Below are 115,343 nucleotides of genomic sequence, written 5' to 3'. Positions count from 1 at the left end.
ATCATCGCGGACAAGTAAAATATTCTGCGCACCCGGCAATGCAGGCATAAGTAAAATTGCGGCATGCGTTGATATCGCTGCCGGCGATGTGGAAAGTCTACTTCAATTTGCGCTCACAGAGTCCATAGATCTTACAGTGGTAGGCCCTGAAGATCCTCTGACAAATGGAATAGTAGATATATTTGAAGAAAAAGGTCTCCGTATTTTTGGTCCATCAAAAGCTGCGGCTGAACTTGAAGCAAGCAAGGCTTTTACCAAGGATTTTCTCAAAAAATACAATATTCCCAGTGCGTCCTACAAAGTATTCAGCAAGCCGGGACAAGCCAAAAAATATATAGATAAAATCGGTGCCCCCTGTGTAGTCAAAGCAGATGGCCTAGCTGCCGGTAAAGGAGTCATCATTGCAGAGAGTAAGGATATAGCAAAACAAGCTGTTGACTCCATCATGAAAGAAAAACGTTTTGGAGTTGCCGGAGAAAAAGTTGTTGTCGAAAGTTTTTTGCGTGGTGAAGAGGCCTCATTTATTGCCTTTACTGATGGTAAAACCGTCTTGCCTTTACCCTCTTCACAGGATCACAAAGCCGCTTTTGAAGGAGATAGAGGGCCCAATACCGGGGGTATGGGCGCTTATTCACCCGCTCCCATCCTAACCGACCATCTGACCATGCGGGTAATGAATGAAGTTATGCTTCCCACGGTGAGGGGGCTTGCGGAAGAAGGACGTCCCTATAAAGGCATGCTCTATGCGGGCCTCATGATTGAGAACGATAAAATTAACGTTCTCGAATTTAACTGCCGCTTCGGTGACCCAGAGTGCCAACCATTATTAATGCGTTTAAAGAGTGATTTGGTTGACGTATTCGAACACTGTATAGACCAAACCCTTGACGAAATAGAGCTTGATATTGACCCACGTCCCACAGTCTGTGTTGTTATGGCATCCGGTGGCTACCCCGGAGAGTATACAAAGGGCAAGGCTATCACTGGCTTGATCAAGGCGAGCAGAGTCAAAAACGTTGAGGTTTTCCATGCCGGAACAACCATTGCCAATAGGCGAACAGTCACCAACGGTGGTAGAGTGCTTGGTGTTACAGCAATAGGTCAAGATATTGAAAAAGCGATTGAACTCGCTTACCAGGCAGTGGACGAGATTACCTGGTCAGAGTGCTATTACCGGCGGGATATTGGTCACCGTGCATTAAAGCGACTAAAACAGCAGGATGGACCATCGGTAGGAATTCTTATGGGGAGCGATTCCGATCTCCCTGTGATGCAAGGTGCTGTAGACGTTTTGAAAAGTTTTAATATATCATATGAAATTCGTATTGCTTCGGCACACCGGACGCCTTCTCAAGCTACAGAATATGCACAAACAGCGTTTGAACGAGGAATAAAATTGATTATTGCCGGTGCAGGAATGGCCGCTCACCTAGCTGGTGTTCTGGCTGCACATACAACGGTACCTGTCATTGGCGTTCCCATTGACGCATCATCGCTTAATGGGCTTGATGCATTACTTTCAACAGTCCAAATGCCTCCTGGAATACCCGTTGCGACCATGGGCATAGGAAAAGCAGGCGCTAAAAATGCTGCCGTATTGGCTGCGCGCATACTTGGAATTACCGACAAAGAGATGCAGGAAAAGCTGACACAGCATGCCCTGGATATGGAACAGCAAGTATTGGAAAAAAATAATGCTTTAAAAACATGATCATCGTACCTGCCGACGAGCAATCAATCCGCCAGGCCGCTGATATTATACGGTCCGGTGGTTTGATTGCTTATCCCACTGAGACGTACTACGGTTTAGGCGTAGACCCTTACAATCAGCAAGCTTTAAGAAAACTTTTCGCAATCAAAAAAAGAGCCGCGCATTTACCTATTCTTGTTTTAATTGCGGATATCAACCAAGCAGAAAGGTTAGCAGTTCTTCCATTGCCGAAGAGTTTTACTCGACTTGCCCTCCAATTTTGGCCAGGACCTCTTACTCTGGTATGCCCGGCTCGACCTGAACTAGCACCCGAGCTCACCGGTGGCACCGCAACCATTGGGATGCGCCAATCTTCTCATCACGTAGCTCAGCAACTTGTCCAAGTTTTTGGTAGACCGATAACCGCTACAAGTGCTAACCTGTCTGGTGGTGCGCCCGCAAACACTGCGGCACAGGTTGCGTCTTTCTTTGGACAAGGCATCGATATTATCCTGGATGGCGGAGAGACACCAGGTACAAAAGGATCAACTCTTGTCAAATGTGAACATGAATCCATTGAATGCATCCGCCAGGGAATGATTGACTTTCAGACCATAAAAGAGAACAACCTCAGTTGGTGATAAACAGAGGCTCAACGAATAGGAGGTAAGCATGGCATCTTTACAGTGGGACAAAAAATTTGCTCTGGAGCAGACAGCTGGTGACCAAGAACTTTTGGATGAACTGCTTATTCTTTTTAGAGATTCTGCTGCTGCAGATTATCAACAATTGGAAGAGGCAACAACAGCCCGCAACATTGAAGGTATTCTCACAGCCGCTCACAGCATTAAGGGGGCTGCTTCAAGCCTGGGTATTGAAGGCATCCGTATATTGGCGCTGGAGATAGAGGAATATGCCCGCGAGGCGCAGCCCATCGAAGAAAAAGTGGCTGGGTTGGGTGAATTACTCGTGCAGTTTAATCTACTTTTGTAAGAAAAAGCGGAGTGTTTTGTAGTGCAAATGGCAGGTGTGGCGATACCTCACCTGCCATTTGCAGGTAACTTGTGAAAAAAATTAAGGTCTTATAATTTCACAATCACATTCAGCGTCAGCAATGTTAAGTAGCAAAAATTTTGCATTGTAGCCACTTTTTATCAACTCTTTATAAGCCATATCCGCCCTGGCTCCGGTTGAACAATGGACATAAATCTTTTTATCTTTGGGTAATTCGTTCATACGAGCAGGGATTTCGTCCAGCGGGATATTGATCGTGTTCTTGAATGTTCCTAATTCTGCAACTTCCTCCTTGGTTCGAGCATCAATGATAATAGCATCTTTGTCTTCGCCTGAAGCCGCTTTCCTGAAATCATCTAAAGACACTTCACCTTTGCCAAGTTTGCGCACCCAGCGTATTTCAGTGTTAAAAATCGGTCCTTTTTCAATCGCTTCCCCTGAAGCTATCCAACCTGCAAAGCCGCCCCGAACAAGAGAGACGAATTTGAATCCATCGTCTCGCATGTCTTCCATGGCATCAAGGACTTCCTGATCACCGTATAGTATGACAGGTGCGTTACGGGGGATATCATCAAGTCGATCATCTAATTGTTCGTACGGAATGGAGTATGCGCCTTTGATACGTCCCTTGACTGCCTCTTCACTGGGGCGAACATCTACGAGAACGACATTGCCGTTTTTGATAAAATCATGGGTGGCATATGTTGGTAAATAAGCCTTAGCCCAGGCTGGTTCACCATCTAAATAAACGCGAACATTTTTATAACCAAATTTCTTCGCCAGACCGGCGGAGGCAGTTGACATGCCTCATGTAGGCCCTCCACAGTAGAAAATCAATAGCTCATTCTTATCAGCAGGAAGTAAGGCTGATTGCTTTTCTTTCAGCATGGGGACAGGGATGGACACTGCTCCAGGGAGATGCGATTGACCATATCGACTGGCCGGCCTGGAGTCAACCAAGTACATCTTATGCGCATTGGTCACTAAGGCACTTAACTCCTCGGTCTTGATTTCTGTAACACCTTGAGGAAGTTTAGCTAATTTTTGTTTAATGACTTTTGCATAAACATCATTTCCGCGTTTTTCAAAAGTAATGATCGCAGCATGCCCTTTAACAGCGTGTTCAACCCCTTTGGTCTGGTCATCAAATTTGACCATCATGGTTTGGGCTTGCTTTCCTTTGCCGACTTCTATTGAAATAGTTTTGGCTTTATTGGATTTGCCGACGATTGTTCCCTTATAGACATTTTTTTCTGCCTGCTGTTGTGTCTGCGAGGCTTTTGGCGTCATTTCCTGCTTGACATCCGGTGATTGTGCACAGCCAAAACTCAAGAGGCCGATAATTAGCAAACCAGGTAACAATTTAATAAATTTTTTATACACCTTTTCCCTCCTTTTCATGGAATTACAAATGTAATGGTCTTCCTCTTTGCTGCCCCTCATACGATTTTTCAATATCCAAGGGGGATTACAATAACTAGTTTATTCTTATTTTTTACACTCGTTTTAATAATGATAATAGCACTTATTTTCACTCTATTTCAAGCGCTGTATAACTCATTGCTATCGATAATATTGACAGCTACCATCAAAGAAATGTTAACTTACGGACATCCTGCGCAAGCAAGTGTGTTTTCAATCAAACTTGAACGGAAAATTGGGTTAAAAAAGTTATTCTACTGTCCGGCAATTGTTTTCGACCTCTTGCCAGTAGGTTTGCAACCGCTTTTCAGACACAGGTGCGGCTGTCCCCAGTTCAGGGGCAAAAACAGAAACACGGAATTCCTCAACAAGCTCCTTGTATACAGCAAGGCATTCCAAACAGGTCTTGGAAGGAGCGGAAAACTCCTTATACTGGGCTAAACGGTTAAGAGCCTTGGTTAGCCTTTCTGCCTTTTTACGGTCTTTCTCAGGTGAATGCTCAGCGCGCTCAACGCGCACTATAAGGGCCTGTAGATACCTGATAGTGTGGAGCGAAAGAGAATATCCGGGTTGAAACAGAAAATCGTGGGGTAATATTTGTTCAAGGGTCAATAGGTATTGGTCATATAGCTTTTGATCAAAACTTCTACTTTTTCTCGCTCTCTGGGCCCAATCGTTAATTTTTTGTTTTGCCTGCTTGCGCTTTTGCAGACTCTCTAAAAACAATTTAGTAACAGGGGCAGCTGCTCTTAAGAGCCCTTTTTTTCGTATTTCATCGACTTTTTCTGTAAATATTGCAGCAGAGGGAAGCTCTCTTGCAGATATGTCAAAAATGCTACTCATAACATAGGAAAAAAGACGGTCTTTCAATTTAGCGGCCGACACTTTGCCGCCAAGAGACAACCAACTTGCCGAGTTGCTCGACACCAGTACTTTACACTCTTTTCTCAGCTGTTTTGCCTCTTGGGGAAATTGCTGACAATACAATGCTTCCACTCCGGCTCTATTGTTTGCCTGGCTATTTGCACTTTCTTTGCCATATTTAAGATGGACCTGGTCCTTTATAGGATCGACTTCCAGGTGTGGAGAAAAAACCCGAATGGCTGCTGAGGGGCCTGCATTTACACTTATTTGTGGGAGAATAGTATCCAAATCATTGGCTGTGATATTACTCATCTCAGGCAGATCAGTTGCAATTTTGTTTGTAGAAGAAGTGACTTCGGTTTTTAGATGGTGATGAATTTCTTTAAAAGACCTTGAAACCAGGCAGCTTTTTCCTTTTTCATCCAGGAAGTCAAACCGCATTTTTAAAAAAAGCGGCAAAGCATCAGGTTGCCAATCAGTCCGTTCCACTTTCAGCCGATAGGATTTGAGCAGTATTTTTTCAATATTTTGATAAAGGGATCCTTTGTACAGTTCCAGAGAATCCATAATTCGGTCGACAGCATCCGGCAGCGGTACCAGGGTTTTACGAATCCTCTTGGGCAGACGCTTAAGTAAAAAAAGAAGCTTTTCCGGCAACAGGCCGGGAACAAGCCATTCAAAAACAGCTGGATTAATGTGATCAATAACCTGGCAAGGGATAGACACCGTCACGCCGTCCTTTTCGTCACCCGGCACAAAGGTATATTGCAATGCAAATGTTAACTCCCCTACCTGTAACGTCGGTGGATATTGATAGAGTTCATCCTCAACAGGCGCGTCAATCACAATATCATCGCTTGTCATCCGCAGAAACGTATCGCTTTTTTTACGCCGCAATAACCTGTTCAGGGTGAATCTGTCATAGACATTTCCAAGCCGACCTTCATAAAATCGGAAAAAATGCTCTTCATCGGCCACAACATTGCGACGCCTAATCCGCTCTTCGATTTCCCGGTACCGACAAAGCAACTGCTGATTAGCTTCTAAAAAAGGATACCCTCTGCCTAGTCGATTATGCAAAAGTGCTTCCCTGATGAAGATATCTTTTGCCTCCTGCCTCGTTACACTGTTCATCCTGCCGTAGTTAACCTTGCGACCACTAATTACCGGTAGACCAAAGAGACTGATATGTTCATCGGCAACAACCCTGCCACTCTTTTTTTCCCAGCGGGGATTGGTCCATGAACGCTTGCACAGCTCACCACCAAGCTCTTCGAGCCATTCTGCTTTTATATTTGCAGCTGTACGAGCAAAGAGTTGGGTTGTCTCTATAAAATGTGCTGCAACGATGTATTCACCACCACTTTTGTAAAGTGCGGAGCCAGGAAATAGAGAAATTTCCTTGTTGCCACTGGAGATGTACAATTTCTTTTCTTTTTTTCGACAAATGTTACGTAAAAATCCACTGGTCAATGCCATGTGAATAGCTTCATAGCCGGCAGGCTCATCAAGTGTTTTGAAATCGGTTCTTTGTTTAAGAAGCCGTGATATCTGCTCAAAGACATCTATCCACTCGCGCATACGCTGCCAGGAAAGATAGCTGTTTTTGCAAAATTTTGACAATTTGGACCAACTGATCTTTTTTTCCTGTTGAAACAATTCGTTCCAGATATTGAGCAGGGTAAGAAAATCAGAGCGTTTATCAAGGAACTGCCGATGAGCTTCATCGGCTTTCTGTTCTTTGTCAAGGGGGCGAACCCGGGGATCTTGTACAGAGAGCGCGGCGGCAATGATAGTGGTCTCCTTGAGAGCGTTTCTTTTGCCGCCTTCTATAACAATTTTCGAGATACAGGGATCTAGCGGTAAAGTTGCCATTAACCTCCCATCTTGGGTGAGGGCATGGCTTTTCTTCAATGCTCCCAGTTCAATCAGGGTTTGAAACCCTTTTCGGATAGCACGTGGCAGCGGCGCGTCGACAAACGGAAATTGGTCTGGTTTGCCTAGCTTTAAGTTAACCATCTGCAAGATAACTTCAGCAAGATTTGATCGCTGAATTTCGGGCAATGTAAATTGGTCGCGACTTAAAAAATCTTGTTCCGGATACAGTCTGATACAGGTGCCGGGACCTGTCCTGCCACATCGCCCCTGACGCTGATTGCAGCTTGCCTGGGAGATTTTAGAAATCCGTAAACTGGTGGTTCCTGTTCGAACATTGTACTTTGAGATACGCGCTAGTCCGGTATCCACTACAAATCGGATACCAGGGACAGTGATAGAGGTTTCAGCGACATTGGTGGCAACAATAATTTTTCTTTTGGAAGATTGCTTAAATATCCTGCGCTGATCTGCAGCCTGTAACCTGCCGAAAAGGGGTAAGATGAGGTTACTTTCGCGTATATATTCATCCAGCCCATCAATGGTGTCAAAAATATCTCTTTCAGTGGGCATAAAAACAAGAATATCACCACCAAAAGGGTCGGTTGCTAAATCGTGAATGACCCGAATCGCCTGCTCAACATAGGTACCTTCCTGTAAGCTATCATCATTTTCATCTTCCTGGTACATGGTCGTAATGGGAAACAACCGTCCTGAAACGGAAACAACAGGAGCATTGGAAAAATGTTTACTGAACTTTTCGGTATCAATGGTGGCCGAAGAAATGATAACCTTGAGGTCCGGCCTTGTAGGAAGCAGTTGTTTAATATATCCAAGCAGAAAATCAATATTTAAGCTCCGCTCATGCGCTTCATCGATAATCAAGGCATCATACTGTTTCAGCAATCGGTCATTTCTGGTCTCTGCAAGTAAAACACCATCAGTCATAAATTTGACGATGGTATTTTCTGTAACACGGTCCTGGAATCTGATCTTATATCCGACCTCATCACCTGATCGTGTTTCTTCAGCTACCCTTTCCGCTACCGAAACAGCGGCGATACGCCTTGGCTGTGTACAACCTATTCTTCCCTTGGTTCCGCAGCCGGCCTCAATGCATATCTTTGGTAATTGCGTCGTCTTCCCCGAACCAGTATCACCTGCAATAACAATGACCTGGTTATTTTCCAGGGTTGAGCGGATTTCTTGTCTATGTTCTGAAATGGGAAGAGTGGGTGGATATGTAATGTGCATAAAAAATAGATTAATACTTGAGAGGAAAAGGGGAATACGAGTATAGTTTATTGCTGAGTATTTTAAAGCTTATCTTTGTAGGGTATTTTACAATTTCCATTATACATTCATTGAGGCGACAATGCAGGCAATAAGAAAAGCCGTTATTCCGGTTGCTGGACTTGGTACTCGTTTTTTACCGGCTACAAAAGCCATCCCCAAGGAAATGTTAACCATTGTAGACAGACCAACCATTCAATATATTGTGGAAGAAGTCGTCGCTTCAGGTATTGAAGAGGTAATTCTCATTACCAGTGAAGGCAAGTCAGCTATAGAAAACCATTTTGATTATGACTTCCAGCTTGATACCGTGCTGAAGGAAAAAAATAAAGTCGAGCTGAGCGAAGAACTGACAAATATTTCCAACCTGATTGATATCGTCTCTGTCCGCCAAAAAAAACCGCTCGGCCTGGGCCATGCCATATGGATGGCTCGTAATGTCATCGGCAATGAACCATTCCTGGTTCTATTGGGTGATGACCTTGTTATGAGCGATGTACCTTGCTGTAAGCAAATGATTGATTTGTACAAGGATGTTGGTGAGTCTATTGTTGCCGTCCAGCGTGTACCAATGAATGAGACCTACCAGTATGGAATCGTTGAGGGAGAGGCTATCGAAAAAGAGCGAACCTTTAAAGTAAACCGGATGGTTGAAAAACCTGCGCCTGGCACCTCCAATTCGGATATGGCTATTATTGGTCGCTATCTTTTAATGCCTGAAGTTTTTGATCTGTTGGGCAAAACCACGCCTGGTCATGGCGGAGAAATCCAGTTGACAGACGCCTTGTTAGCCCTTTCCAACTTAAGGGGCATGTATGCCTATGAGTTTGAGGGCAAACGCTATGATGCCGGTGACAAGCTCGGCTACCTGAAAGCCATTGTTGATTTTTCTCTGCAACACAGTACGTTGGGCGAGCCGTTCAGAAAACATCTTGAAAGCATCTGCAATGGATGTGGAATATGAGCGTATCTCATTAATGACCCTTTATGAGGTGGCCGTCGCCGCCCCTGTCGATCAGACATTGACCTACGGCCATCCTGCCGACCGAAAAGATGCTATTCCGGTCGGCAGTTGTGTGTTGGTGCCACTCGGAAGAAGGCGAGTGACCGGATATGTCCTGGAAGCATCCCCTCTAAAAAGGGTCCAAAAAACCGATTTTACTGTCAAGCCTATCCTTGATGTCTTTGCACCGGCTCCTTTTTTTCCACCCTTTCTTATCCCACTGTACCGTTGGATTTCGTCTTATTACCATCATCCCTTGGGTGAAGTTATAAAAACAGCTCTTCCTCTGGCACCTTCAGCGAAAAGCGGCTACAGGATAAATGTACTCGATATCGAAACCTTGAAACTTTATGAAGTTTCGCCCGAAAAATATTATTTTACCACCCTTCCTTGGTTTCAGCAGTTGCTGCAATTTCAAGAAGTTCCTCCAGCTCAGATTGCAAAAATCCGTCAGGATAAAGCTCAAAACAAACAATTACAAATATTAATCAAGAGCGGCGCTGTCGAGTTGGTGCCGGAGTTAATTGCATCGCAGGTAAAGGCGAAAAAAGAAACAGTCTATGTCTTGGCACCCACCTTTTTTAAAAACACGGGACTCGAAACAACCGATCCCCTTTCAATTTTACAACCAGAAGATGAGCATCGGTTAGCACAAATTTTAAAGCCCTCTGAAAAAAAAGCCCTTACTCTTTTTTTAGATAAGTATCTCAATACGGGATCCAAACCGGTAGCGAGAAAAGTTCTCCTCAGCTTGTACCCCAACTGCTCCAAAGCATTATCATCTCTTTGCGTGGAAGGTATTCTCAGCAAACATGATCAGCGGGTATATAGAGATCCGTTTGGCAACACCATTACCACTACCGCCCAACCTCTTGAGCTTACCGCAGAACAGAAAAAAGTCTTACAAGAAATTACACCAAGCATCGCAGCAGGGGAGTTCCAACCTTTTTTACTTTTTGGTGTAACCGGATGCGGGAAAACAGAGGTTTACCTGCGCGCAGCCGAGGCAGCCTTGCAACAGGGTAAAACAGCGTTGGTACTGGTGCCTGAAATTGCGCTTGCCTCACAACTGGAGGCCCAATTTTATACACGTTTCGGTGATCAACTAGCCCTGTTTCACAGTGGTCTTTCCCAAGGAGAAAGACTGGATCAATGGCAGCGAGTAAGGGATGGATCGGCAAAGGTGGTTCTTGGAGCCCGCTCAGCCGTATTTGCCCCCATGGACAAGCTGGGAGTAGTTATTGTAGACGAAGAACATGAACCTGCTTATAAGCAGGAAGACGGTCCCAGGTATCACGGAAGAGACGTCGCTGTCATGCGCGCTAAACTCACCTCATGCCCCGTTATACTTGGCTCAGCAACTCCATCGGTAACAAGCTACAGTAACACCATTAAGGAAAAGTATAAATTATTGACCATTACAAAGCGAGTGCAGGAAAAGCCATTGCCCACGGTGGCGGTGGTCGATCTTTCAACCAAAAAAAGAAGCCGGCGCGACCTTTTCTTTTCCGACACACTGATTCGAGAAATTGGTAACACGTTGGATAATAAACAACAGGCGCTGTTATTTGTTAATCGACGAGGTTTTTCCTCTACCATGCTTTGCCGAGATTGTGGGCATGTTCTCCAGTGTCGCCATTGCCAGGTTTCTCTTACCTATCACCGAAGTAAAGGGCGACTACTCTGTCATTACTGTGGATTTACCATGCCTTCGCAAATCATCTGCCCCGGTTGTCGTTCGCAAAATGTTGCAGGAGTAGGCATTGGGGCTGAACGTATTGAAGAAGAAGCAAAACAGCTTTTTCCTGCTGCACGAGTGGCAAGGCTAGACAGCGATGTTGCTGTAAAAAGAAAAAAATATCTCGAGATTCTCCAGTCAGTCAGGAACAAAGAAATAGACATCCTGGTCGGCACCCAAATGATAGCAAAGGGACTGCATTTTCCAAATATTACTCTGGTTGGTGTCATATGGGCAGACGCTGGTTTTACAATCCCCGATTATAAAGCCGGTGAACGAACCTTTTCCCTACTTTCTCAGGTCACAGGTAGAGCGGGTAGGGGGGATCAACCAGGAAAAGTTATTATACAAACAAATCAACCCAGCCATTATGCAATCAGGTTTGCGCAAGATCATAATTATGAAGCACTGTATGAACAGGAGATAACAACTCGTTCCCCCATGGGGTTTCCACCATTTTCTAGAATGATCAATATCAAATTTAACGGAACTGACGAAACCAAGGTAGAAAAAGCTGCCCGTAAAACAGCTGCATTCATACATGAAGATTGCAAACAGCATCATATCGATCTGTTAGGTCCATCTCCATCCCCGGTGGGAAAAATAAAAGATAAATTCAGGTGGCAGTTATTGCTTAAGAGTGCATCCGCGAGGACTCTCCATGCTGTTTGTACGCGTATATTAGACGAAAGACGTTCTCTATGCTTGTCGAATGTAAGAATGGTTGTAGATGTCGACCCTGAAAATATGATGTAGTCAAACAAAGGGTGTTGAAAAAAAAAACTCCCCCAGCAGGAAAAAAGGAGGGAAACCTGCCAGGGGAGAGGGGAAGAAAAAAGATAGAATTAATAGTTTTTGTACTTCATACCTCTGGAACCGCCCATGGACATACAGGTGCCGCGCGATCCGATTCCAGGTATTGCAAGCCCGTACTCATCTGCTTTAACACGCAGTTTCTCACGGAGATCAAAAAGCTCTCCTGCAATTTTTGAGGCTTGGTTTGCATCGGGTGTGCCCGCACCCATGATAGCGCGCATGGCAGCTCTTTTTTCCATCATTTGTTTGCGGAGTTCAACAGTTTCTTGTAAAAATTTTTGCTGTGCCTTTTGTGTTACACTGTCCAACTGTTGTACCTGGCAAGGTGCTAGGCTTTTTCCATGCCAATTTGGACTCGCTATTGCTGCTTGAGTAATCGCCAATGAAATACCACTGGTGAGAATTGCAGCAAGTACCATGCTTTTTGTGTTCATTTTTTTCATCATATAGCATTCTCCTAACTGTAAAGTTTATGGTGTTCGCCTGTTGCACTCTCAAATAAGCGAAGACCATGCCAAATTAGCGGTAAACAAATTAACATAATGAATTTATTGATTTTTTATTTACAAACAACAAGACAGCTGTTCTAAATATGTTTTTTCCGATATACGAGTGTTCACTTTTTACCCACCTTGCTTTAAAAGACTGGGTAAAAAATACCCGGAACAAATCCTGCCTAAGGTGTTCATCACTTGAGATGCTTCGTAAACAGCCGCCGGTATTCGAATGTTGCTCAACATGGCATGATGGCCCCTTTATTGCTTTCCCTGAAGTATGAATAAAATGATATCTCTTCTCCGCTCCAGGTTACTTTTTGCATCACCCTGGCTCCTGACTGCAGCAGCTGGGTTGCTCATCATCATTGTTGTGACCTTTGCCTTTCATAATCTTAGGCTGGAAAAACGTTTGATGACGAATGCCATGCTTCAAAAGGGAGCCACTTTGATAAAAGCTGTACAATCTGGAGCGAGAGCCTCATACATCTCTGATATAAGAAGAAATTTTTGGGAAAGTGATTCATGGTACAGTCATGTCCAAAAAATGATAGATCACCTCGTTGAAGACCCCGACATACGTGAAATAGCTCTCATTGACGATAAGGGTAGAATCATAGCCCACAATGATAAAAAACAGATTGGCAACACCCTGCCAACTTCCCCCATTATAAAAAACCAGCTTCAACGTGATGATGGATCAAGGTTGTATTACTCTATTGTTACAGATAAAGGGAAAAAACGCCTTTTTGAGACAACACGTCGTTTTAAACCGTTTGTACCCAGCCATTCGCGTATTTCAATGACCATGAAGCACTCAGGGCATCGAAATTTTTTCATGGGCAAAAACAGGTGGGATACAGGACCACCCATCATTGACAGGACACCTGGTGAGAGTGACCTCAACAAACCTTTTTTTATTGTTGTCGGGCTTGATATGACAGAATATGATCATACTCTTGGCCGCCTCAGGGCTCAAATTTTCATACTTTCGCTCGCCATGCTCCTGGTCGGCCTGGCCGGTTGGTTTTCTCTCTCAGTAGTACAGGGTTACAGGGTCTCACAAAAAACCCTCAATGAAATACAAGCCTTTACCACTTTGCTCATAACCTCACTCCCTGTCGGTATTATTGCTACAAACAAATCTGGTCGGATTGAAACATGGAACCAGGCTATTGAAAAAATAACCGGCATAAAAGAATCGAATGCCGTTGGCAAGACCCCTAAGGAAATACTTCATGAAGAACTCGCCGCCTTTTTTGATGAAAACAAGCCGAAGTCTCCCCTTGCACCAGATGAAAGAGAAATCCGGATTGCTTTTGCAGGCGACATGTATGTACTGCTTTGCCGTTTAATACAGATATTTGATAGAAACAAAACATATATGGGAGAGGTTTTGCTTTTATCCGACATTTCCAAGGTCAAAAAGCTTGAACAAAAAATGCGTGAAAGTGAAAAACTCGCTGCCATAGGAAAAATGGCAGGTGGGGTAGCGCATGAAGTCAGGAATCCTTTAAGTTCTATTAAAGGGCTGGCTCTGTTACTCAAAAACAAATTCGTAGCTGGAAGTAAGGAGCGTGACACGGCCCAGCTGTTGATCCAGGAAACAGAGCGAATGAACAGAACCATCACCGAGATGCTCAGCTTTTCTCGCCCAATCTCACTCAAACTTCAACCTGTGGATGTCACCACTCTTCTCGAGAAAGAAGTAGAGTTAATACAAGCGGAAACGCTTGAAAATAATATTGAAGTGTTACTCACTACAAGTGATGACCTTAAGCAAATTAAAGGTGACAAGGACAGGCTCACCCAGTTGCTCATGAACGTTTTACTCAACAGTATACAGGCTATGCCGGACGGGGGGCTAATAACAATTGAAGCTGAAAACAGTGCATCTGATGATTTTGTACAACTCACTATCTCAGACACAGGAACAGGGATGGACGAAAATGTTCTTTCGCAAGTTTTTTACCCTTATTTTACAACTAAACAGCAAGGTACAGGAATTGGACTAGCTATTTCACAAAAAATAATTTTAGACCATAACGGCTCTATTAGCATAGCTAGTCAGCAAGGCAAGGGAACGGTGGTTACTATCCAGTTACCCTCGGTGGACAATCGTGATCTTGTTATTTGAAAACTGCTCTTACGCAAAAGCATAACTACTCACAGCCACCTCACTGAGTCTCCCGTTGCTCGCTTACCTCTGTGGAAGATCACTATCCTCCGCATAGAGAAGCTAACGGAGTCTTCGTTTACCTGCGAAAAATCACGCCTGTTCAAATCTGAGGCACCTGTGAGCAGTTGCAGCTTTTAGGTATAATAAATCAAAGATTTACCGACCTGTTGAGTAGTTACACAAAATCAATATACAACTGTTTTGAATGGTTCGGGATTTATCAGGTATCACAGGACTCTGAGCTTGAAAAGTTTTTATCCAAAAAAGTACAATCGGCAGGAGAAAGGTCAAAACGGATTTCAGCCTCCTGCAGAAGCTTCTGCCTCTTGGCACCTGGTTTTTTTTCTTGAGTTTCACTTAACCAGAGCAAAGCCTTTTTAATTTTATCGGAACGAGAATATAAAGAGGTATTATCATTCATATTGGTTACCTTATTGTGTATAAAGACATTTTTTCTGCCTCTGACTCATAGCACAAAACAAAAGAGGGTAGCAACCATTGAAACGGTTCTTTTTTCTTACCCAATCATCATCCTTGACTGTTTGAACCGAAGGGTGATAGGATTTCCTTAAAAGAACCTTAAACGTAACTGCTTGCAGGCACCCCACGGAGTCTCCCGTTGGTCGCTTACCTCTTCGGGCGGTCACGATTACCCGCATAGATTGGTTATAGCAAAAAATCGGGACTGTCCAAATATGAGGCACCTGTAAGCAGTTACAGGTTTTAAAGATACTAAAATAAGTAGTTATCATCCCAGTGAGTAGTTACCCTTAAACAGAGATATCATGGAAAGTCTAGCTGGTCATTTTCTCATATCCACTCCGCAGATGCCTGACCCTCGTTTCAAAAAACAGGTCATATACATGTGCGCCCATAATGAAGAAGGGGCGATGGGACTCGTGATCAACAACCCCAACGATGAAATTAGCCTCCTGGAAGTGTTTCATGGAGCCAATCTACCTATCCCAGAAGGACCTTTACCGTCGGTGTACATCGGCGGACCGGTTGAGATGGATGCTGGATTTATTTTATATTGTTCCACCAAAGAAGACCCTTTTTCGCTGGCAGTTACTCCAGAGGTCTCTCTTTCCCGTGATACGCGCTTGCTGGAAGACATAAGCCTTGGCAAGGGTCCTCAGGAATATCTTTTTTTGCTGGGCTATGCCGGCTGGGGAGCAGGGCAACTGGAAACAGAACTGCTTGATAATAGCTGGTTAACCGTACCAGGCCATATTGACGTAATTTTTCACACACCTGATGAAAAAAAATGGAAAAAAGCTGCCGCGCGTTTAGGTATCGACATTTCCATGCTGGGTGATACCATAGGTTCTGCCTGAAACAACACATACACTTTCCTCCACGGCGCTGTGTTTTGCCACCAGTGCTCTTTTTTTACAATTATGCAAAAACACAATATAAATACCTCAGAAACTATTTTTCAGTGTACTAGATGCGGCTTTTGCTGCCATGGTGAAACAACAGTCTCTTTAACCCCATTTGACCAGCAGCGTATGGTTGCAGCACTTGATATGTCACTGGAGGAGGTTAAAGAGACATACTGGCGCATCACAGGCAATGTGGTGCAGATGAAGGTTGTTGACGGGCACTGCATTTTTTATGATTCCGAACTCATGGGTTGCTCTGTTCACGAGGGCAGACCGGAACGTTGTCGTGAATGGCCACTGCACCCCAGCATGCTTTTTGACAAAAATAACTACACAACTATCGTTGAGTCATGTCCAGGGCTTAACCGCGAGTTAAGCTATGAGGAATTTTGTATTCAATTGAAGGCTATTCTGGAGAACAAAAAACAAGATGATCAGCCATGAGATTTATGCTTCCCTTTTTGGGAAAAACAAAAAAGGGGTATCTCGATGAGGGGATCCGTGACTATGCTGATCGGCTCAGTCACTTTGCTCAGGTTGAGACCCCTGTCCTTAAAGAAAAGGCAGCCGGAAAAACACCTGATGATAAAATAAAGCTTCTTGAGGCAGAGCAGTTACTGGGCAAAATTGACCAATGTAAACAAGGAATAGTCATCGCTCTGGATCCTTATGGAAAGATGGTTGATTCAGAAGGGCTCGCAACCCTTCTTGGTCGCTGGCAGGATAGAGGTGTTGACACGGCAGCCTTTCTTATTGGTGGTCACCTAGGCTTACACCAATCCGTCCTTACCCGGGCCGACCATGTGCTTTCTCTCTCAAAGATGACTTTTACCCACGAAATGACCCGCATGCTGCTGCTCGAGCAACTGTATCGAGCATGTACTATCCAAGCCGGCCATAAATATCATAAGTGAAAATCATTCGGGAGAGGTCGAAGCTCTTTTTTTCAACCCTCTTTGTAGTGTAACAATAAAATCCTGTACATTGGTAAGGATCGACCGGGCTATGAGGGAGCCGCGATCAGCAAGTTTATTCACAGCGAATTCGCTCATATCGACCAGGTAAAAATACACCGGACGCACATTTCCTTGTTTGTCAAAACTATAGGAAGGGGTCATGTTGCCACTGGCAATCGTATGCAGTTGGGTTGCCAGCCCAATGACGGTAGTAGCCTGTCGCGTGTGAGCGCGCATTCTGTCTTGTGCCTCATACACATCACCAATAACACCCGGCAGTGGACCGTCATCACGAATGGACCCAGCAAGCACATAAGGGACATGATTAGTTACAAGGCTATGCATTACCCCTTCCTGCAGCACCCCATTTTCTACAGCCTGCTCAATGCTGCCTACAGCCTTTATAGTATTGATAGCATCAAGATGATGATAATGCCCAGAGGCAATAGTTGCTTGATGGTACAGTTGCTGGCCTAATGCCGTCCCAAAAAAAGTTGCTTCAATATCATGGGTTGCCATGGCGTTACCAGCTAAAAGAGCATGTACATAGCCCTGTCTGATCAGTTTTGCAAAGGCCTCCCGGGCATCATGGTCAAAGACAACCGCAGGGCCAACCACCCAAACAATCCGTCCTTCTCTTCTATCATGCTCAAGTAAGCCGTAAAGCTGGTCATAATCTATACTAAACGCTGTTTCCCTGCTTCGACTTGATCGAAATGAGAACTTACCACGTTCCTCTTCAGGGAAATGAAAACCTTGGGTATGAACATAGATGCCTTCTTCGCCATTCACAGATCGACCCACAACAACACAATCACCTTTTTTTAATCTTCTAAATTCCCTGACGTCCAATCTCCCATCAGTTGTATACACCACAACACTGTCCATTCGGGATTGAGCAACAAGTTCCCATTTATCAATATCGAGCTTGAAATATTCAGGAAAGATAGTTGTTGCATGATAGTTTGTTGGTGCTACGCCGTCCTTTTTAACTTTATCCAAGGTCACGATCGGCGCAGTAGCAAGAAGGGGAGAGGTAAAATCAGGCGGTGTATAAGTTGGTAATGTGAAGTTCACGTCTCACCTCGTATCTAATAGGAACGGAAAAATTCACGTAACTTGAATTCAGCGAAGATTTACAAATTGTCAATCTATCCCGAACTGTACCTGATCAGCAGTGCTCCAAATGTTCATCAGCAGATTGCTCAGCAGATAAGCCCCGACTTCGATACATCGGCATTCTGGGCGGAAAGATCGTGAAGAACTGGGGTACTGATGAGCAGTTACAAATCCATTTACAGCAGCTGAACGTTTCATAAGAAGATACTCCTAGATCTATTATAAAGGTGATCGTGGAAACTTTTACAACCTGAAAAAAAAATATTTACACATTGTTTACAGTTGAGGAAATTCCTTGGCTTTCTATTTTTACGATAAACCAAGCTCTTTGCTTACATTATCCAACTTCCGATGCCAAAATTACAGCATTTGAAAACCGTTTTAATCAACCACCTGAAAAGTTAAAACTTGCTCAGACCTGTCAAAGCTCCTACAATCTCCTCAAGAGAGTAATAGCAGGTTTTGGTGCAACCATTCCTGCTAATTCATTAACCACCTTTACAATTATTTTTCACAATTACCTTGTCATCAGCCTATCCCATAAGCACACAGCCAATTACGCTCAGGCAGCTGAAATTCTTTGCTCAAAAAATATCCGCTTTGTTTGAACCGGGAGATACGCTTTTATTGGAAGGGGGATTAGGTGCAGGGAAGACTACTTTCGTACAGTTCATCGCCGGCAATCTTGAAATTGGAAATGATCAATATGTATCCAGCCCATCTTTTTCCCTACTGCATGAATATTCCGGAACACTGCAGGTTTTTCACATGGATCTCTACCGACTGACAGACGAAGATGACGTAGAGGCCGCAGGATTACTCGATTACCTTGAGCACCACGGGCTCTGCCTGATTGAATGGCCGGAAAGACTGGGTACGGAAAAGCCGGACAACTATCTCCTGATTGAAATCAACATCCCGGATAGTGAACACCGCACCCTTACCCTTACTGCCTGTGGGCCAAGTTGGAAGAAACGACATTCAAAACTCGTCAGCATCGTCGATCAAATGAACCAGCAAGTTGCATAATGGATATTTACCTGGCGCGACAACCAATCTTTAACCGTAAAAAACAGCTCTATGGGTACGAGATTTTATACAGAGGCGACGTAAATAACTATTTCCCGCAAAATACAGATGGGGAAGTTGCAACGAGCACAGTACTTGCGCATACTCTGTTCAACATTGGGTTGGAAGGGGTAACCAACGGCAAAAAAGCGCTTATTAATTTTACCGAAAAACATCTTTTGGCAGGCACTCCTTCCCAGCTCCCAAAAGAGCATTGCATAGTTGAAATCCTTGAGGACGTAGCACCTACCGATGCCGTACTAGCAGCCTGTAAGGCTTTGAAAACAGCGGGATACCTATTGGCGTTGGACGACTATATCTTTGATTTCGCCCATGCTCCTTTGCTTGATCTTGTTGATATTATCAAAATAGATTGCCAAGCCATTTCCGTTGAAAAAATCCGCGACAAACTCAAATATTTTACTCCCCATTACCCTTTGGAGCTACTTGCAGAAAAGATTGAAAGTCATGAGGAGTTTGAACAATGTCATGATATGGGCTTTGATTATTTTCAAGGTTTTTTCTTCAGCAAGCCTGAAATAATAAAAAAACAAAAACTGGATATAACCAAGGTAACATTGCTTGCACTTATCGCAGAAGTTAATCGGGCTGATTTCAGCTTTTCCCGTGTTGAAAGAATGATTGCCCCTGATGTCGCGCTCTCCTATAAACTGTTGCGGTATATAAACTCGGCGTACTATTCACTGGTATCCAAGGTTAAATCCATTCGTCACGCCCTGGCCTATCTTGGAGAAGCTGGAACCTGTCAATTTGTGTGCTTGGCAGTTGCTTCTGAATTAGCAGTGGAGAAGACTCCCGAACTCACAAAGCACTCTATTATCCGGGCCCAGTTGTGTAAATTACTTGCCCAAAAAAGCAGTGGAGGGTATGACGAATCACAGCTTTTTCTGGTAGGCCTGTTTTCCATGCTTGATGCGATGTTAAACATGCCCATGCAGGAGCTCTTGGTTAAAATGTCACTGGCAAAAGACTTGAACAAGGCCCTCGGCGAAAGGGAAGGACCGCTAGCGCCTTTTCTGCTCGCGGTTGAAGCCTATGAACACGGTAATATTAACACGTGTGTAAAACAACTGGCCTTAATTGGCGTTACTCCTGAAGAAATGGTCAATTTATATTTTGAAGCGCTCCGGTGGGCAGACCTTTTAAACGCATAAAAAACGTTTTTTCCCGCAAACACCATCACCCGCCTATCTCCTTACCGAATAACATTTTTACAAACTCATGACTATGAAAAGACTTTCTCTGCAATCATGTAGAAAAAAATACACCTATGACCAGGATAAGGCGTGCTCTCCGACCGAAACAGTACACCGCTTTCACCAACGACTGAAAGCCACCAAGCTCGACATCTTAAAAGAGGTCAAACGAATAGACAACGGACGGTTGGATATTCCTGTTTACTTCAGCGTTTGCGGCACGGATGCCGAAAAGATGATCGGCAACAAAAAACAGATGGGTAAAGGATCGACGCCGGAACAATCGCGGGCAAGCGCATGTATGGAACTCGGCGAAAGATTCTCTTTTTTCAGCTTTGTGCAAAACGCTGAGAACTTCCTGGTTGGCGACTACAAAACCATGGAAGATGCCGGCCACGCGGTACTACCGCTGCCCATCTTGCTCAAGTCCGTACATGATGAAACGCTGGGCCATGAAGCCCTGAGAGAACTGCTCACAGGTCTTCCCATGCTCTGGACCTGGGCAACCCGTCTCTCTGACATGGAATCAATTTTGATCCCGTTCAGCTGGTTTTATGCGATAAACGAATTTAACGGTCCTTCTGCGGGTAACACGTACGAAGAAGCCGTAATGCAGGGCATTTGTGAAATCATAGAACGACACGTCTGTGCCATCATAACCAAGGATCACGTTTCAACGCCTGCCATAGACCTCGACTCAATCCATGACCCGGTAGCGGTAAATCTGATTGAAAAATTCAAGGCCAATAACATTGAACTCCGCCTCAACGATTTCTCTTTGGACACAGGTATTCCGACTATCGGGGCACTGGCATGGGATCCGCAAACATTTCCGGAAAAAAGCGAGATTGTCTATACCGCAGGAACAACGCCGGATGCCACCAAAGCGGTAATACGGGCCCTAACCGAAGTTGCTCAATTGGCGGGAGACTTTAACAGTAATTCAAACTACGTGGCCAGTGGTCTCCCTAAGCCGCTTCAGCTTGAGGAAGTTGAACACGTACTTAAGGGCAGTAAACAAATTGACCTTGCCGACATAGCAGATGTTGATGATTCTGATATGTACCAGGAAATTAAAAATTGTATTGCTGCAGTCCGGAAAATGGATACAGATATCTACGTCATAGACACCACCCATCCGGAGCTGGATATACCGGCATTGTATACCATCATTCCCGGAGCTCATTTTCGTGAAAGAGCCATGGGAGGGAATGGGGCAATGTTTGCAGCTAAACTTGCGTCACAGTTGCTGGAAGCACAGGATCTGACAGATAAACTTATCTCGATGGAGCAGGTGCTGCCAACGGCCTATTACCTCAAGTTTTATCGGGGCAGGGATGCCTATAATAATGGTGACCTCATCCAGGCGCTTGACAACTTTAACCAGGCACTGGAACTAGATCCCAATGAAGAGGATATTCCTTATATCTATTCGTACAAAGGGAGCTGCTTGCGTGATATGGGGCTTTATGCAGAAGCCATAGAAGCATTGAGAAAGGGACTAGCTGCAGATGAAGAACGACCTGATATGCATAATATTATGGGTGTCTGTCACTACAAGTGTGACCAGTATGATCAGGCTGTTCATCATTTTCGTCGGGCAGTGGCGCTCAATCCAGTGTCGGCCATTGATTATGCCAATCTGGCCCTCAATTTAGAAAAAACAGGACAGCGCGAAGAAGCAATAGAACAATACCAGGTTGCGCTTGGCCAGGATCCAACCATCGAGTTTGCAATGCAACGATTGGAAAAATTGCTTCAGGAATCAAAAGAGGCTTAACCTTTGAAACGTTCTCTCCCCAAAAATCCCGGTAAAATTCTTATTCGTTCGACCAACTGGATTGGTGATGCGGTTATGACCACTCCTGCGGTACGGACGATACGCGAGAACTTTCCTGACAGCGAAATTTCGATCCTTGTCCTTCCTTGGGTAAGTGATATCTTCCGCTGCAGCCCACGAGTAGATACCATCATTACCTACGACAAAAAAGGTCGTCATCAGGGGCTTGCCGGGAAATGGCATCTAGCGAGGGAACTCAACGCCTACAATTTTGATTGTGCAATCCTGTTGCAAAATGCTTTTGAAGCTGCCCTGATTACAACGCTGGCACGCATTCCCTGCCGTGGAGGCTATACAACCGATGCCCGAGGTCTTCTTCTGTCCCATGGGGTGCGAAAAAGTGCGGCCATACACAAAAAACATCAAGTGCATTATTACCAGGAAATGGTCCAAGGGCTAGGGCTGCATCCCGGTGATGACGCTCTTGAGCTCTTTATCCCACAGTCTGTTCAGCAAGCCACGAGGGAAAAACTCCTTTCCATCACCAACGGCAAAATTGAAACCTCTCCGCTTATCGGGTTTAATCCGGGCGCAGCCTATGGACCGGCAAAAAGGTGGCCTGCTCAGAAATATGCTGATCTGGCAGGTGCTATCTGTAGTAATCACGAGGCCTATATAGCTGTATTTGGTACGGCAGCCGATAACGAAGCAGCGCAGTGTATTAAACAAAGTGTCCCGGATCCGAGCAAAATTCTGGACTACACAGGAAAAACAAACCTGATAGAAGCCATGGCGCTGATAGAGCAATGCAATGCCTTTGTCACAAATGATTCCGGCCTCATGCATGTGGCAGCCGCGCTCAAGGTCCCCCTTGCAGCTATTTTTGGGTCAACCGATCATATTGCCACCGGTCCTTTTTCAGACAACAGTGTAATTATTAGAAAGCCGTTGCCTTGCAGCCCCTGTAAACAGACTCACTGTCCGGAAAAACATCTGCGTTGCTTAAGAGAAATTTCACCAGACGAAGTTCTTACAGCTGTCACCGACTTGCTGCATACACAAGCTTACCATCATGACTGAAACATTACGACCGGCTGTCTTCCTCGACAGGGACGGCACCATCAATGAACAGATGGGATACATCAATCATATTTCGAGATTTCAGCTTCTTCCAGGTATTGGAGAGGCCATTCGCCGGTTGAATGAGCTGCATATCCCGGTAATCGTGGTTACCAATCAGTCAGGTCTGGCCAGGGGGTATTTTCCAGCCTCCCTCCTGGATGAGGTACACCAAAAAATGGAAAAACAACTTGCAGACGCAGGTGCCCATGTGGACGGCATCTATATCTGCCCCCACCATCCGGAAGCAAAAGAGGAAAAATATCGCCGTGCCTGTAACTGCCGAAAACCAAAGACCGGTCTTCTTGAACAGGCAGCAACGGAACTGAACATAGACTTGCCGGCATCTTTTGTTGTGGGTGACAGGTGGTCGGACATACGTTGCGGTAAAGCCGTGGGCGCTACTTCAATACTGGTTCTTACTGGATACGGGCGAGGTGATGCGCAATATATCGGCCCCCACCAACAAATCCAACCAGACTATACAGCGGAAGATCTACAGCAAGCGGTCAGCTGGATACTTCAGCATATTCAACTATAACCCACCATGATTCCATGAGTTACTACAGCTTACTAAGCAAGAGGTGAACTAAAAGGTCCGCTTGTTCAAACTCGCTAAACTGTCAATAAATTCGCCCCCCACACGCATACCGGCCATACTCGTCAGGCGAATTTTTCGTTGAACCGCTGCCCCAGAGGCGGAACGGTATTTCACGGTCACTTCTTGACCAAGTCGCATCCTCCTTGTCTGCCCCGGCCTGACAGCAAAGCCAATGCCTCCAAGAGAAATATCATTCAGCTGCACCCGTAACTCGTTATAGCCCCCAATATTAACCATTGCCTGACCACTCAGGCTCTCGCGCATAAAGCCGCGATGGTTAAGGATATAACTTGCTACTTTGCCGCATTTACAACGGACCTGTTTCCGGCGGAATGAAGAAGAAACCGTAACATATTTGATGGATTTACATCGACTGCAAACAACTCGAATGCGCCCGCCTTTAACATCGCAGTTTTTCGTTCTTCCAGCCATAGTTTCCTCATATAAGACAGTCCAACCTGGCACAATTGTAACAGGCAGTTTTTTTCATATACGCCCTGATCACAGACAATTGGGTTCAATCAACATATTTAAACATTATAAGCTGGAAATATATAAGACTATAGTATTAAATATAATAATTATTTTTTTGTTGTAATCATTGGTACCTCAATCCATGTCAGCCCCACATTAGTTAGACTGTCTTTCCAGTCAGGTTGCGGAACCTATCAGCTTACAACCTCTGCTGCTGTCTTTATCTACTACTCACTTCCCTGAGGAGGATATCCATGCCACCTGAGAAGGGTGTTCGAGTCTGGCGACCTTTTTTTATCCGTATAATTCTGCCGTCTCTCCTGGCAATCTCTCTTTTTGCTTCAGTCATATTTTTGCTTATTATCCCGTCTTTAGAACGATCAATGATGGCGGGAAAAAGAGAAACGATAAAAGAACTCTCATTTGCCGCCTGGTCGATTGTCAATAAAGCGGCAAAACAGGAGCAAGAGGGCAGTTTAAACCGTGAAGAGGCACAAAAGCAGGCTCTGCAATATATCCAGTTTCTCAGATATGGAGAGGAAATCAAGGATTATTTCTGGGTTATGGACCTGACCCCTAAAATGCTCATGCATCCCTACCGAACCGACCTTATAGGACAGGAACTGCAGACATTCAGAGATCAAGAGGGACGGCACCTTTTTGCCGAATTTGTTGATATAGCACAAACTAATGGCGATGGCTATATCCGCTATCTATGGGAGGACAAAAATGATTCGAGTCAAACCGTTCCTAAATTATCGTATGTAAAACTCTTTAAACCCTGGGGTTGGATTATCGGCACAGGCATTTACCTGAAGGATGTACGTGAAGAAATTAAAGCCCTTACCAACCGACTTCTTCTCATATCGCTTGCTATAACCGGCATTATAGCAGCACTCCTCTTTTTTATGACCCGGGAGAGCATGAAAATAGAAGCCAAGCGGCAGGAAACAGAACACAGCCTGCGTCTAGCTGGTGAAAAATATAAATCCCTGGTCGATGCATCCACTGAGGGTGTAATGATGATTATCAACCAGGAGATCGTCTACGCTAATAAAATACTGGAAGACATCAGTGGCTATACAGAAAGGGAAATGACAGACATGCCCCTTGCTGATTTTATAACTTTGCTGCCTTCCGTGGACCAACCCTTCAGTCAGGTTGATGAAATTCTGGTCCTGGAGGTACAGGCTCAATGTGAGGCATTATTCCATCACAAGAGCGGGGCAATATTTGATATACTGCTTGCCATATCGCCAATGGAAATAAACGGCCAGTCGGGTATCATTCTTATTATCAAGGACATCAGCACCCAAAAACAAGTTGATGGCGAGCTCGGTGCTAGTAAGCAGAAATTTGAACATTTGACAGCCAATGTCAGCATAGGCGTTTTTCGTACCACCTTTGATGATAACGAAGTTTTTGTAGAAGCCAATCCGGCAACCGCGCATATTCTGGGGGTCGAATCAGTTGACGATTTATTTGCACTGCACATAAAAGATCTTTTCGACAGTTCCTCGCAATACCAGCTCTTTAAACAAACTTTACGGGCCAAAGGTTCTGTTAAAAACATGATCCTGGACCATCAACAGCCAGACGGTAACCGGTTAACCCTTTCTTTAACAGCCGTGCTGGTTAAGAATGCCTATGGCAAGCTCACCTACTGTGATGGTTTTGTGGAGGACATCACAAAACGACACAAACGGGAATTGGAAAGGGAGGGCCTAATAAGCGAACTCCAGGCAAGCCTTCTTTTTCAAAACGAACCCATTCACCGGGCCTACTCGGTTGCCGTTCCGACATGCACGTTGACAACCTCCATAGAACTTGCTGCACGTTTTATGACCCATGCTGGATCAAGTGCAATTCTGGTCAAGCCGGATTCCGACACTGATCCTATTGGTATTGTTACCGATAACGATATCCGTGAACGGATGGTTACAGGGAGTATAAGTAGTAATAATCCTGTCTCCACTATTATGAGTGCTCCTCTTATTGGCATATCAGGTGATGCTCTTATTTTTGAAGGTATCGTCAAAATGCTTGAGAAAAATGTGGATCATCTCCTGATTCGTGACCCACAGGGAGCGTATTTTAAAGTTATTAGCGCTAAAAATCTCTTGAAAAACCAGCAGTATATCCTGACCAAACTTATAAGCGACATCAACAAGGTAGAATCGCCGCTCCAGATTTCTTCTTTGAAAGACCAGCTCCCCTTGCTGGTTCAACGGCTTTTTGAAAGCAGTCCTGATGCTCGTAACCTGACCCGTATAATTTCCGCCGTTGCCGAAGCATTTATGAAAAAATGCCTCACACTGGCAGTAGAGGAACTTGGTCCTCCTCCCTGCAAATATGCTTTTATGGCTCTTGGCAGTGTCGGTCGAGAGGAACAAACTCTGGTTACGGACCAGGATAACGCAATTATCTACGAAAATGTCGACCCAGAACAGGAAAATACCACAGTATCATATTTTCAAAGTATGGGGGAAAAGGTATGCACCTGGCTGGATGAGGCCGGTTATGCTCTCTGCAAGGGAGATGTCATGGCTAAAAACCCAAAATGGTGTCAACCGGTTAATGTTTGGCAAGAATATTTCCAGACCTGGGTATCAGCAATGGAGCCGGCTGATTTACTGGATACAAAAATATTTTTTGATTTCAGATGGGTTCATGGCGATCCGCGGCTTGTAAGCGAATTACGAAGCTTTCTCAATGATCTCACCGCCAAAAAACCACTTTTTTTCTATCATCTGGTGCAAAACTGCCTCCAATCGAAACCCCCATTAAATTTATTCAAAAAGATTGTAGTCGAATCCAGTGGTGAACATCGAGAAATGTTCAGTATCAAAAAGGCGATGACCCCACTGGTTGATTACACACGCATTTACGCACTGCGCCATGGGATAGCTCAAACCAACACCTTTGCCCGGTTTAACCAACTGCAGGCAAAAGGCCATCTCAGCAAAAAAGAATGTCAGGAACTGACCCTTGTGTATAAATATTTGCTTGAGTTGCGGTTTAAACACCAAATTATGAGCCTTAGAGCAGGCGACATTCCTGATAATTACATCAATCCAAAACAGGTGACCGAAATGGAGCAGGTATTGCTCAGGGAAGCACTTGCTCAAGTCGCCGATTTCCAGACAAAAATGAGTTTTGATTTCAAGCAGATTTAATATCGTACATTTATGCATCAAAGAGGCAAAAAAATGAAACGGCAGTACATTTTTTTTACATATATAAACCAATAAATATCTGCTCCGGTTGGAAAAAAAGAATATTTGAAAGAGGAAAGGAAGGCTAAGGATGCACCCAAGATATAATTTTAACATCAATTTAAAAATAATATCATGCTTTTGCTGAGTTTTCCTAACACGCTTGTAAAAGGCTGCTTAATTACTTTAGGCCTACTTTTTTGCGTTATCCAGGCTGCTGCGCTTCCTGTTCCCGAGTTAAAAGGACATGTGAATGATACTGCCAATCTTTTGTCTTCCGGTACCAAACAATTACTGGAACAACAATTGCGAATGGTTGCGGCCCAAGATTCAACCCAGATAGTGGTGCTCACCATAACCTCGCTTGGCCATGAAAGCCTGGAGCAATACTCTCTCAAAGTCGCAGAGACATGGGCTATCGGCCATCAGCAGTTTGATAACGGGGTGTTGTTGTTAGTTGCAAAAAAGGACAGGAAAATCCGTATTGAAACAGGTTACGGGGTTGAAGATGTACTAACCGACCTTGTTGCCGGTAGGATTATCAGTAAAATCATCGTCCCGGAGTTTAGAAAAAAACTATTTGATCAAGGAATAATCAATGGGGTTGCAGCAATTATTGCTTCTGTCAAGGGAGAGTTTGATGCTGCTTCTTTAGCGAATTCGTCACAAAAAACTGATCCTGCCGGATGGATCATTGCCGCTTTGTTCGGCTTCTTTTTTATAGGCCTTTTTTTCCGCAAAAAACAAAAGATCGCGGCTGCGGCAGGTGGGTTCTATGGTTTGGGGCTTGGTCTTGCGGCTCCTTTTATCCAATCCATTGCCATGCTCCTTTTGGTGGCAGTGCTCGGGATGTTAGGTAGCGCCATTGTCAGTTACGTGGTTAAGCGAAGAGGTCACACTCGCCGTAGTGGAACCCGAATGATCTTTCCTGGAAATATTGGTGATAATAATAGCAACAACAACCGTGGAATGAAAAGTGATGGGCTCAGTGGAGGTGGCGGAGGATTCGGTGGTGGTGGTGCTTCAGGTGATTGGTAAATGACACAGGCAGAGGGTTTTCTCAGTCCAATACAGTTTGTATGATAGCAATGAACTACAATATCTCATCATTCAACAAGACGGTAAGCCACAGGCACACTACGGAGTCTCCCGCAGGTCGCTTGCCTGCGAGAAACACGCCTGCGCAGAGGTAAAAATACTAAAAAATCAATTGCTTAAACCGAAAAAGCGGTGTCAATGATGATGGCAGCTCATCTGGTCCGGAGCCATGCATCAGGCAGCTTTAAACCCCTTAAAAAAAACTGAACCGGACATTCCAGCCGCACTTCAGGACTGTTCCTAAGACCGGTGATTTAATTTCCCCGGGGAGAAAACTGTAGTCCTGCGGTTCCGCTCCGGTATAATTATCGACACTCCATTGCTCCCCTAAACTTACTTTCAAAAAAAGCTTTGGCTTAGCTATAAAACCAGTCCTTACCTTTTCAGGACAATCTACGAAGCGTAGTGAACGATTTTTGTCAGAAAAAACAACTGTTTTAGTGGCATTATCAAAGAACAGATGCAGTTCATAAAGCCTATCCATGCCGATCCTGTTCATCAACTCGCACCATTGAGGATTTGCATAGTGCCAGGTCACGATAAATTTTTTCTTTTTTTCCTGCACCAGGACCGGTCCTTTACCATGATTAACGGCAAGGAGTTTTTCTTGCAGCATTTTCAGCGCCACAGGTTCTCCATGTCCACGAAAAAACCAGATTTTGCGTATGATCATTGACAGAAACGGTATCAGTGAACCAAATACAAGTACCCCCCATATACCAAAGGCAAGCAAATGGGTTTGCTGTTCCAGGCTGGTTCCGATGACGACCAGTGGTGTCAAGGTTACAGCGTATCCCAGCAACAGCAATAGAAAGGCAATGATGGTGAGAAAATAACGTTTTATCATAAAAAGTAAAACATCACAGTACCTGCACAGAGTCTGTATGCAGTCGCAGCTTGCCGGTCTGTGAATCCATGGTCGCCTCCATCCCCATGGGGAGTGCAAAATTAGCCGCTTGATGACCGACTGGGAAATTCGCCCACACAGGAAAATCAAAACGCTGGGTTAGCTCCAGCGCACGTTGCCATACCTGTTCCTGCAGGCGCAGAGTTTCCAGACGATCAGAATTGCCAGGATCAAAAGTGCCTAAAATAAGTCCTGCCAAACGGTCCAGACGGCCACTGAAGGCAAGCTGGGTTAACATCCGATCCAGTCGGTATAAGGATTCACCCGTATCTTCAAGTACAAGAAGAGCATTCTCCCAGGAAGAGTCCCAAGGAGTACCTATTAGGTGCACTAAGGTGGTCAGATTACCACCCATAATTCTTCCTCGCCGATTGCCGCCGCGTAAAATCTCCATACCTTTACCGGCAATCAAATCTTCTGCTTCGCCGGTCAACAGGGAGAATAGTTGGTGAACACTTTGTTGATCATGCAAGGTGAGGGAAGTAACAACTGGTCCATGCACGGCCACAAGATTTGCGTGGCTAATCATTCCACTGATAAGAGCACTGACATCACTGAAACCTATCAGCATTTTAGGATTGCGCTGCAGTCGATCAAGCTCAATATGCTCCATCATCCTGACCGAGCCGAACCCGCCGCGTATTGCCATCACCGCCTGGACACGAGTATCCTCCCATAGGGCGTGAAAATTCTGCGCGCGGGCCGCATCACCATCAGCAAGGTAATTGTCATTGTTCTGGAAGGCTCCCTGTAGTTTAACCTGAAAGCCGAGCTCTTTGATAAGATTGATTCCCCCCTCAAATGCTCTGATGTCCCTGACTGGTCCGGCAGGACAAAACAAACCAATGGTGTCACCTTTTCTGAGTCTGGGAGGCAGAACAGGTTTCATACTATTTGGTGTTAATGGCATACAGATGTTTTAGTCCTAAAAGGGTCAACTGCTTATCAGCAATGTCAAGAGAATTGGCATAAGGCAGTATAACATCGGCCATCCCGCCTGTGGCAATGGTTTGCACTTTTTCCTGTTCAGGAGCAATTTCTTTCCCCAGAATGGCGGTCATACGATCTATCAAACCGCCAAACCCATATAACATACCGGAATGTATTGCTTTTACAGTAGTCGTTCCAATGGGGTTTTCCGGAGTAACATCAATATCCAGCCGTGGTAATTTTGCTGTCCTTGAGGCCAGGGCATCCAGAGAAATACCTATTCCAGGATGAATGGTGCCACCAAGATATTCATGTTGAGCATTGATGCAGTCAAAAGTGATGGCTGTCCCAAAATCAACCACTATAAAAGCCGAATGAAAACGATCCCAGGCTGCCACCGCATTGACAATCCGGTCTGCACCAACTTCAGCCGGATTTTCAATTTTAATTGTTAAACCGGCCAAATCCAAAAGATGATTGACAGCAAGAGGCGGATGCTTGAGTTCAACCAGGTAACTTATGGCAAAATTGAGCCAGCTTGTTTCCAAAGTCGGCACGACGGAAGATACAATAAAGCCGGTAATCTGCCGAGGATCGATATTCGCCATCTGAAAGAGGGCATTGTAACGGATAGCAAGTTCATCGGCTGTTCTATCCTGATTGGACTGCAGTCGCCAATTGGCTATAAATTTGTCGTTGTGCACTACCCCACTGACAGTGTGGGAGTTGCCGACATCAACAGTAAAAAGCATTTTCTCTCCAGCTGTTTACTTTACCCTTGGGCAATATTTGTTTTTTTTGACCGAGGTTGTTAATATACCTCTGGCAAAAGGACATTGTGGACTCTCTTCCCCGTATCTTGAAAACTCTGTACCAGTTATTTAACGAGGTGTAAATAGTGTCAACATATATTCAAGCACAGACAACGGTTGCCAACGAAACAGATGCACTTGTAATCGCCGGACAAGTGGTTAAAAAAAAGCTTGCCGGTTGTGTCCAGATAAGCAAGTGCACGTCTGTCTACAGTTGGCAGGGCGAAATACATCAGGAGGAAGAATATCTCTGCACCATGAAATCGCACAGCAGCCTTTTTAACCGCCTAAAAGAGACTCTTAAACAGATCCATCCCTATGACGAGCCTGAAATTATTGCGACTCCAATCATACTCGGCTCCGCAACCTACTTAGATTGGCTTGCTGGTGAGTTGCAGAATATGGATACGGCATAAATATATTGAGCATTTTTTCATATAAAAGAACAGAGTAATTTAATGAGTAACAGCGCTCCATCAAACAAACGCAGACGGCGTCGTAAGGAATTTAAGTGTCATTGCTGCAAACAGGAAAAGCCATTTTGCTGGAATTGCACATGTGGCTTCCAAATCTGCCCCGAATGCTTTGCCGAAAACAAGTGGGGTATGAGCAATGGGCCCACCTGGATTTGCCCGGACTGTGAACGGGTGCACATGATGGAATAATCCTTCTCGATATCCAGCTGGCAAAAAAAGCACCTTCTATAACTACGAGATTGAAATCTTAAGAATCCGGATAAAAGTCTGCCTATGTCAAATCATCTGTACGACGAATCAAAAATTAAAACCCTCAGTTCCCTTGAACATATAAGAAAAAGACCGGGAATGTATATCGGGCGACTGGGTGACGGCAGTCATCCGGATGATGGCATTTATATCCTTCTTAAAGAGGTGGTGGATAATGCCGTGGATGAATTCATTATGGGATACGGCAAAACAGTCGACATATCCATTGAACAATCAGGGCTCTGCCGTATACGTGACTATGGTCGAGGCATTCCTCTGGGTAAGGTGGTCGAGTGTGTTTCCGTTATCAATACAGGTGCCAAATACAATACCGATGTCTTTCAGTTCTCTGTCGGCTTAAACGGGGTCGGGACAAAAGCTGTAAACGCGCTTTCAAACTTTTTTTCGGTATGTGCCTTTCGTGATGGAAAATATAAAAAAGCGATTTTTGATCATGGCAACCTTCAAGAAGAAGAGGAAGGGGAGACAAAGGAAAAAAACGGCACCCTGATCGAATTTTTGCCTGATCCTGATCTGTTTCCGGAATACACCTTTGACCATGAATATGTTGACCAACGACTATGGCGCTACGCCTATCTTAATGCAGGACTGAAACTGTACTTTAACGACACTGAATATTTTTCTAAAAAAGGTCTACAGGATTTATTGGAAAAAGAAGTCAACAGCAAAAGGATCTACGAACCTGGCTACTTCAGCGGCAATGCCCTTGAGTTTTCCTTTACCCACACCGATGATTATGGGGAACTCTACTTTTCGTTTGTCAACGGAACCTACACAAGTGAAGGTGGAACCCATTTGTCTGCCTTTCGCGAAGGATTTTTAAAAGGAGTTAATGAGTTCAGTGACAAAAAATTCACCGGCCAGGATGTTCGCGACGGTCTTGTCGCTGTGTTGGCAGTCAAGGTGCAAGAACCGGTTTTTGAATCTCAAACAAAAAACAAACTCGGCAACACCGACATCCGTTCCGATATTGTCAACGCCACCAGGGATGCAGTTGCCAATTTCCTGTATATGCATCCCGAGTCTGCGGAGTTGGTGCTCGACAAAATACAGCGAAACGAAAGGGTGCGCAAGGAGTTGCAGTCCGTAAGAAAAGAGGCAAAGGCAAAGGCCAAAAAAGTTGCTCTCAAAATCCCCCAGTTAAAAGACTGCAAATATCACCCTTCAAGGGGCAAGCCGTCAAAAGACGGCAGGGAAAACATGCTTTTTATCACCGAGGGACAGTCAGCAGCAGGATCCATTGTCAGTTCTCGAGACCCCATGACCCAGGCTGTTTTTTCCATCAAAGGTAAGCCGATGAATGTCTATGGACAACGACTGGACGTACTGTATAAAAACGATGAGATGTATTCTCTCATGCGAGCACTGGACGTTGAAGAATCCATATCCAACCTTCGGTTTGACAAAGTAATATTTGCAACCGATGCTGATGTTGACGGCCTCCATATCCGTAACCTGCTCCTTACTTTTTTCCTGCATTATTTTGAACCGCTGATCAAGCTCGGTCATCTGTATATTTTGGAAACACCCATCTTCAGGGTACGTAATAAACAAAAAACCCATTACTGCTATACCGATAAAGAGATGGACGAGGCTATCAGCTTGCTTAAGGGTAAAGGCAAGGGGGACAGAAGTATTGAGGTGACACGATTTAAAGGCTTAGGAGAAATCTCGCCGGCGGAATTTAAACAGTTTATCGGCGATGATATGCGCATAAAACAAATTAGAATGGATTCGCTCAGCGAAGTGGGCAGAGTACTCAAATTTTACATGGGTAAGAACACTCCTGAACGCCGTCAGTATATTATGGATCATCTCACTCTGGAGCCGGTATGACCGAATCCTTTGAATTAAAGCCCGGTAAGCTGCAAAAACTTTTTGATTCCAATTTTTTGGAATACACGTCTTACGTTATCCGAGAAAGAGCCATTCCTGATATCGACGACGGCCTTAAACCGGTGCAACGAAGACTGTTGCAAACACTGCACAATATGGATGATGGCCGCTACCATAAGGTAGCCAATGTGGTCGGAGAAACCATGAAGCTCCACCCACATGGGGATCAATCTATTTTTGCAGCCCTGGTTAACCTGGCCAATAAAGATTTCCTTATCGATAGGCAGGGAAATTTCGGCAATATTTTCACCGGCGACCAGGCCTCTGCTCCCAGGTATATCGAATGTCGGCTTTCTCCGCTTGCCAGAGAAACCCTGTTTAACAAGGATCTCACTCAATTCATTGATTCATACGATGGGCGGATGGAGGAACCGGTCAGTCTTCCGGTGAAAATACCCTTGCTCCTTTTGCTCGGTGCTGAAGGCATTGCAGTGGGCATGGCCACTAAAATTATGCCTCACAATTTTAACGAACTGCTCAAGGCACAGATAGATTATCTAGAGGGCAGGGACTTTACCCTTTACCCTGATTTTCCCAGAGGCGGTATCATTGATGTCAGCGATTATGACCATGGCAACGGCAAGTTACGTTGCCGGGCACGGATAGAACAACCTGACAGTAAAACTATTCACATTACGGAACTGCCTTATAACGTCACTACCCTTTCGCTTATCGAGTCCATTGAGAGAGCCGCCAAAAGCGAAAAGCTGAAAATTTCTTCGGTCAACGACTATACTGCGGAAAAAGTTGAGGTAGAAATAAAACTACCTCGTAACATTCACGCAGAGGAGACAATAGATGCACTCTATGCCTTTACCGACTGCGAAATAAGCGTATCACCCAACCTTATCGCCATTGAAGACAACATGCCTAGAGTGGTGAAAGTTGAGGACGCCTTGCGCAGAAATACGGATAAGCTGGTTACCAACCTGCAAAAGGAACTGGAAATTGAGCTTGAGCGATTACTTGTAAAATGGCACGCACGCAAGCTGGAGCAGATTTTTATTGAGGAACGGATCTACAAGCAAATCGAAGAGCAAACCAATTATAAGGCTGTTATCAGTGTGGTCCGCAAAGGACTCCTCCCCTTTGCGGAGGAACTGCAGCGTAAAGTCACCACCGAAGATATCGAGCGCCTGCTGGAAATAAAAATCCGCCGCATTTCCAGGTACGATATCAACCGACAGGAAAAAGAGCTTAAAGAGATCGAAAAGAACATCAAACTCATTAAAAATGATCTCAAAGATATTGTGGCCTTTACCATCAACTATATTCAAAAACTGCTTGATAAGTACGGCCCCGAATATCCGCGAAAAAGTCAGTTAGGTATTCTGGGTGAGGTTGATGCCAGAGCAGCTGCCCTTTCCAATCTTAATTTAGTTTATCAAAAAGAAAGTGGTTTTCTCGGCTGTAAACTGAAAGTTGAAAATCCACGTAAGGACATTGAGCTGAGTTGTTCTGAATACGATCGAATCTTGCTTATATTCAAAAACGGGATGTATAAGGTTGTCAGCGTGCAGGAAAAACTTTTTATCGGTAGTGATCTTGTCTGGATGGGTTTGGTCGTACCGGAGCAGACCTTTAATCTTATTTATCGTAACGGACTGGAAAACCTTACCTATATAAAAAGGTTCACCACGCCCAAGTTTATTCTCAATCGTGAGTATCACCTTTTTGAGGACCATAAACGTTCTGCCATCCTTTTTTTGATGACTGGGGAAAAAGAGATCCGTGCCAGGGTCAGCCTGGTTCCTTCCTCCAGAGCCAAGTACAACAGCCTGGAACTGGATTTTGACGACTACCTGATAAAGGGCGCAAACGCCAAAGGCAAGCGCGTTTCCAATCGGGTTGTACGGCGGGTGAGCAATCTCACCGGCACTCCCCGTAAACAACCACTCACCGCACCGGGACTACCCGGATTTGACAAATAACACCCTCACGACACTCCACAATTGTGAATTTGTGGTGTGTCGCCCTTTTCGACACACCTCTCTCCCTCCTTGCCAGTTAGCAGATAATGAGCATTGTTTACCCGAACAGTTTTAGATTGAGTCTAAGGCAAATTATTTGCCATGCGCCACATAAGTACTTTTAATCCGATTAAAATCTATACGAAAAGGTAATAGGGAGGGAACACATTGACCATGCAAAACGACGCACAACAACAGGCGAAAGCAATGTTTGCAGGGGGCTGCTTCTGGTGCATGGAAGCCCCTTTTGAAAAGATGAATGGCGTGTATGAAGCCGTTGCTGGATATGCTGGTGGCACAACCGTCAAACCAACCTATGAGAACTACCACAGAAACGGTCATATAGAGGTAGTGGAAGTCGTGTATAACCCTGACAAGATAACCTACGAGCAATTACTTGGCATTTTCTGGCAACAGATTGACCCCACAGACGAAGGTGGACAATTTGTAGATCGCGGTCACGGGTACTCTACCGCCATATTTTATTACGACGAAGCACAACGGGTGGCAGCAGAAAAATCAAAAAAACAACTTGAAGCACAAAACGTCTTCAACAAACCAATAGTAACACCCATCCTTCCGGCTCCGGCTTTTTACCCAGCAGAGGATTACCATCAGGATTACTACCTCAAAAGCCCAACCAGGTACAAAATGTATCGCGTTGGCTCCGGCCGGGAAAATTTCCTTAAAAAAACTTGGGGGTAAAGGATAAGGGGTATCTTAAAAAACACAATTTGGGTTACAACGAATGCAACTAAATTTTAACTTAGAGGATATAAGCCAGATATCCGTAGGGGCTTTTGCATTAGCCGTGCCTATATCCTTTTCAGAAGAGGCCTGGAAATTAGGGGAATCGCTTCCTACATTCAATTTGCTTTTCATTTTTACTTTATCAATGATATTTCTCTCTTTTTTTTCCTACCAAAGCGTCTTTCAAGGAGATATAAAAAACCGGGTACCAGTATTCGTTTTTCGGATAGTAGCAGCTTATTTGATCACGGCGTGCATCGTTGCCCTTGTACTGTTCTCAATTGATAAGTTCCCCTTGAGAATAGAGCCACTAATCGCAATAAAAAGAATGATTGTAATATCAATGCCGGCAGCAATGGGAGCGATTGTTGTCGATGGTTTCGACAAAGAGTGAAATGTCAACAAATAACGTTTCGATAATCAGGAAGAGAGGAAAAAGGGTATCTCCAAGTAGATTGGCTTGTTGTTGTAAGATAGGAAGAGAAAATAATTCACTCGCTATGTTGGCATCTCCGAATAAATGTATGCGCTATGAGCTAGGGTAGGGCTGGTAGCACATACGATTTACAAATTAACTATATATCATAGGTACCACCTAAAAAGATAATAACAGCTATTGTAACCAATGCAATGAGTAAGGTACTGATACCCGACCAGAGCCAAAATTTTTTGCTGATTCTTCCAAGAAAAACACCGAGAAGAAAAATACATACAAGAGCAACTACAATAGAACAAATAAAAGGTGGAAGAGGTAAAAGATAGCCATGCTCAGCTAAAAAAATTGGTATAATGATTACAAGGGAGAACAATAAAGGAGATAACCCGTTAACCAGCGCTACAAATATTGGAATAAATAATTTTGCCTCTCCATAGTAACTTTCCTTGAGCTCGCTTACCAAAGCCTGTTCAATCTCTTGCAATTCTTTTTCTCTTTCTGCTTTCTCACTCAAGTAAGCACTACACGAACCACTAACAAATAATGCTATTGAGGCTCCTACGCAGGCGCTAATAGCTGTTGTTAGTTCTTGCATTCCACTTATATGAAACCCTGTAACCATGCCCAACATCGTCAAAGCTCCATCAAAGCCGTTTGTGACGAAATATCTTCGGGCAATGGCTTTCGCTCTGCTGATGTGCAACAATATATATTTTTTATTCTCTATCATATTATCGGGTCCGCACAATCTTACACGTCAGCTGAAGGAAACTTTATAGTTGGTTTCTAAATGATGGGTGAGTTATTCTTCTTGCATATCCCCAACGATCTCAACCTCGTCAATACTGTGAACCGATGCTCCCATTTTTTCAATTGAGTTTTTGATTTCTGTAAAGTTGATATTTGATCCTTCTATGATAATTATCGTACTTTCAGTTTTTTTATCAACTTCAGTAACAGTTAATTTCACTCGAAAATCTGTATCGATCTCAGCCAAAGTGGATGCAAAATCAAGAGCATTTGGTTGGTGAGGTTTAAGGACGTCAAGTACAAGTCTTATTGTTTTTGCCATTGCATTCTCCTCAAATATTTCTAGTCATAACTATTCACAAGCACCCCACGGAGTCTCTTGTTGGCCGCTTACCTTTCGGACGGTCACTCCTCCTGCATAGAGGGCTACCGGAGTCTTCGCTTCCTGCGAAAATCGTGGCTGTTCAAATAAGAAGCGACCAACGAGAGACTCCGCGAAGCACCTGTAAGTAGGTAAAGCTTTAAACATACTAAATCAAAGAGTTATCAACCCGTGAAGTACCCTTATTCGGTATTATCCGATAACACTATTTGAATGTCAAAGGTGTAAGGAAAAGTATTGTCACTTCCAAGGTCATCATCAACCTACGACCGTGCGTATTATGGATATATCCGAAATAAGGCCTTATCATTTTTGTCTCAGTTATAAATGTCAAGTCCGTAAACAGAATGATTGAGTTCAGGTGTTGACAGCCTATTATTGATGATTAGATACTAGATAATAATTCATTCTTAACCGTAGGCAGCTATGGAAATCGAAAAACAGGAAATAGAAAAGCGAATGGCCCATTTCGAGACGATCTGTCGGAAGAGAGGGATCAAGATGACACAACAGCGTGTTTTGATATATCGAGAAGTTGCCTGCTCCGGTGATCATCCAGATGCCGAGAAGATATTTCAGCGAGTCAGAGAACGTTTGCCAACGGTGTCATTAGATACTGTCTACCGGACACTTTGGTTGTTGAACGATCTTGGACTGATCAAAACACTTGGGTTGGGCCGCGAGCGTTCCCGTTTTGAAGCCAATCTCAGCGGCCATCACCATTTTGTCTGTGATCAGTGTGGCATTATTCGTGACTTTTACAGTACTGAACTTGATAATTTTACACTGCCTGATGCAGTCGTTGACTCACAGGGGAAGATAAAAACAACTCATTTTGAGGTGCATGGCGTCTGCCCAAATTGCGTTGCGGAAAAAACACCCCAAAACTCTTCATACCAATAGGAGGTATTTTGATGAGCGAAGAAAAGAAATGCCCGGTAATGCACGGTGGTGCAACAGAAAGCAGCATGTCGAACATGGACTGGTGGCCCAAATCTCTAAACCTCGATATTCTCCATCAACATGATGTAAAGACCAATCCGATGGGGACTGGATTTGACTATCGTGAAGAGGTCAAAAAACTCGACGTAGCCGCGCTCAAAAAAGACCTGCATGCCCTGATGACCGACAGTCAGTCATGGTGGCCTGCTGATTGGGGACATTATGGTGGTCTTATGATTCGCATGACGTGGCATGCGGCTGGTTCCTACCGTATCGCTGATGGTCGTGGTGGAGCCGGTACCGGCAACCAGCGCTTTGCGCCACTTAATTCATGGCCTGATAATGTGAATCTGGATAAAGCACGCCGTTTGCTCTGGCCAATCAAGAAAAAATACGGCAATAAACTCAGCTGGGCGGACTTGATTGCTTATGCAGGTACGATTGCCTATGAATCCATGGGACTGAAGACTTTTGGTTTCGCATTTGGACGTGAAGATATCTGGCATCCGGAAAAGGACACTTACTGGGGGGCGGAAAAGGAGTGGCTTGCCCCTAGTGGCAGCGAAGGCAGTCGTTATTCTGGTGAACGTGATTTGGAAAATCCTCTGGCCGCAGTGATGATGGGATTGATTTATGTTAATCCAGAAGGTGTAGACGGTAACCCGGATCCACTGAAGACAGCTCATGATGTGCGTGTAACCTTTGCACGTATGGCGATGAACGACGAGGAAACCGTTGCACTCACAGCCGGTGGACATACTGTGGGTAAATGTCACGGTAACGGCGATGCCTCTTTACTTGGTCCGGAACCTGAAGCAGCCGGTCTTGAAGAGCAGGGCCTGGGCTGGAACAACAAGACAAAACGCGGCATCGGTCGTGACACTGTATCGAGCGGACTCGAAGGGGCATGGACCACGAATCCAACCACGTGGGACAATGGCTATTTTAAATTACTACTCAACTATGAGTGGGAGTTAAAGAAAAGTCCTGCCGGCGCCTGGCAGTGGGAGCCTGTCAACATCAAGGAAGAGGATAAGCCTGTTGATGTTGAGGATATGACCACTCGCTATAACCCGATGATGACCGATGCAGACATGGCCATGAAGATGGATCCTGAGTATCGCAAAATAGCTGAACGTTTCTACAAAGATCCTGAATATTTTTCTAAAGTCTTCGCACGCGCATGGTTCAAACTGACCCACCGCGACTTGGGGCCAAAAGCACGGTACATCGGGCCCGATGTGCCGCAGGAAGAACTTATCTGGCAAGACCCGGTTCCGGCTGGAAGCAGCGATTACGACGTACAGGCTGTAAAAGAAAAAATTGCTGCCAGTGGTTTGACCATCAGCGAAATGATCTCTACTGCATGGGATAGCGCTCGAACTTTCCGCGGTTCAGATTATCGTGGTGGTGCCAACGGAGCACGTATTCGCCTGGCCCCGCAGAAAGACTGGGAAGGCAACGAACCCGAACGTCTAGCCAAGGTGCTTGGCGTACTTGAACCGATTGCAGTTGAAAGTGGTGCAAGTGTTGCGGATGTAATTGTTCTGGCAGGTAACGTCGGGGTCGAGCAAGCTGCCAAGAAAGCCGGCTTTGATATTAGTGTACCCTTCTCGCCCGGACGCGGAGATGCAACCGATGAAATGACCGACGTCGCATCCTTCGAAGTTCTGGAGCCACTCCATGACGGATATCGTAATTATCTGAAGGGAAACTATGTGGTGAGTGGAGAGGAGCTAATGCTTGACCGCACGCAACTGATGCGGCTTACTGCTCCGGAGATGACGGTACTGGTTGGTGGCATGCGCGTGCTTGGTTCCAATTATGGCGGAACAAAGCACGGCGTATTCACAGATCGTGAAGGTACCCTGACGAACGATTTTTTCGTTAACCTGACTGACATGAGTTATACATGGAAGCCGGTCGGTGATAACCTCTATGAAATCTGTGATCGTGAGACTGATACAGTTAAGTGGACGGCAACGAGAGTGGATCTTGTATTTGGTTCTAACTCTATTCTCAGAGCTTATGCTGAAATCTATGCACAAGATGACAACAAGGAAAAGTTTGTTCAGGACTTTGTCGCAGCATGGGCCAAAGTTATGAACGCAGATCGTTTCGATCTTGCATAGATGAAGGTAAACAATAAAGCATAATAGCAACGGAACGAATAGGGATTAGTTCCTAAAGCCTATATTTATTTTGAGCGCAACATTTCTGCTACCTCGAAATGTTGCGCTTTTCTTATGGCTTAGAATAGACATCTACGGCAGCATCACTTTTCAACAAAATAACGTGGCTTTATCCTGCCTACATAATGCAGTATATTAAGTCTATACCTTCTCCAGTATTTCACGACTGCGCTTGACCGCACAAAGATCGCCGCACATGGTGCACACATCTTTATCAATAGGCTGGGAAGAGGCACGATAGGCACGTGCCTTTTCAGGATCAATGGCAAGATCAAACATCTTTTCCCAGTCCAGTTGTTTTCGGGCATGGCTCATTTTGTTATCCCAGTCAATGGCATTGGGGATGCCTTTAGCTACGTCTGCGGCATGGGCAGCAATACGAGTGGCAATAATGCCTTCCTTCATGTCGTCCTGATCGGGCAGGCGCAGGTGCTCTGCTGGAGTAACATAACACAAAAAGTCTGCACCATAGGTTGCAGCCAGCGCTCCGCCAATGGCAGAAGTGATGTGATCGTAACCGGGGGCGATATCGGTGACAATGGGCCCAAGGACATAAAAAGGCGCTCCATGGCAGAGTTTTTTTTCGATCTGCATATTAGAAACCACCTCGTTGAGCGGTACATGGCCAGGACCTTCGATCATTACCTGCACATCGGCCTCCCATGATCGTTTGGTCAGCTCACCCAAGACAATCAATTCCTGTATCTGAGCAGCATCGGTAGCATCATTTAAGCTTCCGGGGCGCAGGCCGTCTCCAAGGCTGAGGGTCACATCGTACTTTCTGCACATTTCAAGCAAACGATCATAGTGTTCAAAAAATGGATTTTCCGCATCATTAACATCCATCCAATGCAACAATAACGAGCCGCCGCGACTGACTACGTGGGTGAGACGTGGGTTGTTTTTCAACCGCTCTACAGCAGTGCGATTCAGCCCGGCATGAATAGTTAAAAAATCCACCCCGTCTTCTGCATGCATTTTAACGACATCAAAAAAATCATCTACAGTAATGGCACCAACATTTTTTCCATAACGGGCTACAGCATCATATACCGGTACAGTCCCAATCATAGCTGGGCAAACTTCTATAGTTCGTTTACGAAACGTCTGGGTATCGCCGAAGGTACTTAAATCCATAATAGCGTCTGCTTTGAGTTCCACCGAGCGATGAACTTTCGTCAGCTCGGCTTCAACATCGCAGCAATCTTCAGACACACCTAGATTGACGTTAATTTTCGTCCGCAGCCCACTGCCGATACCACAACCAATAAGGTTGGTGTGGTTCACATTGGCAGGTATAACGATATGACCGTTGGCCATTTTGGTCAAAAGATCGCTTTCTGTAATCGCTTCGCTAGCCAATACGTCCTGCATCTGCTTGGTGACAATACCCTGCCTGGCTGCATCCATCTGGGTTGTGTATGTGGTCATTTTTTTCACTCCGAAAGGTATATGTTTCTCGTTTTTGATAAATACATCAGGCCGAAAAGGCATTGTTTAAGTTTTTCACAGTCTGGGTAATATTGTCTGCACCGACAATCTCTGTTACCAAACAGATTGACTGAGCACCGCGTTTTACTACCTCATCAATATTGTGTTGTTTAATGCCGCCGATGGCGACAAAGGGAATGGCGACATTTTCCACTACATATTCCAAATAGTCGAACCCGGTAGGTGCGCAGACATTTTCCTTGGTCTGAGTGGCATAAATCGGACCGACCCCGATATAATCTGCCCCCACCTCTTGAGCCTTGTGCATTTGTTCAGGGGAATGGGTCGACAATCCGATAATTTTGTCAGGTCCGAGCAGACGACGAACCGCATCCACTGGTAAATCTTCTTGGCCCACATGGACGCCATCGGCATCTACCAGGAGGGCAATGTCGACAAAATCGTTGATGATAAAGGTCACCTCATGCTCCCGGGTCATTTCTCTGATCGTCTGGCATTCTGATAAAATGTCACAATAATCTTTCAGGTGTCTTTTCTCTCGGTACTGTATAACTTTAATGCCGCCCTTGATCATCTCCTCAACAACCTGAATATTGGAACGGCCACAGGAAAACTTTTCTGCTGTAATGCCGTAAATTCCTGAGGGAAGAAGTAAGTTTCTATTTGTCATTGCCTTTTCCAAGAAGAAAGAAGGACCGCTGTCATGCCGGCAGCCACTGTAATAACTTTGTGGGCATACAGAGTTGCGTGACAGCAGTCAGTGATAAAATCGCCAACAACATGTGTGTTGCCAATTTTTTTGACCTGGATGGTTGCAATATCGCTCCCGGCAATACCGCTTGCAGAAATAACCAACCGTTTGCTTTGCCCGAAATGTTCAAGCACCAATTTTTTGTCAGTTTTTTTGTCCAGCCCTTCGACAATGGTGTCGCAGTGAATAAAAAGCTGATCAATATTGGAAGGTGTAATGCGTTCAGTGCTTATTTCAATTTCGACGTCAGGATTGATGCGCATCAGGTTGTAACGCAGCATATCGACCTTCATTTTTCCAACCTGATCAGCAAAATAAAATTGCCTATCCAGATTGGACGATTCAACCCGATCAAAATCAATAATTTTCAATGCAGTGATGCCGCTACGAACGAGGTTCACCGCAACATTGGACCCAATCCCGCCAGCACCAGCTATCCCGATCTTCATAGACTTGCGTCCCAGTCTTTGTAAACAGGCTGGTAACCATGGGCAGCAATAGCATCTGCGACCTGGCACACACTCCGCGTGTCTGTAATTTCAAACTGTGGGGTATCGGTCTCTTCGTTTTGCGTATAACCACCAACGCTGGTACATACCCCGGCTGAAAGGCGAGTGGCGCCAAGCTGGATTAAATTATCACGCATAAGCTGATTTTCCCGAGTGGAAACAGTGATGCCAGCGCGTGGTTGAAAAAGCCGTAATGCGAGCAAAAACTGGACAAAGGTCTTGTCGTTAACAGGATACTTAGGAGTAAAATCACACTCAGCTTCGTTAAAGCGGGGGAGGGATACGGAAATTTCAGTATCAAGATAGTTTTCATCCAAGTAAGCTGCGTGCAAACCGGTAAAGAAAAACTCACTCCGCTTTTCTCCTAGACCCAGCAAGGCACCGATATTGACAGATCTGAAACCAGCTTTTGCTCCCCGTTCAGGCCCATCGAGCCTGAAATGGTAGTCTCTTTTCTTTCCTGCCAAATGGACCTCAGCATAAATCGCTTGGTCATAGGTTTCCTGAAAAATAGTAAGCCCATCCACCCCTGCCTGATTCAACTGCCTGTATTCATCAACATCCATTGGAAAAATTTCTATTGAAACCGATGCAAAATATTTTTTAAGGCAGGTAACGGCTTCAACCAAATAATCCATGGGGGTCGCATGTTTTGATTCACCGGTAAGCAGCAGTAAATGCTGCAATCCTGTTGCAGCAATAGACTGGGCCTCTTTCTCGATTTCTTGAATAGACAGTTTGCGACGGACAATATGATTAGTTTTATTAAAACCGCAATAAATGCATTGGTTAGAGCAAAAGTTAGATATGTAAAGCGGGGTAAACAACTGAATAGTTTTACCAAAGTACTGTACTGTCAGACGTTGCGCCTTGTGAGCTATCAGCTCTAAATGTTCAGCCGCTTTGGGGCTGAGCAGGGCAAGAAAATCCATGGGTTGGATTGAATCTTTGGCAACGATACGCTCTATCTCTTCATCCGTGACCTGGGCAAAAAAATCTGGAAAAGGAAATTCTTTATACTGCTCAACTATTTGAGAGAAGGACATGGTTCACTCCTGTCAAAGGGAAATGAGTACATAGTAAAAATAGCCTCATCAATTTAGGAACCCTGTCAATGGCGAGGATGCCCGAGCTGTTGTACTCGTACCCGAGGCCTCTGCCAGGTAAGCAGCTCGGCCAGCACGAACTGCCAAATCAAAAGCGTTTCCCATTGTTTTCGGATCGTTTGCAGTAGCAATAGCAGTATTTACAAGCACCGCATCTGCACCCATCTCCATTGCTGCCGCGGCCTGAGAAGGCATCCCTATCCCCGCATCAACAACTACCGGGACGGTGCAGTTTTCAATCAGCATCGCGATTAGCGGTTTTGTTTCCAGGCCACGGTTTGTACCAATCGGTGCACCAAGCGGCATGACTGCAGCAGCACCTGCGGACTCAAGCCGTTTGGCAAGGGGTAAGTCGGGAAGGACATAAGGCAGTACAACAAATCCTTCCTTAGCCAGCAACTCCGTAGCTTTGAGCGTCTCGTAATTATCCGGCATCAGGTATTTGGAGTCGGTGATCACCTCAATTTTGACAAATTCACCACAGCCGGCCTCCCTTGCTATTCGGGCTACCCGTACTGCCTCTTCTGCGGTTCTCGCACCCGAGGTATTGGGAAGAAGAATGACGTTATCAGGAATGAAATCAAGGATGTTTTCTGTTTTTGACCCGAAATCTATCCGCCTCAAGGCTACGGTGATCATCTGGGAACCACTGGCCTCAAGCATCTCAGGGATCTGCGCGTTTGTCGAAAATTTTCCGGTTCCGGTAAAGAGACGATTTGTAAAGGTTTTATTGCCGATTTTTAGCCCTTGTTCCACCATGGTTCACCCTCCACCGACAAAATTAAGCAGTTCCAGTCCATCACCTTCCTGAAGCTTTGTTGCTGGCCACTGTTCCTGTCGAATTATTTGATCATTGTGTTCAACAACCAACGAATTGGAATCGAGTCCTAGCTCTTTCACCAGTTCATCAATAGTGCTCGCATTACTGGTTTCAATTTTTCCATTGATAGAAAACTGCATAATTTCACCCCTTAAAACGAAAAAAGCCACTTACCCCAATTAGGGTAAGTGGCTTGAAAAAATAAAAAAATTATAAAATAATTTTGTAAATTCGTTATAAGCCGCTTCCCTTCGCCGGTATTACCCGGATCAGGTTGTAAGGGTTGGATAAATTCCTCTCAGCAGAGACAGCACCCCTAGCGATGGCTTCTTGTATAAAGGAGCCTTTTGGTTTTGTCAACAAGATAATAACATTACAAGAAGAGATACTTTTTAACTATAAAAGAACAAAATTAAAAACATTATTTCAGTGCTTTAGAAAGAACAGTTAATGTTGCAAGACAAAAGTAAATAATTGAAAAGCATAATCAGAATGGTAAGGGAATGCATTGTTCTAGGACTGCATGAAAGGAGAGATATAGCTACATCAAAAACTACATACATCTTATAATCCAGAAAAGAAACGATGCACTTATGCAACTGCCGAGATTTCCAGCCAAAGGATGGATTAAATATGATAGGCAACTCAAGCGTATAGCCATTTTAAGAAAAAAGGCGTGCTGGTTTGCTATAAAGGCTAAGAGCTGAGTAAATAAAATCCTAAATGCAGTCATAAAAAGAAGAATCGATATTGATGAAAAACCAACTCAACGCCCACATTTGCCCTTTATGCGGCTGTAAAACCTGCAGCCTATTTTACCAAGATACCACAAGAAAATACCTGCGTTGTTCAGACTGTGAACTCGTTTTCGTCCCTCAATTTTACTGGCTTAATTCCGCTAATGAAAAAGCGATCTATGATTTGCACCAGAATTTTCCATCTGATGAAGGGTATCGAATTTTTTTATCGAGATTGACCAATCCGTTATTAAAACGGCTCAACACAAAACAAAAGGGGTTGGATTTTGGTTGCGGCCCAGGTCCAACTCTTTCGTACATTCTAGAGGAGCAAGGCCACCAAGTCGATTTATATGACCCTTTTTACTACGATGATCCTTCTCTTTTTTTTAAGTCGTATGATTTTATATGTGCCACAGAAGTCGTGGAACATCTACACAACCCCAGCGCGACGTTTACCTCATTGTTTCAGGTACTAAAACAACACGGCTGGCTGGGTATTATGACGAAGATGGTAATCGACAAACAGGCTTTTCAGAGTTGGCACTATATCCGCGACCTGACACATATTTGTTTTTATAACCGCTCTTCTTTTGAGTACATTGCAAAACGTTTCAGCGCCAAAGTAAGCTTTTTCGGCAATGATGTAATTTTGCTCAACAAGTTGTAACTACATAAAAAAAGTAAATAAAGCCGGAGCAGGAATGTCCGACTTTATTTTTAGGAGAGTAGTTGATCAATCAAAAGCCATACTTGTGTTCCACTCTTTCCACACGTTACCTACTAATTCAGGACCTGGTTTTAAGGTTTTCTTACCGGGTTTCCAGCCGGAAGGCGTTGCCTCGGCACCTTTAGTTTCGCGAATAAGTTGGAAAGCTTGTATCTGACGGATAGTTTCACTTACATTTCTGCCTACAGGTGGCGTCAGCACTTCAAATCCCTGAATAACGCCGTCTGGGTCGATGAGAAAACGGCCACGGGCTTCTACACCAGCTGTTTCATCGAACACACCAAATATTTTTCCCACCTTGCCACCCGCATCCGACAACATCGGAAAGGGCACTCCTCCGTCGACCATTTTTGATAATTCGTTATCATCCCACATTTTATGAACAAACATGGAATCGATGGACATGGAAAGGACCTCTACACCAAGCTCTTGGAAAGTTGGATATTTTTCAGCGACCGCTGAAATTTCAGTAGCTCAGACGAAGGTAAAATCGCCCGGATAAAAGCAAAGGACCACCCATTTGCCAAGATAATCCGAGAGCTTCACATTAACAAATTTACCTTTTTGATACCCTGGGGCAACAAAATCAGGGGCCTTTTGACCGACCATTACCATTGAACGTTCCTCCCTTGGCTGTACTTGTTGTTGTTCTTGCGTTTCAACTTGCTCTTCACCCACTGGGCCACCGGTTGGCCGTGCGCATCCAACTTCAGCTTCTTCTGCCATACTATTCTCCTAGGTAAAGGTTACATGCATGTGGTGCACTGCTTATTCCTGCTGAGACTTCCTACTCAAAAAAAGACTACCACTAACACTCACAGTGAACCGGAATCACGGGTACTGCAATATCATGATCACATTTTAAAAGAGCATTGCTCTTGCTATCCTCTTTCACAGAGTTCAACAAGAATGCCGCCGGTAGCTTTAGGATGAAGAAATGCTATCTTTGCTCCTCCTGCGCCAATTCGTGGCGTTTGATCGATGAGCTTAACACCCTTTTCTTTTAATTCGTCCAGGGCGGCAGCAATATCTTCCACTTGAAAAGCAACATGTTGAAAACCAGCACCTTTCTTCTCTATAAACTTGGCTACTGGTCCATCGGGAGAAGTTGACTCCAACAGTTCAATTTCACTTTCGCCAACAGGAAAAAATGCTGTGGTGACTTTTTGTTCTTCAACCGTTTCTGCTCCTTCGAATTCAAGGCCTAAAACGTCAGTCCAAAATTTCTTTCCCTCATTAATGCTATTAACGGCAATACCAAGATGATTAATTTTAAGAATTTTCATTGTGAACCTCTCTGTTTGTTGTTCCATCCAGACGCTGTCGCTACCCAGGAAGGAACGATGGTTTAACCAATAATCAGTTGGTGGTATAGGATGAAGCACAGAGTTTGCGCAAGTTCATCCACGTTAATACTCATCGCCTTAGCACCCCTGTTTCCATATCGGATCTATACTTTAACACTATTGCTGGTAAGCATAATTTGCTATGCTCCAGGGTCATCATATCTTACAGAACCTAACAATAAAAAAGATTTAAATGCCTGTTTAAGCATTGTTATCGAAAATAATAATAACGAGAATTCACTCACGGGCCATTTGGTATCCAAAACTATTACGACAAGTGCCACTACGTGACACATGGTGTCTACTAATAACGGTTATCCGCAAAAGGGCAAAAAAAACTACTTCTTTTGACAATTAAGACAAAGTCCGTAAAAATCAAGTCTATGGCTTTCGATTTTAAATCCTGTTTCCTGCATCATCTTTTCTGTTATTTCTTTTAAATCAAACATTGATGGATCAACAATCTTCCCGCATTCCGTGCAGATAACATGCGGGTGGGGATAGGGTTTATTTGCGTCGTAGCGGTTACCTAATTCACTAAACTCTAATTCAAGCACTTCACCTTTTTGTTTGAGCAGATTCAGCGTCTTGTACACTGTCGCCAAGCTCATGGTTGGGTAATGAGCAACAAGTGTTTCATAGATGCTTTCTGCTGAAGGATGGTCTTTGCTGTCGGACAAGGCTTTTAAAACAGCATACCTCTGAGGGGTGATACGGTGATCATTATCCTTGAGTCGCCTTACCATCTGCTCTAGTCTTTTCTCTGGCTCTATTTTGTGCTGTTCAATTCCCATTTTATTAATAATTTATTGTTATTGATAATGATTATCAAAAAAGTGTTTTCCTGTCAATAATAATTATTAAAACTAAATCGATTTACAGCTCACCTAATTGGCTCAGTAGTATGAACCCTGGAAAACTAAGCATTTTGAAATTTTCTAAAGGTCTGCAACCAATGTTTTTTAACCATGAGAAAACATGGCGCCTCGATGTATTGAAAATAAAAAAGCTTCCAGAACGATTAACATTATTGTAGTTTTTTTGTGACGAAAATATCAAGGATATTTTCAAAACACCGAGTTTTGCACCCATAAGGATCTACACCAAGTGATTAATGAATATCTTGTTTACGTTATATTGGCGGTTACGATTGTTGCCATTCCAGGCCCTGCAGTTGTTTTAACAATCAAAAACACTATTAAATATGGGGTTAAAATATCTGTTGCGGGCATTTTAGGCAATTTCATTGCCATGGTCGTTATGGCAACAATCTCCGCTTTCGGGTTAGGTGCTATTATCCTAGCCTCTTCAGCTTTATTTACCACAATGAAAATAATTGGCTGCATGTATTTAATTTATATCGGTGTCAGGGCTTGGCGGTCTCCACTGCCTTCAAAAGGTAAAAATTTCTCCCCTTCATCGCAAACCAACAAAGAATTTTCCTCTGTATTCAAGGAAGGACTTTGGGTTGGCATAAGCAACCCTAAAGCTATCGTTTTTTTTACAGCCCTGTTTCCACAATTCATAGACGCTGGCAGATCGTTTATCCCGCAATTTACTATACTCATCCTTACCATCGAAGGCATATCTTTTTTTATTCTAACAAGTTATGCGTTACTCTCTGCAAAGGCTGCAATTTATTTATGCGGTGAAAAATCAATGAAAATATTCCAAAAAATCACAGGTGGAGTCTTTATGGGGTTTGGAGTTGCTTTATTGTATGAAAAATAAAAGAGAGGGGTACTGCTCTACTGGTGAAACACCCACAAGCTCACTTCCACGGCAGAAGAACCAAACGACAGGCTCTTGGATTTTGACAACCTACAAGCAGCTAACACATATCAAGGCTGACGGCACAGAAGATCAGCGATGAACAGATCATGTAAGAATACTCAAACAACGGGTGCAACAGGACAGATCAGACCGATCAGCCCAAGGGATATTGGCTGGATTATATCACAACATGGTTTGCTTTATGCGCAAGAATTTCATTTTGATGTGCATTTTGAAATAGACATTAGCCGTAAAGCAGTTTCAATTTGCGATAGAGATGATCCATTTACACGTATCTGGCTCAAGGAAATCAACAGTAACAACGCAGGATCACTTGCCATCTCCAAGGTCGATGAAAGGGTGGCGTTTATTAATTTTTTGCTGGTTCTCCCTGCCTACCGAGAAAAAGGCATAGCAAAAGAGTTGATGCACTTTGCAATCCAACACGCTGAAACAGGCGGTGTAAAAAAGGTTCGCCTGGAAACATACAGCTGCCTCACAAATGCGAGAAAACTATATGCAGATCTAGGCTTCCGCATTGCAGGTCCTGTTAGAGCGTTAAGCAAGTACGGGCAAAATTTTCATCAGGAATTCTGGGAAGTAACACTATAGCAAAAAGAGCCTTTAATCGTCGAAAAATAGAGTTATTCAAAAGGATAACTGGCCTTGCACATAATCAGTTGCTGTAAAACTTATGTGATCCGTATTGGGCAATAAAGGTCATGTCATCGGCCCAGTGGGGATGAACCCTGGTATGATGGTAAAAAGTTGCTCCTTGTGTAAAATCAGGGGTAGTTAACGCTTTGAGTGCAATACTGGCACTTTGTTGCAGCGCTTTAAACTCGGTGGGCAGGTAGGACTGTTTTTGAAAAGTCCAACTGAACTGATAGGGTGCGGTAACGATCTCGCCCACACTTTTTTGCTTTGCTATGGCCCGGTTAAGAGTTACATGGGCTACGGCCATTTGGCCGATTTCAGGCTCACTTCGTGCTTCGTGGTACACATTAAGGGTAAGCCACAGCAATCCTTCTAGAAAACTCATTTTGCCTTAATCCTTGGTTACTGCCTGTACTGACTTGATCGCAGGAATCTCGCTCTTTAAAAATTTTTCAATACCCTCCTTCAACGTTACCTCGGACATGGGGCAATTTTGACAAGCTCCTGTGAGGCGTACAGTGACGATATTGTCCAAGTCCACATCTACAAACTCAACATCTCCCCCATCCTTTTGCAGGGCAGGTCGAATATCGTCGAGTGCTTCAAGTATCTTACCTTGTAGTTGATGCATGAATATTCCTTTTACAACTTGCTCAATAGAGCATGAACTTCTATCATGATATCCATATAGGTGGTTTGCTTAAAGAATGCACCTATCGATCATCCTCTGGAAAGCTTCTAAAGAAAGACCTAATTCTAATAAAAAGTACTGTATATTACCACAATTCCAGCACACAGACAACCAGGGACTGAAGAGAGCACTATTTGCAACACGAACGTATTCAAGAAAAACTCAAAGGGGTAGTGGAACGGATCACCTACCACAATGAATCCAATGGGTGGTCTGTGCTCAAGGTAAGTCCTTTTCAGGCCTACGGGGAGTTGGTGACGGTGACCGTCCATCAAACCAGGGTTTTTGCCGGGGCAACCATGGCCTTTACGGGCGCGTGGACCCTTCACCCGCGATTTGGAAAACAGTTCAAGGCTGCTTTTGCCACTGAACTCAAACCAGCCACCACCAGTGCAGTGGAAAAATATTTGGGCTCCGGCCTGATTAAAGGGGTCGGGCCTAAGACCGCAAAAAGAATTGTTCGTCATTTTGGTGAAAATACTCTGGAAGTGTTTGAAAATAATATCGAGCAACTGGTGAATGTGCCGGGCATCGCCGCTAAAAAGCTTGCGTCCATAGAAAAAGCATGGACTGAACATAAGGCGATCCGCGACGTGATGATGTTTCTTCAGTCTTACGGTATTTCAACTCTTTTTGCCGTGCGTATCTATAAACAATACGGAGATGAAGCAATCTCCATTGTCCAGAAGAACCCTTATCGCTTGGCTATCGACTTTTACGGTATCGGATTTTTCACAGCCGACAAAGTAGCGCTTGCTCTGGGATTTGCAGAAAATTCACACGTTCGAATCATTGCAGCCATCAGGCATGTACTTTCAGCGTCGCGTGATTCCGGGGACTGCTTTCTTTCCAAAAAGCAGGTCACGGAACGGGTAAACAAACTCCTGACACTTGAGCTTGCTGCCGTCATTCCTGAGCACCTGGATGCTATGGAACATCAAGGCCAATTGCGCGTGCGTCGTTTAGCACTGGGAGAAAATGAGGAACTTTCGTCCTGTTATTACGCAAAATCGATTTATTATGATGAAGAATATACCGCAACCAGACTGTTGGCGGCAGTAGCCACACTGGGAGAAAGTGAGCAACGCATTCGGCAGTGGGTTGAGCGCTATACGCAGCAGGTCCAGCTTGCACTCAGCCCTGAACAGTCCGAGGCGGTCTGTTCTATTGCCAACCAGCAGTGCTCCATTCTTACCGGCGGGCCGGGTTGTGGCAAAACAACCACCACCAAAGCGATCGTAGCTTTAGTATTGGCCATGGGAAAAACTGTGATGCTGACAGCACCTACCGGTCGGGCAGCCCAACGAATGGGAGAAGTCATTGGCCAGGAGGCAAAGACGGTTCACAGATTACTGGAATTCCAGGGAACGGGATTTAACAAAAATGAGGACAACCCGCTTAAAACAGATTTTCTCATTATCGATGAATGTTCTATGCTTGACATTACCTTGACGGCTTCGCTCTTGCGAGCCGTCAGCAAAAGCACGGCTATCCTTTTTATCGGTGACGCTGACCAACTTCCCGCCGTTGGAGCCGGCAATGTCCTCAAGGACATGATCAACTCCCGTATTATTCCCTGTTTTCAACTCACCGCTATCTTTAGACAAGCTAAGCAATCCCATATAATTACAACGGCGCACGAAATAAACAAGGGAAGGGTACCAAGACTGGATTCACCTTTTAAAAAACCTGAAGTTTGGCGTACAACAGACTGTTTTTTTGTCGATTCAGACGAGGCAACACAGCAGCAGCTTAAATTTACGGCAAAGGTAAAACAACATTATCATGATATTGATAACCGCGAAGCAGCATTTGACCAATCTCCTTTTGATATTGAAATCGATGAGAGCGGCACGACCTACGGTGCGCTCCCCGTGCCTTCCCCTTTCAGCCATGTCGATCTTGGAGCTCTTGCTACCGCCGATGCAGGTGCCGATACGCTACTTACCCTGGCCCAAAAGACCCATCCCTGGTCATCCCTTTATTACGGACTAACAGCCCAAGACGTGGTGCAGCAGCTCTACCTCAACTGGATTCCCAAATACATGGGAAAGAAAACAGAAATCCAGGTTCTTTCTCCCATGATTCGCGGCTCGCTTGGTACCGGCAATCTTAACCTGGTGCTGCAGAAAACCATTAATCCACCCACAGAAAACAAAGCAGAACTGACTGTCGGCGAGCGAATTTTCCGTGTCGGAGATAGGGTCATCCACCGGCGCAACAATTACGATCTGAATGTCTTTAATGGCGATATAGGGAAGATAGAAAGCGTGGACAACACCAACTTGAAGCTATCTGTGGTCTTTTACCCTGATAGCAGGGTTGTTGAGTACAACCGGGAACAGATCACTGAACTGGATCTGGCTTATGCCATTACTATCCATAAGTCACAGGGCTCTGAGTTCGACGCAGTGATCATTCCGGTCTTGACCCAGCATTTCAAGATGCTGTTTCGCAATCTCCTTTACACAGGTGTTACCAGAGGGAAAGAGCTGGTAGTCCTTGTTGGTACCAGAAAGGCTCTTGCCATGGCTGTTAAAAATCAGGATACGTCCCTGCGACAGACTGCATTGTGCCACTTGCTGCAGTCGGGGCTCAGCTCGAATTTCTCATGAGCTTTTTTGTTTTCGACTTAAGCTGTTGATATTTATAGAAAATACTGTGGCGCTAAAAAAACAAACTGTTTTTTCGTCGATAACCAAAAAACTCATCCTCCGGGTCAGCGGATTTTTCCGCAGACTCTTTGTTGCAGGCCATTTACGGTAGCTTACTATCGGAGTCTACGCTTACCTGCTGCGTGTCTTGCGCTTCGATCTGCGAAAAACTTCACTGATGAGAAATCCGGGTTAGGTAGATTTTCTCTTGAATATTGTCCCCTTATTGCCTTTTTTGCACCTCAACCAAGAATTTCTTTATGTTGAGTTGGATCACCTGGAGTAATAATATAATGCAAAGCCGGAAATCTTGAGCAAGACGCTGTCTGAACTTACGAGAACCCCAGCCTAAGCATCAACTCAAAAAGGTTGAAAAATATTACAGCGATCAGAGTCAGAGAAGATTATAAATGATTATATTACTTTCAGGTTGGTATTCAGTGAAGACCTGAAAACTTTCAATCTACTCCGAACTGTAACTGTAGAGCAATGTTCGAAACGTTCTCAAGTTGACCGATGTAGCGGATACGTCCCGACTTCGATACATCAGTATGCTGTGCGGGCAGACTGTGGAGAGTTGGGGGGCTGCTGAATAGTTACACTTTTTAATTACTTATTTACCTTACAAGAGAAATATGAGTGCAAAAATAATTCGTGGTTCTGAAATAGCCAAGACCATTCGTCAGGAAATAGCAGAAGAGGTTACCGCCTTAAAAGAAAGCCATAACATTATTCCCGGCTTGGTAACTATCCTGGTGGGGGATGATCCTGCTTCCCGCTCCTATGTGGCAGCCAAAAACAAAACCGCCGGCGTGCTTGGCATCTATTCTAAACAGGTAAGCCTGCCTGCTGATACTTCCGAAGAGACATTGCTGCAAACCGTTGCCCAGTATAATAATGATCCACAGATCCATGGTATTCTTGTCCAGTTGCCACTCCCGAAGCATATCAACGAGGCAAATGTCCTGTTTGCCATTGATCCGGAAAAAGATGTGGATGGTTTTCATCCTGTCAATGTAGGCAAGATGGTCCTTGGCGAACAGTGCTTTCTGCCCTGTACTCCCCACGGGATACTGGAGCTGCTTGCCCGGTCCGGCTACGAAACCTCAGGCGCGGAGGTGGTTATCGTCGGTCGCTCCAACATTGTTGGTAAACCAGTGGCCAACCTGATGCTGCAAAAACGTGATAGCGGCAATGCAACCGTCACCCTCTGTCATACCCGTACAAAAGATCTCGGTTTCCACACCAGGCGAGCAGATATTTTAATTGTTGCTGCCGGAGTGGCAAAGATGATTTCCGGCGATGACGTAAAAGATGGAGTTGTGGTGATAGATGTCGGGGTAAACAGGGTAGGGGAGACTGCTGAAGGCAAAGCCCTGCTCGTCGGTGACGTTGATTTTGAATCGGTACGGAAAAAAGCCGCTGCAATCACTCCTGTACCCGGCGGCGTGGGTCCCATGACCATTACCATGCTGATGAAAAACACCTTACAGGCCGCCAAACAGACAGTTGCCGCATAATCTTATGGTTGACTGGATTTTTACTATAACGCAGGGATTGGGAAAAAAAACAATTTTTCAAGACACCTTTAAGATGAGCAAAGACTCCCATACAGGCTCTGTTTCAATATGCCTGTAGTTATTGGAGAATACCAGCTATGAAGCAAGAAAAAAAAGAAGTTTGTCCAACATGTGGAGGTACCGGCGAAATCGGTTTTTTCCAGGGAGAAAGCCGGTTTCTCCTTACCCGCGAGGAATGTCCTGCCTGTTGCGGCCTCGGCTATATCTTAGCGGAAGATGAAAATGATAAAATGCAGGTATTGCCTGATAAAGCAGTATCCGGACCAGACAACACTTAACACCTGCCGTCCTTAAACAGCGTGTAATTCTGAGGCGATACCTTTCATTTACCGGAAGTACAAAGTACAATAAGTCACAATCAACTGTAAAGCAGTGCAACTATGGGGAGAGCGTACATGAAACCGCATATTTTTTGCCTTTTGCTTATATCGGCCCTGATAATGGTCAGTTGCAGTACCGTTAGTGTTAATTATGACTACGACCAAGAGGCTGACTTTGCAACAATCGAGACCTTTACCTGGCGGCAGGCTAATGCGAAAGACGATGCGCTTGAAGCCAACCCCCTGCTGAAAAAACGTGTTCTCGCGTCGATAGAAAAACATCTTGTTGCCAAAGGCTATAAAAAAGCTATAGCGACTGAACCCGATATCTACGTTGTTGCCCACGCCGGCATTCAGGAAAAAATGAGGGTTACAAACTGGGGCGGTGCAGGCGGCTATTACGCTTCACCAATGTACGGTCCATGGTGGGGAACCGATGGGTACCACAATCGGATTGACGTTAACTATTACACCGAAGGCACGCTTATAATTGATATTGTTACAGCCAAAGATAATGAACTTATCTGGCGGGGCGCTGGCACGGGACTGGTTAAGAACTACAAAAACCAGGAAAAAATGCAGAAGAACATTGATACCTATGTCGCAGACATACTCAATCACTTTCCACCTGGAAACGAAAAGGAAGGTGAAAAATAAGACAGACGTTACCCTGACCAATAGATGTTGCACATGTAGTATTAAATGCGAGTTTAAGGAAAAAAATGGCTACCAATGATCCCAAGGTCTTACCTACCAAACCAAAAAAAAGTGCCGACGCAAATAACACAGCGAGCAAAAAAGAAGAGGCTACATTTGATCTTGATAGTTACCAGTGGTTCCTGAATCGTGAATTGACATGGCTGGAATTTAACCGGCGGGTATTGCATGAAGGCCAGGATGATAGCACCCCCCTCCTGGAAAGGGTGAAATTTCTAGCCATCATCAGCAATAATTTTGACGAGTTTTTCATGAAGCGGATCGGTGGTCTCAAACAACAGGTGGGAGCCGAGTTAAAGCAACTTTCCGATGATGGAAGAACTCCCCAGCAGCAGATCGATGAATCCTATGCTGTTGTTCGCGATATACTCCACCAGCAGCAGACCTTAGAGAGTGAACTCCTGCAGTTGCTTGCAAAGGAAAGTATCCATATAATTGAATACCAAAGTTTGGACAGCGAACAATGTAAGAAACTAGATGTTTTTTTTCTGGAGAGCATTTACCCGCTTCTGACGCCGCAGGGCATGGATCCTGCCCACCCGTTCCCTTTTATATCGAACCTGTCTCTTAATTTACTGGTTGCGACCCATCACCAGAACGAAGACCACATCTACCTCAATCGCATAAAGATCCCTACCGAAATCGGTATCCCCCGATTTATAGAAATTGACGAAGGGACAGATGTGTATGTTCGTTTCGAAGACCTGGTCGCCAACAATCTCAAAACTATCTTTCCTGGTATGATTATTGATACCTGTGAATTTTTCAGGGTCACCAGGAACGCCATCACTGAAAATACTCTTGACCTGGCATCCGACCTGCTGGCCATGATTGAATCGGCACTGCAAGACCGAAAGTTTGCAGAAATTGTCCGCCTTGAGGTCAGCAGCAACATGACCCGGCAACACCGAGGCATGTTGGCAGCAGAGCTTGGTATAGATTCACGCAAGGATGTGTTTGAAGTAGACGGCATTATGGACAAACGGGATCTGTTTCAAATAGGAGCTATCCATAAGCCCCATTTACATTTCCCGCCCCACCTGCCCTTGGATCATTTTCGCCTTGCCGGCGATTCACCCAATATCTTCCACCTCATAAGGGAAGAGGGGCCCTTTTTACTACAGCATCCCTATGAATCGTTCAGTTCGTCTGTGGAACGATTTTTAAAAGAGGCCAGCACCGACCCCAAAGTACTGGCAATAAAGATGACCCTGTACAGGACTTCTGCAGATTCCAGAATTATAAAGTACCTTCTGGATGCTGCGCACAACGGCAAACAGGTTGCGGTGGTGGTGGAGCTCATGGCTAGATTTGATGAGTCTGCAAATATCCGGTGGGCAACATTCCTGGAAAAAGCAGGCATACATGTTACTTACGGTGTTGTTGGCCTAAAAACACATTCCAAGGTTATTTTTGTCGTACGCCAGGACTTTAACGGTATTAAACGATACGCCCACATAGGAACCGGCAACTACCACGCAGAGACCGCCAGATTATACAGCGACCTGGGAATACTGACTTGTGATTCGGATATCGGCAATGACCTGACCGAGCTGTTCAACTACTTGACCATGGGGTATGCGCCTCTGCGTAATTACACCAAGCTTCTTCCATCGCCCAAAGTACTGAAAGCAAAACTACTGGAATACATTCATCAGGAGATTCAACTGCATTCCGATAAAAATCCCGGTTTGATCCAGCTGAAGACCAATGCACTGACCGATTCAGACATTATAAAGGCTCTCTATCTTGCTTCTCAGGCAGGGGTACAAGTCGACTTACTTGTGCGTGACTCCTGCCTGCTCAGGCCCGGCATTCCCGGCCTTTCCGATAATATTAGAGTAGTTTCCATTGTCGGTCGTTTTTTAGAACATTCCCGCATCTACTACTTCAAACACAAAGGGGACGATAAATATTTCATTGGTTCGGCTGACCTGATGAAACGCAATCTGGAAAGAAGGGTTGAGGTGATAACGCCTGTAGAGGCGCCGGCACTGTGCAAGCAACTCCGAGAAATCATAGACCTACAACTTGCTGATAAACGCGGTGCCTGGGATATGCAGGCAGATGGGACATACATCCACAGGACACCCAGCCAACGGAGCGAGAATGCTTCGTCCCAGGAGCAGTGTATTCAAAAAAGCGCTAAACGACTGGCCGAAGCCAAGCGGCAATCTAAAAAAAAGAAATACAGTAAAAAAATCGCCAAACGAAAAAAACATTAACGGAACAGTTGGCAGCCCAGTCTACATTTCAACAAAAATTTCATTACCAATTAGCCCCTCTATTTGTGTAGAATATGGTACTCATTCAACACGTATATTCAGCAAGGTTTTATGTTTTCGGACAGCTTTGATAAGAACTAGGTGTCATAGGAGCCTGTCGGATTGAGCAATTTTTTCTTCAAATCAAGGCATTGTCGGAAAAATAAGCACAGCAATGATGAACACAGGTGCAAGCTGATCACTTACCCTCTAGTGCAATGCTTACCTGCTGAGATAATTCAGAAAAAGTAATTGGCTTTGCCATAAATCGTGTTACGCCAACCAATTTTGCTTTTTCTTGGTTGTTCTTCTCGTTTAAGCCACTACAAATAATAAGAGGGATATCTGGCCGAATTTTCAAAAACTCTTCTGCCAATTGAACTCCTGTCATATTCGGCATCGATAAATCGGTAATCACCAAGTCAAACTCTCCTGGGTTTAACCGAAATAGCTTTAAAGCGTTAAGACTGCTATTCTGAATAGTTACACGATAACCTAATGCCTTAAGTTGCATTTCTTCAACCTCAAGGATCAAATCCTCATCATCAACCAACAAGATATGTTCATTACCACTAGAAAAGCTGATGGGAGATTGAGCAATAGCTGTTTTCTTGTATGGACTTTCCACTATTGGTAGATAAACAGTAAACGTTGTTCCTTTGCCGACCTCACTGCACACCTTCATGTCACCAAGATTTTCTTGCACGATTCCGTAAACGACGGAAAGTCCTAACCCCGTTCCTTTTCCCTGGCCTTTTGTAGTGAAGTATGGATCAAAAATTTTATCAATTACATCGGGATTAATACCACATCCTGTATCAGAGACAGCCATCTTAACGTATTTTGCCGGGAGTAATGCCATTCCAGCGACATCTAGTGTATCTAAAAAAACTTCATGGAGTTCGATCATGATCTGCCCTCCATTTAACTCAACTGCATGATAGGCATTAATTATCAGATTCATTGCAATCTGATGCAAATGAGAAGGATTAACTAAAACAGACGAGCAATCGTGCTGGATATCTTCAACTATATTGATAGAAGAAGGGATCGTTGCTCTACACAGTTTTATTATTTCCTCGAGAGATGATTTAATTTGTACAGGTGAAGTAGATTGCTCTGAGGATTGGCGGCTGAATGCAAGAATTTGACTAACTAAATCTTTTGCTCTCAACGCAGCGGTATTAATACGGCTCACGTATTTCTCACATGTGCTGTTCCCTGACAACTCGCTTTTGAGCAATTCGTTATAACTCAATATAGGTTGTAGAATATTGTTAAAATCGTGGGCAATCCCTCCGGCTAAGGTGCCTATTGCTTCCATCTTTTGTGACTGGATTAATTTTGATTCAAGGTTTTTTCTTTCAGTCTCTGCTTTTCTCTGTTCTGTAATGTCTCGAATAAATCCGTAAATTAGTTGTTCTTCCCTTGCAACACTACGAGGCATTCTAGCACTAATAGCAACCCAGATCTTCTGACCATTCTTTCGGTAGCACTGCACTTCAAAACTTGATATTTCATGATTGTTTGATATCGAATCAAGCAACATAGCACGATCGCTGGGGTTAACATAAAATTGTGTCTGAATATCTGATATTTCTCCGATTAATTCTTCAGGTGAGTCGTATCCTAACATTTTTGCTGCCGCTGGATTGGCACTAATAAACCGTCCTTCCAGTGTACTCTGAAAAAGTCCTTCCAAAGCATATTCAAAAATATTTCTATATTTTTCTTCACTTTCCTTCAAGCTACTTATAGCTTGATGCAATTCTATGGACATTTGGTTGAATGTTCGTGCCAAAACCCCAATTTCATCTTTGGATCTCACTTCAACGATCTGCGAATGGTCACCATCAATAATTTTTTGTGCAATTGCTGTCATTTCTCTAACAGGGCGTAAAATTACCCACACGGCATACATAGCAATCAAAGCGATAATAACAGCAATAAGAGATCCAGCTATACACATAGATCTAATCATTCGCATTCGTCCGCTGGTCAGCTGGTTACTATAGCTCTGCAATTCATCTTCATAGACACTCGTCCCGATAACCCAATCCCAAGGAGCGTAGTAGGCAAGTCGGGCGATTTTCCAACGAGGCTCAGGATCACCTGGATTCTGCCAACGATAGCGCACTGTTGCCATGCCTCCAGGTTCAAGTTGGGTTGCTTTAAATATAATATCTTGAATGATTGGACGATTATCAAGATCACGACTAGACCAAATATCTTCTCCATCACGTTCACCTTTCCGGGAAATGACGTATCTGCCACGATCCGCACCTCGTCCACTTATGACATAGACGTAACCTGTTTTGCCAACAGATGTTTGCAGAATTGCGTTACGAATACGAACGGCAACCGCTTGCTGTTTTACTCCTACATAAAGCATCCCCATTACGTTACCATCACCATCACGAATCGGTTCATAAGTGGTTAGATACCAATCGTTCACAACATAAGCTCGCCCATGATAGGTTTCCCCACGAAGAACTGCCGTGACGACAGGGTTATTATTACCATTGGGATTTATAGCTGGAATATAAGTACTAATTGCTCGTTCACCTGTACCAGTCTGTACAGTGGTCGCGACTCTCAACATATCTCCTTTTTCGTTCATTCGCTGGAATATTGTCGCGGTTTCTCCGACTAGAGCACTTACCTTATCAACAACAGGAGTTTGTTGTTTGAACGATTTGTTCTTTTGTAGCCATTTTCCACTAATCAGCAATTTAGGTAAACGTACGGGTTTTGATGTATTTGTAAACTGATTGATTGCAACCCAATTGACTAATTCGTGCCCTAATTCTATTTTTCCTGCACTATCAAGGATATGGCGAGCCACTTTTAAATTACTATCCATTTGCTGCTGAACAGCTTCGTTTTCTGTGCGGACAAGGTTGTATATTCCCTGCGTGATATGGTTAAGATCACTGTCGATTAGTAGATTGACTTCTTCCTGTGCCAGTGTGTTGTATTCTTTGCTCTGCCATACAGCCAATAGAACAAGAGCAACAGCTGTTAAAAGTACGCTGCCTGCCCCCATGATTGCGATTTGATTGTTAAGTTTCACAAAAAAAGTCTCTAGCAAATTTTCTTCTTGAATAAATACATGTCAAGCGAAGTATGCGGTTCAAGGTTATATGTTTTATAATGCTTTGAATATCTGTACCCAGCTGGAATATTTCCATACTACTGAGTGGTATAAATAAATAGTTCTTTCATTTCAGTGTATTCAGCGCTCTAACGGTTATACCATTCCCTTTAACTACTTACAAATTTTATGTCTTCTGAACGAAGGTGACTTCCCTCGATGCAGAGTAGTGGATACTCACTTTGACTAATGGTACTAAAGCTTATAGGGGGAAGTTGAGAATTGAGAAGTCTAGGTTCGATCACGATATTTCAAATATATCATCACTGGAAAGGGTGACCACAGATAAGAAATTACCCATAAATATCTCTAGCCTAAAAGGCTTAAAGGTAACATTCTATTCTTCCAGATTATCTTGGACGGCAAGCACCTATTGGATATAGGTGAAATTGGGTACTTCGATCAGCAACCCGCTCCACGGTCAGCGTGCAGACGCCGAACTCCTGGTCAACATACCCTTCCAACAGCAATGGCCCTTTGCTGTGCAGCAAATGGCAGAACCGATCATAGACTTTTGGGAAAAAAGTACACTCCACCTGTCCGGTTTCATCTTCAAAACTTATAAATTCCATGGGGTCTCCCTTTTTGGTACCAACCACCTTACCAGCGATCATCCACCCCAGAAAACGAATACGAGGCTTACGGGTTTGCGCTTGATGTGATGCCGCGTATCGCTCAATATCCTGCGCATAAACAGTTTGCTGCTGACGGCGATGCCGATCAAACAGAACAATGGGATGACAGCCGCATAGAAATCCAAGTACCCGGTACTCGTTGCGTAACCGCTCCAGAAAATCACCCTTGGGTAAATCAGGAGGCCTCACCGATGGTGTAAAAAGAGACAGAACCCGTTTTTTTCTGTTTTTCTGCCATTTAGCAAGCAGCCAGCAAAGGGCTCCCCGGTTCTGTTCACCTTGATGGGGCTCCAGTGTATCCAAGGCACCGCAATGGATAAGAGCCAGTGCTTCATCACCTGCCGGCTCGACCCGGGACAAAAAATCCATGACCGAGGCAAACTGATGCTCCGCACGCCTTGCCACCAGAGCTTTTAGCGTTTTTTGCGACATTCCCTGCACAGCCATCAGGCCGACCTGTAACCGTTCTTTTCGGCCTGTCCAATCAATGGGACTTGTATTGACATCCGGCGGCACTACTGTCAATCCCATGCGCCTGGCCTCGGAGACGTAAGCAAAGGTCGAATAAAATCCGCCCTGATTGGAAATAACCGCAGCCATGAATTCGGCAGGATGATGGACTTTAAGATATGCCGCCTGAAAGGATACCTTGGCATAGCTTGCGGAATGGGGTTTACAAAAAGAATAGCCGTCAAAACTCATCATCATCTTCCAGATCCGGGTTGCTGTTGCTTCGGCAACCTTACGCTCTGCTGCCTTGGCAAAAAAACGGGCTTTAAAGTCTGCCAGCTTTTTCTGCTTGTCCTTTTTGGACATGATCTTGCGCAAACGATCGGCATCGCTATCGTTAAATCCAAACTGCACCGCTACTCTGGAGACATCCTCCTGGTAGACCATAATCCCGTAGCTTCCATCCAGCACATTGCCCACTAAAGGATGGAGAGGCTCCCATGAACCACCATGAAGACGACGCAGGTATTCCCGAATAAATTCATTGGCTGCAGGGCGAATGATAGAGGAGTGGATAACCAAGTGTTCAAAATCGCCGACTCTAGCTTTTTTTTGTAACAGGCGGGTGGCAGGGCTTTCGATATAAAAACAGCCCATGGTTTTCCCCTGGGCAATACTTTTTTGGGTTAAAGGATCATCTTCCGGTTGCCAGCCGGCCTCGTCAAAAGGCTCATGGTGAGAACGGATATTATCAATAGCATCCCGGATTACCCCGAGACTGCGATTACCAAGTAAATCTATCTTGACCAGTCCGGCTGTTTCGGCACCATCTTTTTCCCATTGAATGATAGGAACCCCTTTGGGCGCATACTCAACCGGTACATATCCGGAGATCGGCTCTGGGGTGATGATAACTCCGCCTGGATGAACAGAGAGATGCCGCGGAGTACCACTTATTTTTTCAGCCATGGCAAGAATACGGGGCCAGGGCCCTGTAAAATGTACGTCCCGGAGCTGTGGTAGACTTTCCAGATAGGGGAGGAAACCGTTTTGCAGACGATGAGCTCGCCCCATCCAAGGTAATTTTTTAGTAACTCTTGAAATTTCACCTCCAGGCAGGCCAAAAACCTTGGCTGTTTCACGAATAGCCATTCGTGGCTGCAGGAAAACGTGGTTGGAAACCATAGCAGCATGAACGCCGAATTCACCAAGTACACCTTCTAAAATAGCGTCGCGTTCATCCCAGGAAAAATCAACGTCAATATCCGGCGGATCACTTCGACCTGGATTCAGAAACCTGGCAAAGTAAAGGTTATGCTTTACCGGGCAGACATTGGTAATAAACAGGCAGTAGGCAACCAGGGATGCAGCACCTGACCCTCGGCCGCAGGTCCTGGCAACCGAGCCGACAATATCTTTAACGACTAGAAAATAAGAAGAGAAATGCATATCGCCAATCACCTGCAGTTCGTGCTGCAGACGAGAGAGAACTTGGGCGGGGAGGGGAGAGCCATAACGTTTAATCGCCCCCTCATGCGCTAACTGGTGCAATCGCGTATCTGCATCACCATGGCTACATGGCGGTAAAACAAGCTGGGTCGAAGGCCTGCTGAAAACGCATTTTTCAGTAATAAGCCGCACGTTCTCCATAGCCTCCGGCCATTGGCTAAAGCGGTGCGCAAATGCAGCAGGAGAGGGCATGTATTTATCAGTACCAACCGTATCCCGGGGCGATAATCTACTGATGGATACATTATTGTTGATGGCTCTGAGCAGTTGATGCAGCTTATAATCTTCCGGGGCTAAAAAAAAAGCATCAACAACGGCAACTGCCGGGATACTCCTCCCCATGGCTGCTCTACGCAAAACGCTATTGTGTTGATCGGGCTTAGTGACAAGGGCTGCCGCTGTATCAGCACCCAGTGCATGGCAATGGTAGAGCAGAGAAATAGACGTCGGCAAAATCACCAAACCCTGATGATATTGCTCCAGTGCCTGTTCCGGTTGAAAAGGTTGCTTGTTATGGTAGCAGGTAAGGAGGCGGCAAAGGTTTCGAAATCCATCCTGATTTTTCACCAGACAAAAAAAACGACCCTGCCGGGTACGTATCTCAGCTCCGATAATTGGTCGAAGTCCGTGTTCCTGGCAGGCGCTTAGATAGGTCCAAAGCCCATACACATTATTCATATCGGTTACAGCTATTGTCCTGTATCCGATTTGCCGTGCCTGGCGACATAATTCGGCCATGGAGGCGGTGCCTTCCATCATGGAATAATGGGAGTGTACACCAAGGGCAACAGAGGGTGGAAACATGGAACTAGCCCTACTGAATAGTATGGGATACAGCCTGTTGAGCAAATTGGATGCCGCGCTTGACCGCACCTGCCCCATAACGTTGACAAATCACATCGCATGCGCTGCTGATCTCTTTATCTTTCTGTTTTTTATGGCTTACATTTTCAAAAAGAGAAAGCTGCTGAACCGGCCTGCAATTTCGACTACAGGACAGAGCCAACTGTCGTAGTCGTACCCGTCTATGCCACGCCCGATACAATGCGGTAAGGGCAAGTTGCTCCAGGGAAGAATCATCTGCAGCAGGGCTTTTTGTGACAGCCTGACGAACAACCTTTACGCCATCGGTATACAACAGTTCCACTCCGACTCTTCGGCAGGCAAGCTGCCTACGTCGTAAACTGTACCCTGCCTGAGATACCAGGGTTGCCAATGCGGCACGGACAACGGTGACTTGATTCGTATCAGGGGAAAAGGTATGGGAAAAACTTCCGCCTGCAGCACTGGCGGTCGGTGGCTGCACAGGTGTCTGATCGATACCACGGACAGCCTGATACAGTGCCCTGGAACGACTACCACAAATAATGCTCAAATCCTCTACGCTCAGAGCTGCGACCTGATACACCTTGATGATATGCAAATTCCGTAACCGGCACAGATCTGCCGGGGCGACACCAGGGAGCAGGGCAACAGGCAAGGGCGCAAGAAAAGATTCCTCTTCTCCGGCGGCAACAATATATTCCCCCACCGGCTTAACCAGACGGCTCGCCACTTTTGCGGTCAGTTTATTGGGAGCTACTGACCATATAGGATCAAGCCCCAAGTCTTGGAGCAAAATCTTACGCAGGCGCCAGCCAATATCAGGTGGCGGACCAAAAAGGCGATGGGTCCCGGTAACATCAAGATACAGGTGGCCGTTGCCGTTGGAACATTCGACCAAAGGGGTAAAATGTCGAGCCCGATTGAAACACTCTACAAGCATTTTTCGGTACTTTTCCTGTTGCGGGGGGAGCACAACTGCCCCCCGACAGCGTTTTCTGGCGGTGCTGAGCAGCATCCCTTTACGCACCCCCTCCTGGTAAGCCTCTTCGCTCATATCGTAGACAAGCGACCGTGAGGCCTGTGGTGCGATGATAAGTGGCCTGCTACGCAGTGTGCTGTCAATCAGACGCTCCACTGCAACACTGAAATCAGCAATATTCAGGTGAATAACTTTTTTTTCCATCCTTGCAAAGTACAGTAAAGTATAGACAATGTAAATAATGCCTGTACAATAAAAACAACGGCAGAGGAAAAAATCAGTGCAATAGATTGCCTAACTGCCGGGCATTATGAACGGCTTGGCCGGCGACATGGTTATTGAAAAAAATCAGCCCCTGATTGGAGGCATTCCGACAAGGAAGGATAACCTCGTGCTTGAGACAATCCAGTTCCTGAAAAGTATAACTGTAGTTAAACTGCTGCTGCATATTGCCGGAATACCACCCTCCTGCATTACGGCCATGGAGACGAATATAAAAAAGATCAGGATTGGTAACAATCCCAAGACAGGGAAAAAGATTGGGAAGGGGAGGAGCGTCGATAGTAACAAGAGTGATTTTCCGTTGTTCCAAACCTTTAAATACCAGGTCATGAGCCCAGGAACAATGACGAAATTCAACGGCAAGGGGCAAAGAATGCAACTGATCAAAAAGCTCAGCAAGATACAGGCGGTTTGTACGGGTACGAGTAAAAGAGGGAGGGAACTGTAATAGGATAGCAAGAAGGTTACCATTGTTAAGCAGGGGTTCTACCCCCTGACAATAAAGCCGAGCTTGCTGTTGCCACTCGTCACTGATTTCATGGGTCATAGTACGAGTGAGTTTTGCGGTAAAAAAAAAGGAGGGCGGCACTCGACTTGCCATACGTTCCAAGGATTCAACCCTGGGCATCTGGTACCATGTATAATTGAGCTCTACCACTGGAAACAATTTGCTGTATAACGTCAACATATGGGCAGACTTTGTCCCTGCGGGATAAATGCCTGCTTCTATCCATTCGGGGTAGGAAAAACCACAGGTACCAATACGAACATCCGGCACTGACATTATAAGCCGGCCATTTGTTCCGGCCCACGGTGAATACCTACCAAAAGCCCCTGAATAAGGACTGTACCCAATCCGTAACGCATAGGTTTATACTTGTCATTTTCCGGCACCAGCTCGATATGGTCCCCTCTATAAAAAAAACGTTTGATCGTAGCTTCTTCGTTACCAATCAGGGCGACAACAATTTCCCCGTTTTCCGCAAACTGCCTGGGTTCGCAGATCGCCAGGTCCCCATCGAGAATACCGACTTTCTCCATGGAATCACCCTGCACGTGGAGAGCAAACAGGTTGTCGCCCCGATAAATGGTTCTATCAACACATACGTATCCAGCCCACTCTTGCTGAGCGTACAGTGGCATACCGGCAGCAACTCTGCCAATGATCGGTATCGAACGGCTCAGGGAGTGGTCACTTTCCGCCGCTCCATTGATCAAGGTTACAGACCTGCTATATCGTCCTTCGCGCTTAATCCAGCCTTTTTCCTGAAGGGTTTGCAGCATACTCGCCACTGCTGTATGGCTGATATGCAGATCACTGGCAGCCTGCCTCAGGCTCGGAGTGTGACCAGACTGATCAAGTTGCAGTTGCAGATAATCCAGAAATTGCCGCTGCTTTGGGGTGAGGGGACGTTGTTGGGACATAAATGGTTATCCTCATGCATTGTAGACGTTTCATCAAATGTAATATTACATTTTAAAAGTGCAAGCAGAAAAACCACAATGTTATCATCAGGCCGGATGCACAGAAGAAAACTAAACAAAAGGAACCATTCAACGAATGACAAATCTCCTTGCTTTACCTCCGAGCTCTAGCTGTTCAGGTATGGTTGAGATGTTACCATTAATGCTATAAAAAAAGGCCACTTGAAGAGCATACCCTTCAAGTGGCCGGAGAGATTGTTAACCCCTAAAAACTGCTTATTGAGTGATTCGTTTTCGCAATTTTTCAGCAATTCGTTCCCCACGATAGGAAACAATGGTAATAGGGGAGCGACGAAACAGTTTTTCCGCCACCGATCCGGTAAAGGCATGCATCAGTTCTGATTTGGCCTTTACCCCCATAACAATCATATCAACATTCTCTTGTACAGCAACTTTCAATAATACCGTGGCAGGTCGTCCAACCTTAAAAACAAAGCGTACCCGCTCTTCATCTACATCAATGCCCGCCAGCATCTCCTCTAAAGCCTCAATCCGCTGTTTCTCTATTCCCTGAATATAATGTTCCTCGTCTACATCGTAGCCAAAAGAAGAGATGGTCTGGACCGCTTCCAGATCCCTTTCATTAATGACATTGATCAGAATGAGTTCTGCATCAAGTGCTTTTGCGAGTCCGGCAGCATATTCAAGAATACCCTTGGAAAAATCCGAGAATGCCAGTGGAACAAGTATTTTTTTTATTTCAGCCATAAGGGTTTGCTCCAATGTTGAAAAAAAGTTTTAGAGTACAGGTCGCCTTTGTTGTGCCGCTGCAGCAACCTGGGCTTCATCATGCGAAACCCGCGGACGCTGCATCAGGTACAGTATCCCATATAGCGCCAAACCGATAGGGTAGGTCCAGTATCGTTGGTCATGGGGCATTCCCAGCCATATAGCAATTTGGTCAGGCCGCATGAGGATAAAGGTCACAGAAAGAAAAAGAGGAATTTCCCAATACCTGTTTCGAGCTATAAACCATCCTTGTGTTGCCGAGGCAAAGGCAAAGTTACCGATACAAGTCATGACAAAGATTAAAATTCCTTGACTCCATGAAAACACATTATGCAGGATCAGGTCAGTGTTAAAAATAAACATGAAGGGGAGAATGGCGGTCCTTATATCATACATAAACCCCTGGATACCCGTCTGGATCGGTGGTGACTTGGCAATGGCTGCCGCAGCATAGGCTGCAAGACCAACCGGCGGGGTGTCGTCAGCAAGAATACCGAAATAAAAACAGAATAAATGCGCTGCCATAAGGGGGACAATAAACCCTTGCATGCCGCCTACACTGACGATTGCCGGGGCGGTGAGCGACGCCATGACGATATAGGTCGCCGTGGTGGGCAGTCCCATACCAATAATCAAACTGGCAAAGGCAGTAATACAAAGCATCAGCACTACATTACCCATGGAAAGCACATCAATGATTTCGGTAATGAGATTGCCAAGACCAAGGGCAACAACGCCGACAATAATACCAGCAGCAGCGGTTGCAAGAGCCACGGCAACCATATTTCTGGCTCCCGAAGCGAGCGCTTCAAGAATGTTTATTATTGATTGTTTGAATGCCGGGAGAATTGGCGTTTTATCTTTATAGGCTATAAATGGTTCCTGAACCAGCATAATAACAAACATAACCATGATGGCATTGAAAGCCGCAAGCTCAGGAGAATGCCTGACAACGATCAATTCATACAGCAGCATGGCAAGCGGAATCAAATAATGTACACCGCTGATCAACGTTTTAAAGAAAGGCGGGAGTTCACTTTTAGGCATCCCGCGAATACCCAGTTTAGATGCCTCGATATGGGATATAAAAAAGAGTGCGGCATACGAGGCAAAAGCAGGAACGGCTGCTGCTTTGACTACTTCGATATAGGGAACATTTACGTACTCGGCGATGATAAATGCCGCGGCCCCCATAATGGGTGGTGCCAATTGACCGTCAGTGGAGGCGGCAACTTCGACTGCAGCTGCTTTTGTTGCAGGATAGCCGACTTTTTTCATCATTGGGATCGTAAATGTCCCGGTGGTAACAATGTTGGCTATGGATGAACCTGACACTAAACCAGTTAAACCAGAGCCCATAATAGCAGCTTTGGCAGGACCACCTTTAAATCGACCAAGCAGACTAAGGGCAAGCTGTATAAAATAATGCCCAGCACCGGCTTTGTCCAGCATTGCACCGAACAAGACAAACAGAAAAACAATGGTCGCCGACACATCAAGGGGGATACCGTATATCCCTTCGGTGGACATGGTCATCTGGCCGACAAAACGGTCCAGGGATGTCCCCTTAAAGGCAATTAGATCCGGCATATAGGGGCCAAGAAAGGAATAAATAATAAAGCAGGTGGCAATAACCGGCAGGGCAGGACCGATGGTCCGCCGTGCAGCCTCAAGCAAGACTCCGACCAGGGCAAGACCGATGACAATATCCATGGTGGATGGCGAACCATAGCGGGTCACCAGTTCTTCATAATGGATCATCAAGTAAAGTGCACAATAGGCGGCAAAAAGGGCCAGCGCCATATCCAGTAGTGGAATTTTTTTATGCTCGGCAAAATATTTCAGACCGAAATAAGGCTTTTTTAGAAGAGGGTAATTGAGAAAAACCAGCGTAATGGCAAAGCCAAGGTGAATTGCGCGAATATAGGTGGAATCAATTAACAACCATTTGGGAAGGGAAAGCTGAAACAGGCTCCAGGCTATGGCTATGGTGGGGATGAGGTATTTTTGCCAGCCATCGGGTTTACGCCCTATACCTTCTTCTTCTTCAGCCAATCGTCGGGCTTCTTCAAACCCGTCTTCAACTTTTTCAATACGGATTTTGCTCATCAACTACCTCCTGTTGGTGGGGCGTATAACAGTAAAAAATGTGATCATTTCCCGCCGGATATCAGGAACGAGTCAATCCGGAGGAGAGCAACCGGATGATTCGGAGTACTACGGGCAAACAGGGGGAATGGAAACTAGTGCTTCCAGAAACTGGACCAGCTGAATCCAGCCGGAAAAAACCGGGCAACAGCTTGTTGCCGTTGCCCGGTGTACAACAATCAGACTTGACTTTTATTTCATCAAACCTGCTTCTTTATAATATTTCATCGCACCAGGATGAATAGGTGCAGAAAGCCCATCAAGCATGGCTTCCTTGGTCAGAGTGGAATACGCAGGATGCAATTTTTTGAATTCTTCAAAATTATCAAATACTTCTTTAGTAATTGCATACACAACGTCATCTGGTACTTTAACTGAAGTAACCAAAGTGGCTTTTACGCCAAAAGTAGGAACATCTGCATCATTCTGGGCACCTGGATACATGGCGACTGGAATAACAGACTTGGCGTAATAAGGGAATTTTTTCAGTAAATCATCAATACCGGTAATAGAAACAAAACGTACCTTTCGTGCACCAGAGGTAGCCTCTTTAAATGCTCCGCTTGGATGACCTACAGTGTAAAAGAATGCATCAATACGGCCGTCTTGGAGTATACCTGGAGCCTCGGAAGCTTTGATGCCTTCAGCGATGATATCTTTTTCAGGATCGATGCCGACAGCAGTAAATGCATCAATAGCATTCTGTCGTTGGCCTGAACCGGGGTTACCTAAGTTAACACGTTTCCCTTTGAGGTCTCTGATATCTTTTGCTCCAGCGTCAACTGCTGCCGCGAGGGTAACGGATTCGGGATGAATGGAAAAAACAGCGCGTAGGTCTTTCTGGGGACCCTTTTCCTTCCACTCGGCAAGACCTTCCATGGCCTGATACTGACGATCAGACTGAACAACGCCGAACTCAAGGTCACCATTCATGACCGCATTGACATTAAATACGGAACCGCCCGTAGATTCGACAGTAGCCCGGAGACCGTATTCTTTCTTCTTTTTGTTGACCATTTTAGCAATAGCGCCACCTGTGGGGTAGTAAACGCCTGTTATGCCACCGGTACCGATGGTGACAAACTGAGTTTTCGCCTGTGCTAAAGTAACAGTCATAAATACACCTGCTGCTACGGCAATTGATAGAAACAGTCCTCTTTTCATTCATACCTCCATTGAATTAGTCGTGGTGGATACCGCCTAACTATGTTGCAACAAACTATTTTTATATAGAATTCTTAGTTGGTTTACAAGCTATTCTTATATATTTGTGACTTTTTGCAACCCCGTGAAAAAAGGAGGAGAATTTCTTGATTTTTTTAAGCAGAACCTGTATTGCGGGGGGGGAGAATCAAGTGATGCCTTGCTTAAGTGCTTATCACTTTTACTATTCATTCTTTCCTCATTTACTTTCAACTGAATAACATGAAAGAAAAAGTAGAAAAACAAAACGTTACAGAGAATACAAGCGCAAAAAAAGAACCGCCTAAAAAAAAGAAATTGTATGACATTGCTTTTTACCATGACTGGTGTAAGGCATGTGGCATCTGTATTGCGTTTTGTCCAAAAAAAATTATTACTCCAGACAAATCGGGTAAACCGATGATTGAAGAGCCTGACAAGTGCATAGGTTGCCGCTTCTGCGAGATACATTGTCCTGACTTTGCCATCACAGTCTCTGATCGACGCCCCAAAAGGAGGAAAGACGATGTTTAACCAAGAAAATAAACGGCTTCTGCTCCAGGGTAACGAGGCTATTGCCTACGGTGCGCTTGCTGCCGGCTGTCGTTTTTTTGCCGGCTATCCTATTACTCCGGCGACTGAAATTTCTGAAATGCTTGCAACCATGCTGCCCCAGGTTGGGGGTACCTTTGTGCAGATGGAGGATGAAATCGCCAGCATGGGAGCAATCATAGGTGCCTCGCTTGCAGGAGAAAAAACCATGACAGCCACCTCGGGTCCCGGTTTTTCTCTTATGCAGGAAAATCTTGGCTATGCCTGCATTGCCGAAGTTCCCTGCGTGGTTGTTAACGTTATGCGTGGTGGTCCATCAACTGGGCTGCCAACCTGTCCTTCCCAGGGAGATGTACAGATGGCAAGGTGGGGCACCCATGGAGATCACCCTATCATTGTAATGGCTGTTTCTTCCGTGAGCGACTCCTTTTCCATTACCATCAAGGCTTTTAATCTTTCTGAACAATATCGGGTACCGGTAGTGCTGCTTTCAGACGAAGTAGTTGCCCACACAAGGGAGTGTGTCCAACTGCCTGACCAGAAGAGTATCAGGGTTGTAGATCGTATTCGACCAAGCGTTCCGCCCGACTGGTACAAACCTTACGAAGGTGATAACAGGGGGGTTCCCCATATGGCTGCTTTTGGTGATGGTTACCGTCACCATGTGACCGGACTTGTTCATGATGAGTATGGTTTTCCGACCCAAAAGCCCAACGAAGTCCAACAATTTCAAAATAGGCTTACCAAGAAAATCACGCGCGGTTTTTCTGAAATAATGATGACCAAGGGCTTCATGCTGGAAGATGCGGAGATTGCAGTCATAGCCTATGGTTCTGTAGCCAGATCAGCACTTAAAGCCGTAGAAGATGCTCGCAAACAGGGCGTAAAAGTTGGCCTGCTGCAGCTTATCACCCTTTTCCCGTTCCCACGAAGTCACGTTAGCCCACTACTGGAACAGTGCCGAGCCGTCTTGGTACCGGAGATGAACATGGGACAAATCAGCCGTGAGGTGCAACGCGTAAATCAAAATAAATGTGTTGTTGCCAAACATAACCGGATCGATGGCCAGTTCATCACTCCCAATGAAATTTACGCACAGCTGATCAAGCTTTAAGGAGACCTTATTATGGCAGTTACTGCACAAAAGATACGACACGAGTATCTACGCCACAATAAAAAATTTCCCCATGTATGGTGTCCTGGTTGCGGCAATGGTATTGTCATGGCCGCATTACTTAGAGCCATCTACAGAATGGAGATTAGCAAAGATGATGTTGTTCTCGCCTCTGGTATTGGCTGTTCCGGACGCATGCCTACCTACTTGGATTTTAATACGCTGCATACCACTCACGGTAGAGCACTGACCTTTGCCACCGGGGTAAAACTGGCAAAACCTGATTTGAACGTAGTTGCTATTATGGGTGACGGTGATGCTACAGCCATTGGCGGCAATCACTTTATCCATGCAGCCCGCCGCAACCTTAATCTTACCGCCATAATTATCAATAATTCCATTTATGGTATGACCGGTGGTCAATATTCGCCGACAACACCTTTTGGGTCTACCTCGACAACCTCTGTCTATGGTCATATTGAGCACGATTTTTCCATTGCTGAGCTTGCTGTAACCGCCGGCGCCTCATTTGTTGCCAGAGCAACGGTTTATCACGGTGAGCTAATGGACCGACTCATCGAGCAAGCCATGCGGAAAAGAGGCTTCGCTGTTGTTGAAGTTATCTCCAACTGCCATGTTCAATATGGACGGCGCAATAAACTCGGCGGGGCCGTTGACATGCTCACCAGTTTCAAGGAAAATTCAATTACGGTCAGCAAGGCTGAAAAACTTTCACCCGAAGAACTGGAAGGAAAAACCACTATTGGGGTTCTTACTGACAGAGAAATGCCGATTTCAACCGAAGAGTATAAGAAAGTCCGTGAGCGGGCCAGCAAAACAAAGGGTAAGATATGAATGCACTCAAAACTATAACCGATAGATATGAGCTGCGTTTCAGCGGTTCCGGCGGCCAGGGACTTATTACTGCTGCGGTGGTCTTCTCCGAAGCGGTTGGCGTTTATGATGGCAAATACGTATGCCAGACCCAAAGTTACGGACCGGAAGCGCGGGGAGGTAAATCAAAGGCTGAAGTGGTTATCAGTGAGACACCTATTGATTACCCGAAATCGTTAAATCTTGATTTCCTGTTAGCCATGAATCAGGCAGCATGCGATGCATACTTTTACGATCTCAATGCCGATGGCTTGCTTCTAGTTGACTCAACCCTCGTTGAACAGTACCCTACCAGCAGAATAATAGGGATTCCATTTACCGACATTGCCAAAAATGAACTCGGCAAAGAAGTGGTGGCCAACATGGTCGCCTTGGGGGCTGTCGGCAGACTATGTCAAAAAGTAAACCTGGAAAACCTTGAGAAAGCGCTGCTGCAAAGGGTGCCGAAAGGGACTGAAAAGCTCAACTCAAAAGCATTGCAACGTGGCATTGAGGAAGCAGAAAAAATTGACGTTCTGGGGCTCCCTCGTTCTATAATCACCGACGATGATGAGGTATAATATGAAAGTCGTGGCTTTTAATGGCAGTGCCCGGAAAAACGGTAATACTGCTGTGATGATCAATACCATTTTTGAAGAACTGGAAAAAGAAGGTATTCAAACAGAATTAATTCAGCTTTCCGGTGAGCATCCGCACGGCTGTATTGCCTGTTATCAATGTTTTAAGCTAAAGAATAAAAAATGTATCGTCGATATCGACTGCATCAACTCGTGTATTCAAAAAATGGATGAAGCTGATGGTATCATCCTTGGTTCTCCAACCTATTTTGCTGATATCAGTACAGAAATGAAGGCGTTGATCGATAGAACCGGCATGACGGCCAGAGCAAACGGTGATTTGTTCAAACGGAAAATCGGTGCAGCCGTAGTGACCCAGAGACGTGGTGGAGCCATCCATGCCTTTGATACGATGAATCACTTTTTCACCATCAGTCAAATGATTATTGTGGGTTCTTCTTACTGGAATATAGGCGTTGGCAGAGAAAAAGGTGAGGTTTCAGACGACACCGAAGGTATCAACACCATGCGCGATCTGGGAATAAACATGGCGTGGGCGCTTAAGAAACTAAGAGGATGATGCCGCGGGATTGCACGATGCTTTTTTAAACGCATAAACGAAGACCAACCTGCTTTACATGCTAATACAAAGCAGGTTGGTTTGTGCGACTATTATTTAGAACGAAGAAAACACTCTCTAAGGTGCTTCAACTTTTTTTACATGCGGAGCGACAGACAATGCTTGCGATTTGCGAAGAATGTTCAAAAAAATACAATATAGACGAATCTAAAATGAAAAGTGATCGTGCAAGATTCGCCTGTTATGAATGCGGCCATATAATTGTTGTCGCAAAATCACCAACAAAAAACAATACAGAGCGCCCTTCGGTGGAAGCGCTTTCCAAAGACGCATAAACAAACAGACTCAAATATTTTTACCAGCTACAGGATAAGCCGCAAGTAATGTGAGATAACCTGAAACATAGCTCTACCTTATTCACAAGGATGCATACTCTCGTACCCAAAATAAAGAAACATCTCTAAAAAAACAAATATTCCTAGCAACAAGCGGCCACGAGATATAATCTGTTATTTTTTAACGACATAGCTTGAATTTATTTTTCAAAAAAGATTTATTAATGAGTGTAGGTAAGCTTGACGGCCTTCACCTGACTAAAATCCTTACTCAATGGCAGATAATCCTTTTGTGGACTTCTACAACTAATGAATCTTTCATGTTTGCCAGGTCCTCTACTACAATACGGCTTGATGTAAAACATGTTACTTCCCAAAGAAAAACCTTTTCTTAAAGGGTTAAACAGTTATTACCTTAATCTGGAAAAGCTGGCCGAACACCTCCAAGGTGAAATCGGCTCTGGTTGTATTCATGGGAAAGCGGTCTCTCGGGAAATTCTGATCTATTTTGATGAAAGCGAAATAATTCGTTGTCTTTTACAAGAAAACAAAAAAAAAGCGCAGTCATTTTCAGACCTTGCTGTCATCAGTGAAATTTTTCTGCAAAGCAGTTTCATTGTTAACATCTATTACCTTGACCCCAATGCTATCTTCTTCTGGGGGCATATGCAGCCTTTTCAAAGGGCTAAATCAGCACTGAAATCATCAGAAATCCCTCTGCCGGATCTCATATTTCGACTTCGCCAAAAAAACTTTTCCGGATTTATAGATGTAAAAATCACCAACAAACCAGACAGTGGTCTGCTTTTTTTCCATGAAGGTGCAAGAATAGGCGGTTCCTATTCCTGGGCCAAAGGCGGGATGAGCAAATCCGATGAAAATTATAATATTCTGTTAAGCAGGGTACAGGCAGGAGAGGGAAGCTTTACTTTTGGCTCATACATTAAGGAAAACACCTCAGTAGAGGCAAAACAAACCCCTGCCAGGTCAACGGTCAAAAAAGCAGAGCCAAGGGTAGTTAATCCGGTCTCTTCGGAATTACGACCTGCATTGGAGGAATTGCTCTTTTTTTTCATCCAGACCATGCAGGAGAAGGGTGAAAAAAACCCTGTGAAGCTCCTTAATGAGTACATTCAATCCCAACTCGACACCTATCCCTACCTTGACCCTTTTATGGGATATTTTGAGTATAGCAGAGGTACTGTAAAATTTTCATCTGACGCACCAAAGGAGAAAATAGTGCGGGCAATTATTGTATGCGCATGGGCTCTTGTCCGTGCTTACCATGCAGAAGGGAATTTTAAAGCAAAAATATCCACCATGCGTAACAAGAGCGTGCTCGAATCTCGCAACATTGCTATTGAGCTATAGCAACAGCCTAAAGGAGGGTTGATCGATTTTCATCCCATTCCTTACCGGCCAACTGCCCGCAGGCTGCTGAAATATCATCGCCACGACTCTGACGTATAAAAACCGTAAAATCATGCTCCCTCAATATTGCTTGAAAACGAAGTATCCGCTGGCGGCTCACCTTTAATGCACTGTTTTCTTCTCCACTGTTAATTGCCAACAAGTTTATTTTACACGGAATCGCCACAAGCAATTCTGCAAGCTTATGGGCATCTGCATCGGTATCGTTCACACCCGGCACCAAAGTGTACTCAAACATAATTCGTTTGCGTTTTTTCTGCGGATATTTCCTGCAAGCCTCAATCAAGTCTGCAATCGGGTATTTTTTGTTAACAGGCATGACCGAACTCCTGGTCGTGTCATCAACGGCATGAAGCGATATCGCCAGGTTCACATTAGTAGCTGTGCCAAGTTGCAGCATCTGCGGAATCAACCCACAGGTAGAAACGGTTATCCGACGTTCTGAAAAATCAAGTCCACGTTGCTCAGTCAAAATCGATATTGAATCAAGCAAATTATCAAAGTTTGCCAGCGGCTCCCCCATACCCATAAAAACCAGGTTGGACAACTTTCCTCTGTCATTATGCTCCATCCAGTCTCGAACAGCACATACCTGGTTGACAATTTCGGCAGTGGAAAGATTTCTGGAAAACCCCATTTTCCCGGTTAAACAAAAGGTACAGCCCATGGCACACCCCACCTGAGTGGAGACACACAGTGTGTTCCGGTCTTCTTCCGGAATCAGGACAGACTCAATAACATGGCCATCCTCCAGGCGAAAGCCGAACTTGACCGAGCCGTCACGGGATATTTCAATGACTGCCTGGTCGAACCTACTCATGCGAGCAGCGTGTTCAAGAACCTTGCGGAATTTTTTCGCCAGATCCGTCATCTGTTCAAACTCTGTTATCCCGGCTTTGTAAATCCAAGCCAGTAGTTGGCGCCCACGAAATGCAGGTTGCTCGAGTGATTCAACAAAGTTTACCAGTTGTTCCTGGGTAAGGTTTTTCAAATCTGTTTTTTCTTGATGTGCACACATGGCTTTTTATAACAAACGAAAACTTTCATCTTTAAGGTTAAGTGTCCCATTGAGGGCGCTATCGATAGTCGCAAGCATAGCTTCTTTGTCTTTAGGCAGACGACCACTGAGGGAAAAATAATTTGACGCGTGATTTGCCTGAAACTGAGCTCGTTTAAGCTCGATTGCGGAAAGCATCATTCGCAATTCATGAAACAATTGCCCCTGATCAAGTGGTTGAAAACGGCGAGCCTGCAACTCTCTAAACAGCGGCGTATTGTCCAGTATCATCAGTGTAAGAACGGCTATCTGGCTTGGTTCCATTTGGTTAAGAACTGCTGCCGTTGCTTGAGCATGATCCAAGGAAGCCTCAATTCCAGCAATACCAAGCAGACAGGTAACAGAAAGAAACATCCCGGCAGCCCGGACACGTCTACCTGCCGTTACCATCTGTGCGCCATCAACGCCTTTACCGATTTTGCGCAATGTAGAATCATGACCGCTTTCCAGCCCCATATAAATGCGACTCAGACCCAGCTCTTTATATCGGCAAAGCTGCAGATCGCTTTTTCCCTCTATATTATGACAGTTAGCATAAGATGCAACACGCCTTACCCAAGGCAGCATTTGCCGAATAGAGGTAAGAAGCTGCACCATCAATTCATGGGGCAAGGCAAGGGCATCACCATCAGCAAGAAACATTGTTTTTTGCCGGGTACACCATCTGGCGGCAAATTCCAGATCATGTTGAATAGTTGACCACTGCTTAACCCCATAGCTTTTCTCACGATATGCTCCACAAAATGTGCAGTGATTATGAGAGCACCCCGTAGTTACCTGCAGGATAATGGAATTTGCTTCGCTGGGGGGACGTATAATATCGCCCTGATAATCCATGATAAACGTTCTTTAGTAACAGAGAGACCTGGTGATTTTTTCAACAAACAGGCCAAGAGACCTCTGACAGAGGGTGGGAGAACAACGGGGAAGGAGGCTGTACCGCGGTTTTTTCTCCGGGGTACAGCCTTTCTTTTTGCTATCCGTTATTTTTGGCAAAATCCGCCATAAAATCAACAAGTTTCTCAACACCTTCCCGTGGAAAGGCATTGTAAATAGATGCCCGGCATCCGCCTATGGAGCGGTGTCCTTTTAAGCCATCCAGACCAACAGCAGCAGCTTCAGCAATAAACTGCGCCTCCAGTTCCGGAGTCGGCAGATTAAAGGCGACATTCATCAGAGATCTTGAATCTTTTTCAGCGTGTCCTCGATAAAAATCAGTGCTGTCAATGGCTGAATATAACAGAGCAGCCTTTTCCTGGTTGATTTTTTCAATACCCGGAATCCCACCAAGCTCCTTCAACCAATTCATAACCCTGCCAACACAGTAAATAGGAAAACAAGGAGGTGTGTTAAACATGGAGTCCTTGTCTGCATGGGTTTTGTACTTGAGCATGGTCGGTACGGTTTCTGCTGCACGGTCCAGCAGATCTTCTCGAATAATCACCAAGGTAACTCCGGCAGGTCCCATGTTTTTTTGAGCACCGGCAAAAATAATTCCGAATTTAGAAACATCAACAGGTCGAGAAAAAATATCTGATGACATATCTGCAATCAGCAAAGCATTTTTGTCCGGCATATGAGGAAACTGGGTGCCGTAAATGGTGTTATTAGTAACAAAGTAGAGGTACTCACTCTGCTCGCTCACACTGTATTCACCATCTGTGGGCACACGATTAAACGATTGGTCTTCGCTCGAATAGGCTACCTCTATATCTCCGAAGAGTTTCGCCTCTTTGATTGCTTTTTTGGACCAGGTGCCTGTATTCAGATACGTTGCTTTTTTCCCAGGCCCAAGCAGGTTCATGGGAATCATAAAAAACTGGGAAGAGGCACCACCCTGCAGAAAAAGTACCTTGTAATTATCAGGCACTCCCAAAAGTTGTCGTATCAGACGATCGGTCTCATCAGCAATGGCCATAAACTCTTTTGAGCGATGACTCAATTCGATAAGGCCAATCCCCTTGTCATTGTAATTGACAATATCAGTAGCTGCTTCCTGCAGTACGGAATAGGGCAGGGTAGCCGGCCCTGGGCTGAAATTATATATTCTCTCAGGCATAGTGTTCTCCTTATTAAAAATGATGACGAACAGAAAGAGTGCAGTAAGTGCAATTGGAGTACTGGTAAATCTTACTGGTGGTGAATTTGACGTATTGCTTCGTACAAAACTATTCCGGCGGTCATTGCTAAGTTGAGACTGCGAATCCGGGAATTACTCATCGGAATTGTATAACAACGGTCATGGTACAGTGCAAGAATTTCTTCCGGAACGCCTTTCGTTTCCTTGCCGAAAATCAGTTTTGCCCCTTCTGAAAAAACAGCTTGCGTGTAGCTTCGCTGTACCTTGGTCGTAAGAAAAAACAGCTCACTTTCATCTTGTTGTTCAAGAAATGTATTCAAGTCAGGCCAATGGTTAATAGACACATATTCCCAATAATCAAGCCCTGCTCGCTTAAGATGCTTATCATCGACGCTGAATCCTAAGGGGTGGATAAGATCAAGCACGGCATCGGTTGCCCCACACAATCTGGCTATAGATCCAGTGTTTGGCGGTATTTCTGGTTCGACAAGAACGATATGCAGCGGTTTCATAATCCCTTCCGGCAAGGTTGGCGGTAACAGTTAAGGACACGTTTGTACATGATAATGATTGAGGTTGCAAATTTAAAAAATCGTCTTACATTCATGTGTTGCTTTTAAGGTACGGCCTTGGAGTGTGGTATAAAAACAGTTTGCTCACAAAAAACATCTGTTTATCCAGAAGGTTTCTGCCCACTATTTGCTCATTGTATGGGGTTTCATCTATTATAGAGGCGAGCCTTCGTAGTATCTTGAAGACACCGTTTTTCAGGATTTTTTAAATTTATAAAAATCCACCCAACATCTCGATATGTGGTTACGCAGTAACACTACCTCGCATCGGCAAGATAGTGTTACGCCGTCATCATCAAGTTTTAACAGTTGGAATATTTCTGATGCACAGGTAGATATATGGCGCTCATAGTTCAAAAATTCGGCGGCACCTCGGTGGGGTCCGTTGAAAAAATCCAGGCAGTGGCTGACAGAGTTATTGCCGAACATAAAAAAGGCAACCAAATGGTTGTCGTTCTCTCGGCAATGTCCGGAGAAACAGATAGATTAACAGGACTTGCACAAGCTGTCCAGAATCGCCCCAGTTCCAGAGAAATGGACATGTTATTGTCAACAGGGGAGCAGGTGACGATTGCTCTGCTTGCAATGGCTGTTAAAGAAAGGGGAGTGGACGCCGTAGCACTGCTAGGCGATCAGGTCTCGATCCACACCGATTCTACCCATACCAAAGCACGCATAAAAAATATTGATTCTCACCTGATAAATGAACACCTTAACAGTGGTAAAATTGTTACTATTGCCGGGTTTCAGGGAGTGGATGACCACGGTAACATCACAACACTTGGCCGCGGTGGATCAGACACGACCGCTGTTGCCCTGGCTGCAGCCCTGGAAGCCGATGCCTGTGAAATATTCACTGATGTTGAGGGGGTCTATACAACTGACCCGAACATCTGCACTAAAGCACGAAAAATTAATCAAATCTGCTATGATGAAATGTTAGAACTTGCCAGCCTTGGGGCCAAGGTTCTTGACATCAGAGCTGTGGGCCTTGCAAAAAAGTACAAGGTTCCGGTTCATGTTCGATCTACTTTTACTGATACTATTGGCACCTGGGTGGTTGATGAGGATAAAATTATGGAATCTTTGCTTGTATCCGGCATTACATATAACAAAAATGAAGCTCGAATAACTATCAAGAAGGTGCCGGATCGTCCCGGAACTGCCTCACAAGTCTTCCTTCCGATTTCTGATGCGGAAATCCTCGTCGACATGATTATCCAGAATACCCGTGACGGTCACCTGACAGACATGACTTTCACTGTTATGCGCAATGATTATGAACGGGCCATGGAAATCGTCACCGAAATTGCCCAAGATATTGGTGCTGGTTGCGTTACCGGTGATCAACACATCGCCAAGGTGTCCATTGTCGGCGTTGGCATGAGGAATCATTCCGGAATTGCTTCAACAATGTTCCACATCCTGTCGAAAGAAGGGATAAACATGATGATGGTCTCCACTTCTGAAATCAAGGTATCTTGTATTATCGACGAGAAATACACAGAGCTTGCCGTTCGCGCGCTGCACGATGCGTTTGCCCTTGATAAAGACAACATGCCGCTTGAGGAAACCAACTAGTATATGAGTAGATCCATAGAAATTTACGATACGACCTTGAGGGATGGAACCCAGGCCGAAAATTTCAACCTTTCAGTGGATGATAAAGTAAAGATATCCAAACAGCTTGACCGTTTGGGTATCGATTTTATTGAGGGTGGATGGCCGGGCTCCAATCCGCTTGCCATAGATTTTTTTCGTAAAATGCAGGGTGTTGAACTCAGGCATGCAAAATTAACTGCCTTCGGCTCAACGCGGCACTTTCACAACAAAGCGGAACAGGATCAAAACCTGCTGGCACTTGTTGATGCCAAAACCCCTGCTATCACTATTTTCGGGAAAAGCTGGGATATTCATGTGACCGAAGCCTTGCGGATCAGGCTGGAGGACAACCTCCGGATTATCGAAGATTCTCTAGCTTTTTTACGACCCCAGGTCCAGCACCTCATCTATGATGCCGAACATTTTTTCGACGGTTTTAAGAACAATGCCGAGTACTGTCTGGCGACCATAGGCAGTGCTGTTAGAGGCGGTGCGGAAACCATTGTCCTTTGCGATACCAACGGGGGGACTTTGCCCCATGAAATCCCTGCTATCATCAGCAAAGTAAAAGAATATCTTGCTGATCTGGGATCACAGGTCAAGCTTGGCATTCATTCTCATAACGATTCTGAAACAGCGGTTGCTAACGCATTGATCAGCATTAATCTCGGCCTTGATCAAGTGCAGGGAACTATCAACGGTTTTGGCGAACGATGCGGTAACAGCAATTTGACCTCTATTATTCCTGCGCTGGTTTTTAAGATGGGGATGGAATGCGAAGTAAAAAATAATATCGACCAACTCTGCACCACGTCACGCCTGGTGGACGAGCTTGCCAATCTACCCCATGATCAATATCAGCCCTATGTCGGCGAATCAGCTTTTGCCCACAAGGGAGGCATTCACGTTAGTGCCGTCCAAAGAAACCCATTAACCTACGAGCATATAGAACCAGAGAAAGTCGGCAATATTCGCAGGGTCCTGATTTCGGATCAGGCAGGCCGGGCAAACATCATGTCCAAGGCCAAAAAATACGGTATTTCTCTGGAACCGGATGATCCACTGATGTCCTCCATCATTAACGAATTGAAAGAACGTGAAAATCAGGGATACCAGTATGAGGCGGCTGAGGCAAGTTTTGAACTTTTAATGCGGCGCACCCTTGGGCTGCAACGCAAATTTTTTAAGCTCGAAGCCTTCAGGGTTATGAACCACAGATACAGTATGGGCAGACCGCCTGTTACCGAAGCCACTATCAGGTTACATGTCGGTGGAAGTGAGGTACACACAGCCGCTTTGGGCGATGGGCCGGTCAATGCTTTGGACAAGGCGCTTCGAAAAGCATTGACCCGCTTTTATCCCAGTTTAAACGACATGGAACTGGTTGACTACAAAGTGCGGGTATTGACGGGAGAATACGGTACCGGCGCTCAAGTACGCGTGCTTGTTGACAGCACGGATGCCGCGAACCGCTGGGGAACCGTTGGTGTTTCCGTCAACATCATTGAAGCCAGCTGGCAAGCACTTGTTGACAGCATTAATTACAAATTGCTCAAGGATGACAAGACAAAGCGATAGTGAGGGTGGCATAAACACTCCCTATGCCCACTGCAAGGACAAGCGTGTGCTTGCCCTTGCAGTTTTAGGGGGCCTGCTTTTCATAACTCCTTGGCTCAATCAGCAGCAAATCGCGCCAACACAGAAAAATCTATACATCCTTGATGGGCAACACCTCTATGTACAACGCCTCGCAGCCGGCACCGAATTGGAACCAATCACCGATGTTCAATCGCTGCAACGCAATGCCGGACACCCTACAGGCTCTGCAACGGCGACCGCCAATCAGCCCGTTTCTCCGGCATTGTTAAGTCGCTTTTTCAACTTTGGGTTCCCTTTAAACAAGGCTACAATGAAAGAGTTAGAACTTTTACCGGGTATAGGACCCAGCCTTGCGCGAGAGATTTACACCCATAGGATGCAGTCTGGTAACTTTACTTCTATCCACGAGTTACAGGCAATACCCGGTATCGGCGAGAAAACTTTACAGAGGCTGAAGCCTCTTCTTGATTTTGGACAATGAGACAAAAACAACAAATCATCTCAACACCTGTAATTGTTCTTGTCGGTCCGACAGCTATTGGCAAAACAGCACTTTCACTCAGGATAGCTGAGCAGTTCCACTGTGAAATTATCTCCATGGATTCGATGCAGGTCTACCGCTACATGGATGTAGGTACGGCCAAGGCATCACTCGAAGAACGTACACAGGTACCACATTATCTCATTGATATCTGCGATCCAGACGAGCAATATAATGCAGCACGGTTTGTCAATGATGCATTGGATGCCATAAACGATATCGCTGCAAGAGGCAAGGTTCCTTTAATCACCGGTGGAACCGGTCTCTATCTTTCTTCGCTCCTCAATGGTTTGTTCACGGATGTTCCAGTACAGGAATCCGTTCGACTGGAAGTTCGTAAGCGATATGAAGAGAAGGGGAGGGAAGCAGCATATGCCGAACTATTACAGATAGATGCAGTGGCAGCTGAGCGAATACATATCAATGACACACAGCGCCTCCTAAGAGGGCTGGAGATATTTCACAGTACCGGTATTCCATGGTCCCGACATCTGGAATCTCAACAACAGCAGCAGCCACCAATATCTTTTCAGCACCTGCTTGTCATTGGATTGACCTGTGAGCGCTCACGGCTGTACGAACGGATTGAAAAAAGGGCAGGGATAATGATGAAGACCGGCCTTATGGAAGAAGTGAAAAAGCTCCAAAAAATGGGCTTTAACGACCAGCTTACGTCTATGCAGGCAATTGGCTACCGACATGCGGTTCAATATCTCAACGGTTCACAGCCACTTGAAGAAACAATCAAAGAGCTTGTCCGCGATACCAGAAGGTATGCAAAACGGCAAATGACATGGTTTCAAAAACAGAGGCAACTACAGTGGTATGAACAAGATAATGACGCTGCTGTTCTTGCTGATATTCAGCGCATGATACAAAAAGCGCAGAGGTAACATTTTGCCGGACAACCTATCATTGCATAAGAGCGCCAGCCCGCCACAGAGTAACGACAGTGAATACAGCCAGTTAGCAGGCAAATTTAACCTACCGCTTCCTCTTGCAACTATTCTTTATAACCGTGGTTTTAAAGCAGAGGAAAAAATAGAGAATTTCCTTTATCCGGACTTTGCCCACCTGCCCAAACCAGAGCAAATGCTAGGCATGGCAGATGCAGTTGCATGTATCGTAAGGGCATGTGAACAATCAAAACACATCATCATCCATGGCGACTACGATGTAGATGGCGTAACGGCTACCGCATTACTGGTGAAATTCTTTCAGGGGATTGGCCTGGAGGCAACCTATTATATTCCCAACCGACTCACTGACCATTACGGTTTTACAACGAATTCCGTCGACAACATACAAGCACAAATAGGCGATGAACCTACCCTGCTGATCACTGTAGATTGCGGCATCACCGCGCATGACACCGTAGAATATGCTAGAGAAAAAGGGTTGGAAGTCATCATTACCGATCACCACGAGCCGGCAGACATTCTTCCTGATGCAGCGGCAGTTATAAATCCTAAACAAAGCCAGTGCTGTTTTCCTTTCAAAGAACTGTCTGGAGTAGGGGTGGCCTTCTTTTTCGTTGCAGCTGTACGCAGGGCACTGATTGAAAAAAACTTTTGGAAAAATTCCGCTGCCATACCCAACCTCAAACAATATCTTGACCTCGTCGCTCTTGGCACGATAGCAGACGTTATGCCACTTGAAGGGACAAACAGAATTCTGGTACGAGCCGGCCTTGAGGTGCTGAACCAAAAAAGACGAGTTGGTATTTTCACCCTTGCTGAACAGTGCGGCATGTACCAGGCCGACCTCATCCAAGCCGAAGACGTCTCCTTTAAATTGGCACCCCGTATTAACGCTGCCGGAAGAATGGGCAAGACGGAGCATGCGATTAAGCTGCTGCTCACAGACGAAATGGCGGTGGCAAAAAGATCCGCGAGCAAGCTTGAAAAGCTTAACTCGACGCGTAAAAAACTTGAACGTAGTGTTTTAGAAGAAATTTTTTCAGAATGTGAAACACTAAAAAAAGAGGGCGCATTCGCCCTTACCATTTTTCACAAATCCTGCCATCCTGGAATTCTCGGCATTGTTGCTTCGCGTATTGTCGATAAATTTGATTGTCCGGCCATTGTTGTTACCATGGAACATCCAGGCGACAGCGAAAACTGCATCCTCAAAGGATCGGGGAGATCTATTGAAGGGATAAATATTTACCAAAAATTAGGATTATGCAGTAAATATCTTGAGCAATTTGGAGGCCACCCCATGGCTATTGGCGTGACCTTGCATCAGGAAGCATTTCCAGCTTTCAGGGCAGCCTTTGACGATTGTTGTACGGAAAAGGACAGTTCGATGAGTGCGCGACAGATCTACGTGGACTATGAGCTCACTTCAGAAGACCTCACATCGGATACATTGCTCGCCAAATTGCAACTTTTCCAGCCTTTTGGAGAGGCAAATCCAGAACCCCTTTTCGCCCTTAAACAGGTTTACCTGAAAAACGTGAAAGATGTAAGCGGACATTTAAAATTCTCTCTTCCAACCGCATCTAGCAATGCAGTCAATGGCATTGGTTTTTATCTGGCAGAGAAAATTACCACTGTAAAAGAAGGGCCTGTAGATATTATTTTTAAACTCAAACGATCCTCCTACAGAGGGGTACAGCGTAAAGAAATACAGTTAGTTGATGTATGCAAACCCAACCAGACAAAAATTTAACATAATATATATTATGCGACATTGCAACATTCTAGAAATCATGTCTGCCTGATATGATTGAACATTTCAAGTTAAACATAGATAAACAAGGCTCTGCACAACGCCTTTAAAATATTAATAACCCCAGGAACGCCATGAACAGAGACATTTACCAAGAGCCACTTGTTTCCCGATACACCAGCAAAGCCATGCAGGAACTTTTTAGTGAGCGCTTTAAATTTACTCACTGGAGAAAATGCTGGATTGCACTTGCCGAAGCACAACATGAACTCGGTTTAGCAGCTGTGACGGAGGAAATGATTAATGAGCTCAAAGCAAATGTTGACAACATCAACTTTGATGTTGCTATTGAAAAAGAAAAAGAAATCCGCCACGACGTTATGGCTCATGTCTTTGCCTACGGCCGGCAATGCCCTCTGGCTGAGCCCATTATTCATCTGGGAGCAACATCACAGTTTGTAGTCTGCAACACCGATCTTATGGTGCAGAAGCTGGCTCTTGGCCTGATAAAGCAATCCCTTTTGCGTGTTATTCAGAATCTTGCCACTTTCAGCCTACAACAAAAAGCAACAGCCACCTTGGGTTATACCCACTATCAACCAGCCCAACCGACCACTGTTGGTAAAAGAAACACGCTCTATATCCAGGACCTTATTATGGATCTGGAATATATTGAACACCTTGAAAAACAAATCAAGGCACGCGGTGCCAAAGGCACAGTCGGCACGCAAGCCACTTTTATTGAACTCTTTAATGGCGACCATGAAAAGGTACGCGAGTTGGATAGACGGGTTGCCGAGAAACTTCATTTTGATAATGTTTTTTCAGTCACCGGGCAAACCTATCCCCGAAAATTGGATATGAAAACCAGTGAAACTCTTGCCGGCATTGGTAGTTCTGCTCATAAATTCGCAGTCGACCTACGGTTGCTCTCTAACCTCAAAGTTCAAGAAGAACCCTTTGCGAGTAAGCAGGTTGGCAGCTCAGCCATGGCCTACAAGAGAAACCCCATGCGCTCTGAAAGAATGACCGGACTTGCACGAAAGCTCATGGGACTACCGGCTAATTTCGGGGCAACCGCTGCTAACCAATGGTTTGAAAGGACCTTGGATGATTCTGCAATTCGCCGAATGGATATAGCCCAGGCATTCTTATTGACCGATGCCATTTTAAAGCTATATATTAATATTACTAATGATATGGTTGTATATCCGAAACAAATTGAAAAATATCTTCGCGAAGAACTTCCGTTTATGGCGACAGAAAAAATTCTTATGGCCTGTGTCGAGCGTGGCGAAAGTCGCCAGGAAATGCACGAAATCATACGCGAATATTCTGTTGAAGCCGGCGCTGCTGTGAAAAATCATGGTGTTGCCAATGATCTGCTACAGCGGCTCGGGAACGATGACCGCGTTCCTTTTGGTCAAAAAGAGCTGGATGACCTGCTTGGCAACTATCAGGAATTTACAGGACGAGCTGCTGAACAGACAGAAGAATACCTTCAGGAAGAAGTACAACCACTGCTGGAAAAACACAAGGATGCATTATCCGGAGACATTGACTCAACCTTAACTGTGTAGGACATCTAGTTGAAAAAAGAAGTTTTTAACGCCACCACTTACACTATATATCTTCGTGTACGCAAAGAAAAAATTGGCTGGTTAAAATTTATTATTGAAGGGTATGATGGGCTTGCGACACTATCAACCCTATCAGTATCTGAAGGGTTAATCAAAATCTGGACAACCCACTCTTCTCTTGCACAGTTGTTCGCTCTGCTCAACGCTGTTGCAGGAGAGGTAACGCCCTTCCCTACTCCAACACATGTTGCTCCTCTTGGCTGATTATTCATGGAAAAAAGACTCTATATAAAAACCTTTGGCTGCCAGATGAACATACGGGATTCTGAAATCATTGAGCAGCTTCTAGCCCAGGATGGCTATCTTGCCGTGGATGCGCCGGATCATGCCGATGTTATTATTCTTAACACTTGCAGTATACGTGCAAAAGCCGAGCAAAAAGTATTCAGCCTTCTAGGTCAACTCCGCGACACAAAAAAACAGCATCCCAACCTTCGTATTGGAGTTGCTGGTTGTGTTGCCCAGCAGGAAGGCGACCAGATCTTTAAGCGAATGCCCCATGTTGATTTTATTGTCGGCACCCAGCAAATCTACCAACTGCCCGAAATCCTTTATCGACTCAATGAGGGACAGACAGTGCATGAAAAGGCTACAGATCTTGACAATACCTTCTCTATCCCTCCCTTCCAGCAACTTCTGACCAATAAAACCACCCCCAAAGCGTCTGCTGAGAGCGGATTAAAACGTTTTGTTACCATTATGCAGGGGTGTAACAACTACTGTAGCTATTGTGTGGTGCCCTACACCAGAGGAAGGGAAATCAGTCGTCCTGTAACTGACATTGTAGAAGAAGTAGAGATTCTAGTAGACCAGGGAGTAAAAGAGATAACCCTTCTCGGGCAAAACGTTAATTCCTATGGCATGACTAATGCTGTTGCGGACACACCTGTTTCCTTTGCCCAATTATTGCGCCAGGTTGCTGCAGTTAAAGGACTCGGACGACTCAGGTTCACCACCTCCAACCCCAAGGATCTTTCCGAAGATCTTATGCGCTGTTTTGCAGAGCTCGAAAATCTGTGTCCCCATTTTCACCTTCCTGTTCAATCAGGCTCAAATCGCATTTTGGCACTGATGAACCGGAAATATACCATTGAAGAATACCTTCAAAAAGTTGAAACTCTCCGTTCCTATCGTCCTGAAATCGCTCTTGCTACCGATATGATCATTGGTTTTCCAGGAGAAACAGATGCCGATTTCGAACAAACCGTCGACTTACTCAAAACTGTCCAATATCACGGTTCTTTTTCCTTTAAATATTCGGATCGTCCCTTCACTCGATCAGCCGATTTTCCTGATAAAGTGCCTGAAGAGGTAAAAAGCGAGCGATTGAGGATTTTCCAAAACCTGCAGGATGAAATCAGTCTTGCTCGGAATAATGATTACTTAGGTCACAAAGTGGAAGTAATGGTGGAAACCGTTACTGCAAAAGAGTGCAAGGGGCGCACCTCGACAAATCATATTGTTCATTTCGTTCAACCCCGGGATACCCTCGCCCCCGGTGATATCGCGCATGTAACGATCAATCATGCCGGTAAACACTCCTTGAAAGGGCTAATCACTTGACAACACCTTCTATTGGCGGCTAAAAGAACTTTTCCTATTAACCATTTTGATACTATGAGCATCATAGGTATAAAAATGATTGAACTCCACACGCATACTTTTTATAACGATGGTGCCCTGATTCCTTCGAACACCTTCGCCGAGTTGAAATGAGGCTGTCGCCATCCGATTGAGTAAAGAGCGTTATCAGCAGCTACGCAAAGATATGCAGCAACTCGTCAATGCTCTTTAATATATCTGACTAATTGACTGGTCCCGGATCTCTGCCGCGGGGCTATTCTTCATTCTACACCTTTGCAGTAAATTGCTAATGAATTGACAATATATTGGTTTTTATGTAAATAATGACATTCCATTCCTAAAAACATTCTTCCTTCTCTGGAAAAATGCTAACAATCCGTTCACAAAAGGAGGTCTCGCTTGACTGGTTTTGAAGCTATTACACACCATAATGGATGGGCTATGGCAGTAGTGGGTGCAACGATTGTAATATCCGGTCTTGCCATCCTGTCCCTTATTATTTCTCAACTACACAAAGTCATCGGCTTATTGGAGAAGAAAAATAAAGCTCCTGTGGTTGAGATTCCCGAAGAAAATTTAAAAGAATCAGCTTCTGCTGAAAATTGCCCCGCTAACATCGAAGTTACGCTGGAATTATATCGACCTTTAATCGAGGAACTTGATGAACAGTTCCAACTTGCCGACCTTTATGCGCTTGCTAAAAAATATCATCTGCACCACCCCCATCTTTCGATTCGGTGTCTCCGTGATTCCGGCACACTCGAATCCTTAGGCGATGGCTTTTTCCGCTTGGTAGGGTAAATTTTTTCTTTTTTTGTATCTGTTTAAGGGAGGAACGAATATATGGAGCTTCTGGAACTGTTTTTACAATTTTTTAGCAACACCGGATTTTTCCTTGCTGATTATCGCAATATCATCATGCTGGTAATCGGCATTGTCTTTGTTTATCTTGCCATCGCCAAAGAATACGAACCACTGCTGCTATTGCCCATTGGCTTTGGAGTTATTGTCGGCAACATTCCTTTTTTCAAAGGTTTCGGCATCGGTATTTATGAGGCAAACAGTGTTCTCCATTATCTGTACTTTGGTGTTACTTCAGGTGTCTACCCCTCAATAGTTTTCTTGGGGCTTGGTGCCATGACCGACTTTTCATTTTTACTCAGCAATCCCAAATTGATGCTTTTGGGAGCGGCTGCTCAGATGGGCATTTTCTTTACCCTGTTAAGTGCGTTGGCACTTGGATTCGCCCCCAATGAAGCCTCGTCCATTGCTATTATTGGTGGTGCAGACGGTCCAACTTCCATCTTTCTGACAGCTAAGCTCGCTCCTGAACTTATCGGTCCCATAGCGATTGCTGCCTATTCGTATATGGCTCTGATACCCATTATCCAGCCGCCGATAATGAAACTGCTCACAACCCACAAAGAGCGGGTCATTCGCATGCCGGACCTTCGCGAGGTTTCCAAAAAGGAACGCCTGATCTTTCCTGTGGTGGGTATCATCCTGTGCTGCTTTCTCGCACCTGCATCCATTCCATTGCTTGGCCCGTTCTTCTTCGGTAACCTGATGAAAGAAAGTGGTGTGGTAGAACGCCTGGCCCAGACTGCCCGCACAGCTGTCATAGATACCGCAACAATCTTTTTGGGTTTTACGGTTGGTGCAAGTACCCAGGGTGATGTTTTTCTCAATCCTAAATCAATTGGTATTTTTATCCTCGGCGCAGTCGCTTTTAGTATCGCCACCGCATCCGGAGTTATCTTTGCCAAAATAATGAACCTGTTTCTCAAACGAAAAATCAATCCGCTGCTCGGTGCTTCAGGCGTTTCCGCAGTTCCCGGATCTGCTCGTGAAGTCCACATGATGGGATTGAAATCCGACCCGACCAACTACCTGTTAATGCATGCTATGGCCTGCAACTCCTCCGGTGTAATCGGCTCAGCCATATGTGCAGGTATTTTATGGAGCTTTAACATGAAATAGCTTCCCTCTTAACAGATTTTCTACAAAAAAGCGGTTTCTCAAAATAGGGGAAACCGCTTTTTTTGTATTCAATCAAGTAAGATACGGAGAACGTTTGCCGTACGATCAAACCTTGAAAACGGTGCTGCAGCTGTGGGCAACCATTGAGGAACGAAACAACATGTTAGAGATTAACGGGGTAAATATTCATGAACAACTCTTAGAAGCAGACAATTTTACTTTTTATTGTGGAACATAGGAAAAGAATAGAAAGTAAACGAGGACAATTGCGGTAGTTTACTACCGGAGTCTTCGCTACCTGCTGCGCTGCTTGTGTCTTGCCCTGCGAAAAACTTTATTGATGAGAAATCCGGGTTGACTTAACACTCGACGACGAAACTCATTTGTAGTGACCTTGCCGCCAAGAGATGATGAGTGCAAACAAAAAAAGAGGAGAATTGCAATAAATGATTAACCGAGATCCCGGTTTAAGGTAGTTATTGTCTTGTAACCACCGAGGTTTCGATTAAAAAGCTCTGCTATTTCTGAGGTTCATGAAAACGTAACCAAAGATTTACTTACACGTAAACAAGCGTTAATGTATTTTGATTTTTATTGTTTCTTAGTAATTATTCATCGAAGGTATAAAAGCTGTCAATTTACCTCGTACTGTAACTTTTCAAGAGTGCTCCAAATGTTTACAAGCTGACTGATTAGCAGATAAGCCCCGACTTCTGTATATCGGTATCCTGGGCGGGCAGATCGGGAATAGTCGGCGTGTTGCTGAAGAGTTACGTTTCTTATCACTAATTTCCACTCAAGGTTTTCCTTTGAAAAAGAAACTGCAACTCCTTTTTTGTTTATTCCTTGGCGGCTGTACAGGAATACCAGGCAATCTAGCTCCCATCCAGAACTTTGAGGTCAACCGATACCTGGGCACATGGTATGAAATTGCCAGGCTGGATCACTCTTTTGAACGCGGCCTCACCGATGTGAGTGCGGAATACAGCATGGCGCCCAACGATACGATCCGGGTTGTAAATCGCGGGTACTCAGTGCAAAAGGGTAAATGGAAAACCGCTGAAGGAGTGGCTAAGTTCGTCCAATCCCCAAATATTGGACACCTCAAGGTGAGTTTTTTCGGCCCTTTTTACGGATCATATATTATACTTGATATAGACAAAGAAACCTATCAATACGCTCTTGTCTGCGGTCCAAACAAGGAGTATCTCTGGATACTTTCAAGACAGCCCACTCTTGATAAACATGTTCTCTCACAACTGATAGCTCAAGCTCAGGCTATGGGATTCCCAACAGAGGAACTTATTATTGTACCCCATACAAAAAAATGACCATTTGCAGAGAATAGATTCTATCATTGAAACCAAAGGCATCACAATCTGGTACACAGATGGCAAGCGCCTCATTCTTCTCTCTATAAGCAAGAGCACTATCTCAGCTCCCGTGAACACAATTTTATAGGAAAAGTACAGTTCAGGACATTCGTCATGATACCTCCCCAGCTACCACCAAGAAGTCCAAATGCGCTCGACATGCTTGTGGGGCTGCTCGTCCTTTTTCTTCACCTGCCCACAATGGCGTTGGCAGACGACATTATACATCCCCGGCCATATCAACGAAAAATTCTCCTTACCGGTTTTACCAGGGCCAAGCAAATAATGACAGTAAGCAGCGAGGTGGCAGGAAAATGCCTCAAAGTCTTTGTCGATAAAGGAGACAACATCCCCCCATCAGGACAACTGGCAGCTATTGATTCAACCTTCTTAGTCCTTGATCTCCGCGCAAACAAACTGGCTCAAGAAAAAATACAACTACAGCTCGCCAACGAAAGAAAGACGTTGGAGCGGTATACCACTTTACACGGACAGAAATCAGTGCCCCAGGCTACCCTTGACGAGGTAAGCCTTAATGCGGAATTGCACCAAATCGCCTTGGAAAATCTCCGTAATGAACAGCGCCGTCTTGAAGAGCAGCAGACACGATATATTATACAAGCACCTCCAGGTTGGAAGGTTCTTGAACGGTTGGTTGAACCTGGAGAATTTGTCCAGTCGGGACAATCAATAGCACGGCTTGGAGACTACCGGCAGGTTATTGTCCCCCTCGCGTTGAGCATCAACGAACTGGAGTCGTTACGACAGACTCAAGATATTCCACTTTTGCTGCCAGACTTAAACACTACTGTCAGCGGAAAAATATATCGAATCTCACCGGGATTTGATGCAAAAATAAAAAAAATTCCGGTCGAATTGATCCTCGAAACCTCTGAAGTGATTACTCCAGAGATTCTTCGCGGCGGGCTACGGGTTCAACTCCATCTCAACCTGCAAGAGAAAAGCAACGTTTTTCTCCTGCCGCTTTCAGCAATAATCCAACGTTACGATGCACACTGGGTGGTCAGATCCGACGGAAAAAGAGAAAAAGTAATATTTCTTGGGACCTCGCAAGATGGTTTATCCGCCATCATTTCTGCTAAAGACCTGAGCACACAAGACAAACTGCTCAAAACCATACCACCAGATTTTAAGCCGTGATACAGCTCACCCCTCCATACCTGTATTTTTTCAGATGCCAAAGGTAAAACAAGCATGGATAACTTTATCCGGTTTACCCTAAAACAGAAAGTCGTTGTCAACCTGCTGTTTGTTCTGCTTATTGTCGTTGGTGCACTTACACTGCTCAAAGTACCGGTCGACCGTTATCCCAACATCCATTTTGGTAAAATGTATATCAACACCTTCTTTCCCGGTGGTTCTCCGGAAGAAGTAGAGACGCTCATTACCAAAGAAATAGAAACAGCCCTGCAAGATCTTGAAGATATCGAATATATCCGATCGGGAAGCTATCGGGAGCGCTCAAACATTGTTATTAAATTTACTGATGACAGTGATTATCTCAAACGCTTTGATGACGTACGTATCAAAGTCCTGGCAACCGCAAAAAAACTCCCCGAACTGGCAGACCCTCCGGTATTTAACTTCCTTGATGTAGGCGATTGGTTTCCTACCGTCAGTGTCAACATATCCGGACTGCACACAAACGCGACCCTCAAGCTGGTTGCAGAAGAAATTAAAATTCCTCTTTCCCTTATTCCAGGCGTCAGCAAAGTCAAGCTGCAGGGAGCATACACAAGAGAGTTTCATATTCTCCTTGATGCCGACAAGCTCAATCGATACGGAATTACCTTTGCAGAGGTTACCAGTGCCCTGGGCCTGGCTAATGTCTCTATTCCCGCTGGTCACGTACTCACAGGCGGTGGGGAATTTACCATCCGGGTTGACGAACAGTTTAAAACCAGAAGCCATGTTATTGACACAATTGTTCGAACTGATGCAGACGGCTCTTTCATACGTATCGGCGATATTATAGAGGATGCATTTCTCACCTCCCGGGAGCCCTATATACTGGCGTCAACCAATGGGGAAGAATGCGTGACGCTGCAGGTCCTAAAAAGTGATAACGGCAATGCGCTGCAGATTGCCAAGCAAGTAAAAAAGGTGATAAAGCAGCTCCAGCCGTTGTATGCAACAGAGGAGGTTACCCTTACCGTTACCCAGGACTCAAGCACCCGAATAAAAGATTCCATGCGCGTATTGGGAGTGAACCTGTTGGTTGGTACGGTTTTGGTCTGCGCTATGATCTGGATATTTATGGGATTTCGTAATGCTGCGCTAACAACCATAGGTATCCCTTTCGCGTTCCTTGTTACCCTGATTTTCATGGCCATTACAGGAAACTCAGTAAACGAGGTTTCTCTTTTTGCCTTTGTACTGGTTTCTGGAATTATCGTTGATGATGCAATAGTGGTTGTTGAAAATATTTATCGTCATATTCAGATGGGCCGGTCTGTAAATGATGCCATCATCAAAGGAACCTCTGAGGTTTTTTTACCTGTGGTCTCTGCAACGCTGACAACGGTTGCCGCTTTTTTACCTATGCTGTTAATGACCGGCATGGTCGGCGATTTTTTTGCGATCATCCCCAAGACCATTGTTTTTGCATTGCTCGCGTCCCTGCTCGAATGCCTGATTATTCTTCCCTGCCATTACCTTGAATTCGGCCATCGAACCCCAACTGAGAAAACGGCCAACCAAGACCATATCGAATCACCATGGAAAAGTTCTGAGGGACCGATAATGCGCGCAACCCGCTCCCTGCTCAACAGACTCATTCTCCTGGCGCTTCGCTTTCGTTTCACCTCACAATGCCTGCTGCTTCTCTTTTTTGTGGCTGCAGTGACTATTTTCGCGCTCTCTTTTCAAGGTAAATCGAATCTTGTTCGTATCCAGTTCTTCCCTGACAACTATTCCCTCTACTACGTCGAACTTTTTGGACCTTCCGGAACCCCGATTTTTGAAACCAACAAACTCCTCAAAAAAATCGCCAAAATACTCCACGATGAAGGCCGCGGCATGACAGAGTCTGCTCTAGGGTTTGCCGGCTACTATATCGATGACGATTTCACCCCACAGTACGGAAGTACGCTGGGCCATGTTGCAGTGACCTTGCCGTCATCAGGGCAAAGAAAATTTGCGGATTTCCCGGAAAATGACGTTATTGCTCACCTGCAATACATCAGAGACATGCTCCGTCCCCACATACCAGAACATTTCACCATGGTCGTCCGTCCTGAAAAAGACGGTCCACCAACCGGCAAAGACATCAGCATCCGCATCCTCGGCACCAATGACCAGAATGTTTCGCTGCTTGCGCAGCGTATTAACTCCTACCTGAAGAGCGAGAAGAGCGTCGCTCCCTGGCTCATGGATTTGAAAAATGACCAGGGGAAAAGTAATAAAATTTTCCGAATACAGGTACGCCGTGAAAAAGCTGCGGAGCTGGGCCTGGACCACACTAAAATTGCCCGTCTTGCTGCGACCATTGTCAACGGGCAAATTGTCGGCACCATGAAACTACCTGAAGAACAGGTTGATGTGCTGGTCAAAGTTGCTCAACCGAAAACAGTTGAACTGGCTAACATCTTGGACATACCCGTTATTGACCACCCCAGCGGTTCTATCAGGTTGCGCGATCTCTGTTCATTTGAATACACCCTGGAACCGGGGATTCTTAATCGGTTCCAGCAACAACGTGCCATAACCCTGACTGCTAATATTCAACCGGCTGCGCCCTACTCTCCGGCTATGGTGGTCAATCAAACCCAAGAATATTACAATACCATTCGTCACCAATACCCCGGTGCTACACTCATTTTTGCTGGAGAGCACGAATCGACTCAAAAATCTTTTCTCTCCCTGTCTATTGCTTTTGTTGTCGCCACCCTGCTTATTTATCTGATTCTAGCAGCACAATTCAGATCATATCTGCAGCCGTTGATTATTATTTCTGCCGTTATCTTTGCCCTCACAGGGGTAATTTTTGGTACTTTTTTATCCCGCACCCTCTTTACCATTAACAGCTTTGTGGCTATCATAGGCGTGACCGGTGTGGTGGTGAACGACTCTCTTGTCTTGGTGGCCTTCCTTAATTCCTGTTATGCAAAAAGTCGCAAAAGGCGCCAGGCGCTTTTATTGGCTACCAATACTCGCCTTCGCCCGATTCTCCTCACAACATTAACCACCACGTTGGGACTCTTGCCAATGGCCTTGGGTATACCGGAATATTCAAATGTATGGGGAAGCATGGCCATGACATTTGTTACAGGGCTCTGTACAGCAACAGTCCTGACGATTATAATCATACCCGTGCAATGGGATATAGTGGCCGGCTTACAGGATCACTCATATTTCGGAAAACTCCCCACAAATGCGCACAAACAAAGTCAACCGTAAACGTAACCATTACGGGTTGGTAACTATTTGATTTATTTTATCAAAACTTGTAAAATCTCCCAGGAGCTTCATATTTTGACAGGCGCGTTTTTTCGCAGGTAAACGAAGACTCCGGTAGCCGCCCAATACGGGAGGATAGTGACCGTCAAAAGAGGTACGCGACCAACGGGAGACTCCCTGGGGTGCCAGTGAGCAGTTACCCGTAAACAATTCAACTGAGGCACAATTATGCAGGAAAAGAAAATTAAACTCTACAGCTTGACAACATGCAGCTACTGTGCTGCTATAAAAAAAATGCTTGAGTCTCTTGAGGTTGCTCATGAATTTGTGGATGCGGATCTGCTTGATGGCGAGGCTCAACAAAATCTGCTCGATGAATTGCGATCGATCAACCCACAATGTTCTTTTCCCACCATCTTGATCGGAGAAACAGTTATAACCGGGTACAAAATCCAGGAGATCAAAGAAACCATCGGTATCCGTACCGAGGTAGACCTTCTTTACGAACAATTACAAAAGATCAATGAACCCAAAGGATATTATTTTAATCAGGATAAAGAGCGAACCTTTGACCTCCTTAGAGGCCTTTTAACCAACAAAGATCGGTATGGGTATATGTCTTGTCCCTGCAGGTTGGCATCAGGCAACAGGGAAACTGACCGGGATATCATCTGTCCATGTGCATACCGTAAGCCGGATGTTAAGGAGTTCGGCGCCTGTTATTGTGCACTCTATGTCTCTGAAGAATGGAACAGCAAAAAAATACCACAGCAACCTGTACCTGAGCGTCGAAGTACCGGGAATTAAAGTTGTCGGGCCAAGAACAATTCGCGTTGACTAAGGTCTTTCTTAGCAATACCAATCAGACAAAAAGCAGCTACAAGCGGTTCCTTCTGCTGACCGCATTGCGCGTACGTTGTTGTGGGACTATCTCATCTCGACAAGATACTTCCAGTAACGCCTGGGCATAAACTGCCGCTGGAGATCTAGGTTATTTCTGTCCTTATTTGCAATGGCTGTATGGAAAACTTTCCAAAGCTGCTGATAATGTCGTTCTTCTACGCTCAATCTTGATTCCGGAATTTCCCCATGTTGTCGTACATGATTGGTGAAGTCATCGTCAATATCAATTGATTGCAATACATTACCATCCCAATACATGGCGTGATTACGGCGGATGTCATGAAGAATCCACCGTCTATTTTTCAGCCGCTGTTTAAAATGGAGAGCACAGTGGCCAATTACCATGCAATCAGGTGCAAACGGAGCATATTGCAGGCCGTCTTCAAGTATTCGAAAACGAATAAGGCCTGTAAATCTATGGGCTTCAACATTAACTTTATGGGACAGATTATCAAGGTACCTGATTGAATCATGGGTGTAGAGCCGTGTAGCTTTAGCCCCATGTACCAGACACTCCCGAACCATTTGGTAAAGGTGGAACCCAACCTTACGGTCATCGCTCAAAAAACCGTTCACCGCAAAACGGGCTGCGGCTCCTTTAAGATTTTTTAAATATTCAAAAAGTCGAAGGGCTTGCTGGCTGTCAGTCTGTATTTGAACGAGTGAGTCAAAAATCTGTGGCGAATAGCATTGCTCAGCATAGATTCCGTGAATTTTTTGTTGTGATTTTACTGCTGCCGAAACAGCGTGCAACAGCCCTTCAAAGGAGCCATCGTGCAGGTAAACGACCGGATTCATTTCAAAAGAGCCGTAGCTGGCGACTGTTGTACTGCAACTTCTTTGAGCTGGGTGGCTCAGCCTTGCACATTGCACTAACGATATGTTGATGGGATAAACCAGCATCTCCAAGGTACTTGCCATTTAAAGTAATAAAGAATCTGGCCCTTTTAAAAACCATGCCAATCTTCTTCAGGTCTTGTTCGCGAATGGCAGCGACCCTGCGAGTCTTGATAATACGTCTCGCTGACGTAATTCCGATACCTGGAACGCGAAGCAACTCTTCATAACTTGCACGGTTAATATCAATGGGAAAGAGGTCAAAATTACGCAGAGCCCAAGCCGCTTTTGGATCTAGTCGCTCATCAAGATTGGGAAAGGCTGGGGAGAGAATCTCGTGCGCTTGAAATTTATAGAACCTGAGTAGCCAGTCAGCCTGATAAAGGCGATGTTCCCGCACAAGAGGAGGCGCTGTTGATACAGCAGGAAGCAAAGGGCCGTCATTTACAGCAATGTAGGCTGAATAGTAGACTCGCTTTAAACTCATTTTATTGTAGAGATTTTCGGTCAAATTAAGGATCTGCAAATCACTCTCTGCTGATGCTCCGACTATCATCTGGGTAGTTTGTCCTGCCGGACAGAAATGTGGAGCATTTCTCGTCTTTTTCCGTTCAAGCTTAAAACCGTTAAAATTCTCGCCGATCTGCTTCATCGGGGCAAGTATACCCTGTTTCGACTTTTGAGGAGCAAGCCGTTTGAGTGATGCCTCTGAGGGTAATTCTATGTTGACGCTCATCCTATCAGCTAGAAAACCCGCCTGATGCACCAAATCGTTGGCAGCTCCTGGGATAACTTTAAGATGAATATAGCCGTTAAATCGATACTTTTGACGTAAAAGTCGGCAGACCTCAACCATATCCGCCATGGTTTTATCCGGAGACGCATAAACTGCCGAGCTTAAAAAAAGCCCTTCAATATAGTTGCGCAAATAAAAATTGATGGTGAGATCAGCAATTTCTTCTGGGGTAAATGTGGCGCGGGCCAGATTGTTGGATCGACGGTTAATGCAATAACCGCAATCGTATACACATGCATTGGACATCAAAATTTTGAGCAACGATATACACCTGCCATCTGCAGACCAGCTATGGCAGATACCGCTCATGGCCGCATTACCGGTTCCATCAGGCGCAGATGTTCTGCTGCTCCCGCTTGAGGAGCATGATGCATCATACTTTGCGGCATCTGCCAAAATTTGTATTTTATCTGCTATCTTCATGCACCATTTTTTCAGTGTGTAACACTGGCAGTGTTGGTGTGGATATTCAAATCTTGCTCACAGTGCAGTCTATTTTGCCATACATGGTATATCATGGAGTGACAAACCCTCATTTTTTCCACCGGCATCTCTTTTTTATTACAATATACACCCGAACCGCCACATTCGGATATAAAATGGTTGTGAATAATTTTCACATCTGAAGGAAGGGCCCCGTAGTTTGCTCATTCTCTTGTTTTTATCCATTGCCCACAACAATGGCGACAAATCTCGAAGTAAACATTTTCGATATCCCATTTTTTTCCTTTTACGTTAATCAGTATTCGTTAATGGAATTCTTGTTTCTTCCTCTTTCGTGGTTTACTGTATGATATCGAGAGTTTTCATAGCAAAGGAGAAAATGATGATGACAAATGAGCAAGAAAAAATACGGATTGGGATCAGTTCCTGCCTTCTGGGCAACGAAGTTCGTTATAATGGTGGTCATCAACGGGACCGATACATAACGGACACCCTGTCCAACTATTTTGACTTTGTCCCTGTTTGTCCGGAAGTAGAATGCGGATTGCCGGTCCCCCGTGAATCTATGCGCCTTGTCGGTAATCCGGAAGCCCCTCGTCTGCTGACCAGTAAAACCGGAGTTGACCATACAGAAAGAATGCTGAAATGGGCTGCAAAACGTGTTCGAGAGCTGGAAAAAGAGGGCCTCTGCGGATTTATCTTTAAGAGTAAATCGCCCTCTTCAGGGATGGAGCGGGTTAAGGTATATGGGAAAAACAACAGCCCTCAAAATGTAGGCGTTGGGATGTTTGCCAGAGCCTTTATGGACCATTTTCCTCTACTGCCAGTTGAGGAAGAAGGTCGCCTCCATGACATGATCCTCCGTGAAAATTTCATAGAATCAGTTTTTGTCTACCGACGATGGCGCGATACCCTTGCCGACCCCACCCCTGGTAATCTCGTCAACTTTCACACGCACCATAAAATGCTTCTCCGCGCACACAGTGAAAAGCATTATCGAGAACTCGGGCATGTGGTCGCTCAGGCAGGTAGCCTTGATTCTGATTCCCTGCTTGCCGCTTACCAAACCTCCCTTATGGCGGCAATGAAGCTCAAGCCAACGGTCAAAAAGCATGTGAACGTCCTCTTGCACATAATGGGACACTTTAAAAAACTGCTTTCTAAAGATGAAAAACAGGAGCTTCTTGAGGTCATTGACAATTTCAAGGAACACCATGTGCCCCTCATTGTACCGATAACCCTGCTGAACCACTACGTAAGGAAATACGATGAACAGTATTTACAACAGCAATACTACCTAAAACCTCATCCTATTGAGCTGAGACTCCGTAACCATGCCTGAGACTACGCCCGCAAAAAAAATATTTATATCTGGTGCCACCGGGTATATCGGTAGAAGACTCACCAGGCTGCTGCTCGCTTCTGCACATTATGATATACGCATTTTGGTACGGAATCGCGCCAAAGTCCAACAATCCATTGCCGATCAGGTCGACGTCTGGGAGGGAAGCACCTTTGAAAAAGACCTGCTGGTAAAAAGTCTGCAGGGAGTTGACACTGCATTTTACCTGATCCACTCCATGGGCTCAGACAAGGATTATCAGCAGCTTGACCGTTTAAGTGCTGAAAATTTCCGCGACGCATGTATAGAAGCAGGAGTAAGGAGGGTCGTCTACTTGGGCGGCCTGGGGGTTAAACAAAATGCCAGCAAACACCTGCTCAGTCGTATCGAAACCGGAGAAATCCTCAGCGCACGTCCGGAGTGTATCCAAACCATCTGGCTGCGGGCAGGTGTTATCATTGGCTCAGGCAGTGCCAGTTTTGAAATTATCCGCAATTTAACGCAGAAACTGCCGTTGATGATAACCCCGCTGTGGGTAAGAACCCAAACCCAACCCATTGGTGTAGACGATGTCCTAGCCTATCTGGAATCGTCTATCTCGCTGACACATCCTGATGACCTTGTGGTTGATATTGGTTCAGAACAGCTCAGTTTTCAACAAATGATGCAGCAGGCTGCAGCAACAATGGGACTAAAGAGAAAACTTATCCCTGTTCCGGTGCTCTCTCCTCGGTTATCTTCCTACTGGTTAATTCTTTTTACACCCATCCCATACAAACTGGCTGCAGCCCTGGTTGAAGGGCTAAAAAGTGAGACCATCCTCCAAAATGACAATGCAGCACGATATTACAGCGATATACACCCTCTTCCTTTTCGCGAAACGGTTCGTCGCGCAATGGATGAACTTGAGCAGAATTATGTTATCAGTCGCTGGTGCGACAGCAGTGGCCAAAAAGCATGTGATATTAAAGATTTTGATGACCCAACCGGGGCTATTTTACGCGACATACGTGTTGTTGGCTATCAACATGGGGAAAAGCAGGTATCGGTTTTTCAAGCAGCATGCTCTATCGGCGGACCAAATGGATGGTTCCGATACGATATCCTCTGGCGCCTTCGCGGATTGATGGACAAACTTATCGGTGGCTACGGACTGAATAGAGGGCGTCGCCAGGATAAAGAATTACGGGTTGGCGATGCGCTTGATTTCTGGAAGGTTGCAGATATTAAACCAGGAAAACGGCTGCTGTTGTACGCGCAGATGAAATTACCAGGTCAGGCATGGCTAGAATTTGACGTTCAACCTGAGCAGCTCGTGCAAACAGCCCACTTTATCCCTCGGGGGCTTCTTGGCAGACTCTACTGGTATGCTATTCTGCCGATTCATTATTTTGTGTTTACAGATCTTGCAAAAACCATTGTAAAAGCAGCCCGAGAAGAGGATGATAAAATAATGTATAAGTGATCCGAGTGGCGAAATTCAAAATTTTCTACTTCCGTATCATAATGCACTCTCCCGGCTAGCCAGAGGAATTTGTTTATCGTCAACAGCATGTTGTAGGATGCGAGCTGTGCTACGTTACAAAACAAGCGTTTTTTCTCTTTTGCCCGGAGAAACACACAGAGCGCAAGCGAAGGATACGCCACTGGCCGTATTTTTCAAAACGCTGGTCATCAATGCTTGTTGTTACAATATTCTCGGCCGCATGGCGGACACCAACTGACTGCCAAATAATGTCAATGAATTTGAACAGGAGCTGTGTCAAAAAAGCACAATTAATAGTTTCTGCTACCAGTAAACCCCCTTTTCCACCTTATTGATTTCCAGTCATTGATGTTTATTTTGTAAAGCAAGAAAGGAGATATACTAAGCCTTAAACCTTACATCAACGGAGGACATCATGTCCGGATACGAATCACTCGCTTGGATCAAAGATAAAAACGGAAAAGAATATGTCTGCTCAGTAGATGGACTTAACGGAAACCTTAATGATCGAGAAGAGCTCACCAAGCAAGAACAAGAGCATTGTATGGATGTCAATCAGATTATTGGCACTGAACGCTGGTAAACACTTCTGCTACCAATCAGACGCCAACAGGTCCACCATTTAAAACCTATACCAAAGGTGAATATAATGTCCGAAACCAATGAAAACTATCAAAACATGAAAAGTGATGGCGGTGGATACGAATCAATGATCTGGGTAAGAGACAAAGACGGGAAAGAGTATGCCTGTTATGTCAAAGATGTAAAAGGAATCAAAACCAAAGAAGAACTCACTGAAGAAGAAAAAGCAAAATGTATGGATGTGAGTCAGATAGTTGGTACAGAACGCTGGTAAATATTCCTCCGGCGTATAATTCATAAACAAAAAGCCTTTTCACAGAATTTGTAAAAAGGCTTTTTGCGGTTCAACAATAAGATGACCGATTGAGTGGACTCAGGCTCTCTATCCAAGGTTATGAAAAGCTACAATACATAGTAAAAAACGGTAAAGTACTGCGTGGTGCTACCTGCTAAAACGCATAGATGCCAGATGCCATGGAAGTGTTTGACTCGATCTTCGTTGACATAAAAAAAGACCCCACAGGTATAGAACAGGCCTCCCAATAATAGCCAACAAAAGCCGCTAATGCCGATTGTATATACTAATGGTTTGATGGCTAATAAAATTACCCACCCCATAACCAGGTAAATAATTATTGATCTGCTTCTATTTTTTGCATGATGGAATAATTCCAATATTATCCCAAGGATTGCAAGCCCCCACACAAGACCAAAAATGGTCCAACCTAATCCCCCCCGCAAAGTAATTAAGGCAAAAGGTGTATACGTGCCCGCAATAAGGAGGTAAATTGCAAGAAAATCTAATTTTTGAAAGATATATTTCGCCTTTCCTCGAAGGCTGTGATTGAGGGTTGAGAATACATAGAGCAAAACAAGGGTGATGCCATAAATAGTGACGCTGACAATTGGCAGCACCTCCCCCTGTCGACCAGTAGTAACAATCAACACCACAAGACCTATAATGGCCGCAATCGAACCTGCCAGATGGGAAATAGAATTAAATTTTTCGCCTTTATACATGCTGCTGCCTGTTGTTGAGTATCGTGATGCACTTGGACCCAAAAGGTGGATTATAGGTTGCTTTCAGCGAAGATCTAAAAACTGTCAATCCATCCCGAACTGTGATTGTTCAGCAGTGCTCCAAATGTTCACAAGCTAAACCATTTAGCAGGTAAGCCCCGACTTCGATACATCTGTATGCCGGTTGGGCAGATCGTGGCGAGCTGGGGTGCTGCTGATCATTTACGATTATACCAGTTAAAAAGGGCGGTCACCACATGTCTCCTCCCGGTTGATTATTGAGCGACACAACCAGATTCAATACCCTATTATAATGAGATAAAGGGCTGAACAGTGTAACCAAGCCACCATTATACCGCGTCAAGTATCTCTATTTCAAAAAATGTGCAGAACCTGTCTAGATTATGATTATCTTTATAAGACAAGGAGGAGATCAGAATGGCTGAACATCCTGTTGAGCAGATGCTGCGAACCATTGCTGCAGAGTGCCGGTTAACCAAACAATTCACCGGACAGTCAGAAATACGTCCTCGAGTTATCGAAGCCATGCGGCAGGTACCCAGAGAACAATTTGTTCCTCCCTCCATGCGGGCCGCAGCCTATGACAACACACCACTACCCATAGGGAAAGCGCAGACTATCTCACAACCATTCATAGTTGCTCTGATGACCGATTTGCTGCATCCGGAAAAGGACCATAAGATTTTAGAAATCGGCGCAGGATCAGGTTACCAGGCGGCAGTCCTTTCCCTACTGGTAAAACAACTATATACCATCGAAATCATTCCCTCGCTTGCTGCTGAAGCAGCGGAACGGTTAGCACGACTGGGATATGATAATGTTGCTGTTCACCAGGGTGACGGTTACCAGGGTTTCCCTGAACAGGCCCAGTTTGACTCCATCATTGTCACGGCCGCAGCCGACCGCATCCCGCCTCCGCTCAAAGAGCAGCTCAAACCGGGCGGAAGGTTGGTCATCCCGGTCGGGCATCCCTACATGCCTCAGCAACTACTACTCTTAATGAAAAACAATGAGGATGCATTCACGACCCATGAAATCCTTCCGGTGGCCTTTGTGCCGCTTACCGGTGCAGTGGAACGACTTTGAACAGGAAAACAGGCCTGCTTGTTAGCGTAACCTCAATCGCCCTTCAGGGAAGACCGCATGAGATTACTGGCCACGACTGAAGAATTCGACCTACCGCCCCTCTAATTGCAAAGTCCCCTCACTATTTTGTTATATAGGCTACCACCTCTTGCCACCATGGCAATCCGGCATGGACAGGCACTTCATTATGCGTCGTTTGTTTAAACACCCATAGTTTTTTGTCCGTGTTAATCGACTCATACAGTCTCATGCCATGCTGGACAGGGACTACTTCATCTTTTTCCGCCAACACGACAGCGATCCGACCTTCAAATTGACGCAAATTTTCAATATTGTTATATGCATCATGCACCAGCCAGCGGGCAGGAAAATACCAGTAATGGGTTTGTGCTAAGTCCGGTAGCGTGTCCCATGGCAAAAAAAGAACTACCCCCTGTATGGGGACTTGTATTTTGCTGACGGCACCGGCGACAACTCCACATCCAAGCGATTCACCCCATAAAAAAAGGGGCTGCCCGTATTGTCGGTACGCGAGTTCTATGGTCGTGATCGCATCCTTGACAAGCACATCTTCGCTGGGCTGCCCTACTCTCCCCCCATAACCTGGATATTCTGCCAGGAGTACCCGAATGCCGTATTGCGATAATGCGTTAACGTAAAAATTCCGATGGTAGGCAGTCCCGGCATTACCATGAAAAACAATAATGGTTCCCTTACCCTCTCCCGATCGAGACTGACCAACAAACCCACGATACTGATCAGGAGATGGCCAATAGCTCAGGCCGTCCCGGCCAAGCTCATTGCCGGAAGGCCGATAATCACTAGGGAGGTACAGCATCTTCCGCTGCAGGAGAAAAACAACCGCCAACACGGTTACATACCCAATCAGAGCATAGAGCAATATTCTCCACATCATAAACACCTCTCTATTAATCAGCGGATACGGGGATTTGATCCTTCCCAATTCTATTATAAGCCTGTTTACATACAAAAAAAGGGAGCTTACAATATAAGTTGTAAGCCCCCTTTTTTACTGCTCGGGATGGGAGTGTTTGATCCTTATTAACCTTTATTTATAGCTCACTATTACAAGCTGACCGGCAACTTGCAAGAAACCCGATCTTAATTTACCATTATATATTTTTTTTTCATCACTTCTATTAGTGATGCTAATTCATCGTCTTTTAACTTTTGGGTGAACAAAGAATGAATCGTATTGCTCAACGTCTTCACCTTTCGAGGCTTAGATTGGCCCCTACTAGATAATTTTTCAACAATAGCAATTTTCCTTTCATCATCGTTCGTTGCATTCGATATTTTTAAAATTGGGATTTCTGCCAAGTCTTTCTCTCTAAGAACACGGAACTTTCTTCCTCTCAGATGTTTAATGAGCGGATCGAACCCAATATCTTTTGATATGATATGAAAATCTAAAGCATTGGGCCCATTTCCTGCTAGTTGAATATATTAAACATTTTCCCCCATGCTTTGCATAGCCGTGGCAAACTCAAGAGGGATTTTCGTCTGATTTGAACCGACAAAGACAATTACTTAACTGGATGCTCCTTTAGGATTTCAAGGTTCTTTGGTTGCACTTTCTCAAAATCTATCATCACATAATTAACCGAGGTAGGCAAAATTGACCTACTTCGCAACACTCATCAAAATGATTGAATCTATATTTTTTGTATATTTCTTTCTTAATAGCCTTTCTTTCCAAATATCGTTTGTCATTTTCAATCCCCCAATATTCTATACATTTTTCCAGTAGGCAGGGAAAAATATGAATATACATCTATAGGCAACTTCCGTTCATAGGCGTGTACAATTTCAGCCATATTATTGTAGCCAATTATCGATTAAGATTTCAGCTTTCGATCGCACATAGTGACCATCTGTTGATCTTCATTTGGCAATGTACTTTTCCCTAAACCCCTGGCTCTCCCGTTCAAAATTTAGCCCTTTTGAATCTACTGATTCAACATTGCCCTTTATCTGGTTAATTAAGTTCAGCAGTACCTTCGATTCAATTATTGAAGATGGCCACCAGACATATGAAACACCGGACTTTTTATTTTCATCTTGTTCTTCTCCCTGCATAACACCCTAAGGGCTTGTCAACCATCCTTTAATATCTTTGTAAATCCACCCAATTTCAGTCAGGATAAAATTTATCTTGTTGGCAGATAAGCCGAACTCTTTACATATCACAGTGGATGTAATTAAATTTCCATTACTCACATCAATATTTATTCATTCTGGCCAAGTAATGTATTTCGCTTATTTTCTATCATTACCCCGCGCCTAGAAGGTTATTATTGTTATAGCCAATGAGATATAAAATTGACTAAATGCCTTGGAATTTGTGTCCAGGAAGTAGCTAACTTCCAGAGCATCAAACTCATCCCAGCTTTGCAATGAGCCATCTTTTATCGTCTGGACGTTCAGGTTTCGTTCCAGATAAAAAGGCTATCTCTGGTTGCTGGTGCATATGAACCACCATTTATGGTTCATATGCACCAGCAACGCCAATATATCCCTTTCCTCCCTCACCAATTACGCTCATAATCCTTCCTGTCGCATACATAAATCAAAGGAGAAACCGTTTAGGTTAAATGGAACAACATTTGCAATTCTGTTTTGCAAAAGAATACTCTTAAAAATAACCGAAGAGAGCATGCTGCCGGGTATTGACTTCTTGTATCCATTTAGCGAATAGCAAATAACCTTGTCTTAACCTCGAGCTGTGTCTGATCTGCAGTGCTCCAGATGCGTACAGGCTGGATAGCCAGAGTACTGACAAGTTCTTCTACCTGATCGTGCGCAGAGGGAAGCCCAGACTCCATATGATACTGCTCAATATTTACGATTTTTTTAATTAAAATAATGACATTTTACCAGACGAGGTACGCTTTTCCCTGGTGAATATTTAAACCTAACTATCAACAATTAAGGCAAAAAGCAGTAGTCATAAGTGGGGAGAAAACAATGATATCGAAAATAAGTTATTTCCAACAAAGGTTTGATACATCCTTGCTCTTATTTCTTAAGAATACTGTTTATAACCACAATCAGTTTCTCATCGTTTTTTTTATATTCATTGTATCGGCAACCCTAACAACTCTTGCACGGGCTGAGATAAGCTTTACAGAGAGTACAGAAGAAGCCGGTCTAACGTATACCGGCCCCACTTGGGGCGCACAATGGGCGGACTATGATGGGGATGGTTGGCCTGATATTTTTGTTACCAATCATGAATCAAAAGTGCCAAGCCTCTACCTGAATAAGCAGGATGGAACATTTGAACAGCTTCCCGATAGTATTTGGGATAAACCGGCATATCCTTGTGACACTCATGGCGCCGGGTGGGCAGATTTTGACAACGATGGAGACCAGGATGTATATATCAGTGCCGGTACCTGGAACCACTACAACCATTTTTACATAAACGATAATGGAGGCCTTTACGAAAGTGCTGATGCATACGGCATCTCATATATTTTAAATCGAGGGCGTATGCCACTTTGGCTTGATTTCGATAATGATGGTTTTTTGGATATTTTTGTAAATGGGTACTCAATGGGAGGCGAAGGGTATGCTGCCTTTTTTCAACAAAACGCGACCGGGTTTGAAAACGTAAATTCCCTCGTAGGATTTGAGGAACAAAATGTTACCTATTCCGTGATGTCAGATATTACGGGTGATGGTATTTTGGATGTAATAAGTACTGATGATTCCGCACCATTTCCTACCCATGTCTTCGACATAACAACCTTACCTTTTACGAACGTTCGGGATCAAATATTTTCACTGGACACTGGATATGGTATGGACGCAGCCTTTGCAGATGTCAACGGTGACCTGCTTCCAGATCTCTATACCCCAAAAAGTGGTGGAGGAGATCAAGTCGAACAAGTAACATCAACCAGGGTAGCCGCAGCTATTATGACCGAGCGATGTGGGTGTCAGAAAGGAATAACATTCCAAACCACTGGCAATCTGACCCTTTTATTTTCATTAAGGCTTAGCTATGCAGACCATCCCATACGTATTGGTTCTTCAGGACTTCTTGCTGCAAATTTTGAAGTAACCCTCGATCCCGATGACCCTCGAATATGGGGATTCGCACCTCGAATCCCGGTATATCTGGAACTATCGCCTAACGATGACAGGGTGGTTGGCATGCCCTCTTATAATCCGGGCGTTGATGATGGCGTTTATATCGGCTTTAATAGAAATACAAATGAATGGACAATCGTATCTTCAGTGCCTACAGACGAAAGCTTTCAATGTAGATTCATCGCACAAACTGATGGGAGTCAAATAACTAATGTGACGCATTTGAATCTCAATACCTTTGATCCGGCTGTAGACGCACTCTATATCCACAATGGAGTACAGCTGGAGAATAGAACCTCACAAAGCGGAATCAACAAGCATTTAGCCGGAAGAAGCGTTGTTATCGCTGATTTTGATAATGATATGGATCAGGATATTTATGTGGTAAATGCTTTACTCGTTGAAAACACACCTAATATTCTCTATGAGAATAACGGAGCGGGTTATTTCACTGAAGTCCTTGATGCAGGAGGAGCTGCTGGGACCTCGTTAGGAATTGGGGATCATGTAGTCACTGCTGACTATAACCGTGATGGTTTTCTGGATTTGTTCGTCACTAATGGGAGGTATCCACCGCCTTTTGATCACTTGGGGCCTATTCAACTTTTTAAAAATAACGGAAACAATAATCACTGGATTGAAATTGACTTGGAAGGCACACTTTCCAATAGAGACGGCATTGGTGCAAGTGTGTTGGTAACCGCTGGGGGGCTGACTCAGTTGCGTGAGCAAAATGCTGGTATGCACAGGGATTCACAAAATCACACGCGCATCCACTTCGGTCTTGGCCAAAATATTACCATACAGCGCTTAGAAGTTTATTGGCCAAGCGGGATTGTGCAGGTCCTGGAAAATATCTCAGCTGATCAAATCCTCCGGGTTGTGGAATCTTCGAGTGGCTCTCAACCGCCAGTGGCCAGTTTTACAGCCGATCCTACGTCTGGTGAGGAGCCGCTGGACGTGAACTTTGATGCTTCCTGGTCATATGACGATGGTTCGATCGTATCGTATGCATGGGACTTTGGCGATGGCACAGGCAGCGGTATAACACCGAGCCATACATACAACTTACCTGGTATCTACAACGTCACCCTTACTGTTACAGATGATGATGGTTTCACCGACACGGCCAACCAGAATATAACAGTTGGTTCATCGAACACGTGCAACCCGTATGGCGAACCGAGTTACGATCCAGCAGCAGAGGATGGCATTTTTCTGTGGCAAGAAGGAAATGTCTGGCACTTGAGGGCTGTGGCAGGACTCAGTGGGTGGCAAAGATATACTGGCAGCATAGTTTCAGATATGGATTTTGACAGTGTCACTCCTGTCAATTTAGAACCCAACGACAATCTGGACACCTCTGACCCTCAAGAGATTATATTTGATATGCAAATGTCGGAGCCCTGGTATGACGGGATTGATTTCGAGGTCCCAGCCGGTGCCACTGTCTATGTTGATGTCCAGGTAACGAGTGGGAATGCTGACAATCTTGTATTTATAGGTGGAAATCAATGTCCCATCGCTCAGCTCCCCTATCAACTCCCCTCAGCCTCTAACACCCTGCCAGTGGCCAGTTTCACAGCCGACCCCACGTCTGGTGAGGAGCCGCTGGACGTGAACTTTGATGCTTCCGGGTCATCCGACGATGGTTTGATCGTATCGTATGCATGGGACTTTGGCGATGGTACAGGCAGCGGCGTAACAACCAGCCATACATACAACTCACCTGGCATCTACAACGTTATCCTTACTGTTACCGATGATGACGGTTTCACCGACACAGCCAACCAGAATATAACGGTTGGATCATCGAACATGTGCAACCCGTATGGAGAGCCGAGTTACGATCCAGCAGCAGAGGATGGCATTTTTCTGTGGCAAGAAGGAAATGTCTGGCACTTGAGGGCTGTAGCAGGACTCAGTGGGTGGCAAAGATATACTGGCAGCATAGTTTCAGATATGGATTTTGACAGTGTCACGCCTGTCAGTTTGGAACCCAACGACAATCTGGATACCTCTGACTCTCAAGAGATTATATTTGATATGCAAATGTCGGAGCCCTGGTACGACGGGATTGATTTCGAGGTCCCAGCTGGTGCCACTGTCTATGTTGATGTCCAGGTAACGAGTGGGAATGCTGACGATCTTGTATTTATAGGTGGGAATCAATGTCCCATCGCTCAGCTCCCCTATCAACTCCCCTCAGCCTCTAACACCCTGCCAGTGGCCAGTTTCACAGCCGACCCCACGTCTGGTGAGGAGCCGCTGGACGTGAACTTTGATGCTTCCGGGTCATCCGACGATGGTTTGATCGTATCGTATGCATGGGACTTTGGCGATGGTACAGGCAGCGGCGTAACAACCAGCCATACATACAACTCACCTGGCATCTACAACGTTATCCTTACTGTTACCGATGATGACGGTTTCACCGACACAGCCAACCAGAATATAACGGTTGGATCGTCGAATACGTGTGATCCATTTGGAGAGCCAAGTTACGATCCAGCAGCAGAGGATGGCATTTTTCTGTGGCAAGAAGGAAATGTCTGGCACTTGAGGGCTGTAGCAGGACTCAGTGGGTGGCAAAGATATACTGGCAGCATAGTTTCAGATATGGATTTTGACAGTGTCACGCCTGTCAGTTTGGAACCCAACGACAATCTGGATACCTCTGACTCTCAAGAGATTATATTTGATATGCAAATGTCGGAGCCCTGGTACGACGGGATTGATTTCGAGGTTCCAGCCGGTGCCACTGTCTATTTTGATGTCCAGGTAACGAGTGGGAATGCTGACGATCTTGTATTTATAGGTGGAAATCAATGTCCCATCGACCTGCTTCCTTATCTACTTCCCTGACACACCGCCAGTGAGAGTAGATTCGCAATTGATTAAGTTTTTGAAGAGAGACCGCCAGCAGTGAATTTTGATACTTCCTGATCAGAGGGCCATAATAATTTGATTCTTCACGTGCATGTGGCGACGGTGATGGTACAGACATCGGCGTACCACATTTCTATAATCTGTAGCTTTTGTGAGAGCAGGTTTCATTGTGCAAGGGGCAAACGAAATCCGGACTAAAGTTAGTAGCCATTTGAGGGATGACATAATGATTTTAAAGGTAAATTTTCCTCAGGAAGAGGTTGAGACTTTTTTATTCTTACTTCTGAAAAATTTTATTTATAAGTGCCATCCACTTCTCGTGGTGTTTTCCATTATCACACTATTGTCAGCAACTCTACCTACTCTTGCAAGAACTGAGATAAGCTTTACTGAGACTACACAAGAAGCTGGCCTAACCTATACCGGCCCCACTTGGGGTGCACAATGGGCGGACTATGATGGGGATGGTTGGCCAGATATTTTTGTTACCAATCATGAATCAAAAGTACCGAGCCTCTATCTTAATAAACAGGATGGCACATTTGAACAGCTTTCTGGTAGTATTTGGGATCAAGTGCCATGGCCATATGCCGACACACACGGAGCTGGGTGGGCCG

At 44.9% G+C, this 115,343-nt stretch carries 105 protein-coding genes and 1 riboswitch (2 of these 106 only partly in view); of the genes, 62 read left to right on the top strand and 43 right to left on the bottom strand.

Annotation, left to right across the window (positions count from 1 at the left end; all coding sequences use genetic code 11):
- The 3 genes in view from purD to ACHZCY_RS02845 are tightly spaced (at most 31 nt apart) and all read left to right on the top strand, a layout consistent with a single transcriptional unit that may run on beyond the window.
- Positions 1–1,711: the 3' portion of a phosphoribosylamine--glycine ligase gene (purD, locus tag ACHZCY_RS02855; protein ID WP_205221358.1), read on the top strand. 62 nt of this gene lie to the left of the window's left edge; 1,711 of the gene's 1,773 nt are visible here — the last part of the coding sequence; its start codon lies beyond the left edge, outside the window; the stop codon is at positions 1,709–1,711.
- Complete coding sequence (locus ACHZCY_RS02850; RefSeq protein WP_205221357.1) at positions 1,708–2,331, top strand: L-threonylcarbamoyladenylate synthase; 624 nt, start codon at positions 1,708–1,710, stop codon at positions 2,329–2,331. Before purD ends, ACHZCY_RS02850 begins: the two co-directional genes overlap by 4 nt.
- Before the next feature lie 31 nt (positions 2,332–2,362).
- Positions 2,363–2,683, top strand: a complete 321-nt coding sequence (locus ACHZCY_RS02845) for an Hpt domain-containing protein (protein ID WP_205221355.1) — start codon at positions 2,363–2,365, stop codon at positions 2,681–2,683.
- Between the two features lie 81 nt (positions 2,684–2,764).
- On the opposite strand, the gene ACHZCY_RS02840 is transcribed toward ACHZCY_RS02845, so the two are convergent.
- The 3 genes from ACHZCY_RS02840 to hrpA form a co-directional block, all read right to left on the bottom strand.
- Entirely contained in the window at positions 2,765–3,508 is a 744-nt protein-coding gene (locus tag ACHZCY_RS02840; protein ID WP_205221353.1) for a rhodanese-like domain-containing protein, read from the bottom strand.
- Between the two features lie 3 nt (positions 3,509–3,511).
- Complete coding sequence (locus ACHZCY_RS02835) at positions 3,512–4,087, bottom strand: rhodanese-like domain-containing protein (RefSeq protein WP_319547763.1); 576 nt, start codon at positions 4,085–4,087, stop codon at positions 3,512–3,514.
- A 288-nt stretch (positions 4,088–4,375) separates the two neighbouring features.
- Positions 4,376–8,119, bottom strand: coding sequence for an ATP-dependent RNA helicase HrpA (gene hrpA / locus ACHZCY_RS02830; RefSeq protein ID WP_319547762.1), 3,744 nt, complete (start codon positions 8,117–8,119; stop codon positions 4,376–4,378).
- Between the two features lie 121 nt (positions 8,120–8,240).
- Here hrpA and galU point away from each other — a divergent pair, with 121 nt between their 5' ends.
- Positions 8,241–9,122, top strand: a complete 882-nt coding sequence (gene galU / locus ACHZCY_RS02825) for a UTP--glucose-1-phosphate uridylyltransferase GalU (protein ID WP_205221350.1) — start codon at positions 8,241–8,243, stop codon at positions 9,120–9,122.
- Positions 9,091–11,655 carry a primosomal protein N' gene (gene priA, locus ACHZCY_RS02820; RefSeq protein WP_319547761.1) on the top strand — a complete coding sequence of 855 codons (2,565 nt, stop codon included), beginning with the start codon at positions 9,091–9,093 and terminating at the stop codon, positions 11,653–11,655. Before galU ends, priA begins: the two co-directional genes overlap by 32 nt.
- Before the next feature lie 89 nt (positions 11,656–11,744).
- Here priA and ACHZCY_RS02815 read toward each other — a convergent pair whose 3' ends face one another.
- Positions 11,745–12,161, bottom strand: coding sequence for a hypothetical protein (locus ACHZCY_RS02815; protein ID WP_205221348.1), 417 nt, complete (start codon positions 12,159–12,161; stop codon positions 11,745–11,747).
- A gap of 328 nt (positions 12,162–12,489) precedes the next feature.
- Here ACHZCY_RS02815 and ACHZCY_RS02810 point away from each other — a divergent pair, with 328 nt between their 5' ends.
- The gene (locus tag ACHZCY_RS02810) at positions 12,490–14,346 is read left to right on the top strand and encodes an ATP-binding protein (RefSeq protein WP_319547760.1); all 1,857 of its coding nucleotides are present in this window, start codon (positions 12,490–12,492) and stop codon (positions 14,344–14,346) included.
- A 262-nt stretch (positions 14,347–14,608) separates the two neighbouring features.
- Here the strand turns inward: ACHZCY_RS02810 and ACHZCY_RS02805 are convergent, their stop codons facing one another.
- Positions 14,609–14,809: a hypothetical protein gene (locus tag ACHZCY_RS02805; RefSeq protein ID WP_205221346.1), complete on the bottom strand. Its 201-nt coding sequence runs from the start codon at positions 14,807–14,809 to the stop codon at positions 14,609–14,611.
- A 364-nt stretch (positions 14,810–15,173) separates the two neighbouring features.
- Between ACHZCY_RS02805 and ACHZCY_RS02800 the strand changes: the two genes are divergently transcribed.
- From ACHZCY_RS02800 to ACHZCY_RS02790, 3 genes are all read left to right on the top strand, one after another.
- Entirely contained in the window at positions 15,174–15,725 is a 552-nt protein-coding gene (locus tag ACHZCY_RS02800) for a YqgE/AlgH family protein (RefSeq protein WP_319547759.1), read from the top strand.
- 63 nt (positions 15,726–15,788) lie between these two features.
- The gene (locus ACHZCY_RS02795; RefSeq protein WP_319547758.1) at positions 15,789–16,217 is read left to right on the top strand and encodes a YkgJ family cysteine cluster protein; all 429 of its coding nucleotides are present in this window, start codon (positions 15,789–15,791) and stop codon (positions 16,215–16,217) included.
- Positions 16,214–16,687: a 23S rRNA (pseudouridine(1915)-N(3))-methyltransferase RlmH gene (locus ACHZCY_RS02790; protein WP_319547757.1), complete on the top strand. Its 474-nt coding sequence runs from the start codon at positions 16,214–16,216 to the stop codon at positions 16,685–16,687. The genes ACHZCY_RS02795 and ACHZCY_RS02790 overlap by 4 nt, the downstream gene beginning before the upstream one ends.
- A gap of 3 nt (positions 16,688–16,690) precedes the next feature.
- Here ACHZCY_RS02790 and ACHZCY_RS02785 read toward each other — a convergent pair whose 3' ends face one another.
- Positions 16,691–17,806 carry a putative NPN-dependent ornithine cyclodeaminase gene (locus tag ACHZCY_RS02785; RefSeq protein ID WP_319547756.1) on the bottom strand — a complete coding sequence of 372 codons (1,116 nt, stop codon included), beginning with the start codon at positions 17,804–17,806 and terminating at the stop codon, positions 16,691–16,693.
- A 69-nt stretch (positions 17,807–17,875) separates the two neighbouring features.
- Positions 17,876–18,046, bottom strand: coding sequence for a hypothetical protein (locus ACHZCY_RS02780; RefSeq protein WP_394713352.1), 171 nt, complete (start codon positions 18,044–18,046; stop codon positions 17,876–17,878).
- A 74-nt stretch (positions 18,047–18,120) separates the two neighbouring features.
- Between ACHZCY_RS02780 and ACHZCY_RS02775 the strand changes: the two genes are divergently transcribed.
- The 6 genes from ACHZCY_RS02775 to gmhB all read left to right on the top strand — a co-directional run bounded on the left by ACHZCY_RS02775 (position 18,121) and on the right by gmhB (position 23,573).
- The gene (locus ACHZCY_RS02775; RefSeq protein WP_319547755.1) at positions 18,121–18,456 is read left to right on the top strand and encodes a hypothetical protein; all 336 of its coding nucleotides are present in this window, start codon (positions 18,121–18,123) and stop codon (positions 18,454–18,456) included.
- A 19-nt stretch (positions 18,457–18,475) separates the two neighbouring features.
- The gene (tsaE, locus tag ACHZCY_RS02770; RefSeq protein WP_319547754.1) at positions 18,476–18,877 is read left to right on the top strand and encodes a tRNA (adenosine(37)-N6)-threonylcarbamoyltransferase complex ATPase subunit type 1 TsaE; all 402 of its coding nucleotides are present in this window, start codon (positions 18,476–18,478) and stop codon (positions 18,875–18,877) included.
- On the top strand, positions 18,877–20,091 hold the full coding sequence (locus ACHZCY_RS02765) for an EAL and HDOD domain-containing protein (protein WP_319547753.1): 1,215 nt from the start codon (positions 18,877–18,879) through the stop codon (positions 20,089–20,091). Before tsaE ends, ACHZCY_RS02765 begins: the two co-directional genes overlap by 1 nt.
- Positions 20,092–20,158: 67 nt before the next feature.
- Positions 20,159–21,913 carry a YcaO-like family protein gene (locus tag ACHZCY_RS02760; RefSeq protein WP_319547752.1) on the top strand — a complete coding sequence of 585 codons (1,755 nt, stop codon included), beginning with the start codon at positions 20,159–20,161 and terminating at the stop codon, positions 21,911–21,913.
- 3 nt (positions 21,914–21,916) lie between these two features.
- Complete coding sequence (gene waaF / locus ACHZCY_RS02755) at positions 21,917–22,993, top strand: lipopolysaccharide heptosyltransferase II (RefSeq protein WP_319547751.1); 1,077 nt, start codon at positions 21,917–21,919, stop codon at positions 22,991–22,993.
- Positions 22,986–23,573 (top strand): D-glycero-beta-D-manno-heptose 1,7-bisphosphate 7-phosphatase, encoded by a 588-nt coding sequence (gene gmhB, locus ACHZCY_RS02750; RefSeq protein WP_319547750.1) that lies wholly within the window; start codon positions 22,986–22,988, stop codon positions 23,571–23,573. The genes waaF and gmhB overlap by 8 nt, the downstream gene beginning before the upstream one ends.
- A 48-nt stretch (positions 23,574–23,621) precedes the next feature.
- Here the strand turns inward: gmhB and ACHZCY_RS02745 are convergent, their stop codons facing one another.
- The gene (locus ACHZCY_RS02745) at positions 23,622–24,065 is read right to left on the bottom strand and encodes a PilZ domain-containing protein (RefSeq protein ID WP_319547749.1); all 444 of its coding nucleotides are present in this window, start codon (positions 24,063–24,065) and stop codon (positions 23,622–23,624) included.
- A 296-nt stretch (positions 24,066–24,361) separates the two neighbouring features.
- Between ACHZCY_RS02745 and ACHZCY_RS02740 the strand changes: the two genes are divergently transcribed.
- Together ACHZCY_RS02740 and ACHZCY_RS02735 are read left to right on the top strand one after the other, a co-directional pair.
- Entirely contained in the window at positions 24,362–27,283 is a 2,922-nt protein-coding gene (locus ACHZCY_RS02740; RefSeq protein WP_319547748.1) for a DUF294 nucleotidyltransferase-like domain-containing protein, read from the top strand.
- Positions 27,284–27,571: 288 nt separating this feature from the next.
- On the top strand, positions 27,572–28,360 hold the full coding sequence (locus ACHZCY_RS02735) for a TPM domain-containing protein (RefSeq protein ID WP_319547747.1): 789 nt from the start codon (positions 27,572–27,574) through the stop codon (positions 28,358–28,360).
- 253 nt (positions 28,361–28,613) lie between these two features.
- Here ACHZCY_RS02735 and ACHZCY_RS02730 read toward each other — a convergent pair whose 3' ends face one another.
- The 3 genes from ACHZCY_RS02730 to ACHZCY_RS02720 are packed head-to-tail and all read right to left on the bottom strand — an operon-like array spanning position 28,614 to position 31,009.
- Complete coding sequence (locus ACHZCY_RS02730; protein WP_319547746.1) at positions 28,614–29,267, bottom strand: hypothetical protein; 654 nt, start codon at positions 29,265–29,267, stop codon at positions 28,614–28,616.
- Between the two features lie 13 nt (positions 29,268–29,280).
- Positions 29,281–30,216: a S66 peptidase family protein gene (locus ACHZCY_RS02725; protein WP_319547745.1), complete on the bottom strand. Its 936-nt coding sequence runs from the start codon at positions 30,214–30,216 to the stop codon at positions 29,281–29,283.
- Position 30,217: 1 nt separating this feature from the next.
- Complete coding sequence (locus ACHZCY_RS02720; RefSeq protein WP_319547744.1) at positions 30,218–31,009, bottom strand: type III pantothenate kinase; 792 nt, start codon at positions 31,007–31,009, stop codon at positions 30,218–30,220.
- Positions 31,010–31,155: 146 nt separating this feature from the next.
- Between ACHZCY_RS02720 and cutA the strand changes: the two genes are divergently transcribed.
- The 5 genes from cutA (at position 31,156) to ACHZCY_RS02695 (ending at position 36,825) form a co-directional block, all read left to right on the top strand.
- The gene (cutA, locus tag ACHZCY_RS02715) at positions 31,156–31,485 is read left to right on the top strand and encodes a divalent-cation tolerance protein CutA (RefSeq protein ID WP_319547743.1); all 330 of its coding nucleotides are present in this window, start codon (positions 31,156–31,158) and stop codon (positions 31,483–31,485) included.
- A 333-nt stretch (positions 31,486–31,818) separates the two neighbouring features.
- Positions 31,819–33,651: a DNA topoisomerase IV subunit B gene (locus ACHZCY_RS02710; RefSeq protein WP_319547742.1), complete on the top strand. Its 1,833-nt coding sequence runs from the start codon at positions 31,819–31,821 to the stop codon at positions 33,649–33,651.
- Positions 33,648–35,642: a DNA topoisomerase IV subunit A gene (locus ACHZCY_RS02705; RefSeq protein WP_205221328.1), complete on the top strand. Its 1,995-nt coding sequence runs from the start codon at positions 33,648–33,650 to the stop codon at positions 35,640–35,642. Before ACHZCY_RS02710 ends, ACHZCY_RS02705 begins: the two co-directional genes overlap by 4 nt.
- 213 nt (positions 35,643–35,855) lie before the next feature.
- Positions 35,856–36,386, top strand: coding sequence for a peptide-methionine (S)-S-oxide reductase MsrA (gene msrA / locus ACHZCY_RS02700; protein ID WP_205221327.1), 531 nt, complete (start codon positions 35,856–35,858; stop codon positions 36,384–36,386).
- Positions 36,387–36,429: 43 nt separating this feature from the next.
- A complete protein-coding gene (locus tag ACHZCY_RS02695) occupies positions 36,430–36,825 on the top strand; it encodes a DUF2391 family protein (RefSeq protein WP_319547741.1) in 396 nt (131 codons plus the stop codon).
- A gap of 181 nt (positions 36,826–37,006) precedes the next feature.
- Here the strand turns inward: ACHZCY_RS02695 and ACHZCY_RS02690 are convergent, their stop codons facing one another.
- Both ACHZCY_RS02690 and ACHZCY_RS02685 read right to left on the bottom strand, forming a co-directional pair.
- Complete coding sequence (locus ACHZCY_RS02690) at positions 37,007–37,597, bottom strand: VIT1/CCC1 transporter family protein (RefSeq protein WP_205221325.1); 591 nt, start codon at positions 37,595–37,597, stop codon at positions 37,007–37,009.
- A gap of 72 nt (positions 37,598–37,669) precedes the next feature.
- Positions 37,670–37,939: a DUF211 domain-containing protein gene (locus tag ACHZCY_RS02685; RefSeq protein ID WP_319547740.1), complete on the bottom strand. Its 270-nt coding sequence runs from the start codon at positions 37,937–37,939 to the stop codon at positions 37,670–37,672.
- A 486-nt stretch (positions 37,940–38,425) separates the two neighbouring features.
- Between ACHZCY_RS02685 and ACHZCY_RS02680 the strand changes: the two genes are divergently transcribed.
- The gene (locus ACHZCY_RS02680; RefSeq protein ID WP_205221323.1) at positions 38,426–38,902 is read left to right on the top strand and encodes a Fur family transcriptional regulator; all 477 of its coding nucleotides are present in this window, start codon (positions 38,426–38,428) and stop codon (positions 38,900–38,902) included.
- 11 nt (positions 38,903–38,913) lie between these two features.
- Positions 38,914–41,073 carry a catalase/peroxidase HPI gene (gene katG, locus ACHZCY_RS02675; RefSeq protein ID WP_319547739.1) on the top strand — a complete coding sequence of 720 codons (2,160 nt, stop codon included), beginning with the start codon at positions 38,914–38,916 and terminating at the stop codon, positions 41,071–41,073.
- Positions 41,074–41,274: 201 nt separating this feature from the next.
- On the opposite strand, the gene thiC is transcribed toward katG, so the two are convergent.
- From thiC to thiS, 6 genes are read right to left on the bottom strand one after another with little or no spacing between them, the layout of a single operon-like run.
- Positions 41,275–42,564 carry a phosphomethylpyrimidine synthase ThiC gene (gene thiC, locus ACHZCY_RS02670; protein WP_319547738.1) on the bottom strand — a complete coding sequence of 430 codons (1,290 nt, stop codon included), beginning with the start codon at positions 42,562–42,564 and terminating at the stop codon, positions 41,275–41,277.
- A gap of 46 nt (positions 42,565–42,610) precedes the next feature.
- Entirely contained in the window at positions 42,611–43,255 is a 645-nt protein-coding gene (thiE, locus tag ACHZCY_RS02665) for a thiamine phosphate synthase (RefSeq protein WP_205221322.1), read from the bottom strand.
- Positions 43,252–43,785: a sulfur carrier protein ThiS adenylyltransferase ThiF gene (thiF, locus tag ACHZCY_RS02660; RefSeq protein WP_319547737.1), complete on the bottom strand. Its 534-nt coding sequence runs from the start codon at positions 43,783–43,785 to the stop codon at positions 43,252–43,254. The genes thiE and thiF overlap by 4 nt, the downstream gene beginning before the upstream one ends.
- Positions 43,782–44,891 (bottom strand): 2-iminoacetate synthase ThiH, encoded by a 1,110-nt coding sequence (gene thiH, locus ACHZCY_RS02655; protein WP_319547736.1) that lies wholly within the window; start codon positions 44,889–44,891, stop codon positions 43,782–43,784. The genes thiF and thiH overlap by 4 nt, the downstream gene beginning before the upstream one ends.
- Before the next feature lie 48 nt (positions 44,892–44,939).
- Positions 44,940–45,710, bottom strand: a complete 771-nt coding sequence (locus ACHZCY_RS02650) for a thiazole synthase (RefSeq protein WP_205221319.1) — start codon at positions 45,708–45,710, stop codon at positions 44,940–44,942.
- Positions 45,711–45,713: 3 nt separating this feature from the next.
- A complete protein-coding gene (thiS, locus tag ACHZCY_RS02645) occupies positions 45,714–45,911 on the bottom strand; it encodes a sulfur carrier protein ThiS (protein ID WP_205221318.1) in 198 nt (65 codons plus the stop codon).
- An 89-nt stretch (positions 45,912–46,000) separates the two neighbouring features.
- Positions 46,001–46,099, bottom strand: a riboswitch (TPP riboswitch).
- A gap of 425 nt (positions 46,100–46,524) precedes the next feature.
- Here thiS and ACHZCY_RS02640 point away from each other — a divergent pair.
- Positions 46,525–47,178, top strand: a complete 654-nt coding sequence (locus ACHZCY_RS02640) for a class I SAM-dependent methyltransferase (protein WP_319547735.1) — start codon at positions 46,525–46,527, stop codon at positions 47,176–47,178.
- A gap of 66 nt (positions 47,179–47,244) precedes the next feature.
- Here ACHZCY_RS02640 and prxU read toward each other — a convergent pair whose 3' ends face one another.
- From prxU to ACHZCY_RS02625, 3 genes are all read right to left on the bottom strand, one after another.
- The gene (gene prxU, locus ACHZCY_RS02635) at positions 47,245–47,964 is read right to left on the bottom strand and encodes a thioredoxin-dependent peroxiredoxin (protein ID WP_232370887.1); all 720 of its coding nucleotides are present in this window, start codon (positions 47,962–47,964) and stop codon (positions 47,245–47,247) included.
- 155 nt (positions 47,965–48,119) lie between these two features.
- Positions 48,120–48,524 carry a methylmalonyl-CoA epimerase gene (gene mce, locus ACHZCY_RS02630; RefSeq protein WP_205221314.1) on the bottom strand — a complete coding sequence of 135 codons (405 nt, stop codon included), beginning with the start codon at positions 48,522–48,524 and terminating at the stop codon, positions 48,120–48,122.
- A 398-nt stretch (positions 48,525–48,922) separates the two neighbouring features.
- A complete protein-coding gene (locus ACHZCY_RS02625; RefSeq protein ID WP_319547734.1) occupies positions 48,923–49,378 on the bottom strand; it encodes a Fur family transcriptional regulator in 456 nt (151 codons plus the stop codon).
- Positions 49,379–49,691: 313 nt separating this feature from the next.
- On the opposite strand from ACHZCY_RS02625, the gene ACHZCY_RS02620 reads away from it, so the two are divergent.
- Together ACHZCY_RS02620 and ACHZCY_RS02615 are read left to right on the top strand one after the other, a co-directional pair.
- Positions 49,692–50,315, top strand: coding sequence for a LysE family translocator (locus ACHZCY_RS02620; protein ID WP_319547733.1), 624 nt, complete (start codon positions 49,692–49,694; stop codon positions 50,313–50,315).
- A 138-nt stretch (positions 50,316–50,453) separates the two neighbouring features.
- Positions 50,454–50,969 (top strand): GNAT family N-acetyltransferase, encoded by a 516-nt coding sequence (locus ACHZCY_RS02615; RefSeq protein ID WP_319547732.1) that lies wholly within the window; start codon positions 50,454–50,456, stop codon positions 50,967–50,969.
- A 64-nt stretch (positions 50,970–51,033) separates the two neighbouring features.
- Here the strand turns inward: ACHZCY_RS02615 and ACHZCY_RS02610 are convergent, their stop codons facing one another.
- Both ACHZCY_RS02610 and ACHZCY_RS02605 read right to left on the bottom strand, forming a co-directional pair.
- Positions 51,034–51,399, bottom strand: coding sequence for a cell wall hydrolase (locus ACHZCY_RS02610; RefSeq protein WP_205221310.1), 366 nt, complete (start codon positions 51,397–51,399; stop codon positions 51,034–51,036).
- A 6-nt stretch (positions 51,400–51,405) separates the two neighbouring features.
- Complete coding sequence (locus tag ACHZCY_RS02605) at positions 51,406–51,645, bottom strand: NifU family protein (protein WP_205221309.1); 240 nt, start codon at positions 51,643–51,645, stop codon at positions 51,406–51,408.
- A gap of 194 nt (positions 51,646–51,839) precedes the next feature.
- Between ACHZCY_RS02605 and recD2 the strand changes: the two genes are divergently transcribed.
- From recD2 to ppk1, 5 genes are all read left to right on the top strand, one after another.
- On the top strand, positions 51,840–54,320 hold the full coding sequence (gene recD2 / locus ACHZCY_RS02600) for an SF1B family DNA helicase RecD2 (protein WP_319547731.1): 2,481 nt from the start codon (positions 51,840–51,842) through the stop codon (positions 54,318–54,320).
- Between the two features lie 674 nt (positions 54,321–54,994).
- Complete coding sequence (locus ACHZCY_RS02595) at positions 54,995–55,879, top strand: bifunctional 5,10-methylenetetrahydrofolate dehydrogenase/5,10-methenyltetrahydrofolate cyclohydrolase (protein ID WP_319547730.1); 885 nt, start codon at positions 54,995–54,997, stop codon at positions 55,877–55,879.
- Between the two features lie 137 nt (positions 55,880–56,016).
- The gene (locus ACHZCY_RS02590) at positions 56,017–56,217 is read left to right on the top strand and encodes a hypothetical protein (protein ID WP_319547729.1); all 201 of its coding nucleotides are present in this window, start codon (positions 56,017–56,019) and stop codon (positions 56,215–56,217) included.
- 117 nt (positions 56,218–56,334) lie between these two features.
- Positions 56,335–56,916, top strand: coding sequence for a DUF4136 domain-containing protein (locus tag ACHZCY_RS02585; protein ID WP_319547728.1), 582 nt, complete (start codon positions 56,335–56,337; stop codon positions 56,914–56,916).
- Between the two features lie 65 nt (positions 56,917–56,981).
- Positions 56,982–59,201: a polyphosphate kinase 1 gene (gene ppk1, locus ACHZCY_RS02580; RefSeq protein ID WP_319547727.1), complete on the top strand. Its 2,220-nt coding sequence runs from the start codon at positions 56,982–56,984 to the stop codon at positions 59,199–59,201.
- Between the two features lie 238 nt (positions 59,202–59,439).
- On the opposite strand, the gene ACHZCY_RS02575 is transcribed toward ppk1, so the two are convergent.
- From ACHZCY_RS02575 to ACHZCY_RS02540, 8 genes are all read right to left on the bottom strand, one after another.
- Positions 59,440–62,313 (bottom strand): Cache 3/Cache 2 fusion domain-containing protein, encoded by a 2,874-nt coding sequence (locus ACHZCY_RS02575; protein ID WP_319547726.1) that lies wholly within the window; start codon positions 62,311–62,313, stop codon positions 59,440–59,442.
- 431 nt (positions 62,314–62,744) lie between these two features.
- Positions 62,745–65,792: a DNA polymerase III subunit alpha gene (locus tag ACHZCY_RS02570; protein WP_319547725.1), complete on the bottom strand. Its 3,048-nt coding sequence runs from the start codon at positions 65,790–65,792 to the stop codon at positions 62,745–62,747.
- Between the two features lie 10 nt (positions 65,793–65,802).
- Positions 65,803–66,996 carry a DNA polymerase Y family protein gene (locus ACHZCY_RS02565; RefSeq protein WP_205221302.1) on the bottom strand — a complete coding sequence of 398 codons (1,194 nt, stop codon included), beginning with the start codon at positions 66,994–66,996 and terminating at the stop codon, positions 65,803–65,805.
- Between the two features lie 73 nt (positions 66,997–67,069).
- Entirely contained in the window at positions 67,070–67,858 is a 789-nt protein-coding gene (locus ACHZCY_RS02560; protein ID WP_319547724.1) for a DUF72 domain-containing protein, read from the bottom strand.
- Positions 67,858–68,499, bottom strand: coding sequence for a transcriptional repressor LexA (gene lexA / locus ACHZCY_RS02555; RefSeq protein ID WP_319547723.1), 642 nt, complete (start codon positions 68,497–68,499; stop codon positions 67,858–67,860). Before lexA ends, ACHZCY_RS02560 begins: the two co-directional genes overlap by 1 nt.
- 276 nt (positions 68,500–68,775) lie before the next feature.
- Positions 68,776–69,267 (bottom strand): universal stress protein, encoded by a 492-nt coding sequence (locus ACHZCY_RS02550; protein ID WP_205221299.1) that lies wholly within the window; start codon positions 69,265–69,267, stop codon positions 68,776–68,778.
- 30 nt (positions 69,268–69,297) lie between these two features.
- Positions 69,298–71,397 carry a TRAP transporter permease gene (locus tag ACHZCY_RS02545; RefSeq protein WP_319547722.1) on the bottom strand — a complete coding sequence of 700 codons (2,100 nt, stop codon included), beginning with the start codon at positions 71,395–71,397 and terminating at the stop codon, positions 69,298–69,300.
- Between the two features lie 231 nt (positions 71,398–71,628).
- Positions 71,629–72,600 (bottom strand): TAXI family TRAP transporter solute-binding subunit, encoded by a 972-nt coding sequence (locus tag ACHZCY_RS02540; protein WP_319547721.1) that lies wholly within the window; start codon positions 72,598–72,600, stop codon positions 71,629–71,631.
- A 261-nt stretch (positions 72,601–72,861) separates the two neighbouring features.
- Here ACHZCY_RS02540 and ACHZCY_RS02535 point away from each other — a divergent pair, with 261 nt between their 5' ends.
- The 7 genes from ACHZCY_RS02535 (at position 72,862) to ACHZCY_RS02505 (ending at position 78,021) form a co-directional block, all read left to right on the top strand.
- Positions 72,862–73,152 carry a 4Fe-4S dicluster domain-containing protein gene (locus ACHZCY_RS02535; protein ID WP_205221296.1) on the top strand — a complete coding sequence of 97 codons (291 nt, stop codon included), beginning with the start codon at positions 72,862–72,864 and terminating at the stop codon, positions 73,150–73,152.
- Positions 73,145–74,284, top strand: a complete 1,140-nt coding sequence (locus tag ACHZCY_RS02530; RefSeq protein ID WP_205221295.1) for a 2-oxoacid:acceptor oxidoreductase subunit alpha — start codon at positions 73,145–73,147, stop codon at positions 74,282–74,284. Before ACHZCY_RS02535 ends, ACHZCY_RS02530 begins: the two co-directional genes overlap by 8 nt.
- A gap of 12 nt (positions 74,285–74,296) precedes the next feature.
- A complete protein-coding gene (locus ACHZCY_RS02525) occupies positions 74,297–75,139 on the top strand; it encodes a 2-oxoacid:ferredoxin oxidoreductase subunit beta (RefSeq protein WP_205221294.1) in 843 nt (280 codons plus the stop codon).
- Positions 75,136–75,738, top strand: coding sequence for a 2-oxoacid:acceptor oxidoreductase family protein (locus ACHZCY_RS02520; protein WP_205221293.1), 603 nt, complete (start codon positions 75,136–75,138; stop codon positions 75,736–75,738). The genes ACHZCY_RS02525 and ACHZCY_RS02520 overlap by 4 nt, the downstream gene beginning before the upstream one ends.
- 1 nt (position 75,739) lies before the next feature.
- Positions 75,740–76,315 carry a flavodoxin family protein gene (locus tag ACHZCY_RS02515; protein WP_205221292.1) on the top strand — a complete coding sequence of 192 codons (576 nt, stop codon included), beginning with the start codon at positions 75,740–75,742 and terminating at the stop codon, positions 76,313–76,315.
- 158 nt (positions 76,316–76,473) lie between these two features.
- A complete protein-coding gene (locus ACHZCY_RS02510) occupies positions 76,474–76,650 on the top strand; it encodes a zinc-ribbon domain-containing protein (RefSeq protein ID WP_319547720.1) in 177 nt (58 codons plus the stop codon).
- Between the two features lie 363 nt (positions 76,651–77,013).
- Entirely contained in the window at positions 77,014–78,021 is a 1,008-nt protein-coding gene (locus ACHZCY_RS02505; protein WP_205221290.1) for a hypothetical protein, read from the top strand.
- Positions 78,022–78,028: 7 nt separating this feature from the next.
- On the opposite strand, the gene rlmN is transcribed toward ACHZCY_RS02505, so the two are convergent.
- The 4 genes from rlmN to ACHZCY_RS02485 form a co-directional block, all read right to left on the bottom strand.
- The gene (gene rlmN / locus ACHZCY_RS02500; RefSeq protein WP_205221289.1) at positions 78,029–79,099 is read right to left on the bottom strand and encodes a dual-specificity RNA methyltransferase RlmN; all 1,071 of its coding nucleotides are present in this window, start codon (positions 79,097–79,099) and stop codon (positions 78,029–78,031) included.
- Between the two features lie 6 nt (positions 79,100–79,105).
- On the bottom strand, positions 79,106–79,975 hold the full coding sequence (locus ACHZCY_RS02495; protein WP_319547719.1) for a radical SAM protein: 870 nt from the start codon (positions 79,973–79,975) through the stop codon (positions 79,106–79,108).
- A gap of 139 nt (positions 79,976–80,114) precedes the next feature.
- A complete protein-coding gene (gene serC, locus ACHZCY_RS02490; protein WP_319547718.1) occupies positions 80,115–81,197 on the bottom strand; it encodes a 3-phosphoserine/phosphohydroxythreonine transaminase in 1,083 nt (360 codons plus the stop codon).
- Between the two features lie 71 nt (positions 81,198–81,268).
- A complete protein-coding gene (locus ACHZCY_RS02485; RefSeq protein WP_205221286.1) occupies positions 81,269–81,730 on the bottom strand; it encodes a tRNA (cytidine(34)-2'-O)-methyltransferase in 462 nt (153 codons plus the stop codon).
- A 399-nt stretch (positions 81,731–82,129) separates the two neighbouring features.
- Between ACHZCY_RS02485 and ACHZCY_RS02480 the strand changes: the two genes are divergently transcribed.
- The 15 genes from ACHZCY_RS02480 to ACHZCY_RS02410 all read left to right on the top strand — a co-directional run bounded on the left by ACHZCY_RS02480 (position 82,130) and on the right by ACHZCY_RS02410 (position 100,008).
- Positions 82,130–83,371: an aspartate kinase gene (locus ACHZCY_RS02480; protein ID WP_319547717.1), complete on the top strand. Its 1,242-nt coding sequence runs from the start codon at positions 82,130–82,132 to the stop codon at positions 83,369–83,371.
- 3 nt (positions 83,372–83,374) lie between these two features.
- Positions 83,375–84,970 (top strand): citramalate synthase, encoded by a 1,596-nt coding sequence (cimA, locus tag ACHZCY_RS02475; RefSeq protein ID WP_319547716.1) that lies wholly within the window; start codon positions 83,375–83,377, stop codon positions 84,968–84,970.
- A complete protein-coding gene (locus tag ACHZCY_RS02470) occupies positions 84,951–85,472 on the top strand; it encodes a ComEA family DNA-binding protein (protein WP_319547715.1) in 522 nt (173 codons plus the stop codon). Before cimA ends, ACHZCY_RS02470 begins: the two co-directional genes overlap by 20 nt.
- Positions 85,469–86,425, top strand: a complete 957-nt coding sequence (gene miaA / locus ACHZCY_RS02465) for a tRNA (adenosine(37)-N6)-dimethylallyltransferase MiaA (RefSeq protein WP_319547714.1) — start codon at positions 85,469–85,471, stop codon at positions 86,423–86,425. The genes ACHZCY_RS02470 and miaA overlap by 4 nt, the downstream gene beginning before the upstream one ends.
- Before the next feature lie 4 nt (positions 86,426–86,429).
- On the top strand, positions 86,430–88,205 hold the full coding sequence (gene recJ / locus ACHZCY_RS02460) for a single-stranded-DNA-specific exonuclease RecJ (protein WP_319547713.1): 1,776 nt from the start codon (positions 86,430–86,432) through the stop codon (positions 88,203–88,205).
- 134 nt (positions 88,206–88,339) lie between these two features.
- Entirely contained in the window at positions 88,340–89,785 is a 1,446-nt protein-coding gene (gene purB / locus ACHZCY_RS02455) for an adenylosuccinate lyase (protein WP_205221280.1), read from the top strand.
- A 9-nt stretch (positions 89,786–89,794) separates the two neighbouring features.
- Positions 89,795–90,049, top strand: coding sequence for a DUF4911 domain-containing protein (locus ACHZCY_RS02450; RefSeq protein WP_205221279.1), 255 nt, complete (start codon positions 89,795–89,797; stop codon positions 90,047–90,049).
- 6 nt (positions 90,050–90,055) lie between these two features.
- Positions 90,056–91,408: a tRNA (N6-isopentenyl adenosine(37)-C2)-methylthiotransferase MiaB gene (gene miaB, locus ACHZCY_RS02445; protein WP_319547712.1), complete on the top strand. Its 1,353-nt coding sequence runs from the start codon at positions 90,056–90,058 to the stop codon at positions 91,406–91,408.
- A gap of 420 nt (positions 91,409–91,828) precedes the next feature.
- Positions 91,829–92,230 (top strand): OadG family protein, encoded by a 402-nt coding sequence (locus ACHZCY_RS02440; RefSeq protein WP_232370884.1) that lies wholly within the window; start codon positions 91,829–91,831, stop codon positions 92,228–92,230.
- 42 nt (positions 92,231–92,272) lie between these two features.
- A complete protein-coding gene (locus ACHZCY_RS02435) occupies positions 92,273–93,409 on the top strand; it encodes a sodium ion-translocating decarboxylase subunit beta (protein ID WP_319547711.1) in 1,137 nt (378 codons plus the stop codon).
- Between the two features lie 94 nt (positions 93,410–93,503).
- Positions 93,504–93,647 (top strand): hypothetical protein, encoded by a 144-nt coding sequence (locus ACHZCY_RS02430; RefSeq protein ID WP_319547710.1) that lies wholly within the window; start codon positions 93,504–93,506, stop codon positions 93,645–93,647.
- A 571-nt stretch (positions 93,648–94,218) separates the two neighbouring features.
- Positions 94,219–94,740, top strand: coding sequence for a lipocalin family protein (locus ACHZCY_RS02425; protein WP_205221276.1), 522 nt, complete (start codon positions 94,219–94,221; stop codon positions 94,738–94,740).
- A gap of 156 nt (positions 94,741–94,896) precedes the next feature.
- A complete protein-coding gene (locus ACHZCY_RS02420; protein ID WP_205221275.1) occupies positions 94,897–95,943 on the top strand; it encodes an efflux RND transporter periplasmic adaptor subunit in 1,047 nt (348 codons plus the stop codon).
- Positions 95,944–95,997: 54 nt separating this feature from the next.
- Complete coding sequence (locus tag ACHZCY_RS02415; RefSeq protein WP_319547709.1) at positions 95,998–99,201, top strand: efflux RND transporter permease subunit; 3,204 nt, start codon at positions 95,998–96,000, stop codon at positions 99,199–99,201.
- 228 nt (positions 99,202–99,429) lie between these two features.
- On the top strand, positions 99,430–100,008 hold the full coding sequence (locus tag ACHZCY_RS02410; RefSeq protein WP_319547708.1) for a ferredoxin-thioredoxin reductase catalytic domain-containing protein: 579 nt from the start codon (positions 99,430–99,432) through the stop codon (positions 100,006–100,008).
- 120 nt (positions 100,009–100,128) lie between these two features.
- On the opposite strand, the gene ACHZCY_RS02405 is transcribed toward ACHZCY_RS02410, so the two are convergent.
- Both ACHZCY_RS02405 and ACHZCY_RS02400 read right to left on the bottom strand, forming a co-directional pair.
- On the bottom strand, positions 100,129–100,902 hold the full coding sequence (locus tag ACHZCY_RS02405; protein ID WP_319547707.1) for a TIGR03915 family putative DNA repair protein: 774 nt from the start codon (positions 100,900–100,902) through the stop codon (positions 100,129–100,131).
- A gap of 1 nt (position 100,903) precedes the next feature.
- On the bottom strand, positions 100,904–102,160 hold the full coding sequence (locus tag ACHZCY_RS02400; RefSeq protein ID WP_319547706.1) for a putative DNA modification/repair radical SAM protein: 1,257 nt from the start codon (positions 102,158–102,160) through the stop codon (positions 100,904–100,906).
- 400 nt (positions 102,161–102,560) lie between these two features.
- On the opposite strand from ACHZCY_RS02400, the gene ACHZCY_RS02395 reads away from it, so the two are divergent.
- The 5 genes from ACHZCY_RS02395 to ACHZCY_RS02375 all read left to right on the top strand — a co-directional run bounded on the left by ACHZCY_RS02395 (position 102,561) and on the right by ACHZCY_RS02375 (position 105,865).
- Positions 102,561–103,523, top strand: coding sequence for a YbgA family protein (locus tag ACHZCY_RS02395; RefSeq protein ID WP_319547705.1), 963 nt, complete (start codon positions 102,561–102,563; stop codon positions 103,521–103,523).
- Positions 103,516–104,988 carry an SDR family oxidoreductase gene (locus ACHZCY_RS02390; protein WP_319547704.1) on the top strand — a complete coding sequence of 491 codons (1,473 nt, stop codon included), beginning with the start codon at positions 103,516–103,518 and terminating at the stop codon, positions 104,986–104,988. Before ACHZCY_RS02395 ends, ACHZCY_RS02390 begins: the two co-directional genes overlap by 8 nt.
- Positions 104,989–105,094: 106 nt before the next feature.
- Complete coding sequence (locus tag ACHZCY_RS02385; RefSeq protein ID WP_319547703.1) at positions 105,095–105,247, top strand: hypothetical protein; 153 nt, start codon at positions 105,095–105,097, stop codon at positions 105,245–105,247.
- A gap of 177 nt (positions 105,248–105,424) precedes the next feature.
- Positions 105,425–105,592 carry a hypothetical protein gene (locus ACHZCY_RS02380; RefSeq protein WP_205221268.1) on the top strand — a complete coding sequence of 56 codons (168 nt, stop codon included), beginning with the start codon at positions 105,425–105,427 and terminating at the stop codon, positions 105,590–105,592.
- A gap of 66 nt (positions 105,593–105,658) precedes the next feature.
- Complete coding sequence (locus tag ACHZCY_RS02375; protein WP_205221267.1) at positions 105,659–105,865, top strand: hypothetical protein; 207 nt, start codon at positions 105,659–105,661, stop codon at positions 105,863–105,865.
- Positions 105,866–105,993: 128 nt separating this feature from the next.
- Here the strand turns inward: ACHZCY_RS02375 and trhA are convergent, their stop codons facing one another.
- The gene (gene trhA, locus ACHZCY_RS02370) at positions 105,994–106,611 is read right to left on the bottom strand and encodes a PAQR family membrane homeostasis protein TrhA (RefSeq protein ID WP_205221266.1); all 618 of its coding nucleotides are present in this window, start codon (positions 106,609–106,611) and stop codon (positions 105,994–105,996) included.
- 438 nt (positions 106,612–107,049) lie between these two features.
- Here trhA and ACHZCY_RS02365 point away from each other — a divergent pair, with 438 nt between their 5' ends.
- Positions 107,050–107,718: a protein-L-isoaspartate(D-aspartate) O-methyltransferase gene (locus tag ACHZCY_RS02365; RefSeq protein WP_205221265.1), complete on the top strand. Its 669-nt coding sequence runs from the start codon at positions 107,050–107,052 to the stop codon at positions 107,716–107,718.
- Positions 107,719–107,839: 121 nt separating this feature from the next.
- Here ACHZCY_RS02365 and ACHZCY_RS02360 read toward each other — a convergent pair whose 3' ends face one another.
- The 4 genes from ACHZCY_RS02360 to ACHZCY_RS02345 all read right to left on the bottom strand — a co-directional run bounded on the left by ACHZCY_RS02360 (position 107,840) and on the right by ACHZCY_RS02345 (position 110,564).
- Complete coding sequence (locus tag ACHZCY_RS02360; protein ID WP_319547702.1) at positions 107,840–108,634, bottom strand: alpha/beta hydrolase; 795 nt, start codon at positions 108,632–108,634, stop codon at positions 107,840–107,842.
- A gap of 206 nt (positions 108,635–108,840) precedes the next feature.
- Positions 108,841–109,059: a hypothetical protein gene (locus ACHZCY_RS02355; RefSeq protein ID WP_319547701.1), complete on the bottom strand. Its 219-nt coding sequence runs from the start codon at positions 109,057–109,059 to the stop codon at positions 108,841–108,843.
- Between the two features lie 564 nt (positions 109,060–109,623).
- On the bottom strand, positions 109,624–109,818 hold the full coding sequence (locus ACHZCY_RS02350) for a hypothetical protein (protein WP_205223247.1): 195 nt from the start codon (positions 109,816–109,818) through the stop codon (positions 109,624–109,626).
- A gap of 608 nt (positions 109,819–110,426) precedes the next feature.
- Positions 110,427–110,564 (bottom strand): hypothetical protein, encoded by a 138-nt coding sequence (locus ACHZCY_RS02345; RefSeq protein ID WP_319547700.1) that lies wholly within the window; start codon positions 110,562–110,564, stop codon positions 110,427–110,429.
- A 142-nt stretch (positions 110,565–110,706) separates the two neighbouring features.
- Between ACHZCY_RS02345 and ACHZCY_RS02340 the strand changes: the two genes are divergently transcribed.
- Positions 110,707–114,702, top strand: coding sequence for a PKD domain-containing protein (locus tag ACHZCY_RS02340; RefSeq protein WP_319547699.1), 3,996 nt, complete (start codon positions 110,707–110,709; stop codon positions 114,700–114,702).
- A gap of 250 nt (positions 114,703–114,952) precedes the next feature.
- Positions 114,953–115,343 carry the 5' end (the start) of an FG-GAP-like repeat-containing protein gene (locus ACHZCY_RS02335; RefSeq protein WP_319547698.1) on the top strand. The gene runs 3,002 nt beyond the window's last position, so the window shows 391 of its 3,393 coding nt (coding positions 1–391); it begins with the start codon at positions 114,953–114,955; its stop codon lies beyond the right edge, outside the window.

The organism is Desulfogranum marinum (assembly GCF_963675105.2).
Taxonomy (GTDB): domain Bacteria; phylum Desulfobacterota; class Desulfobulbia; order Desulfobulbales; family Desulfobulbaceae; genus Desulfogranum; species Desulfogranum marinum.
The sequence above is the reverse complement of the archived record's forward strand: the minus strand, read 5'-3'. Positions and strand labels throughout refer to the sequence as shown.

Excerpts from the sequence above, each read along its gene's own strand:
- ACHZCY_RS02850 (WP_205221357.1), top strand. The coding sequence starts at position 1,708 with ATGATCATCGTACCTGCCGACGAGCAATCAATCCGCCAGGCCGCTGAT.
- ACHZCY_RS02845 (WP_205221355.1), top strand. The coding sequence starts at position 2,363 with ATGGCATCTTTACAGTGGGACAAAAAATTTGCTCTGGAGCAGACAGCT.
- ACHZCY_RS02840 (WP_205221353.1), bottom strand. The coding sequence starts at position 3,508 with ATGTCAACTGCCTCCGCCGGTCTGGCGAAGAAATTTGGTTATAAAAAT.
- hrpA (WP_319547762.1), bottom strand. The coding sequence starts at position 8,119 with ATGCACATTACATATCCACCCACTCTTCCCATTTCAGAACATAGACAA.
- galU (WP_205221350.1), top strand. The coding sequence starts at position 8,241 with ATGCAGGCAATAAGAAAAGCCGTTATTCCGGTTGCTGGACTTGGTACT.
- ACHZCY_RS02815 (WP_205221348.1), bottom strand. The coding sequence starts at position 12,161 with ATGATGAAAAAAATGAACACAAAAAGCATGGTACTTGCTGCAATTCTC.
- ACHZCY_RS02810 (WP_319547760.1), top strand. The coding sequence starts at position 12,490 with ATGAATAAAATGATATCTCTTCTCCGCTCCAGGTTACTTTTTGCATCA.
- ACHZCY_RS02805 (WP_205221346.1), bottom strand. The coding sequence starts at position 14,809 with ATGAATGATAATACCTCTTTATATTCTCGTTCCGATAAAATTAAAAAG.
- ACHZCY_RS02800 (WP_319547759.1), top strand. The coding sequence starts at position 15,174 with ATGGAAAGTCTAGCTGGTCATTTTCTCATATCCACTCCGCAGATGCCT.
- ACHZCY_RS02795 (WP_319547758.1), top strand. The coding sequence starts at position 15,789 with ATGCAAAAACACAATATAAATACCTCAGAAACTATTTTTCAGTGTACT.
- ACHZCY_RS02790 (WP_319547757.1), top strand. The coding sequence starts at position 16,214 with ATGAGATTTATGCTTCCCTTTTTGGGAAAAACAAAAAAGGGGTATCTC.
- ACHZCY_RS02780 (WP_394713352.1), bottom strand. The coding sequence starts at position 18,046 with ATGAAACGTTCAGCTGCTGTAAATGGATTTGTAACTGCTCATCAGTAC.
- ACHZCY_RS02765 (WP_319547753.1), top strand. The coding sequence starts at position 18,877 with ATGGATATTTACCTGGCGCGACAACCAATCTTTAACCGTAAAAAACAG.
- ACHZCY_RS02760 (WP_319547752.1), top strand. The coding sequence starts at position 20,159 with ATGACTATGAAAAGACTTTCTCTGCAATCATGTAGAAAAAAATACACC.
- gmhB (WP_319547750.1), top strand. The coding sequence starts at position 22,986 with ATGACTGAAACATTACGACCGGCTGTCTTCCTCGACAGGGACGGCACC.
- ACHZCY_RS02745 (WP_319547749.1), bottom strand. The coding sequence starts at position 24,065 with ATGGCTGGAAGAACGAAAAACTGCGATGTTAAAGGCGGGCGCATTCGA.
- ACHZCY_RS02740 (WP_319547748.1), top strand. The coding sequence starts at position 24,362 with ATGCCACCTGAGAAGGGTGTTCGAGTCTGGCGACCTTTTTTTATCCGT.
- ACHZCY_RS02730 (WP_319547746.1), bottom strand. The coding sequence starts at position 29,267 with ATGATAAAACGTTATTTTCTCACCATCATTGCCTTTCTATTGCTGTTG.
- ACHZCY_RS02725 (WP_319547745.1), bottom strand. The coding sequence starts at position 30,216 with ATGAAACCTGTTCTGCCTCCCAGACTCAGAAAAGGTGACACCATTGGT.
- ACHZCY_RS02720 (WP_319547744.1), bottom strand. The coding sequence starts at position 31,009 with ATGCTTTTTACTGTTGATGTCGGCAACTCCCACACTGTCAGTGGGGTA.
- ACHZCY_RS02710 (WP_319547742.1), top strand. The coding sequence starts at position 31,819 with ATGTCAAATCATCTGTACGACGAATCAAAAATTAAAACCCTCAGTTCC.
- ACHZCY_RS02705 (WP_205221328.1), top strand. The coding sequence starts at position 33,648 with ATGACCGAATCCTTTGAATTAAAGCCCGGTAAGCTGCAAAAACTTTTT.
- msrA (WP_205221327.1), top strand. The coding sequence starts at position 35,856 with ATGCAAAACGACGCACAACAACAGGCGAAAGCAATGTTTGCAGGGGGC.
- ACHZCY_RS02695 (WP_319547741.1), top strand. The coding sequence starts at position 36,430 with ATGCAACTAAATTTTAACTTAGAGGATATAAGCCAGATATCCGTAGGG.
- ACHZCY_RS02690 (WP_205221325.1), bottom strand. The coding sequence starts at position 37,597 with ATGATAGAGAATAAAAAATATATATTGTTGCACATCAGCAGAGCGAAA.
- ACHZCY_RS02685 (WP_319547740.1), bottom strand. The coding sequence starts at position 37,939 with ATGGCAAAAACAATAAGACTTGTACTTGACGTCCTTAAACCTCACCAA.
- ACHZCY_RS02680 (WP_205221323.1), top strand. The coding sequence starts at position 38,426 with ATGGAAATCGAAAAACAGGAAATAGAAAAGCGAATGGCCCATTTCGAG.
- katG (WP_319547739.1), top strand. The coding sequence starts at position 38,914 with ATGAGCGAAGAAAAGAAATGCCCGGTAATGCACGGTGGTGCAACAGAA.
- thiC (WP_319547738.1), bottom strand. The coding sequence starts at position 42,564 with ATGACCACATACACAACCCAGATGGATGCAGCCAGGCAGGGTATTGTC.
- thiE (WP_205221322.1), bottom strand. The coding sequence starts at position 43,255 with ATGACAAATAGAAACTTACTTCTTCCCTCAGGAATTTACGGCATTACA.
- thiF (WP_319547737.1), bottom strand. The coding sequence starts at position 43,785 with ATGAAGATCGGGATAGCTGGTGCTGGCGGGATTGGGTCCAATGTTGCG.
- thiH (WP_319547736.1), bottom strand. The coding sequence starts at position 44,891 with ATGTCCTTCTCTCAAATAGTTGAGCAGTATAAAGAATTTCCTTTTCCA.
- ACHZCY_RS02650 (WP_205221319.1), bottom strand. The coding sequence starts at position 45,710 with ATGGTGGAACAAGGGCTAAAAATCGGCAATAAAACCTTTACAAATCGT.
- thiS (WP_205221318.1), bottom strand. The coding sequence starts at position 45,911 with ATGCAGTTTTCTATCAATGGAAAAATTGAAACCAGTAATGCGAGCACT.
- ACHZCY_RS02640 (WP_319547735.1), top strand. The coding sequence starts at position 46,525 with ATGAAAAACCAACTCAACGCCCACATTTGCCCTTTATGCGGCTGTAAA.
- mce (WP_205221314.1), bottom strand. The coding sequence starts at position 48,524 with ATGAAAATTCTTAAAATTAATCATCTTGGTATTGCCGTTAATAGCATT.
- ACHZCY_RS02625 (WP_319547734.1), bottom strand. The coding sequence starts at position 49,378 with ATGGGAATTGAACAGCACAAAATAGAGCCAGAGAAAAGACTAGAGCAG.
- ACHZCY_RS02615 (WP_319547732.1), top strand. The coding sequence starts at position 50,454 with ATGAACAGATCATGTAAGAATACTCAAACAACGGGTGCAACAGGACAG.
- ACHZCY_RS02610 (WP_205221310.1), bottom strand. The coding sequence starts at position 51,399 with ATGAGTTTTCTAGAAGGATTGCTGTGGCTTACCCTTAATGTGTACCAC.
- ACHZCY_RS02605 (WP_205221309.1), bottom strand. The coding sequence starts at position 51,645 with ATGCATCAACTACAAGGTAAGATACTTGAAGCACTCGACGATATTCGA.
- ACHZCY_RS02595 (WP_319547730.1), top strand. The coding sequence starts at position 54,995 with ATGAGTGCAAAAATAATTCGTGGTTCTGAAATAGCCAAGACCATTCGT.
- ACHZCY_RS02590 (WP_319547729.1), top strand. The coding sequence starts at position 56,017 with ATGAAGCAAGAAAAAAAAGAAGTTTGTCCAACATGTGGAGGTACCGGC.
- ACHZCY_RS02585 (WP_319547728.1), top strand. The coding sequence starts at position 56,335 with ATGAAACCGCATATTTTTTGCCTTTTGCTTATATCGGCCCTGATAATG.
- ppk1 (WP_319547727.1), top strand. The coding sequence starts at position 56,982 with ATGGCTACCAATGATCCCAAGGTCTTACCTACCAAACCAAAAAAAAGT.
- ACHZCY_RS02570 (WP_319547725.1), bottom strand. The coding sequence starts at position 65,792 with ATGTTTCCACCCTCTGTTGCCCTTGGTGTACACTCCCATTATTCCATG.
- ACHZCY_RS02565 (WP_205221302.1), bottom strand. The coding sequence starts at position 66,996 with ATGGAAAAAAAAGTTATTCACCTGAATATTGCTGATTTCAGTGTTGCA.
- ACHZCY_RS02560 (WP_319547724.1), bottom strand. The coding sequence starts at position 67,858 with ATGTCAGTGCCGGATGTTCGTATTGGTACCTGTGGTTTTTCCTACCCC.
- lexA (WP_319547723.1), bottom strand. The coding sequence starts at position 68,499 with ATGTCCCAACAACGTCCCCTCACCCCAAAGCAGCGGCAATTTCTGGAT.
- ACHZCY_RS02550 (WP_205221299.1), bottom strand. The coding sequence starts at position 69,267 with ATGGCTGAAATAAAAAAAATACTTGTTCCACTGGCATTCTCGGATTTT.
- ACHZCY_RS02545 (WP_319547722.1), bottom strand. The coding sequence starts at position 71,397 with ATGAGCAAAATCCGTATTGAAAAAGTTGAAGACGGGTTTGAAGAAGCC.
- ACHZCY_RS02540 (WP_319547721.1), bottom strand. The coding sequence starts at position 72,600 with ATGAAAAGAGGACTGTTTCTATCAATTGCCGTAGCAGCAGGTGTATTT.
- ACHZCY_RS02535 (WP_205221296.1), top strand. The coding sequence starts at position 72,862 with ATGAAAGAAAAAGTAGAAAAACAAAACGTTACAGAGAATACAAGCGCA.
- ACHZCY_RS02530 (WP_205221295.1), top strand. The coding sequence starts at position 73,145 with ATGTTTAACCAAGAAAATAAACGGCTTCTGCTCCAGGGTAACGAGGCT.
- ACHZCY_RS02525 (WP_205221294.1), top strand. The coding sequence starts at position 74,297 with ATGGCAGTTACTGCACAAAAGATACGACACGAGTATCTACGCCACAAT.
- ACHZCY_RS02520 (WP_205221293.1), top strand. The coding sequence starts at position 75,136 with ATGAATGCACTCAAAACTATAACCGATAGATATGAGCTGCGTTTCAGC.
- ACHZCY_RS02515 (WP_205221292.1), top strand. The coding sequence starts at position 75,740 with ATGAAAGTCGTGGCTTTTAATGGCAGTGCCCGGAAAAACGGTAATACT.
- ACHZCY_RS02510 (WP_319547720.1), top strand. The coding sequence starts at position 76,474 with ATGCTTGCGATTTGCGAAGAATGTTCAAAAAAATACAATATAGACGAA.
- ACHZCY_RS02505 (WP_205221290.1), top strand. The coding sequence starts at position 77,014 with ATGTTACTTCCCAAAGAAAAACCTTTTCTTAAAGGGTTAAACAGTTAT.
- rlmN (WP_205221289.1), bottom strand. The coding sequence starts at position 79,099 with ATGTGTGCACATCAAGAAAAAACAGATTTGAAAAACCTTACCCAGGAA.
- ACHZCY_RS02495 (WP_319547719.1), bottom strand. The coding sequence starts at position 79,975 with ATGGATTATCAGGGCGATATTATACGTCCCCCCAGCGAAGCAAATTCC.
- serC (WP_319547718.1), bottom strand. The coding sequence starts at position 81,197 with ATGCCTGAGAGAATATATAATTTCAGCCCAGGGCCGGCTACCCTGCCC.
- ACHZCY_RS02485 (WP_205221286.1), bottom strand. The coding sequence starts at position 81,730 with ATGAAACCGCTGCATATCGTTCTTGTCGAACCAGAAATACCGCCAAAC.
- ACHZCY_RS02480 (WP_319547717.1), top strand. The coding sequence starts at position 82,130 with ATGGCGCTCATAGTTCAAAAATTCGGCGGCACCTCGGTGGGGTCCGTT.
- cimA (WP_319547716.1), top strand. The coding sequence starts at position 83,375 with ATGAGTAGATCCATAGAAATTTACGATACGACCTTGAGGGATGGAACC.
- ACHZCY_RS02470 (WP_319547715.1), top strand. The coding sequence starts at position 84,951 with ATGACAAGACAAAGCGATAGTGAGGGTGGCATAAACACTCCCTATGCC.
- miaA (WP_319547714.1), top strand. The coding sequence starts at position 85,469 with ATGAGACAAAAACAACAAATCATCTCAACACCTGTAATTGTTCTTGTC.
- purB (WP_205221280.1), top strand. The coding sequence starts at position 88,340 with ATGAACAGAGACATTTACCAAGAGCCACTTGTTTCCCGATACACCAGC.
- miaB (WP_319547712.1), top strand. The coding sequence starts at position 90,056 with ATGGAAAAAAGACTCTATATAAAAACCTTTGGCTGCCAGATGAACATA.
- ACHZCY_RS02435 (WP_319547711.1), top strand. The coding sequence starts at position 92,273 with ATGGAGCTTCTGGAACTGTTTTTACAATTTTTTAGCAACACCGGATTT.
- ACHZCY_RS02420 (WP_205221275.1), top strand. The coding sequence starts at position 94,897 with ATGATACCTCCCCAGCTACCACCAAGAAGTCCAAATGCGCTCGACATG.
- ACHZCY_RS02415 (WP_319547709.1), top strand. The coding sequence starts at position 95,998 with ATGGATAACTTTATCCGGTTTACCCTAAAACAGAAAGTCGTTGTCAAC.
- ACHZCY_RS02410 (WP_319547708.1), top strand. The coding sequence starts at position 99,430 with ATGCAGGAAAAGAAAATTAAACTCTACAGCTTGACAACATGCAGCTAC.
- ACHZCY_RS02405 (WP_319547707.1), bottom strand. The coding sequence starts at position 100,902 with ATGAATCCGGTCGTTTACCTGCACGATGGCTCCTTTGAAGGGCTGTTG.
- ACHZCY_RS02400 (WP_319547706.1), bottom strand. The coding sequence starts at position 102,160 with ATGAAGATAGCAGATAAAATACAAATTTTGGCAGATGCCGCAAAGTAT.
- ACHZCY_RS02395 (WP_319547705.1), top strand. The coding sequence starts at position 102,561 with ATGATGATGACAAATGAGCAAGAAAAAATACGGATTGGGATCAGTTCC.
- ACHZCY_RS02390 (WP_319547704.1), top strand. The coding sequence starts at position 103,516 with ATGCCTGAGACTACGCCCGCAAAAAAAATATTTATATCTGGTGCCACC.
- ACHZCY_RS02380 (WP_205221268.1), top strand. The coding sequence starts at position 105,425 with ATGTCCGGATACGAATCACTCGCTTGGATCAAAGATAAAAACGGAAAA.
- ACHZCY_RS02375 (WP_205221267.1), top strand. The coding sequence starts at position 105,659 with ATGTCCGAAACCAATGAAAACTATCAAAACATGAAAAGTGATGGCGGT.
- trhA (WP_205221266.1), bottom strand. The coding sequence starts at position 106,611 with ATGTATAAAGGCGAAAAATTTAATTCTATTTCCCATCTGGCAGGTTCG.
- ACHZCY_RS02365 (WP_205221265.1), top strand. The coding sequence starts at position 107,050 with ATGGCTGAACATCCTGTTGAGCAGATGCTGCGAACCATTGCTGCAGAG.
- ACHZCY_RS02360 (WP_319547702.1), bottom strand. The coding sequence starts at position 108,634 with ATGATGTGGAGAATATTGCTCTATGCTCTGATTGGGTATGTAACCGTG.
- ACHZCY_RS02350 (WP_205223247.1), bottom strand. The coding sequence starts at position 109,818 with ATGCAGGGAGAAGAACAAGATGAAAATAAAAAGTCCGGTGTTTCATAT.
- ACHZCY_RS02345 (WP_319547700.1), bottom strand. The coding sequence starts at position 110,564 with ATGGAGTCTGGGCTTCCCTCTGCGCACGATCAGGTAGAAGAACTTGTC.
- ACHZCY_RS02340 (WP_319547699.1), top strand. The coding sequence starts at position 110,707 with ATGATATCGAAAATAAGTTATTTCCAACAAAGGTTTGATACATCCTTG.